Consider the following 113,299-nt stretch of genomic DNA (forward strand, 5'->3'; position numbering starts at 1 on the left):
GATCCAGCGTCACGACGCGCGCGTCGCCCATGAGGTGGCGTGGCAGAATTTCGAGGCCGACCTCGCCGATGCACGCAAGCTGCGCGTGGAAAAGACGATCTCGCTCAACGAGGTCGAGCGCCGCAAGCAACGCGATGAGCAGGAAGCCAAGCGCAAGGCGCGCGACAGCGAGAATGCGCGCGCCGACGCGGCCGATGCCGCCGGCTCGGCGGTGCCTGCCGCCGACCCGGCCGCGCAGTCGGTGCAGAAGATCCACGAATCGGCGGGGATTGCGCGCGCCGACACCACCGGCAAGGCAGGTGCCGACGCCGGCAAGCCCGTCGCCAAGCCGGCCAGCACGGCCAGCGGCGCCGCAACGAGCGCGGACGAAGATGAGGACACAAGCCTTGGCAGCGACGATGGACTCACGCCCGACGAGCGCGGCGTGAGCGGCGAACTCGCCCGCGAGAAGCAGGCCAAGGCACGCCGCGACGTGATCCTGGATGAAGCCGCGCACATCCTTGCCGACGAGATCGATCTGCTGCGTGCCGATCACAAGCTCGCCGCACAGGTGCTTCCGCACTCGGCGACCACACCCGCCGTGGTCGACTGACAGCAAAACCTCACGTGCCGCCCGTGCATGGGCGGCACGTTGATGCAGGCCCCGGGATTCGAAACCGGCGACGAAGATCGCATCGTCGGGGACGTGTTGCAATTCATGTGCGCCGATATCGGTGGCGACGCCGACATCGCGCGCATCGATGGTCAAGGACGTGGCCGGTCCATGCACGGTGAATTCGTTGATTTCGACCGGGATCACGATCCGGTCCTGGCTGAAGCTGGTCGCGCTGCGCAGGGTGCCGGCGCTGCCATCATCGGCGCAGCGGGCGACGGGCAGGGTGGTTCCGCCAGGGATCCCGACGTCATGACCAGCCGCCAGCACAGGCATGGCCGCAGCGCCGATTGCATCGGCAAGGGGCGCTGCCAGACAAGTCGCACATGGAGAAAGGCGAAGGTCGGAAAGGCTTGACGCAACAGGCTCGGGATTCATCATGGAGGCCCATGTGGAGAGGCCTCGATCCCAGCGAATATTTCCGGATTGCCTTGCGGATGACGCAAACCAGCGGACGCCTGAGACCGACCGCTGCTTGCGCCTGTGACCGCGTTGTCATCCTGACCGCCTTGACCATCCGCGGGCCGGTGCGAGCGAATGATCCGGGGAAGTTGCCGCGGGAATTTCAGCTGTGTTTGCGCTACAACTGCCTTGCACCGCGCAGCCCGGAGCCCGGCTCGACCCATGCACTACCGTTTCGACAACTTCGTGCTGCATCCTGGCGCGCGCTTGTTGCGCCGCGACCAAGTCGAGCTGGATGTGCCGCGCAAGGTGTTCGATTGCCTGGCATACCTGATTGAACACCGCGATCGGGCCATCGCGCGCGACGAGCTCATCGACGTGGTGTGGAAGCGCAGCAACGTGTCGGACAACCAGCTTGCCCACGCCATCGCCGACTTGCGGCGGCTGCTGCTCGATGACGGCGCCAGCCAACGCCTCATCCGCACCGTGCCGGGGTTTGGCTATCACTGGACCGGCAGCGTCGATGCCGTCGAGGACCCCGGCGAACAAGCCACGCGCTCCGACTCCGGCGCTGCGGAGTCGATTGCGCTGGCGCAGCCGGGTTCGGCAAGCGCGCCCGCAGCGGAATCTGCTGCTGTCGCTATACCTGTTGCCGCCTCCGCCGCTGCGCCCGACCCCACGGCAGCTCCCCGATCTGCCATGCACCGGCTTTGGGCGTGGTCCATCGTCGCGATCCTGGCTGCGCTGGCCGTGTTTGCCGCCTGGTGGCGGACACATCCCACCGTCGCAACGACGACGCCGGACAGCGTGGTCGAGACCGACTCCATGCAGTCCTGGGTGTTGCCGGCCGTGCTCCCGGATGATTCGGAAGGCTGGGCCCGGATTGGCCTGATGGCCTTGGTCGCCGAAGGCTTGCATCGGCAGGGCGCGCAGGTCGTGCCGATCCAGAAAGCGCTCACGCGCATCGCTGAGGTACCGGCCAATGCCGATCTTGCGAAGCTGGCGCAAGAACTTGATGCCGCGCTTGTGGTGGCGCCACGCGCGTACCGGGTTCAGCAGAGCTGGGTGGTCGCTTTGGCGGCCCAGGCGCGAGTCGGTGGCAGCATCCGTGTCGATGGCAGTGCGCAGGACCTGCTTGCCGCCGGACGCATGGCGGTCCGGCGTCTGAATGAGCGCCTGAAGCGATCGGGACCGAACCTCGATGGATCGATCGAAGAAACCTTCGAATTGATCCGCCAGGCGATCCGCGCGCGCGATTACGAAGGCGCCCTGCTGCAGCTGTCGCGCCTGTCCGATGCGGACCGCCAGCGGTCCGAAGCAGGTTTCCTCGAAATCGAACTGGAGCTTGAACGCGGTCGGAACAGTGTCGCCAAGAAGAAGGCGGACCTTTGGCTCGAGCGACTCGACTCGGCCACGCAACCGGCTGCCTATGCCCGCCTGCTGCTGTCCAAGGCGCGTGCAATGCGACAACTCAATGAACCCGACTGGCCCAATCTCGTGGATCAGGCGATCGCCCGGCTGCAGGGCGCCGATTCGCCGCATGACTTGGCCGTCGCGAAACAGCTGCGCGGAATTGCCGCGTTTCTGGACGGCAGGAAGACCGATGCGGTGCGTGATCTCATGGATGCGCGCGAAATGTTCAGCCAACTGGGTGATGAGCTCCGGGTCGCCAGGGTCACCAGCACCATGGGGCAACTGGCCGTGCTTGATGGCCGGCTCGGCGAGGCTTCGCTGCAATTGACGCAAAGCGCAGCCGTGCTCGAAGCCTACGGTGCGATCGGGGTGCTGCGCTCGAACATGATGTGGACCGCCTACCTGCAATCGTATCGGTTGCGCTGGCAAGATGTCCTGCGTACGACCGATCGGATGCGCGCCCTGCAACAGAAGGCAGGCAAGACCAGCAGTTACGAAGATGCAACGTACCTGCGCATTCGGACCCGCGCGCTGATGAAGCTGGGACGTCTCAATGAGGCGCAGGCCTTGCTCGATGAGCAGGAACGCGCCGTGAGACACGACATCCAGGACAATGACATGGGTCCGGGTGGCGTCGAGGATCTGCTCGACATTGCAAGCCAGCGAGCGCAGCTGCAGATCGCGCAAGGCCACTGGGACAGCGCCGTGAACACCGCAACTGCCGGCTTGGCGATGCTGCCAGAATCCGGATCGGTCAAGCATCATCGAATAGATGCCGAAGCCCTGCTGCGGCTGCTGATTGACGCCCATGCCGGCACCCGATCATGGTGTGCGGCAGGACCCATGCCGACACTCACGTCGGCGCAGCTGGAAATTCTGAAGGCGGCCACGACCATCGACGGCCACGTCGCGCAGGCCTGTTGGAACGCAGGCCGTGGTCTACCGGATGCTGCCGAGGCGGACTACCGGGCTGCCTTGGCCTTGGCCAGGGCGCGCCCGCAGGACGCAGCCGGCATGCTGGAAGCCACAACAGCCTACGTCGATTTCCAGCTGGCGCGACATCGCGTCCGCGACGCTGCACAGATGCTCGATGCGCTGCTCGCCAACTGGCCGGAATTGCCCGAACACAGTTATGCCGCGGCGTTGCTGGTGCTCAAGGTGCGCAGTGCGCAAGACGACCATGACGGCACGCAGGCAGCCGCGCGCCAGGTCCTGACCCTGGCCGGCGAGCGTCAGCCGCCCAGAGAGCTGGTGCCGGCGTTCGAGGAATCGCGCATGCCCGGTTCACCTGCACGACCCTGAGCGGGAGACGGGTCCGGGCATCCGGCTCGCATGCCGACCTTGGGCGGCGCGGCGCGATTGAGTGAAACCTCTGCCGCAGCCGCCTCGCGGCACACCGTTCAGCCGTAACGCCGGCGCAGGAACTCGAAGCAGGCGCGCAGGCCCTGTGCCTCTCCGCCACGCGGACGGCCCGGTTTGGCTGCATCGTTCCAGGCGTAGACATCCAGATGTGCCCACGGCTGCGCCTCGGGGACGAAGCGCTCGAGATACAGGGCCGCGGTGATCGCGCCCGCGTGGCGCGAAGCACCGGCATTGGCGAGGTCGGCCACATGCGATTCGAGCATCGGCAGGTACGGCCGCCAGAGCGGCAGCCGCCACAGCGGATCGTGAGCCGCATCCGCTGCTGCCTGCAGTTGTCCGGCAAGTTCGTCGCGATTGGCAAACAGCGCGGGCAGATCGGGGCCCAGCGCCACGCGTGCGGCGCCGGTGAGCGTGGCGAAATCCATGATGAGGTCGGGCTTCTGCTCGCCCGCATAGGCCAGCGCATCACACAGGATCAAGCGGCCTTCGGCGTCGGTATTGTCGATCTCCACGCTCAAGCCGGCGCGCGTCAGCACCACTTCGCCCGGCCGCAATGCATTACCCGCAATCGAATTCTCGACCGCGGGCACCAGCAGGGTCAGCCGCACCGGCAAGCGCAAGGTGAGCACGAGTTGTGCGAGCGCGATCGCATGCGCCGCGCCGCCCATGTCCTTCTTCATCCAACGCATGCCATCGGCGGTCTTGATATCCAGACCACCGCTGTCAAAGCACACGCCCTTGCCGACCAGCACCAGATGCGGCGCGCCTGCAGGGCCGTGCGTGAGCTGGGCCAAACGTGGTGCCCGATGGCTGGCGCGACCGACTGCATGGATGGTCGGGAAATTGGCGGCGAGCAGCTCATCGCCAACCCATTCGCAATACTGTGCCGAGTGCGCCGCGGCGAGTTCGCGCACGCAGGCTGCGAGTTGCTCGGGACCGAGATCCTCGGTCGGTGTGTTGACGAGATCGCGCACCAGGTACGCGGCCTGCGCCAGTGGTTCGATCGCCTGCGCGATCTGGTTGTCAACGAGCAATCGCGCCGCCGCGCGCGCGGGCTTGCGATAGCGCGTGAACTGGTAGGCACCCAGTGCCCAGCCAAGCGCGCAATCACCGGCATCCAGGGCGATTCCGCGCGAATCGAGTTGATAGTTGCCAAGCGGCAGGGTCAGCGGCAACCAGGCCAGCGCATAGGGGCCCGCATCGGCGCGGCTGCCGACGAGAATCGCGGCGTTGCCACCATCGCCATCGGGCAAGGCCAGCCAGCGGCCGCTGTCCCCGGCGAAGCCGTTGGATTCGCACCAGCGTCGTGCGGGCGCGCCGAGCGCATCGACGATTGCGGGGAAGCGCTCGCGGTCGACCACGATCAACCGCGTTGCGTTGCCCCTGTCGCCCCCTGTCAGCCATGCATCCATCTTCTGCTCCTGCCGGTCCGACCGGCGATGCCCTGCGCGTGTTGGAATTTCGACACCGATTGGTGAGCGCCCTGGCGCTGGCCGCCCCCTCGAGGCCGATCAGCCGCGCGCACACCGCCGCGCGTCACGTTCGCGCTCGATCCATGTCAGGGGCACCCCAAGTGAGTGACTGTACGGGGTTTTGGCAAGCAGATGAAGGCGTTGTTGCGCACGCGCAGACGCGCGAACCCGCTCAGGCACGCGCCGCCAGCCATTGCACGAGTCCGGCCAGATCCCGCAGCTCCAGATCGGGTCGCACTGCCTCAGGCACCGCCTCCGTGGGCCAGGCCAGTCCGCTGCGATTGAGCCACGCGGTGCGCATGCCGGCAGCATGGGCGCCGGCAACATCGAGCAGCGGATCATCGCCCACGTGCAGGATCGCCGCGGGTTCAAGTTCAAGCGCGGCGCAGGCGGCGTGGAAGATTGCCGCGTCCGGCTTGGCCACACCGCATTCGCGCGCGCTGATGCAGGCGCGGAAATGCTCTCGCAGGCCGATGCGGCCGAGGTCGGCATTGCCGTTGGAAATGCTCACCAGAGGCAGTCGCGCAGCGAGCGCGCCCAGGGCCGGCACGACATCGCGGTAGCAATTGACGCGATTGCGCGCAGCGAAATAGACCTCGAAGGCATCGGCCACATGCGCCTCACCGATGCCGCAGTGCGCGAACGCGCGCTCGAGCGTGAGCATGCGCTGCGCAGTGAAATCGTGCGAGAGCTGCGGGTGCTCCTGCGCAACGCGCTCGCGCAGCGCGCGCAGCGCCGGAATCGGCCAGCGCCGCGCCACGGCAGGATGGCAGGCATGCAGCCAATCATCGAGTGCGCGGTCGGCACTGTCGATCGCCGGCGCGATCGGCCACAACGTGTCGTCGAGGTCGAAACTGACCGCGCGGATGCGCATGGCATGGCGACTCAGTTGCCGCTGTTGCCTTTTGCTGGCGCGGTCTTGCCTGCCTTGGACTGGGCGGCCTCGGCTGCCGCCTGCCGCTTGGCCTCGGCGCGGGCGAGATTGGCACGCGCCGCTTCCGCACTTGCCGAGGTCGGCGCCACCGCGGTGGCCGCGGACAGTGTCGCATGCGGCGCGGACCTCGGCGGAGGCGTTGCCGCGGGCGGGCTGCTGGCGGCAGCCACCGCCGCGACAGCGCCGCGACCGACTTGCTCGTCGATCCGCCGGATGCGTTCGTCGTTGTTGGCGAGCAGAGCCGAGGCATCGGCGTAGGGAATGAGCTGATGGCGGCGAAAGATCTCGTGCGCGGCCGGCGAGGCGAGGAAAGCGCGATAGCGGTCGATCTCGGCCTGCTTGGGGGTATCGGCGCGGTTGACGGTGTAGAGCGTGATGTAGAGCGGATAGCTGCCATCGGCGACGCTGCGCACCGAGGCTTCGACACCATTGATTGCCAGCGCCTTGATGCCCTTGTTGGCGAAGCTGTTGGCGAGTGTGGACAGGCCCAGGCCGGCGGGGTCGAGCGTGATGGCTTCTTCGAGCTTGGCGGTGTTGATGTACAGGCGCGGTACCGCGACCGGCTGATCACCCTTGCCGTAGATCAGCTCACGCAGTGAATACTCCACGCCATCGAGCGGCGCGGCGATGCCGTAAAGGTTGATCTCCTTGTCCGGGCCACCCAGATCCTTCCAGTTGGTGATGCGGCCGAAATAGATGTCGTGGACCTGCTTGAGCGTGAGGCTGCGTACCGGATTCTTCGGATGCGTGATGAGCACCGCGGCATCGAGCGCGATCGGCGCGAACTCGAGGTTGGCTTCTTCGACTCTGCGCGCGTACTTGCCGCGAGCGCTGCCGGCGATGTCGGCACTGCCGTTGTTGACCGCATCGAGGCCGGAAACCGTACTGAATGGCTGCAAGGTGATCTTGCCGAGTTTCGCCTTGGCATACGCCTTGGCCAAGTCCTCCATGATCGCGCGGCCGGTGGTGTGGTCACCGCGCCAGATCAACGCATCGGTCGATGCAGGGCCGGGCTTGTCCGCCGGCTTGGCCAGCGCACTCGCGGTGAAAACGAAAAACAGGCAGGCAAGCAGGCGCACGGAAACGGACATGCAACAACCACACGGGCGAAGGAACGAGGCGGGACGATAGCACGCAGCGCAGCAAGGCTCGTGAATCGTCCTGCACCCGCTCACTGCAGGAGCAGATAGAACGCCTCGTCGCCACGCAGCAGGGTGAGCATGATCTGGCGCGGCCGCATCGACGACAGACGCTGGAAGTCACTGCTGCCGGCGAGATCGCGCCGATTGAAGGCGACGATCACGTCGCCCTTGCGCAAACCCGACTGCCAGGCACGACTGCCTTGGCTGATCGCGCTCACCACCACACCCCCAATGCCCTGCTGGCGCAAGCTGTCGGACACCTCGGTGAAGTCCACGCCGGCCATGCGCGCATCGAGCGACGCGCCCTTGATCACCGTGACCTCGGCCGCGCGCAGTGCCGCGTTGAGCGTGATCAGGCTGCCTTCACGCCGCACGCCCACGGCGACGCTGGCGCCGGGCGCGGTCAAACCCTCGGCATTGTGCAGGTCCTGGGCGCTGGCCACGGTCTTGCCGTCAAGCGAAACGATGACGTCGCCCGCGCGCAGGCCGGCACTGGCCGCGGGCGAATTGACGCGCACGCGCGTGACCACCGCACCCCGCGATTCCTTGAGGCCGAGCATGCGCGACAGTTCGGGGGTGAGATCCTGGGCCTCGACGCCGAGTACGCCGCGTTTGACGCTGCCGGTGGTCACGAGCTGGCGCATCACCTCGACGGCAAGGTTGGACGGGATCGCGAAGCCGATGCCGACATTGCCGCCCGAAGGCGAATAGATCATTGAATTGATGCCGACCAGTTCACCGCGCAGGTTCACCAGTGGACCACCCGAGTTGCCGGGATTGATTGGCGCATCGGTCTGGATGAAGTTCTGGTAGCCGCTGCCGCGCAGGCCGCTGCGGCCCAGTGCCGAGATCATGCCGTGGGTCACGGTTTGACCCAGGCCGAAGGGCTCGCCGACCGCGGCAACGAAATCACCCACGCGCAGCTTGGCCGAATCGGCGACCGGCAGCGCAACCAGATCCTCGGCGGGAATCTGCAGCACCGCCAAATCTGTATCGGGGTCGGTGCCCAGCACCTTGGCCTTGACCGAGCGACCGTCGGCGAGCGTCACGGTAATGTCATCGGCGCCGGCCACAACATGGTTGTTGGTGAGCACATAGCCCTTGCCCGCATCGACGATCACGCCCGAACCCAGCGATTGCTGCACGCGCTCGCGCGGGCCGTCGGGGATGCCGAAGAAGCGCCGGAACATCGGATCCTCGAAATACGGATTGCGCACCGCGACGTGGGTCTTGGAGGCGATGTTGACCACCGCCGGCGTCACATGCTCGAGCATCGGCGCCAGTGAAGGCAGCACCGCACCGTCTACGATCGGCGGAGGCGCCGCGGCCACCGCGCGCCCCCCGCCACCCGCCGACCAGGCGGCGCCGAACAGGGCGCCAAGGCCCAGGCACAGACTGATCAGGGCGGGACGGGAGAGCTGCGGGAAGTTGGGCATGACGAAGTCCTGTGGCTGGAGCGAAACCGCGCGCGGCAAGCAGCCAGCGAGCAGGCAGTGAGCGCTGCTGTGACCACGCCCGCCGGCATAGATTTCATGCCCAGGCGTGGTTCCCGGCCGCTGGCGCAGGGTTCGTTCAGATTGCGCCAGCAACTGCTGCAGCGCAACGTGTTTCGGGCTTTACTTCACTGGGGCGTTCGGCGTACTGTTCGGCGTCAGGTCACAACATCTTGTGTTTTTCCGTGCTTGGCGCAACAAGGTCTTGTGCTTCGGCCAAAAGGATGGACGCGTCCGCCTTGGAGAGGGTGGTGCGTCATAGAGTTGTTTGCGGACAGGCACGAACTGCCCGCGCCCCGGGGAGAAAACACGATTCATGAATACGGTCCGCCTTGAACAACTCGCGCGTGGCGCGGTTCAGATTCCCTTGCAACCGGCGTCCTGGGACATCTGGGACAAGAAATACCGCCTCAAGACCAAACAAGGTGAAGCCGTCGACCAGGACATCGACCAAAGCTACCAGCGCATCGCCCGTGCGCTGGCCGAGGTCGAGGTCACGCCTGAAAAGAAGACCTACTGGTACGAGCGCTTCCTGTGGGCGCTGCGCCGCGGCGCGATTCCGGCGGGTCGCATCACCTCCAACGCGGGCGCGCAGGAACACAAACCCAAGACCTCGACGATCAACTGCACCGTCTCGGGCACGATCGACGACTCGATGGACGACATTCTCGGCAAGGTCCACGAAGCCGGCCTCACGCTCAAGGCCGGCTGCGGCATCGGCTACGAGTTCTCGACGCTGCGCCCCCGTGGCGCCTATGTGTCGGGCGCCGGCGCCTACACCTCGGGACCGCTGTCGTTCATGGATATCTACGACAAGATGTGCTTCACCGTTTCGTCCGCAGGCGGCAGACGCGGCGCGCAGATGGGTACCTTCGATGTCTCGCATCCGGATGTGCGCGAGTTCATCAAGGCCAAGCGTGAAAACGGCCGCCTGCGGCAATTCAACCTCTCGCTGCTGATCACCGACGGGTTCATGGATGCGGTCGAGGAGGACGGCGATTGGCCGCTGGTGTTCCCGGTGCATGTCAAGGAACAGCACGAAGTCGACCTCGAAGACGCCAACGTGGTGGTCTGGCGTGATTGGCCCACGCATCGCAATTACGTGGACCGCGAGGACGGCCTGGTTGCCTGCAAGATCTACGGCCACGTGCGCGCACGTCACTTGTGGGACATGATCATGGTGTCGACGTATGACTACGCCGAGCCGGGTTTCATCCTCATCGACCGCGTCAACGAGATGAACAACAACTGGTGGTGCGAGAACATCCGCGCGACCAATCCCTGTGGCGAACAGCCGCTGCCGCCCTATGGCTCCTGCCTGCTCGGTTCGGTCAACCTCACCACCTTCGTGCGCGATCCGTTCGGCCCCAAGGCGCACTTCGACTGGGAGGAATACAAGGAAGTCGTGCGCGTGTTCACGCGCATGCTCGACAACGTTGTCGAGATCAACGGCCTGCCGCTCGAGCAGCAGCGCAACGAGATCCTGTCCAAGCGCCGCCACGGCATGGGCTTCCTCGGTCTGGGCAGCACCCTGACCATGCTCAAGAAGACCTATGGCAGCGCCGACGCCTGCCAGTTCACCGAGGATGTCGCCCGTGAAATGGCACTGGCCGGCTGGGAAGTCGCGGCGGCACTGGGCAAGGAAAAGGGCCCGGCCCCGGTGCTCGCGCAGGAATTTGCCGTCACCGGCGAGATGCTGCGCAAGCGGCCGGAAATGGTCGCCGATGGCTGGAAGGTCGGCGACATGATTCCCGGTCGCATCCTGCATGCGCGCTACAGCCGCTACATGCAGCGCGTGGCCCAGGTCGCCCCCGAGTTGGTGGCCGAGCTGGCCGAGGTCGGCGCACGCTTCACCCACCATTCCTCGATCGCGCCGACCGGCACGATTTCGCTGTCGCTGGCCAACAATGCCAGCAACGGCATCGAACCGAGCTTTGCCCACCACTACAGCCGCAACGTCATCCGCGAAGGCAAGAAATCCAAGGAAAAGGTCGAGGTCTACAGCTACGAACTGCTTGCCTACCGCGAGCTCATCAACGGCAAGGCGATGCCGTTTTCAAGCGAGCCCGGCGAGAAGCTGCCCGACTATTTCGTTGCCGCCGACGACATCACCCCCCGCCAGCATGTGGATATCCAGGCCGCGGCGCAGAAATGGGTCGATTCCTCGATCTCCAAGACCGCCAACGTGCCCACCGATTACCCCTACGAGGAGTTCAAGGACATCTACCGCTACGCCTGGCAGCAGGGGCTGAAGGGCTGCACCACCTTCCGCTTCAACCCGGCGGCCTTCCAAGGCGTACTGGTCAAGGAGCATGATCTGGCCAACACCACCTACCGCTTCGAACTCGAGGATGGCTCGGTGGTGGAAGCCAAGGGCAATGAAGAGATCGAGTACGATGGCGAAACGCACACCGCGGCCAATCTTTTCGATGCGCTCAAGGAAGGTTATTACGGCAAGTTCTGACCGGCCGTTTCCAGCACGCACGAATCCGGCATCGGCGCTGCGTTCCGCAAGTCTCGGGAATTCCGACCATCCACAGTCAAGTCACCGTACGAGGGGCATTGATCATGCACAGTGAAGGCGGTTCGTTCGACAACCTGAAGGAAGGCGCGTCGCAACTGGGCGACGCGATCAGTGAAGCGGCAGGCAACGTGGTTTCGACGGTCAGCAACGTCGCCACCGATGCGCGCCAGGCAGTGGAGAACACCGCGCGCAAGGTTGCCGACACGGCCGCCGTCGCGCGCAAGCAGGCGGCGCGGCGCGTGCAGGGCGTGGTCGCCAAGGCCAAGCAGCTGGTTGCCAAGGCCGGCAGCGCCGAGAAGAAAGCGGCAGATGGCGTGAAGAAGGACGCCAGGAAGGCGGTCGCCAAAGCCAAGGCCAAGGTCAAGGCGGTGAAGAAGGCCGCCAAGAAAGTCGCCAAAAAAGCGGCCAAGAAGGCCAGCGCCGCAAGGAAGGCGGTGAAGAAAGCAGTGAAGAAGGTCGCGCGCAAGCCGGCCGGAAAAGCTGCCAAGAAAGTGGTCAAGAAGGTCGCGCGCAAGCCGGCCAAAAAGGCTGCCAAGAAAGTGGTCAAGAAGGTCGCGCGCAAGCCGGCCGGAAAGGCCGTCAAGAAGGTGGCGAAGAAGGTCGCCCGCAAGCCGGCCAAGAAAGCCGCCAGGAAACCTGCTCGGCGCCGTTGATACGGGGCGCGCAGGCCCGACCAGCCCCTCGCGGCTGGTCGGGAATCGCTGTCCGGTCGCAGCGATCCGACACACGAGAATTTTCCATGCGGGCGTGAGCACGGCGCACGCCCGCCTTGTTTCCCAAGTTGGACATCATGAAGATCACCAAGAAGATCAAAGGATACTCAGTCGCCAAACCCGACGAGCCTGCCGCAGCGGCCGCCAGCGCGACTGTGTCGGACAGCCCGGCCGTCGCCGAAGTCATCCAGATGCACGAAAAGGTCGAGCGCCCGGAGACGCTGATCGGCGCGACCTACAAGATCAAGTCGCCGCTGTTCGAGCATTCACTGTACGTGACGATCAACGACATCGTGCTCAACCAGGGCACCGAGTTCGAATTGCGCCGGCCGTTCGAGATCTTCATCAACTCCAAGAACATGGAACACTTCCAGTGGATCGTTGCGCTCACCCGCATCATGTCCGCGGTGTTCCGCAAGGGCGGTGACGTCACCTTCCTGGTCGAGGAACTCAAGGCCGTGTTCGACCCGCGCGGTGGCTACTTCAAGGCCGGCGGCGTCTACATGCCCTCGATCGTTGCCGAATTGGGCGCGGTGATCGAGCAGCACATGAAGATGATCGGCCTGTTGCACGATCCCGAGCTTGACGAGCACCAGAAAAAGCTCATCGCCGAAAAGCGCGCCGCCTACGAGGCCCGCGCAAAAAAAAAGTCTGACGCCGGCGCATTGACGGCTGACGCGGCCGGCAACGACGGCATCGATGCATCCATCGCCGGCGCCGGCGCCGGCTCTGCCAACAAGGCCGCCGCAAGCGGCAGCGCCTTCCCCGCCGGCGCCACGCTCTGCCACAAGTGCAACACGTCCGCAGTCATCGTCATGGACGGCTGCGAGACCTGCCTCAACTGCGGCTATTCCAAGTGCGGCTGAGTCGGCACTCGCCCGCGGTCTGAGCCGGGGCTGTCCGGTTCCGGCAAGGCGACAGCGCCTTGCTTCCCGCCCGCGTTCGGCACGCATTCCGCCCTTGGGGGGCCCGAGCCATTGGGCCGCGGCGCTTGCCTGCAACTTCAGCGCGGTTGCAGCTGATCGAGCAACATGGCGCGGTGGATCTGCCGCACCTGATCCAGCGGATACTCCGCGTCCTGCCGCAATATCATCTTGCTCACCAGCCACAGGAACGCCGGCGCCACTGAAAGCGAGAACAGCCTCGTCAGCGGGCTGTCGCGCAGCAAGCCGCGACGGACGCACTCGTTGATCAGGTCCTGCTCCACGAATCGATAGCGCAGCACCACCTGGGCATGCCAGTGCCGAATCAGTTCCGGCACGCGCTGACTTTCGGTCACCAGCAGGCGAAACAGCTCGGTGAAAACCGGATCCTGCACCATCTGGTAGAGGCCATCGAGATAGGCATCCACCATGTCTGCCGCGGTCGCACTGCCATCCAGCCTCCAGATTGCGGCTCGCCCCGCATTCACCTGCTGCAGGGCATCGGTGAGCAGGGCCTCGAATATGGCGTCCTTGCCCGCGAAGTGCGCATACACCCCGGTCTTGGTGAGCCCGGCACGGGCGGCAATGTCTTCGATCCGGGTCGCGGTGAAGCCACGCGTACCAAATTCCGCACGGGCGGCGTCAAGAATCAGGCGTGATCTGACTTCGGGTTTCAGCCGGACGCGTTTGCGTCGGCTGGCCGGTGACGCCGAGGTGGGCATGTCTTTACTCCAACACTATTGGCCGTTTGGTCATTAGTAACACATAATGAACGTGAATTCATTAGTTGATCGAGGTCAAGACTTCCCTCCGCGGGGATGACTACCGTGGATCAACACGTTCCATCGTGGCGCCCGAGCCTGGCGCTCCTGTCTGCCGCGACGATCGAATTTTCGGACCCCTGCCGAACCTTCAGGATCAATCCAAGCTCCCGCGATGCCCATGACTACTTTTCCCGCTTTCCGTCAGCCCACACGGCGCTTCCTTGCAGTCGGCCTTCTGACGACGATGCTGGCCGGCTGCGCCTCGATGGCTCCGCGCCTGACGACTCCGGAAGCGCCCGTACCTGCGGCATGGGACAGCGCCGGCGAGGTCGATGGGCAAAACGCAGCGACCTTGGCCTGGCACGATTACTTCACCGATCCGCAGCTGCGCCAGCTGATCGACACCGCGCTGGCGAACAACCGCGACCTGCGGATCGCGATCTTGCGCACCAACGAAGCCCGAGCCGCGTTTCGCATTCAACGCGCCGAGCAGTTCCCGGCGCTGGGACTCGCGGGGCAAGGTGCGCGTGCCCGGGTTCCGGGTGATCTGAACAGCAGCGGCGTGTCCGCGGTCGGCGCCGAGTACCGCGCCGAGCTCGGCGCCAGCAACTGGGAACTCGATCTGTGGGGTCGGGTAGGCAGCCTGAAAGAATCAGCACTGCAGCAGTGGCTGGCCACCGAAGAGGGCCGGCGTGCGACGGAACTGGCCTTGATTGCACAAGTTGCAGACGGATACCTCGGTCTGCGTGAACTCGACGAGCGTGTCGCTCTCGCGCAGCGCACCGTGGAGACCCGTGAAGAATCTTTCCGCATCTTCACGCGCCGCTACGAATTGGGTGCGGCCTCCCGGCTGGAACAGACCCAGGTGCAAAGCCTGCTCACGCAGGCCCAGGCATTGCGCGCCCAGCTCGAACAAGCGCGCGCCGCCCAGCTGCACGCACTCGGGCTGCTGATCGGTGCCGATCCCGGCCCGCTGCCGGAGGCCGCGCCATTCGACCAGACCACGGTGCTGGCGGAACTGTCGCCCGGCCTGCCATCCGAAGTGTTGGTGCTGCGACCGGACATCATCGCCGCCGAACATCGTCTGCGTGCGGCCAATGCCGAAATCGGCGCCGCGCGTGCGGCCTTCTTCCCGCGCATCGACCTGACCGGAACTTTCGGCAGCGCCAGCGCCGAACTCGATGGCCTGTTCGAATCGGGCAGCCGCGCCTGGACCTTCGTGCCGGTGTTGTCGCTGCCGATCTTCAGCGCGGGCCGCCTGCGCGCCAACCTCGACTTGAGTGAAGTCCGCCGTGACATCGCCGTGGCCGAGTATGAAAAGAGCATCCAGACCGCGTTCCGCGAAGTCGCCGATGCGCTGGCGGCGCGACGCTGGCTGCGTGAACAGCGCGAGCTGCGCGAAGTTGCGCAAGCCGTTGCAAGCGAACGCGCGCGACTGGCAAAGCTGCGTTACGACGCCGGTTCGGCCACCTACCTCGAAGTGCTCGATGCGCAGCGCGAGCTGCTCGATGCCGGCCAACAACTGGTACAGGCGCGTCGGCAGTTGCTTTCCAGCCAAGTCGAGCTGTACCTGGCCCTGGGTGGCGGTACCGCGCTCACCGCCTCCCCTTCCGCACCCTGATCGATTCGGATTCCGTCATGGACATTTCCAAGTCAACCAAGAAAAAACTTCTGCTTGCGATCGGCGCAGCAGCCATCGCATTGCTGGGCGTTTGGGCCTGGGGCAATTTGTCCGACAACGGTCCCGGCGAAGGCTTTGTCGGCGGCAATGGGCGAATCGAAGCCACCGAGATTGACGTGTCCACCAAATTGCCAGGCCGGGTGCAGGAGATCCTGGTGCGCGAAGGCGATTTCGTGACAGCCGGCCAAGCGGTGGCGCGCATGCAACTGGATTCGCTCAACGCGCAGCGCGCCGAGGCCGAAGCGGGCAGGCAGCAGGCCCAATACAGCGCGGTGGCCGCACAAGCGCAGGTGACCCTGCGTCAAAGCGACGTGGCTGCGGCGAAGGCGCAGGTCGCCCAGCGCGCGTCCGAGCTGGATGCTGCCAAGCGCCGTCTGGCCCGCTCGCAGACGCTGTCCGCCGAAGGCGCTGCCTCCGTGCAGGAGCTGGACGACGACCGCGCCCGCGTGCGCGGCGCGGAAGCGGCCTTGGCCGCAACCCGTGCCCAGGTCACATCGGCCGAAGCAGCGGTCGCGGCGGCGCAGGCGCAAGTGGTGGGCGCACACTCCAGCGTCGATGCAGCCAGCGCCACGGTGGCGCGAATCGATGCCGACATTTCCGACAGCGTGCTCAAGGCGCCGCGTGATGGCCGCGTGCAGGTGCGCGTCGCCCAGCCCGGGGAAGTCCTCGCCGCGGGTGGCCGGGTACTCAACCTGCTCGACCTGTCCGATGTCTACATGACGTTCTTCGTCCCGGAAACGGTCGCCGGACGCATTGCGCTGGGCAGCGAAGTACGCATCGTTCTGGATGCGATGTCGGGACTGGTGATTCCGGCGCGCGTGTCGTTCGTGGCCAGCCAGGCCCAGTTCACGCCCAAGACGGTCGAGACCGAGAGCGAGCGGCAGAAACTGATGTTCCGCGTGCGTGCGCAGATTCCGCCGGAGCTGCTCAATCGCAACATCCAGCAGGTCAAGACCGGCGTGCCCGGCATGGCCTGGCTGAAGCTGGACGCGAAGGCGCAGTGGCCGAAATCGCTGGCGCTCGATCCGCGCGTGGCAGCAGCAGCAGTCAGGGATTGATCCGATGTCCGCGCAGGCCAATTCGAAACCGGTGGTTCGACTGCGCGGGGTTCGTCTGCGCTACGGCAAGGTCGAAGCGCTCGCCGGGATCGATCAGGATCTTCCAGCCGGTTGCATGGTCGGGCTGATCGGTCCGGACGGCGTCGGCAAGTCCAGTCTGCTGTCCTTGATCGCCGGCGCGCGAATGGTGCAGGAAGGTACCGTGGACGTGCTCGATGGCGACATGCGCGAGCGCAATCATCGCGGCAAGGTCTGTCCACGCATCGCCTACATGCCGCAAGGCCTGGGTCGCAACCTCTATCCGACGTTGTCGGTTGAGGAAAACCTGCAATTTTTTGCCCGCCTGTTCGGCCACGACGCGGGCGAACGTCGCCGGCGCATCGACGATCTCACCCGCTCCACCGGTCTGCACAAGTTCCTGGCACGCCCGGCCGGCAAACTCTCCGGCGGCATGAAGCAGAAGCTTGGCCTGTGCTGCGCGCTGATCCACGATCCGGACCTGTTGATCCTCGACGAGCCGACCACCGGCGTGGATCCGCTGGCGCGCGCGCAGTTCTGGGATCTGATTGCACGCATCCGTGGTGATCGCCCGCACATGAGCGTGCTGGTGGCCACCGCCTACATGGACGAGGCACAAGGCTTTGATTGGCTGATGGCGATGGACGAAGGCAAGGTGCTCGCCACCGGCACGCCACGGCAATTGCTCGCACGCACCGGCAGCCCATCACTGGAGGCGGCCTTCATCGCGCTGCTGCCGGAAGAGAAGAAGCGTGGTTACGCGCCGGTGGCGATTCCGCCGCTCGAGGCCGATGCCGACGACATCGCGATCGAGGCCAAGGGACTGACCATGCGCTTCGGCGATTTCGTCGCCGTCGATCATGTGTCCTTTCGCATCCGCCGCGGCGAGATCTTCGGCTTCCTCGGTTCCAACGGCTGCGGCAAATCCACCACCATGAAGATGCTGACCGGCCTGCTCGAAGCCAGCGAAGGCCGCGCCTGGTTGTTCGGCCAGGAGGTCGATCCCAGGGACATCGACAGCCGCCGCCGCGTCGGCTACATGTCGCAGGCGTTCTCGCTGTATGGCGAACTCACCGTCGCGCAGAATCTGGTGCTGCATGCGCGCCTGTTCAACGTCGACGACGCGCAAATCCCGGCACGGGTGCAGGAAATGGCCGGGCGTTTCGACCTGATCGACGAACTGGACAGCCTGCCCGACAGTCTGCCGCTGGGCATGCGCCAACGCCTGTCGCTGGCGGTGGCGATGGTGCACAAGCCCGAACTGCTGATCCTCGACGAGCCAACCTCGGGCGTGGATCCGGTGGCACGCGATGCATTCTGGCGCCTGCTGATCGAACTGTCGCGGCGCGACAAGGTGACGATCTTCATCTCCACCCATTTCATGAACGAGGCCGAGCGTTGCGACCGCATGTCGATGATGCATGCCGGCAAGGTGCTCGACAGCGACAGGCCCGCCAAATTGGTGGAAAAGCGCGGTGCGAACACGCTGGAAGAAGCCTTCATCGGCTATCTGCTCGAAGCCGAGGGCGCTGCGCAGCCATCCAGCGTCGAAGCCACTGCCAAGGCTCAAGCCACGGAACCCGCAGCGCAGCCAGCGCCGGCGGCGCGGCGTGGAATCTTCAGGCTGCAGCGCATGCTCAGCTATCTGTGGCGCGAAACGCTCGAGCTGCAGCGCGATCCGATCCGCGCAAGTCTGGCATTGGGTGGTTCGATCCTGCTGATGTTCGTGATCGGATTCGGCATCAGCATGGACGTGCAGGACCTGCGCTATGCGGTGCTCGACCGCGACAACACCACGCTCAGCCGCGACTATGCGCTGCAGCTGTCGGGATCGCGCTATTTCATCGAGCAGCCGCCGATCAGCGATTACGCCGGGATGGACAAGCGCATGCGCAGTGGCGAGCTGTCGCTGGCGATCGAGATTCCGCAGGGCTTCATGCGCGACGCACTGCGCGGCAACGGCGTGCAGATCGGCGCCTGGGTCGACGGCGCGATGCCGCAGCGCGCCGAGACCGTGCAGGGCTATGTGCAGGGCATGCACATGAGCTGGCTCGCCACGCAGGCCGCGGCGCAAGGCATCGGTACCGCCGCGGCAGCCGACGTCCAAACGCGTTTCCGCTACAACCCCGATGTGAAAAGCCTGCCGGCGATGGTGCCCGCGGTGATTCCGATGCTGCTGCTGATGCTGCCGGCCATGCTCACGGCGCTCGCGGTGGTACGCGAAAAGGAAACCGGCTCGATCACCAACCTCTACGTCACTCCGGTCACGCGCAGTGAATTCCTGCTCGGCAAGCAATTGCCTTACGTGGGCCTGGCGATGATCAACTTCGGTTTGATGTTCCTGCTGGCAGTAAGCGTGTTCGGCGTGCCGATCACCGGCAGCTTCCCGACCCTGCTGGTCGCTGCGCTGATCTTCAGTTTTGTCGCCACCGGCATGGGCCTGCTCGCTTCCTCGATCACCAACAGCCAGATCGCGGCGATGTTTCTCGCCATGATCGGCACCATCATCCCGGCCACCCAGTTTTCCGGACTCATCGATCCGGTGTCGTCAATGGAAGGGGGCGGCAAATTGATTGGCCAGATCTATCCGGCCACGCACATGATCACGATCAGTCGTGGCGTGTTCAACAAGGCGCTGGGTTTCGCCGATCTGGCCGGGTCGTTGTGGCCCATGCTGCTGTCGGTGCCGGTGATCCTCGGTATCGCCATCGCCATGCTCAAGAAGCAGGAGCGCTGAGATGGCCCGCATCCGCCAGAAGAGGCGCCACCTCGCCAACATCTTCCGGCTCGGCGTCAAGGAGCTGTGGAGCCTCGCGCGCGACCCGATGATGCTGGTGCTGATCCTCTACGTATTCACTGGTGCGGTCTACACCGCCGCCACGGCGATGCCCGAGACCTTGCACAACGCGCCGATAGCGATCGTCGACGAAGACGACTCGCCGCTGTCTCAGCGCATCGTGTCGGCGTTCTACCCGCCGCAGTTCACCATGCCGCAACTGTTGCGCATGGACGCGGTGGACGCCGGCATGGATGCCGGCCAGTACACCTTTGCCCTGCACATCCCGCAGGGCTTTCAGCGCGATGTGCTGGCCAGCCGCGTGCCGGAGCTGCAGCTCAATGTGGATGCCACCCGCATGAGCCAGGCCTTCACCGGCAGCGGCGCCGTGCAGCAGATCGTGATGGGAGAGGTCAACGAATTCGTCCAGCGCCAGCGCGGCACGGCCGCCGCGCCTGTCGATCTGGCCTTGCGCGCCCGCTTCAACCCGGCATTGGAAAAGGGCTGGTTTGGTGGTCTGAACCAGATCATCAACCAGATCACCATGCTGTCGATCATCCTGACCGGTGCGGCGCTGCTGCGCGAGCGCGAGCGCGGCACCATCGAGCATCTGCTGGTGATGCCGGTCACACCGTTCGAGATCATGTTGTCCAAGGTCTGGGCCATGGGCCTGGTGGTCCTGCTGGCCGCCGCGCTGTCGCTGAACCTGGTGGTCCGCGGGATGCTGCAGGTGCCGGTGGAAGGCTCGCTGCCCTTGTTCTTCACCGGCGCGGCGCTGTGCCTGTTCGCGACCACCTCGATGGGCATCTTCCTCGCCACCCTGGCACGCAACATGGCCCAGTTCGGCATGCTGATGGTGCTGACCATCATGCCCTTGCAGATGCTCTCGGGTGGATCCACGCCGCGCGAAAGCATGCCCGAGCTGGTGCAAGACATCATGCTGGCCGCACCGACCACGCACTTCGTCGAACTCGGCCAGGCGATCCTGTTCCGCGGCGCCGGCATCGAGGTGGTCTGGAAGCAATTCCTGTGGCTGGCCGTGATCGGCGTCGCACTGTTCGCGTTGTCACTGGCCCGCTTCCGCAAGACCATCGCCCAGATGGCCTGATGCGTTGCCGGCACCCTTCATTTGTTCAGGATTCCAAGAGAGGAGAACCGCGATGAACAAGACCATGAAAGCCGCCGTTGTCCGCGCATTCGACAAACCCCTGGCGATTGACGAAGTCCCGGTGCCGCGTCCGGGCGCCGGCGAAGTGCTGGTCAAGATCGAGGCCTGCGGCGTGTGCCACACCGACCTGCACGCCGCCGAGGGCGACTGGCCCGTCAAACCCAATCCGCCATTCATCCCCGGCCATGAAGGCGTGGGCTTCGTTGCCGCCGTGGGCGCCGGCGTCACGCACGTCAAGGAAGGCGACCGCGTCGGCATTCCCTGGTTGTATTCGGCCTGCGGTTGCTGCACGCATTGCCTGGGCGGCTGGGAAACCCTGTGCGAGTCACAGCAGAACACGGGCTACTCGGTCAACGGCAGCTTCGCCGAGTACGCGGTCGGCAATGCCGGATACGTCGGCCATTTGCCAGCCAACATCGGGTTCGTCGAAATCGCTCCGGTCTTGTGCGCCGGCGTCACCGTGTACAAGGGGCTCAAGGTCACCGATACCAAGCCCGGCGACTGGGTGGTCATTTCCGGAATCGGCGGACTCGGGCACATGGCGGTGCAGTACGCCAGGGCCATGGGCTTGAACGTGGCCGCGGTGGATGTGGACGATGCCAAGCTGCGCCTGGCCGAACGCCTCGGCGCCACGATCACGGTCAATGCGAAGACCACCGATCCGGCCGCATTCCTGAAGAAGGAGATCGGCGGCGCTCACGGCGTGCTGGTGACTGCGGTGTCTCCCAAGGCCTTCGCCCAGGCCACGGGCATGTTGCGCCGGGGCGGCACCATGTCGCTGGTCGGCTTGCCGCCGGGCGACTTCCCGCTGGACATCTTCGGCATGGTGCTCAACGGCATCACCGTGCGCGGGTCGATCGTCGGCACGCGCCTGGACCTGGCCGAAGCGCTGGCCTTTGCCGAACAAGCCAAGGTTGCCGCCACGGTCAGCAGCGACCGCCTGGACAACATCAACGACATCTTCGCGCGCATGCACGCGGGACAGATCGAAGGTCGTGTCGTGCTTGACATGGCTTCCTGAAGGCGCCTCGCGCAAAGGACCCGGGCATGAGCAAGAAGTCACCATCCCCCGCCGCGCCTTTGTCAGGCGCAACCTTCATCAATCCACTGCAACTGGCTGCGCAGGCGACCGAATACGTCATCGATGCCTGGCAGCGCACCCTGCTGTTCACCGACATCCGCCGTGAGCGCGGCAACCAGTACCGCGAGCATCTGCGCGAGACCGCACCCAACGTGCTCGATTTCGCCGCGCAACCGGTGATGTCCGGCATGGATCTGCCACGTCCGGTGAACTACTGGCTGGCGCGCATCGTTGCCGATGCGTCGACGCCGATCGATCCACGCAAGCGCCCGTTCATGGTGGTCGACCCGCGCGCCGGTCACGGTCCCGGCATCGGTGGCTTCAAACCCGACAGCGAGATCGGCGCCGCGCTCAAGGCGGGACATCCGTGCTACTTCGTCGGCTTCACGCCCGATCCGGTGCCAGGGCAAACCGTCGAAGACGTGATGCGCGCCGAGGCCGCCTTCGTGCGCAAAGTGGCGGAACTGCATCCGCAGGCGATCGGCAAGCCCTGCGTGATCGGCAACTGTCAGGCCGGCTGGCAGGTGATGATGACTGCGGCCGTTTGGCCGGAGCTGTTCGGACCGATCATCCTTGCCGGTGCGCCACTGTCGTACTGGGCCGGCAGGAATCCGATGCGCTATGCCGGCGGACTGCTCGGCGGCAGCTGGCTGACGGCGATGACCAGCGACCTGGGCATGGGCCGCTTCGACGGTGCCTGGCTGGTGCAGAATTTCGAGAATCTGGACCCGGCCAACACGCTATGGTCCAAGCAGTACAACCTGTATGCCCATGTCGACAGCGAAGGTCCACGTTATCTCGGCTTCGAGAAGTACTGGGGCGGTCATGTGTTTCTCGATGGCGGCGAGATCCAGTACATCGTCGACAACCTGTTCATCGGCAACAAACTGGCGACAGCCGAGTTGATGACCTCGGACGGCGTGCGCATCGACCTGCGCAACATCCGCTCGCCGATCGTGGTGTTCTGCTCCCATGGCGACAACATCACGCCGCCCGGCCAGGCATTGGGCTGGATCACCGACCTGTACCGCGACGACAAGGACGTGATCGGCCACGATCAAACCATCGTCTTTGCCACCCACGACAGCATCGGGCACCTGGGCATCTTCGTGTCCGGCAGCGTCGGCAGGAAAGAGCATCGCGAATTCACCGCCAACATCGACATCATCGACCTGCTGCCAGCAGGCGTCTATCGCGCCGGCGTCGAGGACCGACCCGCCGACATGGACGATGCGGATCTGGCCGATGACCGTTACCTGATGAAAATCCATCGCAGCGGCATCGAAGAGGTGCGCGCCATCGTGCAGCCCGATGCGGACAGCGAACGCCGCTTCGCCGCCTCGGCACGCGTGTCGGAGATCAACCTCGCCCTGTACCGCAATTTGCTGCAACCCTGGGTCAAGGCGATGGCCACGCCGTGGTCGGCGCAATGGATGCAGACCCTGCATCCGCTGCGGATCGGCTACGAATCGTGGTCCGACCGGCATCCACTGGCGCCGCTGCTCAAGCAGGCCGCGCAACAGGTGCGCGAACACCGCCAGACGACCGCAGCCGACAATGCCTTCCTGCAGGCGCAGACAACGTTGTCGAAAGCGGTCGAGCTGGGTCTGGATCAGTATCGGGACCAACGCGATGCGCTCTATGCGGTCGCGTTCGATGCCATCTATGGTTCGCCTGCGGTGCAGGCGCTGGCCGGACAGAGCCTGCGCGACGACGACCCGGTGCGGCCACACCCGGGCGATTCGCCGGAACATCGCGCGCTCATCGCCAGCGAATTCGCCCGGCTGGAATCGGACATGGAAAGCGGCGGCTTGCCCGAGGCGCTCGTGCGCAGCCTGTTCTACGTGTTCAAGGCGCGCGGCGAGGCAGACGAGCGCCACTTCCGCCACGCCTGGGAGCTTGCGCGGTCCGCTTCAGGCAAGCCCAAAGGCCACCAACCGGGCATGACCGAATTCCGTGCCCTCGTGCGTCGCCAGGCCTTGCTGGTCCAGCGCAATCCAGACAGGGCGCTGGCCACCATTCCCGAACTGTTGTCCGGCAACTCGGCCCAGGTCCTGCGCAAGGCGGCCGACTACATTGTCTCGGTGGTCACCCACGGCGATGGCTTGTCGGCGCAGGAACACAAGAGCCTGCAACGGGTGCTGGCCTTGTTCGGGCAAGCGTTGCCTGCGGACCCGTCCGCGCCAGGGAAACGTGCCGCGCGCAAGTCGCCAGGCAAGGCAGGTTCCGTGACCGCGGCGCGCAAGCCGTCCACTTCGGCGCGCAAACCAGCGCAAGCCAAGGGCCGGAATTCACCCAAACCGCGCCGCAAGGCGCCGAGGAAGACGCCATGACCTCCCCTGCCGTCACGATTGACGCTCACGCGTTCGAGTTGCAGCGCCTGCTCGAACATGTTGCGGGCATCCCGCCGATCCGCGTTGCGGTGGTGCATTCCTGCGATGCGCCGAGCCTGCAGGGTGCTCTGGATGCGCGCAAGGCTGGCCTGATCGAGCCGGTGCTGGTCGCGCCGCGCGCCAAGCTCGAAACCGTTGCGGCTGCATCCGGTCTGGATGTGTCCGGCATCGACATCGAGGACGTCGCCCACAGCCACGCCGCTGCGGCGCGCGCCGCCGAGCTCGCGCGCGACGGCAAGGTCGAGGCATTGATGAAGGGCAGCCTGCACACCGACGAGCTGATGGCCGCGGTCGTCGCGCGTGAATCGGGTTTGCGCACCAAGCGCCGCGTCAGTCACTGCTTCGTGCTGCATACGCCACGCTATCCGCGCCCGTTCATCGTCACCGATGCGGCAATCAACCTTCAACCCGATCTTCTGCAGAAGGCAGACATCGTGCGCAACGCGATCGACTTGGCACACGTGATCGGCGTCGAAAGGCCCAGGGTCGCAATCCTCGCCGCGGTGGAAACCGTGAACCCGAGCATGCCGGCCACACTCGATGCCGCGGCGCTGTGCAAGATGGCCGACCGGGGCCAGATCGTTGGGGGCGCGCTCGATGGCCCGCTCGCGTTCGACAACGCGGTCTCACCCGAGGCCGCGCGCACCAAGGGCATCGTCTCCGAAGTCGCCGGTCAGGCCGACATCCTCGTGGTGCCGGATCTGGAAAGCGGCAACATGCTGGCCAAGCAACTGGTCTATCTCGGCGACGCGACCAGCGCCGGCATCGTTCTGGGTGCCAAGGTGCCGGTGATCCTCACCAGTCGCGCCGATCCGGAGATTTCCCGCATTGCATCCTGCGCGCTGGCTTTGCTGCTGGCACGCCACTATCGCACTTCACCGCCATGAGCCACGTTGCCGGCGCAAGCGACACGCTCGTCGTCCTCAACTGCGGCTCGTCGAGCATCAAGTTTGCCGTGTTCGATGCAGCCACCGATCCGCTGCCGCGCAAGCCGCTGTGGAACGGCAAGGTGCAGGGCATCGGCGGGCCGAATCCCGATTTCGGTGAAACCGGCGTGGCGCCCTTCGCGATTGAACTGGATGGCACGCATCCCTATCGATCCGCGCTGACGTTGATCCGCGAACGCATCCTCGCGCGTCTGGATGGCCGCAAGATCGCCGTGATCGCCCATCGCGTCGTGCATGGCGGCAGCAAGTATTTCCAACCGATGCGCGTGGATGCGCAGGTGCTCGCCGATCTCGAGGGTTTCATACCACTGGCGCCGCTGCATCAGCCTTTCGCGCTGGAAGCAATCGAGATCCTGTTGCGCGAGCATCCCGACTTGCCCCAGGTGGCCTGTTTCGATACCGGCTTCCATGCCAGCCTGCCCAAGGTCGAACAGATGCTGCCGCTGCCATACGAGTTCTGGCAGCGCGGCCTGCGTCGCTATGGCTTCCACGGCCTGTCCTACGAATACATGGCAACCGCCCTGCCCGAACGCCACGGCGAGCGGGCGCGTGGGCGCTGCATCGTTGCCCACCTCGGCAGTGGCGCGAGCCTGTGCGCGATGCAGGGCTTGAAAAGCGTCGCCACCACGATGGGTTTTTCCGCGCTGGACGGATTGATGATGGGCACGCGCACCGGCGCGCTGGATCCGGGCGCGGTGCTGTACCTGATGGAAATCGAAAAGCTCACGCTCGCGCAGGTCGGGCAAGTGCTCTATCACCACTCCGGCCTGCTCGGCGTCGCTGGCATTTCAGCCGAACCCCGCGTGATCGTGCAGCACGAACAGGATGCGGGGGAAGCCGGCGAACGCGCGCGCATTGCGCTCGATCTGTATGTGCGCCGGATCGTGCGCGAGATCGGGGCCTTGGTCGCACTGCTGGGCGGACTCGACCTGTTGGTGTTCACCGCCGGCGTCGGCGAACACTGCGCCTTCGTGCGCGAACGCGTCTGCCGCGATCTGGCCTTTCTCGACCTGCGCATCGATGCCGCTGCCAATGCCGCCAATGCGCCCGTGATCTCGGTTTCGCCCAGCCGCGTCGTGGTCGGCGTCGAGCCGACCAACGAAGAATGGATTGCCGCGCGCGACGCGCAGAACCTGCTCGAAAATAGCCGCTAGGATGGCATCCGGAGAATCCGCCATGACGCCAGCGACGCGTGCCGCCCTGCCGGACCGGCATCCAACGATGCAATCCTCGCGCGCGCCCAGCGTAGCCGTGTTCTCCACGCAGGCTTACGACCGGCAGTTTCTCGACGCTGCCAACGCCGGGAACACTTGTCGGCTGCATTATTTCGACGTGGCGCTCGACGCCGACACCGCAAGTCTCGCCGGCGGGCACGAAGTGGCCTGCATTTTCGTCAACGACCGCGCCGATGGCGACGTGCTGAAGACATTGGCCGCAGGCGGTACGCGCCTGCTGGCGCTGCGCTGTACCGGGTTCAACAATGTCGATCTCGCCGCCGCGCGTGACTGCGGCATCCGCGTGGTGCGCGTAAGCACCTATTCGCCGCATTCGGTCGCCGAGCATGCGGTGGCCTTGCTGCTGGCTCTGGTACGACGCATTCCGCGTGCCTGGTACCGCACCCGCGATGGCAACTTCACTCTCGACGGACTGCTTGGCTTCGACCTGCACGGCCGCACCGTCGCGGTGGTCGGCACCGGCAGGATCGGACTGGCGTTCGCCCGCATCCTGCACGGCTTCGGCTGCGAGCTGCTCGGGCATGACAGTTTCGAAAATCCCGAGTTCAAGGCGCTCGGGGGCCGCTATGCGGACCTCGACGAGGTGCTGGCCAAGGCCGACGTGGTGTCCCTGCACTGTCCGCTCACGCCGCAGACCCACCATCTGATCGATGCGCGGCGGCTGGGTGCCTGCAAGCCGAACGTGATCCTGATCAATACCAGCCGCGGCGGCCTGGTCGACACCGCTGCGGTGATTGCGGCGCTGAAGTCGCGACGGCTAGGTGGCGTGGCCATCGACGTGTACGAACAGGAGGCCGATCTGTTCTACCGAGACTGGTCCGGTGCGATCGTGCCCGACGACCTGATCGAACGGCTGTTGTCGTTCCACAACGTCATCGTCACCGGGCATCAGGCATTTTTCACGCGCGAGGCGATGACCACGATCAGCCAAACCACGGTCGAGAGCATCGGCCAGTACGCACGCGGCGAGCTCCTCACCGAGGAACTGGTCATCGACTGAAACGGCGATTCGTCGCCCGGAGGAAAACATGCACGCAATCGGGGCATTTCTCGATGCACAACCGTTCATTGCGCTGTTTCTCGTTGTTGGTCTGGGCTATGCGCTGGGTCGAGTGCAAATCGGTGGCTTCTCGCTCGGCATCGGCGCGGTACTGTTCGTCGGCCTCGCACTCGGCGCGATCGCGCCCAAGGCCGCGCCGCCGGGCCTGCTGGGCAACATCGGCCTGATCCTGTTCCTGTACTGCACCGGCATCCAGTACGGTCGCACCTTCTTCAAGGGCCTGGTCAGTGGCTTCGGTTTGCGTGCCAACCTGCTCGCGGCCGTGGCGGTCGTCGCTGGCAGCGTGGCAGCGATGCTCTGCGCGAGCTGGCTGGCTTTCGATGTCCCGAGCGCCACCGGCATGTTCGCCGGATCACTCACCAGCACCGCGAGCTTGCAAACGGCGCTGGCCACTTCCGGCAGCAGCGCACCGGCGGTGGCTTACGCCATCGCGTATCCATTCGGCGTGTTCGGCCCGATCCTGCTGTTCTTCCTCACCCACAAGCTGCTGCGTCCGAAGGTCGAGCGTGTGGGGCAGCAGCACCTGGCAACCGGCGAAGTCGATGTCAGCGAGGCTGGCTTGGTCGGGCGCACTCTCGCCGAGCTTCGGCCCTCGGCACCGAAGGGCGCTGAAGTCACCCTGCTGCGTCGGGGCAACCGCAACGTCCTGATCGAAGACGACACCTTGCTGCAGGAAGGCGATCGCCTTCTTGTCGCCGGTCCGCCCACGCTCATCGAGGATCTCAAGCTGCAGCCCGACGGTGAGGTCCGCGGTGATCGCCGCCACTTCGACGTCGTCCTCGTCCATGTCTCGCGCGAGGCGCTGGTGGGTCGGCGGCTGGACCAGATGCCATTGCCGAAGGAGTATCCGGCCCGCATCGTGCTTGTTCGCCGCGGCGACGTCGATCTGGTGCCCACACCCGAGCTGCTGGTCGAATATGGTGACCTGATCGGTGTGCTGCTGCCGCCCGAACGGCGTGTCGAGATCGGTGCGGTGTTCGGCGATTCGGTCAATGCCGAGGCGCAATTCTCGTTCATGTCCTTCGGCCTCGGTCTGGTTGCCGGCGGTCTGCTCGGACTCGTGCCTATCCCGATTCCCGGCATCGGCACGGTTGGCTTGGGCGCAGCCGGTGGCGTCATCGTCATGGCGCTGGTGTTCGGCCACTTGCGCCGGGCGGGACCGTTCAATTGGAGCCTGCCCCACGCGGCCAATGCGGTACTGCGCAATTTCGGATTGACGCTGTTTCTGGCGAGCGTGGGCATGTCCTCGGGCGCGCCGTTCGTGACCAGCATTGCCAACGACGGCTTGACCTTGCTGCTGGCCGGCGTGATTCAGGTAGCGGTGGTCGTGCTGATCGTGATCCTGGGTGGCTACTTCGTGCTGCGCATGAACTACGACGATGTGCTCGGCATTGCCTCGGGCGCCACCGGCAATCCGGCCATCCTCGCCTACGGCAACCAGCTGTGCCCGACCAGCCGACCGGACATGGGCTACGCAATGATCTTTCCCGGCGTCGGCACGATCCTGAAGATCGTCCTCGTGCAGGTGATGCTCGGCTGGGGACAGACCTAGCACTGCGCGAACGGCTTGCGGCCACGCGGCACGACGGCGATCCGGGCGCTTTCCTGCGTGCGAACCACCGCAACATTCTGGCGCTGGCGAGGGTCCACAACTGGCCGCCGTCCTCGTCTTGATGCCCTGAAATTGACGGGAGCGGCATGGCTTTTGGTCACATTGCCGCGGACGCGCATCCGGAGGTCGTTCGCAGGCACACGCGACTTGGCGGATTTCGTCATCAAGGCAAGACTGCCCCCCGGAATCTTGCGCAGGAACCTTGTTTCCCGCGAGTCTTTGCAGGGCGATGGCAACGCCAGCCCGCCCACGGTTTCCCCGCGCGTGAGATCTTGCGCGAACCCGGATGAGGTTCACTGAAACAATGTCGGCGCGCACGTCCATCGACTGCACGCGCGCCCAAGCGTGTCTGCCCGGGTGGTCGATGAAGATCGCGCGCGGCGAGTGAGCCGGCCGGCGACCACGGCAATTGTGCGAGACTTCGCCCATGAACACCGACGCCGCACCCCACGCGGGTGCCGAGCCATCGGAGCATGCCGTTGCGCCGCTCGATGCCCTCATTGACGTGCTCTACGCCGATCTGCGCGGGATCGCGCGACGCGAGCGCTTTCGAGCCCGCGCGGGCGCAACGCTGTGCACCACGGCGCTGATCAACGAGGCATGGTTGAAGCTGCAGCGTTCGCATGGTTGGAAGGACCGGCAGCACTTTCTTGCCACCGCCGCGCTGGCGATGCGGCAAGTGCTGGTCAACGACGTGCTGGCGCGGCGATCGGCCAAGCGCAACCACGGCCTGGATCTGGTCGAGCTGCACGAGGACATCGATGCGATCGATGCACAGGACGAACAAATCCTGCAGGTGAGTGATGCGGTGGCGCGGCTTGCAGTACTGAGTCCGCGCCTTGCCCAAGTGGTCGACTGTCGCTTTTTTGCCGGCTTCAGCGAAAACGAAACCGCCGACGCGCTCGGCATCACCGATCGCACCGTGCGCCGCGACTGGTTGAAGGCACGCGCATGGCTGTTTCGTGAGTTGGGCGAATCGGCGCCCGTGTTCGAGGATGGCCATGCATCGATCTGACGCAGCCATGCCCGACGATGCCGACGCGCGCGGTTTCGCACGCATCGAAGCTTTGCTCGACGCTGCACTCGACCGACCAGCGGCATCGCGCGAGGCCTTCGTGCGCGAAGCCTGCAACGGCGAGGAGACCATATGCCGGAACGTGCTCGAGCTGCTCGCGGCGATGGCCGCATCGGAAGGCTATCTGGAACACGCGGCGGCGGCGCTGTCGCCGGCCGCCGAGGCCGGCATGCAGCTGGGGGCGTGGACCCTGCAGCGCCCGATCGGTCGCGGCGGAAGTGGCGAGGTCTGGCTGGGCGTGCGCAGCGACGGCCAGTTCGAGCAACGGGTGGCGGTGAAGCTGCTGCGCGACTGGCAGGCCGACGACATTCCGCGGTTCCTGCGCGAGCAGCGCCTGCTTGCGCGGCTGGATCACCCCGGCATTGCCCGCCTGCTTGACGCGGGCAGCACGCCGGATGGCCGACCGTACATGGTGATGGAGTTCATCACCGGCGCACCCTTGACCGAGCATGTGCGCAGCCATGCGATCGACATCGATGCGCGTCTGGCCTTGTTCGAGCAGGTCTGCGATGCGGTGGCATTCGCGCATCGCCATCTCATCGTGCACCGCGATCTCAAGCCGCAGAACATCCTGGTGCGCGAGGACGGTCGCGTCGCCTTGCTCGACTTCGGCATCGCCCGCCTGCTGGATGAGACGGGCAGCTGGCATGCAGTCACCCGCACGCAAGGCCTGACCCCGCAATACGCCGCTCCCGAACAGTTGGCAGGCGAGACTGAAACCACATCAACCGATATCTACGCGCTGGGCCTGCTGCTGCACGAGCTGCTGGCCGGTCGGGCGCCCTGGGGTCACCTCGTTCGTCAGGGCATGCTCGCGGTGCTGCAGCGCGCGGCCGCGGGTCCGCCACCGGCCCCTAGCAGCCAGGCCGCTGGCGCCGAAGCACGTCGGTTGCGCGGTGATCTCGACGCCATCGTGCACAAGGCGACGCGACCGGAGCCCGAGGCACGCTACGCCTCGGTCGAAGCCTTGCGACAGGACATCGAAAACCACCGCTCATTGCGCCCGGTGCAGGCGCGCGGGGACGCTCTGGGATATCGCCTGCGCCGCGCCTTGAGACGCTACTGGCTGGCAGCGGGCGTGTCGCTGCTGTTCGTCGTCGGCCTGGCGGTGGCGCTGACGGCGGTGAGTCTTGCCGAGCGGGAAGCCGCACGCGAGCGCGACATTGCACAGATGGAAGCATCGCGCAGCAAGGCGGTGCGCGACTACCTCGCGCACATGTTTCGTGATGCTGGCCAACAGGCCCGGGCCGACGCACCGCTCACCGCCAAGCAAGTACTGGAGCAGGCGGCGGCCCGCGTCGATGCCGGGTTTGCACAGGATCCCGCCGCCGCGGCGCAAGTACTCAAGGCACTGGGCGAACTGCACTTCTACATCGATGACTACGCCGGCGCCGCGCCGCTGCTGCAGCGCTGGCTGGCGCACGAATCCGCCATCGCCGATCCTGCCGCTGGCGCCGACGTGCGCTTCACCCTGGCGGAAACCCTGCATCGCATGGGTCGCTCGGACGAAGCCGCGCACTTGCTTGCGCAGGCGCAAGCGTACTGGTCGGCGGACGCCGCACGCCATGCCGACGTGCTGTTGGTGAGCCGCATGCTGCAGTCCCAGCTCGAACGCCAGCGCGGCGAGGTGACAGCCGGCATCGCAACCCTTGAGAACGCATTGCCGCAGCGCCTGCTGCGCTCCGGACCGGAGCATTTCGAAACCGCGGTGCTCTATACCAACCTCGGCGCTGCCTACATCCAGGCCGGCCGTTTCGAGGAAGGCATCGCGGCCTCGCAGGAGGCGATGCGAAGCTGGACGGTGCTGAACATGGAGCGCGGAAACGATGCGCTCAATACGCTCAACAACCTTGCTGCGGCCCACTTCCGGCAGGGCGACATGACCAAGGCCGAACAGGCATTCGCTTCTGCCCTGGCATTGCGGCGCGCGGCCTATGGACCATCGGCCGCGACGGCAGCGCTGATCGGCAACTATGCGCGCACGCTGCTCAAAAACCGCAAGGCGGACGTGGCTGTGCCACTGATCGAGGAAGCCGAGGCAATGGCGCGCAGCCATGCCGGCGACACCAGTCCGCTCACCCTGTCGCTGCAGGTCTCCCGTGCCGAAGGCCTGCTTGGCGTGCGCCGTCTCGCAGACGCAGCGTCGGTGCTTGCCGCACTCGAGCCCACGCCGCTTCCGGCAGTGATACAGCTGCGCGCCGACGTGCTGCGCGGCACGCTCGCACACGCGCGCGGCGACCTCAGCGCTGCTCGCGCCACCTTGGCGCGTGTGCGCGCCAAGGCGCAGACACTGGGTCCGGCAGCCGATTCGGTGCGCGACGACGTGGATGCCTTGCAGCGTCTCGTCGAGGCTGCCTCGAGCGACAGCGCCAGTTGACGGCAAGGCGCGATCGCGGCGCACCGCTCCATCTTCAAGGCAGGCGGCGCGCAGGATCGCGCCGCCCGCAGGGTGCATGGCTCAGTCCTGCTCGAAGCCGTCGCAGAACACGCCGTCGGTCCTGCCGTGGCAGCCGTTGTCGATGAACTCGTAGGCGCCCATGTCGATGCGTGCACCGGCGATGCGCACGTTGTAATCCCGATCGAGGGCCGTGAGGTTGTACGCATCCTGTCCCGCATCGATGGCCGGCGACTGCCTGTGCAGGTGGAGATTGGCGGTGGTGAAGCCCGGGTTCTGGCTGAGCAGGCCGCCGAGGTCGAGCAGGCGATCGAGTGGAAACGTGTCGTTGCCGTAGGCATACACGATGCCGGGCGCGGACAGGCCGTGCTGCAGCAGCGAATGCCCGATCTCCACGCGGCTGGTCGCTGCACTGGCGTCGCCGTAGATGTTGTCACCCGCGCCCTGTGCATACGCGCCGAAGTCGCCGGGCGGCTCGGTGGCTTCATTGCCCCACAGGATACTGTTGAGGAACTGCGTCACTGGCCCATCGACATCGGGCACGAACAGCACGCCGCCCAGGCGCGCCCGGTTGCCGGAGAAGCTGCTGTTGACCAGTTCCACGCGGGTTGCCGCGCCATTGGATACGTTCATCACCGCGCCGCCCAGGTTCTCGGCTTGGTTGGCGACGAAGATCGTGTTGCTCGCGCGCAGGCGCGCAAACGCATCCGGATAGAAAAAGCCGCCGTTGATGTACAGCGCGCCGCCATTGACGTTGAAGATGCCGTCCTCGGGCACGTTGCGCCGCGCGCGATTGTCGATGAAGCGCGCGCGGTCGATCGACACATCGAAAAAATCCATCAGCGCCATCGCGCCGCCGGTCACGGCCGCGTTGTCGCGAAATTCCACGTCGGTGAACGCAGGTCTGGGCACCGCCCAGAGACTGCCCACCTTCACCGCGCCGCCATCGCTGGTGGAACGATTGTTGCGGAACACCACCTTGCTCAAGGTCGGCGCGGCCGGCGCACCATCGCTGTAGACCGCGAGCGCGCCGCCCCCGCCCGTGCCGGTGCCATCGCCGGCCAGATTGCCGACGAATTCGAGCTGGCGCAGCATCGGACTGCAGCGATGCGAGAGATCGTACCCGGCAATGCACACCGCGCCGCCGCCTCCGGCTTCGTACAGGGTTTGGTTGGCAAAGCCAGCGGTGATGACGAAGCCGTCCAGTACGGTGTCGGGCCCGATGTCGGCGCCTTCGCCGGCATTCCACAGCTTCGCATCGAAACGCACCACGTGCCGCGCATTGTCGCCGTGGATGTCGTCAGGCGTGGGCGTGACACCGCGCGCGTCGAGGTTGCTGTCGTCGGCCTGCATGTCGCCACTGAGGACCGTGGGATATGCCTGCACCTGACGTTGCTCGCGGGAAGTTTCGGTGCCGGAGAACCCGCCATAGACCCGCGTGCCCGGCGGGATGAGGAAACTGGTCATGCGTCGGCGCTCGGACTCGGTGAGATTCAAATCGGGATTCAACCCGGGGACGTAGCGGCCCTGCGCCACCCAGATTTCCGCGCCCGGCTGGCTCGCCAGCGCCACGTCCAAGCGGTTGTAGGCGCTGACCCAGGAGCTGCCATTGCCTCCGTCGGGCGCGTTGGCACGGACGAAAACTTGTGACTGCCCGGCGATGGGCAGGCCGAGCAAGAGCGCAAGGGCAAGAGGTCGAAGACGGATCGCTCGCATGAGGTGTTCCTGTGTGTGGAGTGGCGGTGTGATCCAGCAGCACAGGAAAGCGGGGCCGATCCGGGCATCCGCCCGCGAATCGATCCTGCCCGCGCGACAGCACGGCGCTGCCGAGAGGCTCGATTCATTGATTGATTTGCAAGCTGTCCGCAGCGCTTGAAGGCCCCTCGTCGCGGCAAGACCGTCGGTCCGCAGCGGCATTTGCGCTCACCGCCGGCGGCGCCGATGGTTGGATCATGCGGCAGCGTGTGGCCAACTTGCCGGTGTTCGCGGGCAAACGCACCTGGAGTCTGGCTTTTCGTGCGCGACCCCCCGCAGCGTGCGATCAACCCGCCTTGCGAAAAGTGAGATTGATGCGCTGGCTGCCGAGCAGCGGATTTGGTTGATCCTTGAGCGGCAGCACGCCGTGATGGCGCAGGCGGTCTTCCCCGCCCCAGACGACCACATCGCCGTGGTGCAGCGCAATCCTGCTCGCCTTGTCGCTGCGCTCGTGCCCGCCGAACAGAAAGGTCGCTGGCATGCCCAGTGACACCGAGACAATCGGCGCGGCGCACGAACCTGGAACTTCGTGCCTTCGATCTCGATGCCAATCTTTGATGGCGGCGCATCCCGAGCGCGGGTGCGAGTTGCCAAGGCGCAGCGTGATAGTGCGCTGGCAGCTTGCGAGGGCAGCATCCAGGTGGCCTTTCGTGAAGTGGCCGATACGCTCGCCCAGCGCCGCGACCTCGGTCAGCGCCAGCGCCGCACGCAACCGCACGCCCGTCGGCAGCACCAGTCCCATCATCCGATCGTCGCTCGCCGCACGCGCCCCGTCGGCGACCACCGGTAGCAGCGATGGCCTTTGCGCTACCGCACCGCGCCTCGACCAGTACACGAACTGCGAATACGCCAAACCCCGCGCGCGGCAGAACGCCGCCGCCGACTCATTCCCCGATCGCCACGCCGCGATCCGCTTCGACCACGCCACCACCTTGCTCGACATCCTGCGCTCCCGTTGCCAAAGAGCGTGGATCGCAGCGGAGGTCAGCGTGGATGGAAGGTGAGGTGGGCGGACGCTTGCGTTGCAGCAGCGTCCCGGCACGTCGCAACTGCATCAGGATCGCCAGCGGATTGGCACTGGCGGCGAGATGGTGACCAAGCACGCCGTCAAGTGCCGCCGAGACTGCTTCGCGTTCGCTCGATGAAGCATCGCTGTCGAGCAGGGGGTCGAGCTGGCGCAGCAACAGGTCGATGCTGCCGCCAACCAGACGCGCCACTGCGCGGACCGATTTGTAGACCAGCCCGCTGATTCCCCGCATCGGCTGCTGCGTGGATGCGCCAAGGATCGCCGGAGTGCGCAGGATGTTGTGATGCCTGATCTCGACCAGCGAGGTCAGGCCGAGCACCGCATCGACCTAGGCGGCCGTACCTGCCCGCCGTCGAGGCGCTGTTCAAGCTGCTCGACGAACGTGGCAATTAGAGCGCGACGAGCGCGGCGCTCAATTCCCTGTGTCGGCGCTCGCCGAAGAAGCACGCGATAGGTGGAACAGGCACCGCTTCACCCAAGCGCAGTCTGCGCGGCTACGTGCCGATGAGTATGCGGTCGATGATGCGCGGCGGCGTCCGATCCGCTTCGCGATCAACGCGCCGTGAACATGCGCATGATGCGACGGAAGAAACCCTGTCTGGGCAGGGTGGGCGGCGACGCTTCCCCCGGCGGCGTGGTGGCGACCGTGCGCGGATGCTCGCGGCGCGGCTTGCGCTCCCCGGTGTTGCCCGTCGCGTGGCTGTCGGGCGTGTTCATAGCGGCGGCTTGAGCCTCGCCATCACGACGCTTGTTGCGTCCGCGGCCACCGCGACGGCGGCGTTTGTGCGCTGCCTGCCCATCGGTGCCGACGGGCGCTGCGCCATTGCCGGCCACGGCTTGTGGCGCGGCGTTGCCCTCTGCCGACCTTGCCACCTGCGCATCGCCTTCGCGGCGCGGCCCGCGTTCGCGGCGTGCACCATCGGCGCGACCGCGGTCACGACGCTCGCCGCCACGCGCGGCCTGCGATCCGCGCGAGCGTGTGGAGGGACCTGATTTCGGCGGCGGACCCGCGGTGTTGCGTGCATCGTCGGCGGCTTCGTCCTCGGCTGCGACCGCTGCCGGGATCGCCTTGCGCTCGCGCGCTGGCGGCGGCTGCAGCAAATCAGGCGTGATCGCCGCAGTCGGAATCTTCTGCTCGATGTAGGCCTCGATGTCAGGCAGGGTCATCGCGTAGAGATCACAGGCGAAACTCACCGCGTCGCCCTCGGCGCCCAGGCGCGCAGTACGACCAATGCGGTGCACGTAGTCCTCGGCATCCTGCGGCAAGTCATAGTTGAAGACGTGGCTGACATCGGGAATGTGCAGGCCGCGGGCCGCGACGTCGGTGGCGACCAGCAATTCGATTTCGCCGCGCTTGAATTTGGCGAGCAGACGCTCGCGCTTGGCTTGCGGCACATCGCCTGACAGGCTGGCCACGCCGAAACCGTGCCGCTCGAGCGCGTGCGAGACCTTCTCGGCGGCGATGCGGGTGTTGACGAAGACGATGCCGCGCTGCACCTGGGTGCGCGAGAGCAAGTTCACCAACAGGGGCAGTTTTTCTTCCTTGGCCGGGAAGTAGACCACCTGGCGCACGCGATCGGCGGTGACGTTGTCGGCTTCGACGGTGAGCTTTTCGGGCTCGTTCATGTGGTCGTAGGCCAGTTCCAGCACGCGCAGCGACAGCGTGGCCGAGAACAGCATTCCCTGACGCTCTTCGCGCGGCGGCATGCGCCGGAACAGGAAACGGATGTCCTTGATGAAACCGAGGTCGAACATGCGATCGGCCTCGTCGAGCACCACCGCCTCGATCGAGTTGAACGAGAACACGTGCTGCTTGAGGTAATCGATCAGGCGTCCCGGCGTGGCGATGATGAGGTCACAGCCGGCCTTGAGCAGCTCGCGCTGCTTGTCGTAATCGACGCCGCCGTAGATCAGCGCCGAACGCAAACCGGTATTGCGGCCGATGTTGTGAAAATCCTTGTCGATCTGGATTGCCAGCTCGCGGGTGGGCGCGATGATGATCGCGCGCGGGTCGCTGAGCTTGCGGTCGGTGCGTGCCGGGCGCGTGAGCAGGCGGTTGAGCACGGCGACGAGGAAGGCGCCGGTCTTGCCGGTACCGGTCTGGGCCTGACCGGCGACATCACGCCCGGTCAGTGCGACCGGCAGGGTCAGGGCCTGGATCGGTGTGCAGCGCGTGAAGCCGGAGGCGTGCAGGCCTGACAGCAAATCCGGATGCAGGTTGAAGCTTTCGAAGGGTAGATCGGTCAGTGGTTGCTGCGACATGGACGGGAATCTTGTGGTGGCGGGGCCGACCGCAAGGGTTGCGGCGAGCGGAAGGGCAGACGCGAAAAGCGCATGCGCGCTTGCGTTTTGCGATGGCATCCCCAACTTGCATGGATCGGCCGTTTGGGCTCAAATGCCGATTGCATTGTGCCCGTTTGCGCGACAGGTCGCGCCAGCGCAATCGCCCAAGTGTAGCGCAGCCGCGTCCGCGACGCGCGCCGACCCGCCCCTTTTTGCAGAGAGATTTCCCGTGAGCGAGCAAATTGCACAGATCAGCGACGACCAGTTCGAGGACCAGGTGCTCAAGTCCAGTGAACCGGTGCTGGTCGATTTCTGGGCCGAATGGTGCGGTCCCTGCAAAATGATCGCGCCGATCCTCGACGACCTCGCGGCCAGCTATCAGGGCCGGCTGAAGGTCGCCAAGATCAATGTCGACCACAACCAGAAAACCCCGCGCAACTACAACGTGCGCGGCATTCCGACCCTGATGATCTTCAAGGACGGCAAGGTTCAGGCCACGCAGATCGGCGCGGTCAGCAAGACCCAGCTGGCGCAGATCATCGACAAGGCCATCGCCTGAGCAAGGCACCTCGGCAGGACGCGCCCGCCAAGCCCTGCGGACGCTCCCTGGCCACAAGCACCTCGTTGCCGTCTGGCGCAGCACGGCTTTACGCCCGCGAAATGCGGTGTTAATTTGACACCCAGTTTCCGGCGCCGCTCGCTCGGCCCGCATCTTTCCCGGTTCATTCCCTCCCCTGTTCCCCAACGGCGCCCAGCAAGGTTTGCCCGTGTCCGAAAACGAAACCAATGACAGCGGCCAAGAGGCCGCTCCCGCCCGTCGTTCCGAGCCGCGTCAGCGTGGCCCGCGCAACGCCGCTCCTGCCGCAGCGACGCAAGCCGCATCGGCTGCTGCCGTGGAAGCTCCGCCGGTGGAAGCTCCCCCCGTGGAAAGCCGCGGTGGCGGCGAATCCGGCGAACCGCCCTCTGAAGTCGGTGGCGATGGCCAGGCTCAGGGCCAGCGTCAGGGCGGCCAGCAGCAAGGCCAGGGCCAAGGCGGTCAAGGCGGTCGCCGCAATCGACGCGACCGCCGCAACCGTCACGGCGGCGGCGGCAACAACCCGCAGGGCAACCGCAATCCGCATTTCGATGACGAGGAATACGACGAGAAGAACCTCGCCACCGGCCCGTTGATCGACCTCAACGAGCTCAAGCGCAAGAGCGCGGCGGACTTGCTCACCTTCGCCGAATCGCTGGGCATCCAGGAAGGCGTCGCGCGTGCGCGCAAGCAGGACATCATCTTCCTCGTGCTCAAGGCGCATGCGCGCGCTGGCGGCGGCATCTACGGCGAGGGCGTGCTCGAGATCCTTCAGGACGGCTTCGGCTTCCTGCGCGGCTTCGATGAGAGCTATCTGGCCGGCCCCGACGACATCTACATCTCGCCCTCGCAGATCCGCCGCTTCAACCTGCGCACCGGCGACTACATCAATGGCCGCGTGCGCCCGCCCAAGGAAGGCGAGCGTTATTTCGCGCTGCTCAAAGTCGACACCATCAACGGCGAGCCGCCCGAGGCATCCAAGAACAAGGTCCTGTTCGAGAACCTCACGCCGCTGTTCCCGCGGCGCTCGTTCCACCTCGAGCGCGGCAACGGTTCGTCCGAAGACATCACCGGTCGCATCCTCGATCTGGTCGCACCGATCGGCCGCGGCCAGCGCGGCCTCATCGTCAGCCAGCCCAAGGCCGGCAAGACGATGATGCTGCAGAACGTCGCCCAGGCGATCGTGCACAACCACCCCGATGCGCACCTGATCATGCTGTTGATCGACGAGCGCCCGGAAGAAGTTACCGAAATGCAGCGCAGCGTGCGCGCCGAAATCGTCGCTTCGACCTTCGACGAACCCGCGGTGCGCCACGTGCAAGTGGCCGAAATGGTGATCGAGCGCGCCAAGCGCCTGGTCGAACACAAGAAGGACGTGGTGATCCTGCTCGACTCGATCACCCGCCTCGCGCGCGCCTACAACACCGTGGTGCCCTCCTCGGGCAAGGTGCTGACCGGCGGCGTCGATGCCAATGCGCTGCAGCGGCCCAAGCGCTTCTTCGGCGCTGCGCGCAACGTCGAGGAAGGCGGCTCGCTCACCATCATCGCAACCGCGCTGATCGACACCGGTTCGAAGATGGACGAGGTGATCTACGAGGAGTTCAAGGGCACCGGCAACATGGAGGTCCACCTCAACCGCCGCATCGCCGAAAAGCGCGTCTATCCGGCCATCGACATCAACCGCTCGGGCACGCGTCGCGAAGATCTCTTGATCGATCCCGACCAGCTGCAGAAGATCTGGATCCTGCGCAAGCTGCTGCACCCGATGGACGAGCTGGCGGCGATGGAGTTCATGCTCGACAAGATGAAGAACACCAAAACCAACGACGAGTTCTTCGGCGCGATGAAGCGCTGAATCCGACCAGCAGGACAGCTGCCAAGGGCCGGCCATGCCGGCCCTTGCCGTTTGTAGTGGCGGCAACGGCACGCGATGCGCATCGCGGCCGCCGGCATTGGGCTACCATCGTCCTTCTTCGCAAGCAGCAAGCGGACATGGCCAAGCTCTATTTCTATTATTCGGCGATGAACGCCGGCAAGACCACCACCCTGCTGCAGAGCGCCTACAACTATCACGAGCGCGGCATGCGCACGCTGTTGCTCACGCCGCAGCTCGATACGCGCGCAGGCGAGGGCGTGGTCGCATCGCGCATCGGCTTGCGCGCCCAGGCACGCCGATTCACGCGCGCGGATGATCTGCTCGCACTCGCCCGCGAGGACATCGCCCGGCGCGGCAAGCTCGATTGCGTATTGGTCGACGAGGCGCAATTCCTGACCAAGGCGCAGGTGTGGCAACTCACCGACGTGGTCGACGCGCTCGGCATTCCCGTGCTGGCCTACGGCCTGCGCAGCGATTTTCGCGGCGAATTGTTCGAAGGCAGCCAGTATCTCTTGGCCTGGGCCGACAATCTCATCGAGATCAAGACGATCTGCCACAGCGGGCGCAAGGCAACGATGGTGGTGCGCGTGGACGAACAGGGCCGCGCGGTGACCGACGGACCACAGGTTGAAATCGGCGGCAACGATCGCTACGTCTCGGTGAGCCGGTCCGAATTCAAGAAGATCATGGCCGGCGAGGGCCGCGTCGAACTGCAACAGACGGTCTTGCCGCTGGATCTGCCTGGAGAGTCTTGATGGAAACCCCGCATTGGCCACGCGCCCGCTGGCAGGACAGCGGCGATGAGGCCTTCTGGCTCTGGTTTGTGTTCGGCGACTTCGATGCCAACCTGCGCATCGATGCACAGCGCTTCCGTACCCGCGGCTTGCCGGCCGGCGTCGAAGCCGTGCTTTACGACAATGCGGCACTCGCGCGTTGGGACGGCTATCCGCTGGATGGCACGCTCGGTGCGATCTTCGCCGACGAGCAGCCCGAATTGCTCGAGCAGGCTCGCCGCGCGGGCCAATGCTGGCTGCTGCGCGGCTCCCTGACCGATCCAGCCGATCTGGACGCACTGCGCGACATGGTTGGTTCGATCACCGCACTGTGCAACGGTGGTGGCGTCGCGGTGGTGGACCCGCAGATGCTCAGCTTGTTCTCCGCCCGGGATTGGCAATCGCGCTATTTCACCCGCGACACCTTCCATGCCCGCGACCATGTGCTGATCCTGTGCGACGGCGATGACGGCCACGAGGGTCGCGTGCGCGTGCATACGCGCGGCCTGCGCAAGTTCGCGCGGCCCGACATCGATCTGCGCAACGTGCCTGCGGAACAGGCCGGGCAGGCCGGCGAATTGACGCTGGGTTTCGTCGAGTTCCAGTGTGAAGGCGGCCTCGTCGCCGACGGTCATGCGATCGAGATCGAAGGCAATCCGCAGCGCATCGTCGCGCATCTTTCAGGCTCGACGAGCGATGCCGATTTCAACAACCGCCACCTGACCCTGCGCTGGCCCGACTGATTGATCGGCATTGCCAAAGGCGCGGGGCGCAGACGGATCCTTGCGCGGTTGTAGCCGTCTGGACGGCCAACTCAATACAAAGCATCGGGAATCGGGTAGGCTGCAGGGCCCCGTTCTGATCCGGAATCGCCATGCGCTGGCTGCTGCTGCCCGTTTTTGTCCTGTGGAGTGCCCTGGTGTCTGCGGAACGACTGAGCATCGATCGCATTTTCGACGGCGCCAGTCTGGCCGGCGAAAGCCCCAATGCACTGACGGTTACGCCCGACGGTCGCCACATTGCCTACCTGCGCGGTCGCGCCGACGATCAGTTTCAGATCGACCTGTGGCTGCACGACATCCACACCGGCAAGGCCACGCGACTGGTGGACTCGGCTGCGCTCAGCGAAGGCAAGGAATTGTCGGATGCGGAAAAGGCGCGCCGCGAACGTGCGCGCACCGCCGGCAGCAAGGGCATCAGCAGCTATCGCTGGTCGCCCGATGGCAAGCGCCTGCTGTTCACGCTCGAAGAGCGCCTGTGGCTGTGCGATCCGGCCGCACCGGCGAGCAAGCGCCTGCGTGCACTCACGCCCAAGGGCATGGACGTGCTGGATGCCAGGATTTCACCACGCGGCGGTTTCGTCGCTTTCGTCAGCAAGCAGAATCTCTACACGATCGAACTTGCCGACAATCAACTGCGTCAGCTTACCCACGATGGCGCGGGCACGATCCACAACGGCGAGGCTGAATTCGTCGCGCAAGAGGAAATGGGGCGTCGCAGCGGCTATTGGTGGGCGCGCGACGACAGCGCGATCGCGTTTGAACGCTATGACGAAAGCGGCGTCGACGAGGTCGAGCGCAGCGAGGTCTATCCCGATCGCACCGTGACCCTGCGCCAGCGCTATCCCGCGGCGGGTCGCCCCAACGCCACCGTCAAGGTCGGTGTGATCGCGCCCACGGGCGGCGAGCCGCGCTGGATCGACCTGGGTACGAACCCCGACATCTATCTTGCACGCGTGGACTGGCTGCCCGATTCCAAACGCCTGGCGATCCAGCGTGAGAGCCGCAACCAACGCCGCCTCGATCTCATCCTTGCTGCGGCCGACGGCAGCGCGCAGCAGATCGCGCTGAGCGAAACCCGCGACACCTGGATCAACCTCAACAACGATCTGCGCTTCCTGCGCAACGAAGATGGGTTTGTCTGGGCCTCGGAACGCTCGGGCTACAAGCACCTGTACGTGTTCGGTCTCGATGGTGCACTGCGCCGCACGCTCACGCGTGGCGACTGGGATGTCGATCATCTGCTCGCACTCGACGAGAAGAAGGGTCTTTTCTATTTCAGCGCCGGACGCGAGGACGTGCTGCAAAGCCAGGTCTACGTCGCCCGTCTCGACGGCAGCCAAGCCGACGCGCCGCGCCGGATCAGCGCGGGCGATGGTTGGCACGATGCAGTCTTCGGCGAGGACGCGAGCGTGTGGGTGGATACCTTCTCCAACCCGGGCACGCCGCCGCAGGTTTCCTTGCGCAAGAGCAATGGCGAGCGCATCGCCTGGATCGAGCGCAACGAACTCAAGGAAGGACATCCGTTCTGGCCCTATCGCGACAGCCTGGTCACGCCCGAATACGGAACGCTCGAGAGCGAGAGTGGCGAGGCCCTGCACTATCGCCTTTACAAGCCGCTGGGCATGCAGGCCGGGCGCAAGTACCCGGTGTTCATGAATTACTACGGCGGTCCGGGCAGCCAGTTCGTGCGCAAGGTCTGGGGCAACTATTTCGAGCAGTACATGGCCGCCAACGGCTATGTGGTGTTCTCGCTGGACAACCGCGGCTCACCGCGACGCGGCCGGCATTTCTCCGATGCGATCTTCAAGCAGCTCGGCAAGCCCGAGATCGCCGACCAGCTCAAGGGCGTGGCCTGGCTCAAGAGCCAGCCCTTCGTCGATGGGCAGCACATCGGCATCTTCGGCTGGAGCTATGGCGGCTACCAGACCCTGATGCTGCTGGCCAAGGCCGGCAAGGAATTCGCCGCCGGCGTCGCGGTCGCGCCGGTCACCGACTGGGCGCTCTATGACACCCACTACACCGAGCGCTTCCTCGACACGCCACAGAACAATGCCGAGGGTTACGAGAAATCGGGCGTGCTGCACTGGCTCGACGGCATCGAATCGCACAAGCTGCTGCTCGTGCACGGCATGGCCGATGACAACGTTCTGTTCTCCAACTCGACCAAGCTCATGGCCGCCTTGCAGAACAAGGGCGTACAGTTCGACCTCATGACGTACCCGGGCGCCAAGCACGGGCTGTCCACGCCGGCGCTGCGCAAGCATGTCTACACGATGATCACGCAGTACTTCGACGCCAGGCTCAAGCCCGCACCTGCAGCGCCTTAGGGCAACTTGATCCGCGTTGCCGCCGATGCGCGGGCGCTGCAACGCAGCGCCCGTCGTTGCGCGTATCGTGCGGGCATATCGCGGCCGATCATCGACCACGGCTACCCGAGGAGGGGCCCATGCACCTGCGCGAACACTGGATGATCTACGCCCTGGGCTCGGCGCTGTTCGCCGCGCTCACCGCGCTGTTCGGCAAGCTCGGCGTGGCCGGCATTCCATCGAACCTGGCGACCTTCATCCGCACCCTGGTGGTGCTGGGCGTGGCGGCCGCGATCATCGCCTGGCGCGGTGAATGGCGTGCACCGGCAACGATCGAGCTGAAGACCTGGGCCTACCTCGTGCTCTCGGGCATTGCCACCGGTCTGTCGTGGCTGTGTTATTACCGCGCGCTGCAGCTGGGCCCGGTGAGCAAGGTCGCACCGATCGACAAGCTCAGCGTGGCGCTGGCGATCGTGCTGGGCGTGGTGTTCCTTGGTGAAAGCCTGAGCTGGCCGGTGGCGATCGGCGGCGGGCTGATCGTGGCCGGCTCGATCGTGATGATCGTTTTTTGAGGCGATGCCGCGGCGCCACGCGCCGCACGCCGCTCACCTCGTGGCCAGGGCCGACCGCCACGTGCAAGCGTGCTCGGGCCGCTTGACGAGCCGGTGTTGAGGTCTTGCCCGCGAAAGTGCGTAACACCGTGAAATCACCCGCGGAGTATCCCGTGAACGTTCAATTGCGTTGCCCCCTCGCCGCCGCACTGGCGCTCGCCCTCGGTCATGCGGGCGCGGCGACCATCAACGTCGACATCGCCGGCGACGCGCACGTCTCCGGCCGCTGCACGCTGCGCGAGGCGATCGCCGCGGCGAACACGCATGCGACGCCGGCCGACACCAACTGCGCGGCGGGCAGCAGCAGTGGCGGCAACACGATTGCGATTCCGCCGTCGCTGTCGCCGATCGAACTGGTTGGTGCCGCGCTCGACATCGCCGACACCGGCGGCACGACCCTGGTCCACTCGGCCGTTAGCGGCACACAGGTTGCGGTGCGGCGCGTGGCAGGCAGCGATTCCGTGTTCAGTGCGAGCCAGCCGGCCACGTTCGAGGATCTGGCGATCTCGGGCGGCCACGGCGGCATGGCCGGCGGCGGCGTTGCGGGCGGCAGCACGACGGTCACGCTGCGACGCTGCCTCGTGCACGACAACGTTTCGCAGTATTTCTCCGGCGGCGTCACCATCGGCCAAGGCGGCACGCTCAACGTGATCGACTCGACCGTGTCGAACAACCAGTCGAGCGAGTTCGGCAACGGCGGCGGCATCGGTGTCAACCTTGCCACGCTCACGCTCACCGGCAGCACGGTGTCCGGCAATTCCTCCAGTGTCGGCGGCGGCATCTTCGCCTGGTCGAGCACGCTCGCGATCCACAGCAGCACCGTGTCCGGCAATGTCGCCACGAATCAGGGCGGCGGCATCCGCGTGTATGGCTCGGTGGCGTTCGAACTGGTCCATTCCACGATCGCCGCGAACGCCGCCCCGCACGGCGCGGGCGTGCTGGTGTATGACAACCCCACGACCGGCACCTTGGTGACCGCTCGCAACAGCCTGCTGTGGGGCAATACCGGCTCAGCCGACATCGAACACATGGGCGGGATGAGCGACATCATCGGCGGCGGCTACAACCTCATCGGGCAGATTGGCGATCTCATCAGCTATCCGGCCAACACGCTGCGCTGCGACCCGCAGTTGCGCCCGCTCGCGTGGAACGGCGGCCCGACCTGGACACACGCGCTCCCCGCGAACTCCTGCGCCGTCGACAGTGGTGGCGTCGTTCCGTCGGCCAACTACGACCAGCGCGGCGCGGGTCACCCGCGCTGGATGGGCACGCAGGTCGACATCGGCGCCTACGAATACAACCCGAACGATCCCGATTACGACCGCATCTTCGCCAACGGTTTCGAGCCGTGAGCGGTCCCGTTTTATTGAAATGGCGCGTGCCAGTTAGCGATCGCCGTTCTGCAACAGTGACGTTCCTGCGAAGCGAGCACTGAGTGATGTATGGATTCGATCCGGCGCTGTCAACTCGCGCCGACCGCACTGTTCAGCAAGCTTGGCGGCGCCACGATTCGATCCAGTCTCGCAACTTTAACCAGCAGCGCGGTCGTGTTCGATGCGCGCGCCGAGACGCTCACTCTCGTACCCATTCAACGTAGCAGGAAATCACCTTTCCCTTTTCGTCGAACGAGCAAACTTTCCAAAAATGTCCGTACGAAGCGTATCCAACTGGGCCATACCTCGAACGGTTGTCATCCGGAATGACCTGGAATCCACGACCACCGCTTCCGGTGCCCGGGATTGAATTTCCATTCCGGTCGACCGCCGTGCCGGTCACGAACTCTGCGGTATCGCTCGGCGTAATTGGCACCTTGAAGCACCCGATGTCGCCATTGTTGAAGATGTAGCATTGGGTGAAGGAGCCGTTGAATTCGGCCGCAGTCACAAACAATACCGTGATGGCGTTTTCACTCAAAGGCTCACTTGGTCGCACCCCATAGATGGGCTCACCTTGGTGATTCCATGCATAGTCACGAAACAAGGTTTCGTTCCGACCGCTGAATGAGCCGAATCCGTCCTGAGTTGGAAGCACGATTGGCTCCCCGCGATCCTCTACTGTGACAGTGCCTTGCTTTATAGAATTGATGATGTCCATGAACTGATCCTCGGCAGCGGCCGACTGTCGAGTGTTCAACAAGACTTCGTATACCGAACCACCTTGAGATTCGAGATTCGGCTCCTCGGTCGATCGCCCTGGCTCAATCGCGGAATCGGTGCTGATGTCGCCCACGCCCGCTGGTTGGGAGCCAGATTGATGCGCGCTGATCACCACATAGTGCAGGCGTCCGCTAGTGCGATTGCCAACGTAAACGTCGAATTCACCAAGACGACTTCCAACCTTGGCAATCGCAGCTGTGGCGAACTGACTTGGCTGCGTGCAGGTATCGCAGAACGTCCATTCCAACGCCAGCGCCGAAGCAACAGGCAACAATGCCATCGAGACAAAAAGCAAACTGGCTTGTTTCCATTTCATCGCTTTGCTTCCCTCGCGGTCACGTTGCTTGGAACACCAAGCCATACGGGGGGGGGGGGATATCGCGATGCCGTTCACACTTTCCGGAGACCAGGCGGGTCGGCACCATCAAGCCGTGCAGAGCAATCGACGTATCCTTCCACGCTGATCAGAAACGACCGGACTGATGGTCGCGAATCGCCTCGACGATCTGCTCGGGCGTGTTCATCACGAACGGGCCATAGCGCGCGACGGGCTCGTTGAGCGGCTTGCCGGCGACGAGGATGAAACGCGCGCCCTGCGCACCCGCCGCGAAGGCCAGCGTATCGCCATGCCGTTCGAACACCGCCAGTTCACCGCGATCGAGATTGCGCGAAGCATGCGCGGGTCCGAAGCTCGCCCCGCCCTCGAACACGTAGGCGAAAGCGGTGTGCCCGTCGGGCACGTCTGCGATGCCCTGCGCGCCGGGCTCAAGTTCGACATCCAGGTACAAGGGCGCGATCGCGATGCCCTCGATGGGTCCGGTGACGGCGCCGAAGCTGCCGGCAATCACGCGAACGCGCATGCCGTTGCCGGCGTCGACCAGCGGAATGCGTTCGGGCGCGATGTCCTGATAGCGTGGCGCGATCATCTTGTCTTTGGCGGGCAGATTCACCCACAGCTGGAAGCCGGCCATGCGGCCGTGTTCCTGCTCGGGCATTTCCGAGTGCACGATGCCGCGCCCGGCCGTCATCCACTGCACGCTGCCGGGCATGAGCAATCCGGAATTGCCCTGGTTGTCGCCGTGACGCATGCGCCCGGCGAGCATGTAGGTGACGGTCTCGAAACCGCGATGCGGATGGGCCGGAAATCCGGCGATGTAGTCGCCCGCATGGTCCGAACCGAATTCGTCGAGCAGCAGGAAGGGATCGAGCATGTCCAGATCGCGCTGGCCGATCACGCGCGTGAGCTTGACGCCCGCGCCGTCGGAACTTGGCTGTCCGCGCGCAACGCGTTCGACGCGACGGATGCCGGGATTGCTGGCGTTCATGAGGGTATTCCCCGCAAGGTTGAGGCCCACGATATGGGCTCGCGCAGCGCGTGAACCAAGTCGATTCCGGTGAACACTGATGCGCACCGGGGAAACAATCGTTCCGCACGGCGGTGGCGCGCAAGCGGCTCGCGCTGGCACGGCCTCGAGACAACGCTGAATGACGCCCTGCCCGTCATTCCAGCGAATGCTGGAAGCCACCGCCTGAGCGCTTTTCAGAGCAGCCCGGTCCCCGCCCTTGGCCGGGATGAGGATCTTCTGCGCGCAGCCTCAATGCACCCAACGCCCACCGCGCCGACGCGGCGGCATTGCCGCGCCCGCTTCACGATTGCGCGAAAAGTCGCCTTCCTCGAGCGGATGGGCGCGCCAGTACTCGGCGACCGCACCCACCGCCGTGGGGATCTGTGCAAGACACTCGTCGTAATCGTCCTCGCCCAGCGGGGCGAAATCACCGTCGCTTTCGAACACGCCATCATCGATTGCCAGGGCGATGATTGGCGAGAGCATTTCCATGAGCTGCGCATCATGCCCAAGGCGGCCTTCCCACGACGGCGCCCGCAGGTCGATCCCGCGCGAGAAGCCCTCGCACCAGCCGCGCGCGGTGAACTCGGGCGGCGCCTGTTCATCATCGTTGTCGAGCTCGCCGAGGATCGGTTCGTAGCTCCCGGTTTCAAGCTCGGGCGTGATCGCATCGTTGAGCCGCGCGAGCAGGGTCAGCACGCGCTCGCCTTCTTCGCTGTCGGCGAACGGCTCGTGCAGGATTTCGGGCAACCATTCCTCGGGCTTGGGCGGCGCCGGGCCGATCGCCAGCGCAGTGAGAAAGCCATGCACGCCGTCGAGCAGCATGTCCTCGTCGCCCGCATGCGCGCGCAGGAAGCGGTCGAGCTCTTCCAGTTCGGAATCATCGGGGGAAACATGCCAATCGTCAGCCATCATCGAGTTCCAGCAATACGGGCGTATGGTCGGATGCACGCTCCCAGGTTCGCGGTTCGCGGTCGATGGAAGCGGCACGGGCGGATGAACGTGCGGCCTGCGAGAGCAGAATCAAGTCGATGCGCAGACCCAGATTGCGCCGAAACGCCGCCTGACGGTAGTCCCACCAACTGAACTGTCCGCTCTCGCCGTTGAACAGGCGGAAGCTGTCGGCAAAGCCGAGGTCGAGAATCTTCTGCAGCGCCGCGCGCTCGGGCGCCGAGCACAGGATCTGATCGCGCCATGCGTCGGGATCGTGCACATCGCGGTCATCGGGTGCGATATTGAAATCGCCGAGCACCACCATGTGCGGATGTCGCGCCAGTTCCGTTGCGAGCCAGTCATGCACCGCGTCGAGCCAGCGCAGTTTGTATGCGAACTTTTCACTACCCACCGCCTGGCCATTGACGACATACAGATCGACGATGCGCAGATCACCGACCGTGGCCGCAAGAATCCGCCGCTGCGGATCATCCAAGCCGGGAATGTCGGTGACCGGATCGGCCGGCGCGGGCAAGCTGTCGCGCACGAGGATTGCCACGCCGTTGTAGGTCTTCTGCCCCGAACACAGCGCGCGATAGCCCGCGGCGGCCAATTCGGCATGCGGAAACTTCGCATCCTCGAGCTTGGTTTCCTGCAGTGCGACGATGTCGGGCTGCGCCTGGCCCAACCATTGCAACACATGGGGCAAGCGCACCTTGAGCGAATTGACGTTCCACGAGGCAATCTTCATGCGGCCATCTTACTTTGCCGTGCCCCGGCCCCTGCAAGACAGCGGCATTGAACCGCCCCGACCCGCGCGGAGGCGAACAAGGCGTTTGACCAGTTCATCGCCACCTACGCTGCCAAGTACCCGAAGGCCGTCCAGATCCTGGGCAAAGACCGCGAACGCCTGCTCACGTTTTACGACTTCCCGGCCGAACATTGGCGTCACCTGCGCACGACCAACCCGGTCGAATCGAGCTTCGCCACCGTGCGACATCGCACTGATCGCACCCGCGGGGCGATCTCGCGCGACAGCATCGTGCCCTTCGTGTTCAAGCTCGGCAAAGTCACCGAGCAGCATTGGCGCAAACTCAACGGATTCGAGTACCTCGCCAAAGTCATCACCGGCGTGCGCTTCCGCGATGGCATCGAAGTGCGTGATGATTCATCTGTGCATGAATGTAGGCTTTGTACTGGAAGAAGTTCAGATGCCGCCAACGGCGCACCAGACGGTCGTGTACCGGCTGATCCTCGGCCCCGCACCCAGGGCACCGCAACCGCATCGCCGTGCAGCTCACGACGAAGTCGATCTGGCCTTCCACCGGCTTGAATTCCACCGACGTCACTGACCACGGCGCCGTCAGACCCAATGCTTGCGTGAAGAGAGTTTCCATCCACCAAGCGTCGCTGATCGGCTACGCTGCGGCAAGATCGGTTCCACACGGATCGAGAGAGAGCCCCAATTTGCTGCTTTCCAAAGTGGGCGGTCCGTCCGTTGTCACCGAGTTTGCTCGATCGTGCGGTGATGCTGTAACCCGTCTCGATAGCTACGAGCCCAGGCTCAATGACAACGAAGCGGGGGATCTTCGCGATACAACCTCACCCCGAGCGATGGCTGCCTTGATGCGCAAGGTTCTGTGCGGAAATCGCCTTTCATGCACATCCCGCGGACTTCTGCTGCGATGGTTGCGTGACTGCGAAACGGGCCATGATCGTTTGCGAGCGAAGCTGCCCAAGGATTGGCTGGTTGGCGACAAAACGGGCACAGGCGAGCATGGCGCAGTCAACGATGTGGCAATCGCCATTCCTCCCGGTCGCTCTCCCATTCTTGTTGCGGCGTTTCTGAGTGAGGGGAGAGTAGGCCGCCCGGCATTGAGCGCCGCGCACGCCAGCATCGGCGCACTGGCAGCACATCATTTCGCGTGACCATTGCCCGCTCACGCCCAACCCGTCATTCCACCGGGCGCTGCGCGAACTGACAGAGGGAGCATGCCTCGGAAGCAAGGAGTCCGCGTGGGCCGCAGAGGTTTTTCCGCAAGTCGCGGCAAAGGCGGAGACTCAGGTCATCAATACTCTCGCGAACAAGCTGAAAGTTGCCCCCTTCAGTGTCCACAGGGGACACCCTGAAACCACATGGCTCGCCAATGCACATTCCAGCTGGCGATTTCCAAGGCTTCGGCAACCGATTGGATGCGTGTGGCTCCAGCCGGTTGGACGCCGCGGCGTTGCAACCGTGCCACTCGGGCTGCCCGGGGCCAGGGTTTCCTCAGGAGGTATCACTTCGCACGCGCTGCACGCGCTGTCGATAGGCGCTCACGTTGTCGCCGCGGATGCGGGTTTCGCGGGTGCCGATGACTTCGTCGCATTTGTTGTCGGTGCCGGTCACGGGTTTGGCATCGACCTTGGTTTCACGCTCGAAGGCATGCGATTTGTCGGTGTTGCGGTAGTAGCGGTACAGGTACCAGTACAGTCCCGTCGCGCTGGCCGGGCCGAGCGTGAGCAGCCATAGTCCACCATCATCGCTCATGGCGAATGCTCCTGATTGGCGGTCATGAGGAGTGTCCGATCAGCCACAACACGATGCCTTCGACGAAGGTTCCGACCGTGATGGCAGTGGTGAGCAGCTTCCACTGCTGCACCGGCACGCTGCCCATGGTCTCGCCGGTGCGACCGTTGACCGCAATGTAATGCAGCATGCCGCCGTTCTTGCCGGGTTGGTGATAGGAATACAGCCACACCGGCAAATACATCGACACCCAGCGTGAGCCGTGCACGTCGATGCGCTCCTGCTCCCAGCGCACGCCGCGATCGTACTGATTCACCGAATACTCGACCTGCGAGCGCGCGATGGACAGCAACTGGTCTTCGAGCTCGGGGCGCAGTGCCGTGACGTTGAGATCGCGCTTCTCCGAGGTGAACCCGGCGAGGTAGGACGCGTTCCACTTGATCGCATTCTTGGTGTCGAACGGCAGGATCGTGTTGATGATGTTGTTGGTGTTGCGGCGCGTGTCGAGATTGCCGCGCGCGGCCGAGGATTCCAGCGGCAGGTCGTCGACGGTGAAATCCACATGCCGCGACACGCTGTAGACATCGGCGTCGTAGTAGGTCTTCTTGCTGTCGCCGCTGCCCTTGGTGTATTCGCGCGTCTTGATTTCGCCGTAGCCGCCGACATCGGCGCTCGCATTGCCGTCGACGATCATGTAGGGCAGATAGACGCCGACAACATTCTCGGGCGTGAACTGTTCCTTGAAAGCCTTGAGCGCGAACAGCCGCCGCTTGTCGACGAACTGGCGGATGCGCGCGACCGCATCCTCCTTCTTGATGTGGAACGGCAGCACCGCGTCGGGCACCGCGCCATTGGCGATCTGCTCGTTCACGCCGAGCATGTGGCGACACCAATGGCAGCGCGCGGTCATCGCGTTTTCGGTGTTGACCGTCACTTCTGCACCGCAGCCGCTGCACTTGAAGGTCATGAGGTTCCTGGCATCGGCGGCGATGTCGCGCGCGCCCGATGCGATCACCGTGCCTTCGAGCTGGTCGATGCCCTCACCGAGCCCGAACTGTTCCTCCACACGCGCGCTCTGCCACTGATGGCGGCAGTACATGCAGATGAGCTGGTCGCTGCCGGGTTTCTGGCGAACGTCGGTGGAGCCGCATTTGGGACAGCGATTGACGCCGTCTTCGAGTTCCTTCGAAGCCGTGTCGATCGCGACCGGATCAGGCGCCTCGATTTCCTTGCGGATCGGATCGGGCAAGGTCGCCGGATCGATCGGCGACTGGCCGGGCGCGGGCGGCACCTCGCGGGGGGAACCGGGGCCGCTGTAGGGCGGCACCGGGGGCGTGGTGTTGGACATGGGCGTCCTGATGTCGGGTGCTTACAGTCCGAGCGTCTTGGTCTTGAGCGCGTCGTAGTCGGTCTGGGTGATGAGACCGGCGTCGAGCATCTCCTTGGCCTTCTTGAGCTTGGCCATCGGATCGTCAGCGGGTGGCGCGGCCGGAGCGACCGGCTGCTGCAAGCCAGCCATGCCGCCCATCATGCCGCTGGCCATGCCGATGCCCATCATGCCCGCGGCGCCACCGTTCTCGCCGGCCGCCTGCATGCCTGCAGCGACGCTCGCCTGCAGGTTGGAATTGCCGCGCGCGCCGGACAGCGCATCGGCACGCTGCACGTTCTTGAGCAGTTCGCGTGTGTTGGCGTCGTATTCGATCGAAACGATCGCGGTCTTGACGATTTCCAGGCCACGGTCCGACTTCCACTGGTAGGCACTCTCCACCGCAGCCGAAAGACTCTTGGCGAAACCAAGCGAGTCCTGCTGGATCTTGGTGATGCGATTGCCCTTGGACGGATCGTTGGTGTACGCGCTGAACGCGGGCGCGAGCGAGCCGACCACTTCGTTGAAGAGCTGGCTCGCAGCGGCGTTGTCGAGATCGGTGAAATCGAACACCTGGCCGGCCTGCAGATAGCTCGCCGGCACGAAGTTCTTGGTGAACAGGATTGGATCGACGATCTTGAGCGTGTAGGAGCCGCGCGTGACCGCGCCGACCTGAGTGTTGAGGAAGCCGTCGTCCCAGTAGATTTCCGACTGCGTGCCGAAACGATTGTCGGGCAGTTCCTTGAGGCAGACGAAGAAAGCCTGCTGCTGCGAGCCCGGCTGACCACCGAACTTGAAGCGCTCCCAGCTTTGCTTGATCAGCGATTCGACCAATCCGCCGCCGGTGAAGATCGACTTGGAATTGATGTCATCCGACTGCCACTCGTAGGCGCCGGCCTGCGCAGCCAGCGCGGTGATCTTGCCATCCTGGAACAGGAGCAGGCCGTAGCCTTCGGGCACGACGATCTTCGAGCCGTTGGTGATGATGTTGGACGAGGCCTTGGTGTTCGAGCCGCGACCGGCATTGGTGCCGCGCGGCACGGCGGCGAACAGCGCTGCGGTCGACGGCAAGCCATCCGGAATCGTGTAGAAGTCCTTCCACTGGTCGGCCAGCGTGCCACCGATTGCGCCCACCGCTGCTTGAATGAGACCCATCGTTCGTCCCCTGATTCGTGGTCGGGTACCGCACCCGCCTTGCGCCCGCAACTATACCGTTCCGTTTCCGCCATGAGCGTTTCGGCGGCGCCACCGCGAGCGGCGTTTGCTTTCCGTTCAACTGGCGCCGCAGGTGCGCAGACACGTGGCGCAAGATTGCGCGATACTGCGCCGATGCTGCGCACCGCCTTCATCCTGCTTGTCTTGTTGCTGCTGGCTTCGCCTTGCGTGGCGGCGCCGGCACCCGAACCCGCGCCGGCCAAGCCCGCGAAAATCATGCACACGCTGGTGCTGGTGCGTCACGGCAACTACGAGCAAGACCCCAAGGCCGACGCGCGGCTCGGCCCGCATCTGTCGCCGATCGGCGTGGCCCAGGCGCATTTGGCAGCGGCCGCGCTGGGCGCACTGCCGCGCTTCGACGGGCTCTACGCCAGCCCGATCCAGCGCGCCCACGACACCGCCGCCGTGATCCGTGCCGACGTCTATCCCGAGCGCACGTTCGAAACCGTCGACGATCTTGCCGAGTGCACGCCACCGACCACGCTCGGCAACGTGGCCAAGGAGGAAAAGCCCGCGGACATGGCCGCCTGCAAGGCCCGGCTCGATCGCGTGTTCGCGCGCTTCTTCACTGCACCCAAGGGCGCGGACCGCAGCGACCTCTTGGTCTGCCACGGCAACGTGATCCGCTACCTCGTCACGCGCGCACTCGGCGTCGATACCAACGCCTGGTTGGCCATGTCGATCGGCAATGCGAGCATCACCACGATCCGCATCGACGACAAGGGCCGCGCCCATGTGATCGCGGTCGGCGATGTCGGCCACCTGCCGCCCAAGCTGCGCAGCAGCGCCTGGGGCGATCCGGAACGCTCGCTGGCGATTCCCTGAGCCGCACGCAATGGGGTGGCGCTGGCGATTGTCTGCAAGATTGATGCGTGACCGCCGATCACGACCGCGGCAAGAATGAAGTTCGACACCGACTCGCGGCGCGTCAGCCCAGGGTCTGCCACCCTTGCCAGTGCATGCCGGGTTCGAGCGCGCAGGGCTGCAATACGTGCGCGGCTTCGACGCAGACGAACCGGCGGTATTCGTCGGGCGCAAGGTCAGTGATGGTCGCGGCGAGTGCCGCGCCGGGATTCCAAACCACGACATCGCTGAACCCGTTCTGCGCGATCGCGATCTGATGAACGCCATCTCTCAGGGTCAGCGGCGCCTGCACATCGCCGTAGATGTGATCGACTTCGCGATCAAAGCGAATCGGCGCTCGCGTTGCGGAGCATGGCGTCGCGTTGGCTGCGCTGTCGACGAAATCACAGTGCTCGAGTCCGTGCAGTGCCGCCGATTCGAGCGCAGACACGCGCAGGTAACTGTGCAGCGCAGCGGTGAACTCGAACGGCGTCGCGCCGGTATTGGTGACGCACAACCTCACGCCCAGCCGCTGTGCCTGCAGCTCCACCGCAAGTGACAGTGCGCAGGCATGCGGCCACTCGGCGCTCGCCTGCACCTCGAGCGTGAAGTGCGCGGCGTCGGCGACGACGCCGTCGAACTGCCACGGCGTGATGCGCGCAAAGCCATGCCGGCGCCACGGCCCGCGCGCGGCGAACTGCGGGAAGATCACCGGAATGCCGCCGCGGATCGCCTTGCCCGGGCCGAACTCGGCGCGCTCGCCCAGGAACAGGCGTTGGCGGCCATCCGCGGCGATCCATGACAACACCTGCGCGCCGTGCAGCGCGACGATGGCGCGACTGCCTTCGCGTTCGATTTCGATGCACGGCGTGCCGCGATACTCGATCGTTCGTGCGTCCATCGCGCAAGTGTGGCATGCACCGGCCGTCCCTGGCCGGCACCGCCATCAGTCATGCATCAATTGGGGACCCACCGCACATCATCGATGTGCACATTCACCGTGTAGGTGGTGTGGGCGCGTTCGATCCAGATCGCGTCGAGGGTCGCCTGTGCGGCAGTGATTGCGCCATTGCCGCCGACCCAGGCATTCCACTGCGCCGCGTCGGCGAGGCTCCACTCCACATAAGTCCAGGCATTGGCGGGCACCGCCTTCAGTGTCGAACGCTCGGTGCCATCGGAGTCATCGACGCCCAGACCCACGCTGAAACCGCTGCCGGCAACAAACACCCAGAAGCCGACGCGACCATTGCGGGCGAACTTCATGTTGCTCGCCGGCGCACCACTGCCCGAGAGGAAGCGCACCGACCAGTTGCTGGTGTTGGACGCATTGTCGATCAGACGCAAATGCTCGGAGCAATTGCCGACCCTGGCCATCGCGCAATCACGATCCGCCGTGGAAGACGCGGAAATGCCCGTCGTGCTGCCTGAATAGGCCGGCGCCGTATTGAAGTGGCCTTCGCCGGTTTCGAATTTGTCGAGCATGATGGTATTGCCACCGCCGCCACCGCCCGGATTGAGCAGGCCGTAATAGCGCGACCAGTTCCAGTTGATGCCGGGATCGGTGTGGTCCTGGCCCGGGAAATGCTGATGTCCCTTGATCTTGACCGAGGCCGGCAGGACATTGACCGTGCTGCTGGCCGCGCCCTTGTAGGCGCTCGTGCAGGCAATGGCGTAGCGCGCGCAGAAATGACGCGTCAGTGCCGCCGAAGCGTTGTACATCGCGGTGGTGTACCAGGCGGCGTTGTTGGTGTAACCCTCGTGCTCGATGCCCAGCGTGTAGGGGTTGGCGCTGCGGGCGTGGTAGGCCGCCGCCGACTCACGCACCATCTGCGTGATCTGGCCATCGGAACTTCGCACCAGATAGTGCGCACTGGTCGAATAGGGATTGCTCTTGAACCAACTGATCGTGCCGGCATAAGAGCCTTGCATGGTGTGAATCGTGACCGCGGAAATCGCCTGACTGCGCGTGCCGTGGTACGGCGAGGCGACCCACAGTGCGGGCGCGTAGTCGGTGCTGTGGATTTGCGCCGCGCCCGTCGCTGGCTGCATGACGCCGGTTCTTTCGTGCAACGTCTCGTCGAGCGGGTCGATCGCGTATGGCCCGGCCTCGACGCTGCCGCGGGAAAGATCCAGGCGCACGAACGGTGCATGCTGGCGCACCAGCGCAGCCGGCGCGAACTCGCGTTCCCACTCCACCGGGCGAGCAGCAATCCTGATGCCGTTGTCGTCACTGCCGCGATCGAGCGCCAGCAGCACGTCGTAGGCAAAACTTTCGCGCGCAAAATCATTGATCGCATCCCCATCGGTACCGCGGAAACCGGCGTAAGCCGCGAGGATCTGCGCGAGGCTTGCATCGCCACCCGCCTCCTTCTGCGCCTTGCTCAGCAAGGCCGCGGCAGCGAGGATGTTGATTGCGGCATCACGCTCCACGGCCTGTCGCGAACTGCCGAGCAAAGCGGCGGCCTCACCGACCTGATCGCGGAACGGTCCGCCGTGGTACAGACCCATGACGCCAACCGCTGGCGCGGATTCACCATCGAGGTCGCTGGCCGGCTCGATCATCACCCAGCGCGTCTGCACGTAGGCTATCGATTCGAGCACGCCAGACGGCAACTGCGGGTATGCCTTGTACGCCGCCGCGAAACCATTTGGAAAATCTGCCCGCGCCGCAGCCAGGCGCAACTGCTCGGCGCTGATAGCCTCTTCCTGCGACAGTGCCGTGGCTGCCGATTCGACAGTGCGCGCGGAAGCCGCTTGAGAGGATCGTGCGTCGGCAATCAGTGGAAAACAGGCCGCAAGGGCCAAGCCAAGAAACACTCTGGAACCATGCATCAGGTCATCTCCCCAGTGACGAGCAAACAATGGACGCCCATGCCGCAAAGGCTCGGGTATGGGCCAGGCATGGCAGCAAGGAACTCCGCGAATGACAGTCGGAATGTCTTGTCTGGCTTGATGCCGAAGGTGCTCCCCCACCCTCTGCATGCGGTTCACCTGCATGCCCCGAGCCAGCTGAAACTGTGCTGCCGGCGCCGACACTGGATGGAGTCTGTGCGGCTGTCAACCCGCCCCTGATGAAGGCGTGAACATGGACACCAATAATGTGCACCGCAACATGGCGGCCCTGCAGCGGTGCCGGCAACGCAGGCTCGCCAGGCATCTGCTTGACTCTGGATCAAGCTCCACGGTTTAGGCTATCGCCAGAACCAATTCCGGAGCCCGCCATGTCCCTGTTCTCGATCGGTGAACTCGCGCGGCGTGCAGACGTCGCCATCGATACCGTGCGTTACTACGAGCGCCGCCAGTTGCTGCCACAACCGAAACGGCGCGCATCTGGCTATCGCCAGTACGACGACGAGGATGTGCGGCGTCTGCGCTTCATCCGCCGCGCCAAGGGACTCGGCTTTGCGCTCGAGGACATCCGCAGCCTGCTCGACCTCTCGCTCGACCACGACCACGGCGTGCACGGACTGCGCGCGCGCGCCGAGGCCAAGCTCGCCGACATCGACGCACGCATTGCCCAATTGCAGAAGGTGCGACGTGGCCTGCGCCAGCTCGTCGCCGACTGCCCCGGCAGCGGCGCGCTCGACCATTGTCCGATACTGGCCGCGCTCGGCGCGAAGGAGTCCTCATGAACCACGATCACGTCCAATCCCGCGGCGGCAGTTGCTGCGCGCACACGGCGGCGACGCCCGCAACAGCGGCGAGCGCGCGTGACCCCGTCTGCGGCATGCAGGTCGACATCGCCAGCGCCAGATACACGACCGAACACGACGGCCATACCGTGTACTTCTGCAACCCGCGCTGCCGCGAGAAATTCGTCGCCGATCCGGCGCGCTATGCCGATGATGCGCCCGCACCGCCCGCGCCGGTGATGCCGTCCGGAACGCTCTACACCTGCCCGATGCATCCGGAAATCGAGCAGGTCGGACCGGGCACCTGTCCCAAGTGCGGGATGGCACTCGAACCCAGGGACGCGAGCGTCGCTGCCGATGATGGCGAGCTGATCGCGGTGCGGCGCAAGGCATCGATCGCGGCCGTGCTTGCCTTGCCCTTGTTGCTGGTGGCGATGGGGCCGCATCTGTCGGGCCTGCATTTCGCAGCCGAAACAGCGCAATGGCTGCGCTGGGCCGAAGCCCTGCTGTCGGCGCCACTGGTGCTGTGGGCGGGGCTCGATTACTACCGCCGCGGCTGGCTCGGCGTCGTGCATCGCTCGCCCAACATGTACACCCTGATCGGGCTGGGCGTGCTGGTCGCCTTTGCCTACAGCGTGGTCGCCCTGCTCGCGCCGTCGTGGTTTCCGCCGGCGATGCGCGATGCACACGGCCACATCGGTGTCTACTTCGAAGCCGCCGGCGTGATCATCGCGCTGGTCCTGCTCGGCGAATGGCTGGAGCTGCGCGCGCGCGGCAAGACCTCGGCGGCCCTGCGCCGTTTGCTCGATCTGGCGCCACCGATCGCGCATCGCCTCGATGCTGCCGACACGGAGCGCGATGTCGCGCTCGACCGGGTCGGCGTCGGTGATCGCCTGCGCGTGCGCCCGGGCGAGCGCATTCCGGTCGATGGCGAGGTCATCGACGGCAGCAGCAGCGTCGATGAATCCATGCTCAGCGGCGAGCCGATTCCGGTCGAGAAACGCGCGGGCGATCGCCTCGTCGGTGGCACGCTCAATGGCAGCGGCTCGCTCTTGCTGCGCGCCGACAAGGTCGGTCGCGACACCGTGCTCGCGCGCATCGTCGAGCTGGTCGCGCAGGCGCAGCGCAGCAAGGCGCCGCTGCAGCGTCTTGCCGACCGCGTCGCGGCGGTGTTCGTGCCGGCGGTGGTCACGATCGCACTGCTCGCGTTCGCCGCGTGGTGGTGGCTCGGGCCTGAACCGCGCCTTGCCTACGCGATCGTCAACGCGGTGGCGGTGCTCATCATCGCCTGCCCGTGCGCGCTGGGCCTGGCCACGCCGATCTCGATCATGGTGGCGAGCGGGCGCGGCGCCGAACACGGCGTGCTGTTCCGCGAAGCCGCGGCGATCGAACACCTCGCGCAGATCGACACACTCGTGCTCGACAAGACCGGCACGCTCACCCAGGGACGCCCGGCGGTGTCGGATGTGATCGCCGCGCCGGAGTTCACGCAGGATGCGGTGCTCGGCTGGGCAGCAAGTCTCGAAGCGGTGAGCGAACACCCACTCGCACGCGCGGTGCTCGAAGCCGCTGCTGCGCGCGGCCTCGCGCCGCGGGCAGTCACGAACTTCACGGCCGTGACCGGGCAGGGTGTGTGCGGTGACGTCGAAGGTCGACGCCTTGCGCTGGGCAATGCCGCGCTGATGCAGGCGCAGGGCATTGCCGCGCAAGCGCTCGATGCCTTGCTCGCCGCGCTGAGCGAAAGCGCGCGCTCGACGATGTTCCTTGCCGTAGATGGCCGACTCGCCGGCCTCGTCGCGGCGCACGATCCACTCAAGCCTGGTGCGCGCGAGGCGATCGCCGCGCTGCACGCGAGCGGCCTGCGTCTGGTCATGCTCAGCGGCGACAACGAGGCGACCGCGCGCGCGGTGGGTACGGCGCTGGGCATCGACGAAGCGCACGGCGCGCAGTCGCCGCAGTCCAAGGCCGCATGGGTGAACTCGGCACGCGCACGCGGCGCGCGCGTGGCGATGGCGGGTGATGGCATCAACGATGCGCCGGCACTCGCCGCCGCCGATGTCGGCATCGCCATGGGCAATGGCACCGACGTCGCCATCGAAAGCGCGCAGGTGACCCTGGTCAAGGGCGAACTCGCCGGCATCGTGCGTGCTCGCACGCTCGCGCGCGCGACCGTGCGCAACATCCACCAGAATCTCGCCTTCGCCTTCCTCTACAACGGCCTCGGCGTGCCGCTCGCCGCGGGTCTGCTGTATCCATGGACCGGCTGGCTGCTCAGCCCGATGATCGCCGCGCTGGCGATGAGCCTGAGTTCGGTGTCGGTGATCTCCAATGCGCTGCGCCTGCGCAGCGTAGCGCTGCACGGGCACCTCTGACGAGCCGCGCTCGGTTGCGCGTTCAGAAACTCGAGCCGGGTTGTTCGAGGAAATGCAGTTCCTCGGCGCTGGATGCGCGACCGAGGATTGCGTTGCGGTGCGGGTAACGGCCGAAGCGGTCGATGATGGCCTTGTGGCGCAACTCGAAATCGAGATTCTCGGCGAGGCCGAGCGCAGTGAACAGCTCCACCGCGACGCGGTGGATCAGCGCGGATTCGCTGTGCATCCAGGGCATGTACAGGAACAGGCGCCGCGGCGGCGGCAGCATCTGGTCGAGTCCTGCGGCGACGGCTTCCTGCGCGAGCGCGAGCGCCATCGAGTCGGCGGCGAAGGCGGCAGCATGGCCGCGATGGAGGTTGCGTGAGAACTGGTCGAGCACGATGATTTCGGCCAGGCGACCATCCACATCGCGCCGCCATTCGTACAGCTCGCCCTGCACGGCGGCGTAATGCAGATCACCGAAGCGCGCGCGGATGCGCTCGTCGAAATCCGGATCGGCACGCCAGCGCTGCGCAGGTTCGATCTCGTCGAACCAGAAGGTCAGCACGGCATCGCGGTCGGCGCTCATGATTGCCTCTGGTTCGAACGGGTTCGCACGAGCGGCTCCGCTCAGGCGTCCAGATCGGGAATCAGGCGACTCTCGACCCAGGTGATCATGTCCTTGAGCTTGAGCTTGCGCTTTTTCATGCGCGTGAGCTGCAACTCGTCGCAGGCCGGAGCCTCGCGCAACCGTGCGATCGCGTCGTCGAGGTCGCGGTGTTCGAGCTTGAGCTCGGCGAGCTTGCGCACGAGCGCGGCGGGATCGTCGGAGAACATGGGCTCGCAGTCTAGCAATGTGGGAGCGCCGGGAGGCGCGATGCTCTTTAATGCCGCGGCCGCAAGCGTCGCGGCTTCCGCCGCTCCTACAACATCGCGCAATGGCAGCGCTGCCGCGACGATCGTTTTGTAGGAGGGCCGGAAGGCCCGACCCATGCGTTGCATGTGCGCATGGCGCGCGATGGTGCGCGACGCCGGTCGCGGCTTCCTGCAGAAAGGCGTCGCGGCTTCCGCCGCTCCTACAGACAAGCGTCGCGGAACGATCGCCCGCGTAGGAGGGCCGGAAGGCCCGACCCGTGCGTTGCATGTGGGCATGGCGCGCGATGGCGCGCGGCCTGGGTCGCGGCTTCCTGCAGAAGCGCGTCGCGGCTGCCGCCGCTCCTACAGAAGGGCATCGTGGTTTCCCACAAAGATGCCTCGCGGCTTGCGCCGCTCCTGCAAGAAGGCGGGGCGCTAGCCCTTCGCGACGGCCGCGAGGTGGTCGGCGGTGAGGCCGAAGAACTCGAACAGCTTGCCCGCGGGCGCAGACTCGCCGAAGCGATCGAGCCCGAGCACCGCGCCATCGCTGCCGACATACTTCCACCACAGCGCGGTCGAACCGGCTTCGATCGCGATCTTGCGCACGCCATTGGGCAGCACCTGCGCGCGATAGTCGGCATCCTGACGATCGAACACGCTGGTCGACGGCATCGACACCACGCGCGTGGGCAGACCCTGCGCGGCGAGCTGCCTGGCGGCTTCGAGCGCGATGCCGATTTCCGAACCGGTGGCGATGAGGATGCGCGCGGGCGTGCCGCCTGCGGCCTCGACCAGCACATAACCGCCGCGTGCGATCGCCGCAATCTGCGCATCATTGCGCGGCACGAAGGGCAGGTTCTGGCGCGACAATGCGAGCGCGCTCGGGCCGTTGTCGCGTTCGAGCGCAAGTTGCCAGGCCACTGCCGTCTCGACGGTATCGCAGGGGCGCCAGACATCGAGATTGGGGATCAGGCGCAGGCTGGAAACATGCTCGACCGCCTGATGCGTCGGCCCGTCTTCGCCCAGACCGATCGAGTCGTGGGTGAAAACGTGGATCACGCGCTGGTTCATCAGCGCGGCCATGCGGATCGCGTTGCGGCTGTAATCACTGAAGGTGAGGAAGGTGCCGCCGAAGGGAATGTAACCGCCATGCAGGGCGATGCCGTTCATGATCGCAGCCATGCCGAACTCGCGCACGCCATAGCTGATATGGCGGCCGGTGCCACCACCGAGCAGGAGCGCGGCGCCCTTCCAGTTGGTGAGGTTGGAGCCGGTGAGGTCGGCCGAGCCGCCGAGCATTTCCGGCAATGCCGGGGCAAAGACCTCGAGCGCGAGCTGACTGGCCTTGCGCGAGGCAAGCGTCTCGGCCTTGGTGTTGGCACCCGCGATGAGCTCGCGCGCAAGCTGCGCGAAATTCGCCGGCAGGGCGCCTGACAGACGGCGTTCCAGTTCGGCGGCCTCTTGCGCATGCTTGCCGCGATAGCCGGCCAGTCGCGCATTCCATTCGCTCTCGGCCTTGGCGCCCGCGGCGCGCGCATTCCACATCGCGTAGATGTCGGCGGGAATCTCGAACGGTGCGTGATTCCAACCCAGCGCCTCGCGCGTGGCGGCGAGTTCACTCGCGCCGAGCGCCTCGCCATGTGCCTTGGCGGTGCCTGCGCGCGTGGGCGCGCCCTTGCCGATCGTGGTGCGGCAGATGATGAGGCTCGGCTGGGCGAGGTGATCCCTGGCCTGCGCGATCGCTGCATCGACCGCATCGACATCGTGACCATCGATCGGGCCGATCACCTGCCAGCCATAGGCGCGGAAACGCGCCGCGGTGTCGTCGGTGAACCAGCCCTGGACTTCGCCATCGATCGAGATGCCGTTGTCGTCGTAGAGCGCGATCAGCTTGCCGAGCTGCCAGGTGCCGGCGAGTGCGCAGGCTTCGTGCGAGATGCCTTCCATGAGGCAGCCATCGCCGAGGAAGACATAGGTGTGATGATCGACGATGCGCGCATCGTCGCGGTTGAATTCGGCGGCGAGCAGTTTTTCCGCCAGCGCCATGCCCACCGCATTGGCCAGGCCCTGACCCAGCGGACCGGTGGTGGTTTCCACGCCGGGTGTGATGCCGACCTCGGGATGACCCGGCGTTTTCGAATGCAACTGGCGGAAGTTCTCGATCTCGCCGATCGGCAGGTCGTAGCCGCTCAGGTGCAGCAGCGCATACAGCAGCATCGAACCGTGCCCGTTGGAGAGCACGAAGCGGTCACGTCCGGCCCAATGCGGATTGGCCGGGTTGTGGCGCAGGTGGCGCGTCCACAAGGCCACCGCAATCTCGGCCATGCCCATCGGCATGCCCGGATGGCCGGACTTGGCTTTCTCGATCGCATCGGCCGACAGGAAGCGGATCGCGTTGGCCATGCGGGCCGTGTCGAGGTGGGCTGGACTGCTCATGTGCGCTCCGGGATGTGCGGCGAACGACCCACGCCGGCTGCTGGCGTGTGGACAGGAAGATGGAGGTCTTGCTCCGGGCTTGTGCCCGCTGCGCCGGCGGGCGCGCAAGAAGCGCGGATTTTGCCGCAAGGCGGCGATCGGCGAAAGTGAAAACACGGCTGTGACGACGATTAGAATATGCGTCCGTTTGCACCCCGCACATTCCACCATGAACGCCGTCATCGATCGCAAGCAAGCCCACGAGGCCGCCAAGCTCGCCAAGCGCCTGCGCCACCAGGTGGGCCAGGCCATTGCCGACTTCAACATGATCGAGGATGGCGATCGCGTGATGGTCTGCCTGTCGGGCGGCAAGGATTCCTACACCCTGCTCGACATCCTGCGCAGACTGCAGGCCAAGGCGCCGGTGCGCTTCGAGCTGTTCGCGGTCCATCTTGATCAGAAACAACCCGGCTACGACCCGCACATCCTGCCGAACTACCTGCGCAGCATCGACATGCCCTTCGAGGTGCTCGAACAGGACACCTACAGCGTGGTCAAGCGCGTGATTCCCGAAGGCAAGACCCAGTGCAGCCTGTGTTCGCGCCTGCGCCGCGGCTCGCTCTACACCTACGCCGCCGAGGAAGGCTTCACCAAGATCGCGCTCGGCCACCATCGCAACGACATCGTCGAAACCCTGTTCCTCAATCTGTTCCACCAGGCCACGCTCAAGGCGATGCCGCCCAAGCTGCGCTCCGACGATGGCCGCAACGTGCTGATCCGTCCGCTGGCCTATTGCGCCGAAGACGACATCGCCGAGTATTCGCGTCAGCAGGGCTTTCCGATCATGCCCTGCAACCTGTGCGGCTCGCAGGAAAACATGCAGCGCAAGAACATCAAGGCGATGCTCGCCGAGTGGGACGCGAAATTCCCCGGCCGCATCGAAACCATCTTCCGCGCGATCGGCAATGTTGCGCCCTCGCAGCTCGCCGATCGCAGTCTGTTCGACTTCGCCGCGCTTGGCGCCGATCCGCAGGCGCGCCGCGCCGATGCGCACGCCTGGCTCGGCGGTGGCGAGCCATCCGCGGACTGAAGCGAGCCGAGCGCTCCTGCTATCCTGACCGGCGGCGCCTCGCCTCAGCCGATCGCGAGCCGCGGCCGCCGATCTCGGGATCTGCGACCTTCCCTTGCTTCAATCTCCCGCCTGACATCGGCCCTGCCCGGTCAGACGCCCCGCCGTTGATCGTCTGCGAGTCCCCTCACGCCCATGTTCTTTCGCAATCTCAGCCTGTTCCGTTTTCCGGAAAGTGTCGCCAAAAGCCTCAAACATCTCGCAAAAGACGTTGAAGAGCATCGATTGCGCGATTGCGGACCGCTCGAACTCGCGACCCGCGGCTTCGTCTCGCCCTATGGCCGCAACAACGAAGCCCTGATCCATGCCTGCGGGCCGTTCTCCCTGCTCGCGATCGGCAGTCAGGAACGCCTGCTGCCGGGCGTGGTGGTGGCCGAGGAAGTCGCCGAGCGGATCGACCAGATCGCCGCCAAGCAGGGCCGCCGACCTGGTGCGAAAGAACGCAAGCGCTTGAAGGAAGAGGTGATTTCCGAGTTTCTGCCACGCGCCTTCGTGCGCCCTTCGCGCCTGCTCACCTATCTCGATGCGCAAGGTGGCTGGTTCGTGGTCGACAGTGCCAGCCGCAAGGCCGCCGAGGATGCAGTCAGCCAGGTCCGTGAGGCGCTGGGCCGGTTTCCGGCCACGCCGATGGCCGGCGCCGAGTCGCCGCGCGCCCTGATGACCGACTGGCTGGCTCAGGGCCGCCTGCCGGCCGGGCTGGCGCTGGGCGACGAGGTCGAACTGCGCGACCCGGCCGAGGCCGGCGCGGTGGTGCGCTGCCGGCGCCAAGACCTTGAATCCGAAGAGGTTCGGGAGCATCTGAAGGCTGGCAAGCAGGCCTTCCAGCTCGGCCTCACCTTCAATGACCGGATGAGCTTCGTGCTGGGCGAGGATCTGACGGTGCGCAAGCTACGTTTTCTTGACATCGTGCTCGATACAATTGGCGAGCAGGACAAGGAGTCGGCCGAAGCCGAACTGGACGCATGTTTCGCGCTCATGTCCCTGGAGCTCAAGGCGCTGCTCGCACAGTTTGAACAATGGTTTGGCATTGCCCGTCCCGGCGAACACGATTGAGTCGCGGCGGCAGCGGAGACAACGACGTGAACATGGCGCAGGACTACCTCGAACTCGACACCGCCGACGGCGAGACGATCAAGGTGCTGCGCAAGAGTCATCCGCAGGCGCGTCGCCTGCGCCTGACCGTGACACCCGGCGGTGCGCGCGTCACCTATCCCGAAGGCACGCATCCGGCGCAGATCGTCGCCTTCCTGCGCAAACACGGTGAATGGCTCGAGCGCAAGCTCGACGAGCTCAGCCTCGGTTCGGCACCGCCGCCGCTCAAACCCGGCGCCGCCACCGTGATTCCGCTGCGCGGTGAAACCACGCGCCTGTCGTGGCGTGATGGCGTCTATCCGCGCATCGAACAGCTCGACGATCGCCTCGTGCTCACCCTGCCCGCGCCGCACGGCAAGGCCACCCTGCCTGCCGCACGCGCGCTGCTGCGCTCGTTCTTCGAAGCGCAGATCCGCCGCGATGTGAGTCGTCATCTCGCGCGCTACTGCGCCGAACTCGAACGTGCACCGACCGGCGTGCGTTTGCGTCCACTCAAGAGCCTGTGGGGCAGCCTCGACACGCGCGATCGCATCACCCTCGATCTCGCGCTCGCACTCGCGCCGCCCGCGGCATTGCGCTACGTGACGATCCATGAGCTTTGCCATCTGCGCATCCGCAGTCATTCACCGCGCTTCTGGGCGCTGGTCGAAAGCCTCATGCCCGACTGGCGCGAACAGCGAGAGTGGTTGCGTCTCAACGGCCAGGCACTCAAGGCCGAATTGACGCGCCTGATCCAGGCCTGAGCGCACGCGCGTCAACCCAACAGCGCCGCCGCCACTGCGGGCGCGTTTTCCAGATGCAGATGGTGGTTGCCGGGCAGGCGCGTGAGGCGCAGATCGGCAACGCGATCGGCGCGTGCCTGCATCATCGCCAGCGGCAGATAACTCGTCGCCGGATCGGCGAGCACAAGATGCGTCGGTGCCTGGATCCCGGCGAGCGTGGCGAGCACTTCGTCTTCGGTGTAGCGCTGCGGACTCACCACGGTCAGACGCGGATCGCTTGACCAGACCCAGCCACCCTCGACCTCGCGCACTCCGCGCAGCACGATCGCACGCGCTGCGGCGGGCGAAAGATCATTGGCAAGGCAACGTGCATGGATCGCCTCGTCGAGCGTCGTGTACACGCGCAGCGGTCGGCGCAGCGCAAACGCGGCGTGTTGATCGAGCGCCTGACGCAGACGTGGCAAGGCATCTTCAAGCGTGTAGGTAAGCGGACCCAGGCCCTCGATCAAAAGCAGCCGTTCGACGCGTTCGGGATAGATCGCCGCAAACTGGCTCGCCAGCGCGCCACCGAGCGAATGGCCAAGTAGACTCGCGCGCGACCAGCCCAGCACATCGAGGGCGGCGCGGATGTCGTCGAAATAATCGACGTAGTGGTACCAGGCGCCCGCGGCGAGGTGCGAAGAAAGGCCATGTCCGCGCAGATCGATCGCGACGACCTGCCAGCGCGTGGCAAGCAGCGGCGCAAGGGCATCGAAACTGCCGGCGTTGTCGAGCCAGCCGTGCAGCGCAAGCAGTGGTGGCAAGGAGGTTGCGCCCCAACGCCTGGCGGCAAGCACGCCATGATTGACGTCGAGCTCGAGCTCTTCAGCGACGCTCATCGCGCAACCGCTCGTGGCGGGCCTTGGCCGCGCGTGCCTGCGCATTCGCACTCGCGGCATCCCAGTCGAGCGCGAATTCGCGCCAACCGCCGGTATTGCGCAGAACCAGGTCGGCAAGCATCGCCACATGATCGGCGCCCTCATTGAGCGCGGGGATGTATTCGAGCTTCTCGCCGCCCGCGTGCAGGAAACGCGCATGGTTGGTGAGCGCGATTTCCTCGAGCGTCTCCAGGCAATCGACCGCAAAGCCCGGACACAGCACCTGCACGTGGCGCACACCCGTGGCCGGCAGTTCGGCGAGGATGACGTCGGTGTAGGGTTGCAGCCAACGCGCCGCGCCCACGCGTGACTGGAAACACACGCTGACCGCCTGTTCATCCAGACCCAATCGCTCACGCAAGCGGCGCGCGGTTTCCTGGCATTGGCAGAAATACGGATCCCCTGCATGCAGGTAACTTTCCGGGGTGCCGTGGAAGGACAGCAACAAGCGCGGTGCACGGCCGTGACGCTGCCAATGCGCTTCCACGCTGCGCGCAAGCGCCTCGATGTAATGCGGTGCGGCGTGGTAGTCGTTGATGAAGCGCAGTTCAGGCAGCCAGCGCCAGCGCGACAGCTCGGCGCTGATCGCATCGAACACCGAGGCCGTGGTGGTACCCGAATACTGCGGGAACAGCGGCAACACCAGCACCCGCCGCGTTCCCGCCGCGGCCAGTTCGCGCAACACCGTGCCGATCGCCGGGTCGCCGTAACGCATCGCGTGGCGAACCAGGATCGGCCCCGGCCGCTGCCCTCGCAGCGCCACCTGCAAACGTTCGGCGAGTGTCGCCATGCCGAGCGCGAGCGGTGAACCCCGGTCACTCCAGATCTTGCGATAGAGCTGGGCCGAACGTGCCGGCCGCAGGCGCAGGATCACGCCGTGCAGGATCAGCCGCCACAGCCAGCGCGGGGTTTCGATGATGCGGGGGTCGGCCAGGAACTGCGCCAGATAGCGGCGCACCGCCCGTGGCGTGGGTGCTGCGGGCGTACCGATATTGACCAGCAAGACGGCTGCTGCCGCTGGCTCACCATGCCGGAAGCCGGACTGTGCAAGAAAACGCGACATCTTCGGGAGAAAACGTATCCGTGACGATGGGCCTTGGCAGCCCATGCCGGCCCGCCACCCTGCGTAGAAACATCCGTGGAATTTTGCTGCTAGACTGACCCGGCCACCGCGGACCACCGCGGGGCAGACGATTACTTATAACAATAACACGCCAACATGCGCGCATTGACCTGCTACATCGCAGCAGGAGTGCTTGTCGCCGCCGCCTCGATGTCGGCGCGGGCGGAAACGCTCGCCTACGGTGAGGCCTTCGACACGCTCTACCGCATCGACCTTGCGCAGCCTGCGGCAAGCAAGCTTGGCGTGGCCGGACGCTATGCCGGACAGTCGATCGCCAATGTCAGCGGTCTGACCACGATGCCCGATGGCAGCCTGCTGGCCATCGCCGGCTCGATCAAGGCGCTGGTGCGCATCGACCCCGCCACCGGCCAGGCCACACCGATCGGCCCGTTGGGCATTGATGGCGGCAGCGGCCAGTTCGATGCGCTTGACCTCGGCATGACCGCAACCTGCACGGGCGGCCTGTATCTGAGCTCGGGGGTGCTGCAAAGCCTGTACTCGGTCAATCCGGGCACGGGGGCGGCAACCCGGATCGGCGCCACCGGCGTGGCAATCAGTGGCCTGGCCGAGCGTGGCGGCGTGCTGTTTGGTGCCGGCGCCAAGGGCGACCATCATCTTTACCGCATCAATCCGCGCACCGGAGCGACCAGCACGGTCGGCGCGTTTGGCCCGGCGGCGAGCAAGTGGATCAATTCGGCGGCGCTGAGTTTCGACGACGACGGCACGCTCTGGGCCGTGCTCAACTACGTACCACCGCAAAACGAGAACACGCCACCGCCTGACTGGAGCGATCTCGCGCGGATCAATCCGGCGACCGGTGAATTGGAAATGGTCGGCCCGATTACCGGTCCGGTCGACTCGCTGCGCCAGATCGGCATGAAGGGTTTCACCATCGGGCCGACGTCCTGTGCGCGTCCGTCTGCCGCGCCCAATCCGGCGCCGGTTGATTCGTGGTGGGCTCTGAGTCTGCTTGGGCTGGGTCTCGCCGGCCTGGTTGCCCGCACGCGACGCATCCGCGCGGCTTGAGATCGGCAGGCATCGCCGCGCGCTTCATCGCCGGCTCAGCGCCGGCTGTTATGGTGGCGCGAACCACCCTGGAGTCGATGATGCGCCCATTTCTGCTCGCCGCTGCCGCCGCCCTGCTGTCCATGACCTGGCTCGCGCCCGTCCATGCCGGCGAGAACGAGGACAAGCTCGCCGAGAATGCCAAGCGTGTGCTCAAGGAAGTCATGCAGGCGCCGGACAAGGCCATTCCCCAGGATCTGCTGCGCGAGGCGCATGCGATCGCGGTGGTTCCGGACGTGATCAAGGCCGGCCTCGTGGTTGGCGGCCGTCACGGCCGCGGTCTGATCGCGGTGAAAACGCGCGATGGCACCTGGTCCAATCCGGTGTTCGTGAGCATGACCGGTGGCAGCGTGGGCTTTCAGGCCGGCGTGTCCTCGACCGACGTGATCCTCGTGTTCCGCACCCAGCGCGGGGTCGACTCGATCGTGCACGGCAAGTTCACGCTCGGCGCCGACGCCTCGGCCGCAGCCGGCCCGGTCGGCCGCTCGGCGCAGGCTTCCACCGATGCCCAGCTCAAGGCCGAAATCTATTCCTACTCGCGCGCACGCGGCCTGTTTGCCGGCGCCGCGCTCGATGGCACCGTGATCCGCATCGACAACGATGCCGATCAGGCCGTTTACGGCGAAGGCGTCACCGCACGGCGTATCTTCGACGGCGGCGTCACGCAAGTGCCCAACGCCGTGGTCGATTTTCGAGACCTCCTGGAAGAGTACACTGCAAAATAACCGGGCAATTTCCGCCCCTCACGAATTCGGGTTTGGTCATGGGTGCATTTTCGTTTTGGCATTTGCTGGTCCTGCTGGTCGTGGTTGCCTTGGTGTTCGGCACCAAGCGCATCCGCAACGTCGGCGAGGATCTCGGCGCGGCGATCAAGAGCTTCAAGAAGGGCATGCAGGACGGTGACAAGTCCGAGCCCGCGCAGCTCAAGGCCGATCCACCCGCGAGCGAGGCAGGCGCGCAGACCACCGCCAGCACGAACAAGTCCGAGCGCGCCGAATAAGCGCGCCGACGGCGCCATGTTCGACATCGGCTTCAGTGAAATCGCGCTCGTGGCCCTGGTCGCGCTGATCGTGCTCGGCCCCGAACGGCTGCCGCGCGTGGCACGCACCGCGGGTGCGCTGCTGAGACGCGCCCGCACGAGCTGGCAGGGCGTGCGCGACGAGATCGAGCGCGAGCTCGCAGCCGAAGACCTGAAGAAATCGATGCAGGACCTCAAGCGTCAGGTCGACGTGCGCGGCGACCTTCGGGAGATGGCGCGCGGCGTGGAAAGCGCTGCCCACGAACCCGTGGCGACGACGCCGCCGGAAACCACACCGCCCGATCCGCCGCGGCCATGAGCGAGGTCGAACAGGACGGCGCCGACGCCGCGCAACAACCGCTGATTTCCCATCTCATCGAGCTGCGCGAACGCCTGCTCAAGGCCGTGGCTGCGGTGCTGCTCGTGCTGGTTTGCCTGCTGCCGTTTGCCAACAAGCTCTACGGCTGGCTGGCGCTGCCGCTGGTGCGCCATCTGCCGCAGGGCGGCACGATGATCGCCACCGAAGTCGCCTCCCCGTTCTTCACGCCGCTCAAGCTCGCCTTCTTCGTCGCGTTGTTCATCGCCATACCGGTCGTGCTCTACCAGCTCTGGGCCTTCGTTGCGCCGGGACTGTATCGGCACGAGAAGCGCCTCGCGGTGCCGATCCTCGTTTCATCAGTACTGTTGTTCTATCTCGGCTGTGCGTTCGCCTACTTCTTCGTGCTGCCCGCGGTGTTCACCTTCATGACGCACATCGCGCCCGCAGGCGTCGCGGTGATGCCCGACATCTCGCATTACCTCAGCTTCGTGCTCGGCCTGTTTTTCGCCTTCGGCCTGTGCTTCGAAGTACCGGTGGTGCTGGTGATTCTGGTCGTGCTCGGCATGGTCTCGATCGAGCAACTCGCCAGCAGCCGCCGCTACGCGATCGTCGGCGCGTTCGCGATCGCGGCGGTGCTCACGCCACCCGATGTGCTTTCGCAGGTCATGCTCGCCGTGCCGATGATCCTGCTCTATGAGGTCGGCATCATCGGCGCGCGGTTGTTGGCGCGCCCGCAACCGCAACCTGCAACAGGTGCAGACGAGGCTGACAAATCGCCTTGATCAGCGACGCCGGCCGGTACCGGCGCGCTCGATGACGAAGCCACCGAAGCTCACGCCCAGCGCCACACCCTCGCCGGTGCCCGCAAGTGCGAGTGACACCGTACCCTTGGTCACAACCTGTGCCGTCGCCGCGCGCCCTGCAGCGGCACTTGCGTCGCCTTGCGCGTAGGTGCCGAGCACGTCGTCGATCGAACGCACGCCGCTGAACTTGCCGGTGCCATTGTCGATGCGCGACTTGCCGAAGGTGAGACCGCCACCCTTGGCCTTGATTTTCACGTTCATGCTTTGGCCGTTGTCGCAGGTCACCGTCCCCTTGCCGTCGGCCCGCTTGTAGATCGCCGCCCAGCCGGTGAGCGAAAACCTGAGCTTGCATTCGACGTCGGCGCCCTGCGCCTGCGCGACCGGTGAAAAGGTACTGGCAGCCAGGGCCAAGGTGGTGGCAACTGCAAAACCGGTGATCGTCTTCATCGCGCACTCCCGAGTTTGAACCAATGCCGAGTGTCGACCGCACACGCGATCATGTCCAGCCACTTCGGCATCAGGCAGGCAGGATCCATTCACGCAGAACGCGCCAGCATTCGAGCTTGCGCGCGCGCGGAATCGAGGCGTTGGCCGGGCTGGTCGATGGCAGGGCCAGAATCTGCAGCGCAGCCATGCGCGTGGCACTGATTTGCGGCGCAATCCGCCGCCGGAAGACTTCGGCTGCCTTGCTGCCGTTGAGGGCGATCGCCCGCACCTCCGGATGCCGAACGAGCAGGCCGGGAACGTCGTTGGCGACTTCGCTGGCCGTGATGATGTCGCCATCGAGCGAACCACGCCGCTCGCAGCGTTCGAGCACGTCCCAGATGCCGATGCCCAGATCCTGAAGTCGCGCGATGCGCTCGGCATAGGGCAGGCCGGGTCCGGCGTCGAACAGCTCGCCCATGAACGGCCAGAACAGGTTCTGCGCATGGCCGTAGGATTGGCGCAGTTCGAGTGAACGCCGGCTCGGTACGCTGCCGAGGATCAGCACGCGGCAGCAAGCGCCCAGCTGGGGCGGGAAGCTCTCGACGCGTGGCGCCGCTGCTTCAGTGCGCGGCTTGCTTGAGCCCATCCAGATCGGCCAGCACCTGCTTGGAATTCTGCTCGGGATCGACATCGGTGTAGCGCTTGGCCACCTTGCCCTGCGGGTCGATGAGGAAGGTTTCGCGGCGTGCGTATTCCATCGGTCCGCGTTTGACGTACACGCCATAGGCCTTGGCGACCTTGCCGTCCGCATCGGAGAGCAGGCGAAACGGCACGTGGTATTTCTCGGCAAACTCCGCATGCGATTTCACGTCATCCAGACTCACGCCGAGCACGTCGGCGCCGGCCTTGCGCAGGGCGACGATGTCATCGCGATACGCGCACACCTCGGTGGTGCAACCGGGCGTGAAGTCCTTGGGATAGAAATACAGCACCAGCCACTTGCCCTGTTCGCCCTCGAGCGTGTGCCAGTCGCCTTTCTGGTCCTGCAGACGGAATTCCGGCGCTGTCTGACCCAGCGCAGGCCCGCTCGGCAAGGCATCGTTGGCGAATGAGCACGCCGCGCCAAAGGCGACCACCAGCGCAAGCAGCAAGGGCATGAGTCGTTTCATCGACAGGCTCCACAGGTGGCGGCGAAGGCGGCCATGGAGTCTTCAGTCTACGCCGATGATGCAAGCGCGCGGCGAGCGTCGCACAATGATCGCGTTCTTGCGGTGATGACGACGATGAAGGCGTTCTCCGGCCTCGTGCTCAAACACCTGTTCCATGCGCGCGGCAGCGATGGCCGCGACTACGAGGTGCATGTCTATGTCGAGCCCGCACACGCGGACAATGCGTGGATCGAACGCATTGCCAAGGTCTGTCTCGCCGACGGCGGCGAGCTGCGCGTGCTTTCGCACCGCCACTACGAGATCGTCGCCAGCGGCGTGCGGCTGGAAAGCGGTGACCGCGAAGCGATCTGATCAGCGTTGCCTCAATGCGGCTTTGCCGCCTGCTCCGGCTTGGCTGCCTGCGCTTTCGCGGGTTCGTGCTGCGTGCCGTACTGCGGCGGGCCGTCGAAGTCGATCAGCACGATCGTGTCGGCAGCCGGCGCATGGCGCTCATACGGCTTGAAGCGCAGGCCCTGCCACCACGCCAGCAGGCGTGCCCAAGTCGAAGGCGGTCGTTGCGCCGGCATCACGGCGCGCCCTGTGGCATCGCGGCCGGTGGTCGGTGATGCGGCATAGATGCGCGCCTCGACGGCCTTGCCGACCAGGTCGGCCGGCATCGGCAGGCGGAAGCGTGCATCGTCGAGGTGATAATCCTCGCGCGCAAGCTTGACGCCATCGCGATCGAGCCAGTCGATGGTGAGGTTGCCGGCAAAGCGCGGCGCGCGAAGGTCGACCAGCACGCCCGGACTCCAGCGCGCATCGTCGAATACCACGGTGGCTTCATCGCGCGGGCGCTCAAGCACGATCGCCGGGTCGCCCAGCAGGTTGTACATCTCGACCAGGGTGCGATTGTCGGTTTCGCGCTTGGCGCGCACCAGCGCTTCGCCGATCGTTGCGCCCGGCTGCAGCAGGTTGGATATCACCGCCTTGCTGTAAGCGGTGGTCGGTGTATTGCGCCATGAAGCCGCGAACACCGCGATGGCGCCCTTGCCTGGCTCGCGCAGAAACCGCTCGCCGATCGAGTCCTCGGTCGGATTGTCGAACGGCGCCGAATAGCAGGTCATCGACAGCACCATTGGCAGGTGCTGGCCGTTGTCGAGCTTGGATACATCATCGAGCGTGAACAGATCATTGTTCTTGCGCAGATCGGGCGGGCCGGTGCGCCAGATGTAGCGGCCACCGTGACCGATGAAGTGCACGAGCAGGCGGCCCTGGTCGATGCCATCGTGGATCGCGCGCTGATGCACCGCATTCTCGGTGACCTCGGGCTTGGCGTAGACCTTGTCGGCGACGAAACCTTCGGCGGCGAGGCCGGCGGCAATCGAGTCGGAGGCGCGATGAAATTGCGTGACTTCGTCGGCGATGAACATCACGTCGCGGCGCCAGGCGCCCAGTTGCGGCTTGCTGACGTAGTCGATGGTCTTGTCGACGATCGCCTTGACTTCCTCGGGCTTGGTCACCGGCAAGCGCCCGACCGCAACCACCGGGTGCCAGTCACCGGGTTCGACCGCGCCGAACCAGTTGTCGCTGGCCGACTGACCTTCTTCCGATGGAAACTGCCAGGTCGGAATGAGGTTGCGATCGGCCAGCTGCTTGGGCTGCTCGGCGTACTTGCCGCCCGGCACCGAGCCGAAATGACCGGGAAACAGCAGCTCGCGATTGGTCCATTTCGCATAGGCCAGATCGTTGTAGGTATCGTGGCGAATGTCGAAGCTGGCATCACCGACCAGCAGCAGGAAACGCGGCCGCTTGGGCCACTGGTGCCAGGCGGCATCGACGAGGTTGCGGATCGCCTGCGGATGGGTAATGCCGTCGTTGAACTGGTCGTAGACATCGTTGATGTCGAGGATCGCCACCGACAGGCCGCGCTGTTCGTGGAAACGCGCGAGCGGACGAATTGCCTCGATCAGGCTCGGGTGGCTGACGATCAGGTAGTCGTAGCCCTGCTTCGGAGCACGCCAGGCATCGCCTTGCACCGCGCGCAGCGCATGCACCGCCAACAAATTCGTCGGGTCTGCGGGGAACAGTTCGACTGCAGGCGCTGCGGGCGCAAACGCAAAACGATTGCCCCCGAGCACGCGACCCGGGCGGCGCGCGCCATCGCTGCCGACCAGCGCCGGTTCCGCGGCTGCGCGCCAATCGAGCACGAGGGCTTCATTGCTGGCGCTGCGCTGACTGAGCGGCAATGCAGCCACACCCAGATCACCCTTGATCGGATACTGCGCATCAAGCCAGTTGAACATCACCACATCGACCGCCTGGGCGCGATCACCCCAGGACAGGTTGCGCTTGGGCACCTGCAGCACCAGAACGTTATCCTTGGCCTTGAGCGCGCTCACCGGCAGGCTCAGGCTGCGCGTTTCCTCGTTGCGCCCATTCCACTGCAGGGGATCGAGCGCGCGACCGTTGATGCTGATCTCGACGCGGTGGTCGGGTGGACGCGTCTGGTCGTGCGGCACGTTCTTGATCTCGGACAGGCCGCGCAGGTTCAGTTGCAGGACGAGCTGCCCGCCACGCGAGTCCAGATCGGGCAGGTCGAAGCTCATCTCGAACGGTTTGGGATCGACGTGGGTGAGCTTGGCCCACATCCACACATCCGGCTCCTCGCCCGGCTGCTGCTGCTGCTGATCGAGCCGGATCATGAGGTTGTCCTGCTCCAGATGCAGACGCCGCTGCGCGTTGGCGCCAACGGCAGCCGGCGCAGCCACATCGCGCAGCCGCACATGCGGGCCCTTGGCCGCGCCGAGCAGATAGACGTTGTAGCGGCTGTAGGGATCGAACCACGATTCGGGTCCGTGCAATTGGCGCCCGAGCCACTCGATGCGATCACCGTCGACGAAGCGCTCGCCGCTTGCGACGACGCGCAGCGGCACTTCCCTGCCACGCTCGGTGAGCTGCAGTTCGTCGGCACGGCAATCGGCCAGCCCCGGCTGCGCGGCAATGATCGCCGCGTGGTCGAGCGCATAGACGCCGTCGCGCTCCACTTCGATGTGAAGGCGACCGGAGCAAGCCAAGACCGGCAGCGGCAAGGCAAGGCAGGCAAGCGCGAAGGCGCGGCAGAACAAACGAATCGACATGGGCAGGGCAGGCGCGCGGCGCAATGCGGGCGCGGCGTCAGGAAAGGAACCGGCAAGGCTACCTGCCGGGTTGGGCACTCGCAAGGCGGGCGCTGCGTTCAGGTCGATGCAGCCGCGTCGTAGTAGCGCCTGAGCAGTTTCGCCACCGCGGGCTCGGCACGCTCGAGCAAGGCCGGATCAGAGAAGTGCAACTCGCTCACCACCGCGAAGAATTCGTCGGCACTTTCGGCAGCATACGGATCGATGAGGCTGTCACGACCGCGTTCGACGACGACTGTCAGGCGATCGAAGGCCGCCTGCATGGTGGTGATCCATTCGCGTCGCGTGATTCGCGCTGGCAAGCGCGGCACGCCATCGGCCGCGCCTTCGAGCATGTCGAGCTTGTGGGCGATCTCGTGCACGACCACGTTGAAGCCATCGAAGGGATGCGCAAGATCGGTGGCGACGTCGGCCCACGACAGCACCAGCGGACCATGTTCCCAAGCCTCGCCGATGAGTTCGTCATCGCCTTCGGTGACCACGCCCGAAACTTCATCGTGATGCGTCCGGCGCACGCGGAACTCGCCGGGGTAGACAATCACCTCACGCCAGCCATCGAGCCAGCGCTCATCCAGATGCAGGATCGGCAGGCTTGCGAGTGCGGCGATTGCCAATCGCTGCGCATCATCGAGATCGTGGCCGGCGGCAGCGCTGAAGCGTTTGCGGGCGAGAAACCGCGCGCCAAGCTTGCGCAAGCGAGTCCGCGCCGCCGCGTCGAGACGATCGAACAGCGCGGAGGAAGCCAACAACGCCTGCCAGGCGCGGTCATCAATCGGGGCCAGCGCACCATGCGCCGTGGTCAAACGACGCCACCAAGCCCTCATGCGTGCATGTGCGGCGGCGCCACGGACACGCGGCGATTACTTGATCGCGCCGGGAACCAGCGATTGCCAGCGGTAGGTCGGACGCTTCGGGGAAAGCGTGGCCGGCGCCACCGGATCACCGCTTGCGGTGCCGGCATTCGCTGTCGTGGAAGCGTCCGCATCGACCGCCGCAGCGGCGGCCCGTGCGCCTGCCGCCAGGGGATTGCCCATCGTCTTGAGCGTCGCACCGCCACCACCGTCGCCGGGATCGACAAGGGTGCTGCGTGGACGTCCGTCATTGCAGTCGGTGACGGCATAGGTGGACGACGCAATTCCGCGCAGCCACATGCTTTGTGCGCTCGCATCGGCGGCAACGAGGCAGCCGGCGCCGGCCATCAGGGCAAGGATCAGCGTTTTCATGGGACGGGACTCCTGGCACATGCCGAGGAAGCAGCAATGCTCGCACGAGCGCGCCACCGACTCCATCGGACAGATGTAAAGGATTGCATGCACCATGCCAACCGTCCGAAACCGCGGAAGCGGCCTGTGGCGCGCTCTGCAGGCAATCGCTGGGTGTCCGGCGGACGTTGGCGGACAGCGCCGGACAGCGGGACCGCGGGACGCCGCGTACACTGCCGGCCCCATCGTCCGCGCCAACCGCTGCCATGACCGCTCCGCAATCCCGAGGCGATGCCTGCCCGCAGCGTGAATTGCTCGCGCTGTTGGCCGCGCAGCCGGCGGTTTCGGGCAGCGCCCTCGCCGCGCGTCTTGGGGTGAGCCGCGCCGCCGTGTGGAAGCAGATCGAACAATTGCGCGCCGCGGGGGTGGCGGTCAGCGCCAGCAATGCCGACGGTTATCGCCTGGATGCGCCATTCGAGTTGCTCGATGCCGACGCGATCGCCGCCGCCTTGCCCGCTGTGACGCGGCGCCGACTCGGCGGGCTCGACCTGCACTGGCGCATCGATTCGACCAACAGCGCGCTGTCGCGGCGGATCGCCGGCGGGCTGCCCGATCGCAGCGTGTGCCTGGCCGAATTGCAGAGCGCCGGCCGCGGTCGTCGCGGCCGCAGCTGGCAAATGCCGCCAGGCGGCGGACTTGCGCTTTCGTACTACCGCGTCTGCGAAGGCGCGATGGCGCGACTTGCCGGCCTGAGTCTGGTCGCGGGGCTCGCCGCACTCGAAGCGTTGCACGACTGCGGCGTCGACGGCCTGGGCCTGAAATGGCCCAACGATCTGTTCGCACGCGATGCCAAACTCGGCGGCATCCTCGTCGATCTTGGCGGCGAGGCGCTCGGTCCCTGTCACGCGGTGATCGGCATCGGCATCAACCTGCGCCTGGGCGAGGCTGCGGCGGCGATCGACCAGCCGGCGATCGATGTCGCCGCACTCGCAGCCCCGCCTTCGCGCAACCGACTTGCCGCACGACTCATCACCGCGCTCGACGACAAGCTCGACGGCTTCCTGCGTGAGGGCTTCGCAGGCTTTGCCGATGAATTCGCCCGGCATGACATGCTGCGCGGGCGCATGGTCGAGATCGAGCGCGGATCGCGCCGCGAGGACGCAAGGGCACTGGGTGTCGATGCGCGCGGCGCGCTGCGCGTACGTTTGGCCGATGGCGAGCAGAGCATCGACAGCGGCGAAGTGAGCGTGAGGTCGAGGGCATGAACCTGCTGATCGACTTCGGCAACACGCGCCTGAAATGGGCGCTCGATGATGCCGGCCTGTCCGCCATCCGTGGCACGTTCGCGCACGCGGGAGCGCTGCTCGCGGCGGTCCTCGACAGCCAATGGCAAGCCCTTCCGCGACCCGACGGCATTTTCGTCGCCAGCGTGGTCGACCCAGCCCGCGAACGCGAGTTGGCGGAGTTTGCCCGCCAGCGCTTCGGCCTTGCCATGCAGATCCTGCGCAGTCCTGCCGCGGCACTGGGCGTGCGCAACGCCTACGCCGAGCCGCAACGCCTGGGCATCGATCGATTCCTGGCGATGGTCGCCGCGCAGGCGCGTGCGCCGCGCGTGCAGGTACTCGCCAGCGTCGGCACCGCGCTCACCGTCGATGCCCTGCTCGCCGATGGCGAGCATCTGGGTGGCCTCATCGTGCCCGGCCCGACCCTGATGCGCCAAGCCGTGAGCGCCGGCACCGCGCGCGTCGATGCCGAGGATGGCCGCTATCGCGACTGGCCGAACTCGACCGCCGATGGCGTGGTCAGCGGCGCGCTGCAGGCAGCCGCGGGCGCGATCGAGCGCTTCCGTACCGCACTGGCGCGCCGGTCAGGCAGTCGGGTCGCACTGATCGTCAGCGGTGGTGGCAGCGAAGAATTGCTGCCGCTGCTGGAAGACGCCGAACACGGCCATGACCTGGTGCTGCACGGCCTGGCGCTGTGGGCGCGGCAGGCGTCGATCGCGTAAAGGCGTTCGCAACGCGAGTCACGAAGCGGCTTACAATCGCGGTTCGGCTCGCACCGGTCCCGTCCACGGCACATGTTCGTTCGCATCCTGTTTCTGCTCCTGCTCGCACTCAACATCGGCGCGGCGAGCTGGTGGTTTTTCGCCGCCAAGCGTGAGCCTGCGGCGCCACCGGCGACCGATCCGGGCGTGCCGGAGCTGCAGCTGCTTGCCGAACGCGACGCCGCCAACGAGCACACCGAACTCGACAGCGTGCCCGAGAGCGAAGCCGACCTTGCCAATGATGTCTGCCGCACGCTCGGCCCACTGTCGACCCAGGCCGACGCCCGCGCCGTGGCGAATGCGCTGCGACCCCTGGTCAAGCGCAGTCGCATGCGTGAAACCATTCAGACCCAGACCCGTGGTTACTGGGTGTATCTGGCCGCGGCGGCAAACCGCGAGGCGGCGCTCGCCAACGCCCGCGCGCTGGCCGACAAGAACGTGCGCGACTACTACGTGATCACCGCGGGCGACCAGCAGAACATGGTGTCGCTCGGCCTGTTCCGCGATCAGGGCAATGCCGAACGGCGGCGCGCGGAACTGGCCGCGCTCGGGTTTGCGCCGAAGATCGACTTGCGCAGCGAAAATCTGCCCTTGTACTGGATCGATTTCGCGCTGTCGGGCGAGAACCTGCCCGCCGACTTTGCCGCGCGCGTGCCGATTCCCTCTGGCGCCAACGTCGAAGCCACCGGTTGCTTCTGAGGGAATTCAACCAGGTTCAGCCTGCTACACTGCGCGCCGCGCCGCTTTAGCTCAGTTGGTAGAGCAACTGATTTGTAATCAGTAGGTCCACAGTTCGAGTCTGTGAAGCGGCACCAATTCCCGCCTCGGCATCAAGCCATGCCGCCGTTGATGCCGATCACCTGGCCGTTGATGTAGCCGGCCGCATCCGAGCACAGGAAGGCGACGAGCGCTGCGACCTCGCCCGGCGTGCCCGCGCGTGCAGCCGGCACCAGCGTCCTGATCTGCTCGGCATCGAAGGCCGCTGCACTCATCGCTCCGTCGATCACGCCGGGTGCCACCACGTTGGCGGTGATCGAACGCGAGGCCATCTCGCGGGCGAGCGAGCGCACCGCGCCATGCAAACCGGCCTTGGCCGCGGCGTAATTGGCCTGACCGCGATTGCCGAGTACCGCGGCGACCGAAGAGACCGCGACGATGCGCCCCCAACGCCGTCGCGCCATGGCCAGCAGCAAAGGTTGTGCGGCGTGGAAGAAGCCGTGCAGGGAGACGTCGATCACGCGCGTCCACTGTTCGGCGCGCATGCCGGCCAGCGGTGCGTCGTCATGGATCCCGGCATTGTGCACGAGCATGTCGATCGGGCCATGCTCGAGCTCGGCTTCGAGCAGCGCGCGCGTGGCTGCACCATCGGCGAGATCGAACACGATCGCCTCGGCCTGTCCGCCCGCAGCCTTGATCGCATCGACCACGGCCTGCGCGCGCGACACATTCGTGTTGGCGTGCACCAGCACGTGGCATCCCTGCGCCGCCAGCGCCTGCGCAATCGCGCCGCCGATGTCGCCACTGCCACCGGTGACGAGTGCGCGGCGCGTGTCCATCACCACACCTTCACGCGCTCGGCCGGCGCCAGATAGAGCTTCTGCCCGGGCTTGACCGCGAAGGCCGCATACCAGGGATCGAGATTGCGCACCGTGAGCGCACGGTACTGACCCGGCGCATGCACGTTGGTGAGCAGGAGGTTGCGCAGCGCCGGCTCGCGCATCTTGCTGCGCCAGGCCTGCGCCCAGCCCATGAACAGACGCTGGTCGGGCGTGTAGCCGTCGAGTGCCGCACCCGCCTCGGGATAGGCGAGGTGATAGGCGTCGTAGGCGGTGGCCAATCCGGCCACATCGGCGATGTTCTCGCCCAGCGTGAGCTTGCCGTTGACGGCGAGATCGGCGAAGGGCTTGTAGCCGTCGAACTGCGCGGCGAGCGCAGCGCCGGCTGCCTCGAAATGCGCAAGGTCATCCTCGCCCCACCAGTTGTCGAGCTTGCCGGTCTCGTCGAACAACGCGCCGGTATTGTCGAAGCTGTGGCTGATCTCGTGGCCGATCACTGCACCGATCGCGCCGTAGTTGACCGCGTCGTCGGCATTGGCATCGAAGAAGGGCGGCTGCAGGATCGCTGCCGGGAAGATCAGGCGGTTCTCGAGCGGCACGTTGAGCGCGTTGACTTCCTGCGGCAGCATGAACCATGCGTCGCGGTCGACCGGTTGGCCGAGCTTGCCGAGATTGCGCTGGTAGTCGAAAAGACTGGCGCGCTGCGCATTGCCCAACGCATCGTCGGCGCGCACGTCGAGCGCGGAATAATCGCGCCAGTGTTCGGGATAGCCGATGCCGACCTTGAGTCCGGCAAGCTTGGCCCTGGCGCGCGCCTTGGTCGGCGCGCTCATCCAGCTCAGCGCATCGATGCGCTTGCCGAATGCACTGATGATCCTGCCCACCATCGCTTCGGCACGCGCCTTGGTGCGCGGCGAGAAGTGCTGGGCAACATAGAGCTTGCCGACCGCGTCGCCCAGCGCGTGATTGACCTCGTCCACGCCGCGCTTCCAGCGTTCGCGCTGCGCGGGCGTACCCGACAGCGCCGTGCCGTGGAAGGCAAAGTGCGCATCGGCGAAGGCCTTGGGCAGATAGGGTGCGGCGTTGTCGAGGGTGTGGAAGGCGAGCCAGTCCTTCCAGGTCTGCAGCTCTTCCTTGCCGACGAGGTCGGCGATGCCGCTGACCGCTGCCGGCTGCCAGACGATGAATTGCGTCTGCACGTTGAGGCTGGCCGCATCGAAGAAGCGAGTCCAGTCGAGCCCGGGTGCGCGCTTGGCGAACTCGGACTGCGCCCATTCATTGGCACCCTTGCGGACATCATTGGTGTCGAGCTGGCTCGCATGAACGCGCGCGATCGCGGTTTCGAGTGAAAGGATGCGTATGGCCCTGGCTTCACCATCGGCGATGCCCGCGAGTTCGAACAACTGGGCGATGTAGGCGAGGTATTGCGAGCGCAACGTCTCCATGCGCCCGCCTTCGAGGTAGAAATCGCGGTCGGGCATGCCCAGGCCGCCCTGCACCAGATACGGAATGGTCTGGTCGGGTTTGAGCAGGTTCACCGAAATCCAAAGGCCGAACAGGTTCGAGGTGGTGTAGTTGGTGGCATTGAGCAGATCGACATCGGTGCGCAGCGAGCGACCCAGCGCCTGCGCGAGCATGCCCTTGTCCTTGATTGCCTCGATCGCCGCGAGCGGCGCCTTGAGTGGTTCGATGCCCCTGGCTTCGATGCCGGCCTCGTCCATGAAGGCGCGGTAGTAATCACCAATGCGCGCCGCATCGCCGCCCGCATCGGCCTTCGCCGCCGCGTCTTCGATGATCGCGCGGGTGTCCGCGAGTGCCTGCTCGCCAAGCACGCTGAAGCTGTTGTAGCTGGAACGGTCGGCGGGGATCTGCGTGTTCTTGACCCAGCTGCCGTTGACGTAGTCGAAGAATTCATCGCCCGGCGTGACTTTGTCGTCCATGCCCGCCAGATCGATGCCGAACTCGCCGAGCACGGCCTTGGGCACGGCCTTGGCGGCCTTGGCGGCCTGGTTCGGTGGTTCCGGGGACGAACAGGCAGCCAGGACGGCGCCGAGGAAGAGGCTCATGGCAGGAACGAGCAGGCGCATGGTCGGGACTCTCGACAGGAAAAGCCGCAAGCCTACGGACTCCGGCCCGGACGCGCAAAGCCGGTTCGCGCAAGGCGCCCTCTGGCGCGGACTCAAGGCCGCGATGGTGGCGCGCTCGAGCGCAGCGCCGCAGGTGCCGCGGTCTGAGCACGCTGGGCCGACAATGGAATGATGCCGACGCGGCGCGCGCGCGCGATGTCGATCAGCGCATAGTCGGGACCGTGGCGGCCATCGAGCCTTGCACTCGCACGACGCCAGCTGCGCTTGCCCGCTGCTCGCGCCGCGGCGAAGTTGTCCTTGGCGAGACGGCCGTGCAGGCCAAGCACGGTGGTTTCCAGATATTCCGCGCTGCCATCGGCGTTGCGATAGCCGACGAAGGCGTGACCGGGCACGAGCACGATGCGCGCAGCGAGCCCGAGCCGCTCGAGCACGGAAGCAATCAACACGCTGCCGTCGATGCAATTGGCGCGACGCTCGCGCCAGGCCTCGTCGGCCAGGCGCACGCGCTGGCTCCATACCACCGGCCCGCGCGACAGCGCTGGATCGCCGGCGTCATAGCGCAAGCCATGCCTCTCCAGCGCCCGCCATACCGCAGCGACGCTGCGCAAGGCCTGCGCCGAATCGCGGCCGGCGTCGCGCCAGTTCCAGGCCGGATCGATCTCGCCGGCCAGCGCGAGCACTGCATCGACGACCGGATCGTGCGGATCGACATAGCCGGCGAAGGCCCAGCCGAGGTCGACCTGCTCACTGCCCTCGCGGACGAAGTAGGGCACGTCATCCAGTGCGTGCATGCGCACCGGAATCTCGCGGATCTGGCTGCCTGCCGGTGTCGTCAGGGTGAACTTGAGCATCTGCGTGCGCACGTTGTCGACACCGCGCAGTTGCGCCGTGTCCCAGTCGAGATGGGGGTGCAGGTCAAGCTCGCTGCGGACCTCGCCCGGCGTCGCGCGCCATTCCACGCTGGCGGGGGCGACAAGGCCCGCCGTGTCCACGCGCAAGCGCAGTTCCGCAGGCAGGCGTCCGTGCAGCCGCACCGCGACCAGACCGCTGCCACCGCCGGGAGTCGCGCTGTTGCTGCGCGGCAATTGGGTAAGGTCGAGCACTGGGAACAGCTCGCCAGCGGGCGTGACTTCGACGGTCCAATCGAACGCAGACGCCAGCGCCGGGAGCGGCAGCCATCCTCCGCACAGGACCGCGACGAACAGGCGCCAGCTCCAGCGAGTTGCCAGCATGGTCATGGGGCGACTATCGTTGCGCCTTGCCTTGCTTGTCCAGCCTTCCGCCAGCGGAGTCAGCCGTGCGCACGCCCTCACTGATCATTCTCGCCGCCGCGCTGTGCGCGTGCGCCCCGTCCACGCCCGAAGCGCCCCCGGCCAAGGCACCCGAGGCCAAGCCGGTACCGGCGGCTGCCGCGGACAAGCCCGCCGAGCCCGTGGCCGCAGCACCGGCCAAGGAAGTTCCCGAAGGCGATTGCGGTGACCAGTCGGCTGTGGCTGCCGATCAACGCGTGGCCAATACCGCGCGCTGGACCACGGCCAGCGAGCAGAACAATTTCGGTTTCGACGTGTTCCGTGGCGATGCCCAGACGGGTCCGTTCACCAAACTCACCAAGGAGCCGATCCTCGGCGCCGGCACCTCGGACGAGACCCACAAGTACGAATACCGCGACGACAGCATCGATCCGTGCAAGGACTACTGGTATTACGTCGAGGGCATCACCACCAGCGGTTCGCACGAGCGATTCACGCCGACCTTTCATGCCCCGGCCAAGCGCCGCGCGCGCGGATCGGCTGCGACGCCCGCCCCGGCCAATCCGCCGGCACCGGCCGCGGTCGACGCCAGGCAGTGAGGCAAGGCCGGCCGGCACGGCCCGCAGTCGGCATCGGCTGCGCGGTGATGCCGCGCCGGTTTCAGGCTGACGTGGCGACTGCGCCGCGATGGCTGCGCACGCTGAATCCTTCCGGCGCAGCGTGAATCTGCGCGTTCGCCATCGCGCCGCGGCGTGGGCCTTCCTTGCCCTGTTCGCGCTGTCGCAGGCACTGCTGTGGTATGCGTGTTACGGCAATGGCGCCAAGACCCTGATCGGCGACGAGCAGGGCTATCAGAACACCGCGCTGGCGATTCTCGCCGGCGGGCCGTGGATGCCGAGTTCGATCTGGCCACCCTTGCAGCCGCTGCTGCTGGCGGCGCTGTATGCGCTGTTCGGTCCGCATGCCTGGGTCGCGCAGATCGCGCAGTCGCTGCTGTTGATCGGTTGCGCCGCCCTGATGCGCGGACTGTGGCGCGACCTGGGCGGCAGTGTCGCGGCGGCCAACTGGGGCGCGGCGCTGTTCCTGCTCAGCCCGCAGATCGCGGGCTTTGCCTTCTGGCTGTGGCCCGAGATTCCGCATCTGTTCCTGCTGCTGGCCGCCTTGCGCCTGCTCGCGGCAGCGCGGCGCAGTCCGGCGCGTGGCTGGATCGCAGCCGCTGCGGCAGGCGCCTGCGTGGGACTTGCCCTGCTCGCCAAGAGCCTGCTCGCCGCGTTTTGGCCGGCCTTCCTGCTGATCTTCGTGCGCCGCACCCGTCCGCGACTGGCCTGGCGCAACGCACTCGGCTTCGTGCTGGCTCTGGGCGTGGTCACGGCGCCGGCGCTGCTGCACGGCTGGCGCAGCTATGGCACGCCGATGATCGCCGACAGCTCGATCTACAACCTCTGGGTCGGCCTCACCGATCGGGCGCGCAGCGATTACGTCGCCGACATGGGGGGTGTGGAACTGCCGGCCTTCCTCGCCAGTGGCGCCACGCCGCAGGAACGCAACGCCGTGTATCTGCGCAAAGTGAAGGACTACGTGGCCGAGCACGGTGTCGTCACGGTCGCACTGGCCCAGATCGAACGGCAGTATTTCCGCCTGTTCAGCGCCAAGACCCTGCTCGTTTCGCAATTGCCCGGCCCGGCCTGCGCCGGACACTTGTCGGTCTATCACAGCCCGCCGTGGCTCACCCGCGTCCTGGCCCTGCTCAACGACGCCAGCCATGCGCTGATCCTGATCGGCGCCGCAATTGGCCTCGCCTGCTGGCGGCGCAAGTTCCACATGTTGCACCTCGTGGTCGCACTGCTGCTCGGCTACCAGCTCGCCTTGTTCGGACTCATCCACGTGAAAGCCCGCTTCCTGTTGCCGATGCTGCCGTTCCTGTGCGCGCTGTGCGGCGAGGTGCTCGCGCGCGTGCTCGCGCCGCGGCGTGACGATGGCGCACTCGCCCTGAGCATGCCGCGACTGGGCCTGGGCATGCTGTTGGCGGCGCTGTTGCTGCTGCTGGCCTTTGCCGGCCCTGCGCTCGATGGCTTGTGCACCGGCTAGGGCAACGCAGTGCGTGGCCGGCGGAATCGGCTATCCTCAGCGACCCCTGCTGCCCGCCCTGTCGATGCGTCGCCACCTGATCGAACTCATCCTGTTCAGCACCTATGCCGAGCTGCGCGCCGAAACCGCGCGCAATTATCTTGGCCTGATCTGGTGGATCCTTGAACCGGCGATGATGATGGGTGCGTTCTGGCTGGTGTTCGACGTGATCCTGAAGTCGGGCGGACCGGACTACATTCCGTTCCTGCTGATCGGCCTGTCGGTCTGGCAATGGATGAAGTCGTGCATGACCCACGGCGGCTACGCGATCTGGTCGAACCTGCCGATGGTGCGTCAGGTACCGTTGCCGCCACTGGTGTTTCCACTGATCGCGATGCTCTCGGATACGGTCAAGTTCGCTTTCATCTTCGCCTTGTTGGTGCTGCTGCTGTGGGCGCTGGGTTATCCACCCAATGGCAGCTATTGGGCCCTGCCGATCCTGTTTGGCGCGGTCTTTCTCGCCGCCGCCGGCGTCGGTTTCCTGATTTCGGCGCTGGTGCCGCTGGTGCCCGACCTGCGCTTCGTGATCGAACAGGTGTTGACGGTGGTGATGTTCCTTTCGGGCGTGGTGTTTCCGCTCAGCCAGGTGCCACCGAACCTGCAATGGCTGATGGCGCTCAATCCGGTGGCGGTGGTGATGGACGATGCGCGCCTGATCCTCATGCACAACCAGTTGCCCAACTGGGTCGGTCTGTCCAAGGTCTACCTGATCTCGATCGTGCTGTGCACCGTGGGTGTTTTGGCGGTGCGCAAGCTCGCGCCGCGCTTCCCGAAACTGGCAGGTTGAGATGAGCGAGATTCTGGTCGAACTCGAACATGTCGGTGTCGCCTTCCACGCCCAGCGCAGCCTCGGCGGTGGTCGCTTCTGGGCACTCGAAGACGTCAACCTGCAGTTGCGTCGCGGCGATCGCCTCGGCGTGATCGGACGCAATGGTGCCGGCAAGAGCACCCTGCTGCGCGTGATCGCGGGGATCCTCGAACCCGATCGCGGCAAGGTTCGCCGTGGCCCGGTGTCGTGCCAGTTGCTGGCCCTCTCACTCGGTTTCGTGCCCTACCTGTCGGGACGCGACAACGCGGTGCTCTCGGGTCTGCTGCTCGGCCTGCGCCGGCGCGAGATCATCGCGCGCCTGCCTGCAATTCTCGAATTCTCCGAACTCGGCGATTTCTTCGACCAGCCGATCGCCACCTACTCCGCCGGCATGAGCATGCGCCTGGCGTTCTCGGTGGCCATGCAGGCCGAGCCGGATGTGCTCTTGATCGATGAAGTGCTCGCCGTCGGCGATTCCGAGTTCCAGGAAAAATCGGGGGCGGCGCTGCGCGAGCGCATGCGCGAGGGCCAGACCGTGGTGCTGGTCAGTCACAGTGAAGAACAGATCAAGAGGCGCTGCGATCGCGTGGTGTGGATCGAACACGGCCGCAGCGTGCGCGAAGGCGCGCGCGACGAGGTGTTCGCCGCCTACAACGACGCCCTCCACCACGTCGCGGAGGCGGTGTGAGCGGGGCAGCGCCACTGCCCGACGTGCCGCGCATCGACGCGCTCGCGCGGCAACTGGCGCTGACGCCGCATGAATTGCTGGCGCTGACCGGCCTTCTTGCCAATCATCCCGACGAACCGCTTGACGCCGCGCGTCTGGCACAGGCATTGGCTTGCCTGCGGCAGGCGCCGCAGCCGGCCGCAGCGGCGGCCGACTTGTTGAAGTTGGGGTGGAGCGCCTACGTGCACGACGATGTCGATCGCGCGCTGCCGTCGCTGTGGTCGTCCGCCTGCGTGGATCGCGACTGAGATGCGCGGCGCGGCGCTCATCGTGCTCGCCTGGAACCAGTGGCCCACCACGCGCCGCTGCCTGGATTCGCTGCTCGCGACGCGACCGTTCGCCGCACGGGTGATCGTGGTCGACAATGGCAGCATCGACGAGACACCGCGCGAGCTCGCCGCCTACGCCGAACGCGTACGCATCGTGAGCCTGCCCGTGAATCTGGGTTTCGTGCGCGGCATGAACGCCGGCATCGCCGCCGCCGATGCCGATGACGATGTGGTGCTGCTCAACAACGACCTCGTGTTCAACCAACCCGACTGGCTCGAGCGACTGCGCGATGCTGCCTACGCCGCGCCCGACATCGGCATCGTCGGCTGCCGCCAGCGCGGCCCGCAGGAAAAACTCGTGCTCTATCACGCCGGCGGCTTCATCGAAGGCGAGGAGCTTTGGGGCCAGCAGACCGAATCGGGCAGCATGGAACGCGATGTCGCGCAGTACGTGACGGCGCGGCGCGTGCAGCAAGTGGCTTTCGCGCTGGCCTATCTGCGCCGCGATTGCCTGCAACGCATCGGCTTGCTCGACGAGGCGTTCCACAGCTATTTCGAGGATACCGACTACTGCCTGCGCGCGGCAGCGGCCGGCATCGCCACCGTCAGCGCCGGTGCGGTCACGGTGCGGCACGATCAGCATGGTTCGACCCGGGATGATGGCGGCTTCCGCCAAAGACTCTGGGCGGCCAGTCGCGCGACCTTTGCGGCGCGCTGGCAGGAACCGCTGCGCGCAATCCACCGCGGCGAAGTGCTGTGGCAGGGCTCGACCCGCGCGCCGTTCGCGCATGCGCATCTGGCGCGCCTGCTGGTGCGCCGGCTTGATGCGCGCGGTCTGCGAATGAGTTTCGCCGCGGTTGACGCCGAAGTCGCCGACCAGCAGGACCATCGTCTTGCGATCGCCACGCGCCGGCACTGGCCGACACCCGCCGACGCTGCCCTGGTGTGCGCCGATGGTGACTGCTTCCCGCAGGCGCGGGCGCGTCGGCGCCTGGCGCTGAGTTGGAGCGAATGGTCGCAGTTGCCTGCATCCTGGGTGCCCAATGCCAACGCACTCGACCATCTGTTCGTGCCCGACGCCTTTCAGCGCGAAGTCTTCCTTCGTGCCGGGGTGCGTACGCCGATCGAGATCCTGCCACTGGGCGTCGATGCCGATTACTGCCATCCCGCGGTGCCCGGCTTGCGCGATCCGCACGGGCGCTGCGTGTTCCTGTGCGTGATCGAAGACGAAGAGCGCGATGCGCCCGAACGAGTGCTCGGCGCTTTCTGCGCCGCCTTTGCCCGTGATGCGCTAGTGCTGCTGCTGTTGCTGGTGCGCCCGATGCCCGGCGCGCAGGCACTCGCGCAGCGGCTCGAACGCCAGTGTGCGGGCGATCCACGCATCCGCGTGCGCGGCAACTGGATCTGGCCCTGGCATCAGCGTGCGCAACTGCTGCGCAGCGTCGACGTGTATCTGAGTGCGCGGCGGGGCGCTGGTTACGATCCACTGGCCGCCGATGCCCTTGCCTGCGCGGTGCAACTGATTGCCGGTGATTTCGGCAGCAATGGCGAACTCGCACGCCGACAGGGTTCGGCCCTGCCAACCAGGCCTTGCCGCGATGCGCGCAGCGGCTGCGATTGGGCCGAGGTCGATTTCGAGGCCTTGGTCGAGGCCATGCGCGCGGCGCAGCGACGCACGCGCGAGACGGCCGAAATCGAAGCCGCGGCGAAGGCCTTTGCGCGCGCGCATTCCATCGAGGCGAGCGCCGACCAACTGGTCCGGCGCATCGAGGAACTGGCGGCCTTGCCACCGGCGCCGCCTGCGCCCACGCCGCATCGCCCGCTCGATCTGCAACGCCCACCCAGCGGCCAGCTTGTCGTGCTCGGCATGCACCGCTCGGGCACGTCCTGTGTCGCCGGCCTGATCGCACGCATGGGCGCACATGTCGGCCCGCAGCGCGATCTGCTCATCGGCCCGGACAATCCGAAAGGCCATTACGAATCGGGCCGACTGCATGGCGCCTGCCTGCGCCGGCTGGGCGATGCGGGCGGCGACTGGCGCAATCCCCCTGCCGAGGCGCCAACCGCCGCGGTCGATCGCTTCCGCCATACAGTCGGCGCGCTGATCGACGAATTCGATGCGCAGCGGCCGTGGCTGTTCAAGGAGCCGCGCCTGTGCCTGCTTGCACGCGAACTGTTGCCCTTGCTCACGCGACCGCTGTTCGTGCATGTGACGCGCGATCCGCACAAGGTTGCCGCATCGCTGAGCGCGCGCGACCGCATGCACCCCGCGCAGGCGCTCGCGCTGTGGGAGCGCTACACGCGCGAAGCGTTTGCCGCCAGCGCCGGCTGGCCGCGCGTGCTGGTCGATTACGACACGCTGTGTGCGCAGCCAATTGCCATCGCGCGCGAATTGTTCGAGCAATTGTGTGCGCAAGGTATCGAGGGCTTGAGCTGGCCCGGCGATGCGCAGGTGCTCGACTGGGTCGATGCACCGGCGCGAACATCGAACACGCCACTCGTCGCGATGACGTCTGCACAGCTCGCCTTGCAGGCCGCCATCGACGACCGCAGCATCCTCACGCACTACGACGCGCAAGCGCTGCGCGGAGCGGCCTGATGTTCGGTTTCCTGCGCCGGCGGCCACGGCCGCAGTGGATCGCACCGCTGCAGGACGCGCGTTGGGATGGTAGTTGCCTGAACCTGCAGGCCGAGCCGGGCACGCCTCACCTTGCGATCGAACTCGATGGCAGTCACTTCGATACCGTGAGCTGCGCCGCCGATGGCTCGGCGCGCGTCGAGTTCGCGTTCGCGCCCAATGGCAAGGAAGGTCTGAGCGTCTTGCCTCGCAGCGGGCGCGATGGCGCCGCGCTGTCGAACATGCCTGCATACCTGCTGCCCGGACAGGCCGGGTTCGCCACCGCGCCGCCACGCACACGCGCCTTGCGCCGCGTCGCCGGGGGTGCGCGCCCGGTGTCCTTTGGCACCGATGTCGCCGCACCCACCGTGAGCATCGTGGTACCGGTTTTCAATGCGCCCGACCTCGTCGCGCGTTGCCTCGCCAGCGTGATCGCGCACACCACCGGCAAGGCGCGCCTGATCCTCATCGACGATGCCAGCAGTGACGCGCAGATCGCGCCGCTGCTCGCTCGTTTCGGCCGCATTCCCGGCGTGCGCGTGCTGCGCAACGATCACAACCGCGGCTTCACCGCGACCGCCAATCGCGGCATCGCCGCAGCCGGCACCGACGATGTCGTGCTGCTCAACGCAGATACCGAAGTCGGGCCGAACTGGCTGCAAGGTCTGCGCCGCGCCGCGCTGGTCGAGTCGCGCGTGGCCACCGCGACTGCGGTGTCGGATAACGCCGGTGCTTTCTCGGTGCCCGAGCTCGAACAGGAAAATCCCGGGCCCGCAGCTTGGTCGCTCGAAGCCCGTGCACGCGCGCTGTGGCAACAGGCGGGCCTTGCCTATCCGCAATTGCCGACCGGCAACGGTTTTTGCATGTACATCCGTCGCGGCGTGATCGACGCGGTCGGCGCACTCGACGAAGTCGCCTTCCCGCAAGGCTACGGCGAGGAAAACGATCTCTGCCAACGTGCGGCGCAGGCGGGACTGGTCCATCTGATTGCAGGCAACGTCTACGTCGGCCACGCGCGCAGCGCCAGCTTCGGTGCGCAGCGTCGTGCCACGCTCGGCGCCGCCGGCATGGCGGTGCTGCGCGAGCGCTGGCCCGATTACGAGGCCGAGGTCGGCCGCAGCCTGCGCTCGTTCGCGCGCCGCGTGCTCGATTGGCGCGTGCGACGCGCATTTGCGGCGGCGACGGATTCCGGCTCACCGCGACCCCGTCTGCTTTGGGTCGGTGCCGGCGCGCCGCGCTGGAGCGATGCACAGGTCTGGAATCTGGTCGCCAACGACACCGAGAACGAATTGCTGGTCGACGGCGAAGTCATCGCGGCCAATACCTGGCAGGCGCACGATCCCGAGCCGTCCTACCGCGCGCTGTGGGACTGGCTGCAGGTGTTCGCGTTCGAGGCCTTGCTGGTTGCCCGCGCCGGTGACAGCGTTGCCGAGATTCTCGCCCGTCTGCTCGACATTCCCGTGCTTGTGGTTGCGCAGCCCTTTGCCGCAAGCGCGCGGGAAGCCCTCGCCGCCGGCATTGCATCGACGCGCAGTTTCCAGGAGAGCTTATGAGCTGGTCCCTGCGTCACGCCCTCGTCACCGGCATCAGCGGACAGGATGGCGCCCTGCTCGCCGCGCACCTGCTTGCGCGCGGCGTCGCCGTGACCGGCACTCAGCGCCCCGGCCGCACGCTCGATGACTGGCGCCTGCGCGAACTGTGCATCGCCGATGATTCGCGCTTGCGCATCGTTGCGCTCGATCCCACCGATGGCGGCGCCTGTGCGGAGCTGATCGGCGCGGGCGCATTCGATGCGGTGTTCCATCTTGCCGGCCAGTCGCGCGTGGCAGAGTCCTTCCGCGATCCGCTCGGCAGCCTCGCGGCCAATGGCCGCAGCACGGTCCACCTGCTCGAAGCGCTGCGCCTGCACGCGCCGCAGACGCGTCTGGTGCTCGCCGCGAGCGCCGAGATCTTCGGCGCGCCGGCGCAGGCACCGCAGGATGAAGGCACGCCGCTGGCCGCGCGCTCGCCCTATGGCGTCTCCAAACTGCTCGCCCACGCCAGTGTCGCCGCCTGGCGCGCGAGTTACGGCCTGCACGCGTCCAGCGCGATCCTGTTCAACCACGAATCGAGCTTGCGTGACGAAGCCTTCGTGACGCGCAAGATCACGCTCGGCGTCGCCCGCATCGCGCGCGGACTCGAGTCCGGGATCGTGCTCGGCAACCTCGATGCGAAACGCGATTTCGGTTATGCATCCGATTTCGTCGCCGCGATGGCGGCGATGGCGCAGCGTGAGTCGGCCGACGACTACGTGCTCGCCACCGGCCATGCCGCGAGCATCCGCGAGTTCGCCGGCGCGGCATTCGCCGCGGTCGGCTGCGCGCTCGACTGGCGGGGCCGCGGCGTCGAGGAAGTCGGCGTCGATCGCGCCAGCGGCGTGATTCGCGTGCGCATCGACGGCAGCCTGTTGCGCCCCTTCGATGCACCGCTGCTGGTCGGCAACGCGGCCAAGGCACGCGCCGCGCTTGGTTTCACGCCCTCACTCGATCTCGCCGCGCTCGCACGCACGATGGTCGAAGCCGATCTCGCCCGGCTCGATGCCGGCAGTGCATGAAAGTCGTCTTCAACGTCGATGCGATCACCGCGCCACTGACCGGGATCGGGCGCTACGCGCTCGAACTCGCACGCGGTCTCGCGCGGCACCAGGCGATCGAGGACCTGCGCCTGTACTCGGCCTATCAGTGGGTCGATGATCCCGCGCATGCATTGAGCGCCAATCGCACGATCGCGGCGGTGCGGCGCCATGTGCCGTTCAAGGCCGCTGCGCTGGAACTGTATTCGCTGCTGCGCTCGGGGCTGTTCCGCCTGCACACGCGCACACTCCACGGCTATCTGCTGCACACGCCCAATTATGTGCTGATGCCCTTCGACGGGCCTGCGTTCACCACGATCCACGACCTGTCGTGGCTGAACTTTCCGCAGGCACATCCGCGCGAGCGCGTGCGCTTTCTCGAACGCCACCTGCCGCGCACGCTCGAGCAAGCGGCCTGCGTGCTCACCGATTCGCAATTCATTGCCGACGAGATCGTGGGCAAGCTCGCGCTGCCGCGGCAGAAACTGCGCGTGGTGCCGCTGGGCGTGGATGGGCGCTTCCGGGCACAGCCGCGCGCGGCGTTGTTGCCGGTGCTGTCACGCTACGGCCTCGCCGACGAGGCCTATCTGCTCACCGTGGCCACACAGGAGCCACGCAAGAATCTGGTGCGCCTGCTGCGCGCCCATGCCGCGTTGCCGGCCGCGCTGCGTGCGCGGCATCGCCTCGTGATCGCGGGGGGACGCGGCTGGCTCAATGCCGATCTGGAACGCGAGATCGCGCCGCTGGAAGCCTGCGGGCAGGTGCGGCGGCTTGGCTATGTCGATGAGACCGACCTGCCGGCGCTGTACGCGGGCGCATATGCGTTCGCCTTCCCCTCGCTCTACGAAGGTTTCGGCCTGCCCGTGCTCGAAGCCTTCGCCAGCGGCGTGCCGAGTCTGACCTCGAGCGGCTCATCGCTCGCCGAGATCGCACGCGACACGGCCGGGGAGATCGCGCTGTGCATCGAGGCCACCGACGAGGGGGCCTTGCGCGATGGTTTGCGACGCCTGCTCGAGGATGACGGGTGGCGCGCGCAGGCGATCCCGCGCGGGATCGCCCATGCCAGCGGCTTCACCTGGTCGGCCTGCGTCGATGCAACGGTCGAGGCCTACCGCAGTTTCACTTGAAAGTGGTCAAGTGCGGCCGCGGCTGCCGAGAAACTGCGAACCGAGCTTGAACACGTCGGACAGGCCGAAACTGCCGTCGCCATCCTGGTCGAGCACCGAACCGAGCAGGCCGCCATGCTGACCCTGGCCCAAGCCCTGCAATTCGCGACCGAGCATGCCGCCGAGGCCGCCGGCATCCAGGCCCTGCTGCTGCTGCGCACGGCCCAGCGCGCCCATCACCAGCGGCGCAAGCATCGCCATCAAGGCGCCGGCATTGGCGCCGCCGATGCCGCTGGCTTGGCCGACCTGTTGCGCCGCCTGCTCCTGACGCTTGCCGAAAATATGGCCAAGGATCGCATCACCCTGACCGCCGCCGCCGAGCACGTTGCCGAGTATCGCGCCCAAATCATTGCCGGTGTGCGCGCCAAGCGCATTGCTGAGCGCATTGGCGCCGGCATCACTCGACGCATTGCGGGCAAGGCCGCCGACCACCACCGGCAAGGCCTGTGCAATCGCCGATTGCGCCTGTCCGGGGTCGATGCCGAGCTGGCTGGCAATCTTCTGCACGCTGGACGGGTCGAGCTGGCTGAGGATTTGATTGGTGAAGTCGCTCATTTCGGGTTTCCTCGTTCGAATCGGGTGGGCAACCACGCCCCAAGGGCATGCGCGACAGGCGCTCGACGGCCTTGCGTGCCGCAGCGAGGCAGTTGTCGGAGGTTTGCGGCCGATCATACGCGCAGCCTGCGCACGCGCCGCATGCAGTTGCCCTGCGGACACGAAAATTCATGGTCTTGCGCAGTCTCGTCAAACTTTGTCACGCCGCGGAAACAGCGGCGTTCTTGCGCATTTTCGGGGCTATATTGGCGCCATGCTGATGGTGTGGAATCGAACCTTGACCGGCAACGACCCGCAGATCGAAGCCCTGTGTCGTCGCTACATCGCCTCACTCGGCGACAAGCGCGCAGCGCTGGAATCGGCGTGGCGAGGCTGTCGCCCAGACGGTGACCGGGACGCAGGCTTGCGTGAGCTGGCCGCACTCGCCCATCGCCTGGCCGGATCGGCCGGCTCCTACGGCTTCGATGAATTGGGCCTGCAGGCACGCAATGTCGACCGTATCGCGAGCAACCTGCTTGCCAACGCGGCCCATCCCGACGGCCGCCATCTTGCGCACGAAGTGGCCACCTTGTTTGCTGCGATCGATTCGGCGCGAAGCCAGCGCTGATTTGTCCGCCGGCCGCAGGAAACGAGCCTGCGTTGCCATCCCGGCCAAGCCGATCAGGTGACGGAATTGGCCGATTCACCGAGAATGCGTGTCTCCCGCGCGGCACTGCGCGGCTCACGGATCACTCAGCATGCACAGCAAACCCGCGATTTCCCTGATCGGCGCACCCACCGACATTGGCGCCGCCGATCGCGGTGCCTCTATGGGTCCGGAGGCGCTGCGCGTCGCCGGCCTCGGCAGCGCGCTGGCCGCACGCGGCCATGATGTGATCGACCGCGGCAATGTCACCGGTCCGATCAACCCCTGGCAGCCGCCCAGCGACGGCTATCGCCATCTCGCGCAAGTGGTGGCATGGAATCAGGCAGTGATGGAAGCGGTCAGCAAGGAACTTGCAGCCAAGCGCCTGCCGATCATGCTCGGTGGCGACCATTGCCTGGCGATCGGTTCGATCAGCGCCGTGGCCCGGCATTGCCGCAGTCAGGGCAAGCGCCTGACCGTGCTCTGGCTCGATGCGCACGCCGATTTCAACACCGCCTCGATCACGCCTTCGGGCAACATCCACGGCATGCCGGTGGCCTGCCTGTGCGGATTCGGACCGAATGCGCTCACCGAGCTGGGCGGCGACGCACCCCAGCTCGAGCCCGGCCAGATCCGCCAGATCGGCATCCGCTCGGTGGACCTCGACGAGAAGCGGCTCGTGCATGATGTCGGCCTGGACATTTACGACATGCGCTACATCGACGAGGTCGGCATGCGCCGGGTGATGGAAGAAGCATTGCGCGGCCTCGGCGACAACAGTCACCTGCACGTGAGTTTCGATGTCGACTTCCTCGACCCCTCGATCGCGCCGGGCGTGGGTACGACCGTGCCCGGCGGCCCGACCTATCGCGAAGCGCAACTGTGCATGGAAATGATTGCCGACTGCGGACGCCTCGGTTCACTCGACATCGTCGAACTCAATCCCGCGCTGGACACTCGCAACCGGACGGCCATTCTCGCGGTCGATCTGGTTGAAAGCCTGTTTGGCAAGTCGACCCTGATGCGCGATTGAACGGGACACCTGAAGTGCCCCGCGACCATCGCCCGCACGCCACTGCCTGAAGGTCACACCATGAAGTCATCCGCCCATGCCTGCGCCCCGCTCCCGTTGCACGCGACAGGGTCGCGGCTGGCGCGCGCGGGATGGTGCGCCGTGCCGACACGACTGGCGCTGGGCGCATGCGTGGCGATCCTGCCCTGCGCGGCGGGCGCCGCGACCAGCCACGTGCGCGCGGGTACGCTGGTGGACACCGAGCATGGCCGCGTGCTCAAGGACCAGTTGATCACGATCGTCGATGGACGCGTCAGTGCGGTGGCGCCGTTCACCCACGCACCGACGGATGGGCCACTGCTGGACTGGTCGGACAAGCAGGTGTTGCCGGGCCTGATCGACATGCACACCCACCTGGCCGACTACGGCACGACCTCGAACGTGGCCGAACCCTTGCTGCATTCCCAGGCGGCACTCGCACTCAAGGGCGCCGCCAACGCGCGCCTCACCCTGCTGGCGGGATTCACGACGGTGCGCGACGCGGGCACCTATCGCGCGTTCACCGACGTCGCGCTGCGTGATGCGATCGCCGCCGGGCAGGTCGAGGGACCACGCATGTTTGTCGCCGGCGCCTATATCACCACGCCCGGTGGCGGCGGCACGGTATCCGGCTTCGCGCCGGACGTGCAGGTGCCCGCGTCGATGGAAGCAGGCGTCGTGCGCAGCGCCGAGGAGGCGCGCGAGAAGACGCGCTACCTGTTCCAGAACGGCGCCGACTTCATCAAGATGATCGCCACCGGCGCGGTGCTCACCGTCGGCACCGAGCCGGGCCAGCCCGAGCTCTCGTTCGAGGAGATGAAGGCCGCCTGCGACGAGGCCGCGCTGCACGGCAGCTACTGCATCGCCCATGCGCATGGCGCGGCAGGCATCAAGAGCGCGATACGCGCCGGCGCGCGTTCGATCGAGCATGCCTCGCTGATCGACGATGAAGGCATCGCCCTGGCCAAGGCCAAGGGCGTGTGGCTGGACATGGACATCTACGATGGTGACTACATCGAGGAATCGGGTACGCGCCAGGGTTGGGATGCCGGCTACCTGCGCAAGAACCGCGAAGTCACCCAGCTCCAGCGCGATGGTTTCAGCAAGGCGCTCAAGGCCGGCGTCAAGCTCAGCTACGGCACCGACGCCGGCGTGTACCCCTATGGCTGGAATGCGCGCCAGTTCGCCTACATGGTCAAGTACGGCATGACGCCGATGCAGGCGATCCAGTCGGCGACAATCAACGCCGCGCAGCTCCTGCGCGCTTCCGCGGACGTCGGCGCGCTCAGCCCCGGCCACTACGCCGACATGATCGCGATCGATGGCGACGCGACCAGGGATGTGCGCCTGCTGGAAAACGTCCAGCATGTGATGAAGGCCGGCGTGCTGGTGAAGTGAGGCGGGTTCGCCGGCGCCGGCCGGATCCGGGCGCGGCTGACGAAGCGCGCGCCTGCGCACGGTTGCCGTGGTCGGTGCAGGCGCGGGCGTTTGCACAGCTAGCCGGCCAGGCTGCGCGCGCGGCGGCCAAACCCGGCCGCGATCTCAGCGCGGCCCCTGTCCGAACAGGATCTTCTTCTCCGCATCGCTCAGCGGCTGGCCGGCCTGCGGATTGACCGTCGCCGCCCGCGCATAGGCGCGCTGCGTGGCCGGCCGCGCGGCGATCGAGGCGTGCCAGCGGCGCAGGTTGGCGAAGGGCTCGAGATCGAGCGGCGCCCTGGTGTAGGGGTTGATCCACGGATAGCAGGCCATGTCGGCGATGGTGTAGTCATCGCCCGTGATGAAGGCGCGACCGTTCAACTGCTTGTCGAGCACGCCGAGCAAACGCTGCACCTCGCGCGTGTAGCGTTCGATCGCATAGGGGATTGTTTCGGGCGCATAGACATTGAAATGTCCGTATTGCCCGGTCATCGGACCGAGCCCGCCAACCTGCCAGAACAACCATTCGTTGACGCGCGCGTGTGCGCGCACGTCGGCTGGCAGGAACTGCCGCGTCTTGTGGGCCAGATACAGCAGGATCGCGCCGGATTCGAACACGCTGATCGGCTCGCCCCCATCGGCCGGCGCGTGATCGATGATTGCCGGAATCTTGTTGTTGGGCGAGATTGCGAGGAACTCCGGCGTGAACTGTGCACCCTTGCCGATGTCGATCGGATGCAGCTCGTAGTCGAGCGCGGCCTCTTCGAGAAACAGGGTGATCTTGTGGCCATTGGGCGTGGGCCAATAATAAAGATCGATCACGGTGCGGAACTCCTGTGCAGGGCTTGACGTCGGATCAGGCTCGCGCGCATCACACCACCTTGCTGGAGCGCGCTCGCACGAAGGCAGCCGGCGGCGCGAAGCTGTCGGCACGTGCCTGCGCCCAGAAGCGCTGGAACACCGCATGCTCGGGCAAGCGCTCGCCGAGCAACTCGCCCGGTTCGAGGAAGCGATACAGCGTGGCGATCGAACGTATTTCGTGCGGGGAAACGCGGCGCATCACGTGTTCGGGACCCAGCTCACTCGGGTGCGACAGGCCGGCCGCCTGCAACAAGTCCCGCAAGGCATGCACGGTGTTGCGCTGGAAGTTCGCCACGCGCGTGGCCTTGTCGGGCACGTCGAGCTTTTTCCAGCGACCTTCGTCCTGGGTGGTGATGCCGGTCGGGCAGCGGTTGGTGTGGCAGGCCTTGGCCTGGATGCAGCCGAGCGCAAACATGAAGCCGCGCGCGGCATTGCACCAGTCGGCACCGATTGCGAGCGTGCGCGCGAGGTCGTTGGCGGTAATGATCTTGCCCGCCGCACCGACGCGGATCTGCTCGCGCAGATTCAAGCCGACCAGGGTGTTGTGGACGAGCATGAGACCTTCGCGCAAGGGGCCGCCGACATGATCGACAAACTCCATCGGCGCCGCACCCGTGCCACCCTCGCCGCCATCGACGACGATGAAATCGGGCAGGATTCCGGTGCTGCTCATCGCCTTGGCGATGCCGAACCACTCCCAGGGATGGCCGACCGCGAGCTTGAAGCCGGTCGGCTTGCCGCCCGAAAGTTCGCGCAGGCGGTCGACGAAGCGCAACAGGCCCTCGGGCGTGTCGAAGGCGGAATGACTCGACGGCGAGATGCAATCCTCGCCCATCGGCACGCCGCGCGCGGCGGCGATTTCAGCATTGACCTTGGCCGCCGGCAGCACGCCACCGTGGCCGGGCTTGGCGCCTTGCGAGAGTTTGATCTCGATCATCTTGACCTGCTCGAGCACGGCGCGCTCGATGAACTTCGCCTCGCTGAACACGCCGGCGCGTTCGCAGGCGCCGAAATAGCCCGACCCGAGCTCCCAGACGATGTCACCGCCGTTCTCGCGGTGGTAGCTCGACAACGAGCCTTCCCCGGTGTCGTGATAGAAGCCGCCTCGGCGCGCACCCTCGTTGAGCGCGCGGATCGCGTTCGGCGACAAGGCGCCGAAGCTCATCGCCGATATGTTGAACACGCTCGCCGAATACGGCTTGCGGCATTGCGCGCCGCCGATTGCAATGCGGAAATCGGGATTGTCGATCGTGCTCGGCGCAATCGAATGGTTGAGCCATTCGTAGCGCTCGGCGTACATGTCCAGTTCGCTGCCGAACGGTCGCACGTCCGACACGGCCTTGGCGCGCTGGTAGACCACCGCACGCTGGGCCTGCGAAAACGGCACCTCCTCGTTGTCGGCCTCGACGATGTACTGGCGCAACATCGGGCGGAAATACTCGAACAGGAAGCGGATGTGGCAGCTGAGCGGAAAATTGCGACGCAGGGTCGAACGCTTCTGGGCGAGATCAACCACCCCCACCAGCACCAGGGCTGCGGACACCAGCCCGAGCACCTGCATGGCCAGTCCCTGACGCCAGCAGGCAAGCGCGAGCACGCACACCGCAATGCAGGCGGCAAACGGGATATAGCGTGAGGGCAGAACGCTCATCGGCAACTCCGGATTCGGACAGGCTCGAACCACGAGCATAGTCGATCGCCCGCCCGCTACACTTCAACCATGCACGACGAAGGCACGCCCGCACCGCCGCCCCGGCGCCGCAGCAGCAAACCCGCTGGCGAAGGCGACACGCCGCGCGCGCGCACCGCGCCGCGCAAATCGGCAGCGGCGGCCGGTGCTGCCGAGGGCGAGGCATCGCCGACCCCGCGCGCACCACGCAAGCGCGCCGCGGCCAGTGCGAGCGATGGCGCAGCCAAACCGCGCGCGACCAGACGGCGCAAGGATGATGCGCCCGAGTTGCCGGGCATCGGGCCGGCGCCCGCGATCGCCTCCGCGTCGCGCAGCGTCGAAGCAGCACCCGCACCCGCTTCGACTTCCACCGCCAGCACGCCAGCGGACGCGGCGCTTGCGCCCGCTGCAAAAGCTTCCCCGCCCTCGATTCCGGCCGCGGTGAGGCCGAGTCATGCGCAGACTCCGCCCCGCGCAAATCCCGTGGCGCGCGCGTCGGCACCGCCACCGCCCCCCACTGCGACGCCGGCGAGTCCCGCGCCAACACTTGCAGCACAACCGTCACCGACTGCGACTGCGGCTCCGAATCCGAATCAGAAACCGGCTGCGCCGCGTCCTGCACAAGCTCCGCTCCATGCAAGCCCCGCGGCGCGCGCGCCGACGCCGGCAAGCTCCGCGCCTGCATCTGCTGCAAGGTCTTCACCGCCTGCCGCTGCCGTGACGACAAGCGCCACGTCACCGCTGCAGCCACGCACGCCGACACCTGCTGCGCCACCTGCGCCCACCGCGCCGTCGGTCGCGACCACGCCAGGCTCGGCCGCTCGCGAGAAACCGGCCGAACCCGACTTCGTGCCCTCGTTCGCGCGCAACAGCACACCAGCACCCGCCACGCCGCAACGCGCACGCAATCAGGCGCATCCGGCCGATGCCACGCCGCGCTCGACGCGGATCATCGAATGGCTGTGCTCGTACCTGCCGCCGTCGCAGCGCGATCGTGTGCGCAATTACCTCGTGCTGATGCGGCTGGATCGCCCGATCGGTGCGCTGCTGCTGCTGTGGCCGACCTGGTGGGCGCTGTGGTTTGCGGCGAAGGATTTTCCGCCGCCGGGCCTGCTGCTGATCTTCACGCTCGGCGTATTCGTGATGCGCAGCGCCGGCTGCGTGATCAACGACTATGCCGACCACGACTGGCTCGACGCGCATGTCGCGCGTACCGCGGCGCGACCGATGGCCGCAGGTCGCGTCGGCAAGAAGGAAGCGCTCGCGCTGTTCGCGGGCCTGCTCGTCTTTGCCTTCGTGCTGGTGCTGTTCACCAATGCGCTCACGATCAAGCTCGCCTTCGTCGGCGCCGCACTTGCCGCAATCTATCCATTCACCAAGCGGGTCACACACCTCGCGCAGGTCGTGCTCGGCGCCGCCTTCGGCTGGTCGATTCCGATGGCCTTTGCCGCAGTCGGCAACAGTCTGCCTGCGCTGTGCTGGCTGCTGTTTCTCGCCAACATCCTCTACTCGGTGATCTACGACACCCAGTACGCGATGGTCGATCGCGACGAGGATCTGCGCGTGGGCGCGAAGTCGACCGCGATCCTGTTCGGCGAAGCCGACCGCGCGATCCTCGGTGTGCTCATGGCAACTTTCGTGCTGGCGATGACGCTCGCCGGCACGCGCGCGGGGTTGCACTGGCCCTGGTTCATCGGCGTGGCCGGCGCGGCTGGCTTGTTTGCCTATCAGCAATGGTTGCTGCGCGAACGCGGGCGCGAGCAGTGTTTTGCCGCATTCCGCAACAACAACTGGGTCGGCTTCGCGCTCTGGCTCGGCTTGTTGTTTGCGGTTGCGCTGCGCTGAGTCACGCGCGAACCGCCGCCAACGCAGGATCAGGACAGCAAACCGCTGCGACAACTGAAGGCACCTGCACAGAACACGACGAGCAGCAGGCTGGCGAGTGCGAACAATGCGATCGACGCCAGGCCCAGCCAATCGACGCGCTTGACCAGGAGGCCGATCAGGCTCGCCGGACCGATCGCGACCGCGGTGCCGACGAAGAACCAATGCGCCCAATGCTCGCCGGAACCGGGCGCCGCAAAACTCATCGCCGAGGCCAGCAGCAGCGGCAGAAACGCCACCAATCCGAGAATGTTGCACACGGTCTTCATCGGCGTTCCGTCCGCTTCGTGATCTTCCGCACGCGATGCTCGGATCTGTGCGAGAGTGAGTCAAGCCTGCCGGTACAAGCGTTCGACATCGCTGGTGTTCCGGTTCCTGTCGCCAGCGCCTTGCCTCCCGTTCAAATCCATCAACCGTGAAAAGTCGGCAAACCCATGACGAAGCTCGCTCTGCTGGTCTCGGCGCTGATACTCCTTGGTTACCTGGCCTTGATGCGCCTTGATCCCTTGACTTGGGGTTGGTTGCGGCCGCGCGGTGGCTTGGCAATGCAAGCCATCTCGCTGGCCATTGCCAACTTCGGCATCCATCTGGGCGCGCAGGCACAGCGTTCTTTGAATATGCGTTTTCAGTTGGCCGCGAGCGGCTGGATCTGGCTGCTCGTGCAAGCCGGCGGCGTGTTCTATCTCTACACACACTGGCAAGCGCGTTGAACCCATCGGCGTTGTCGGCGGCAAAGCGCGCGTGGCACCGCCGGCTGCTTCAAGCTCGACGATGCGCATGAAGTGATAAAGCAACGGGTTCCCGAATCACTCATCACGCCCTCGGATACACTCCGACACCCGCGCTGCATCGACGTGCGGCACGCCTCGCCCGATGTTCGATCAACATCAACAAGGAGAGTCTGATGGTCAGCAACTTCTCGCTCTTGTTCTTCTGGGGCTTGTGGTTCCTCGCGCTCCTGGCCGCCGGTGTTTTCGTGCTGGTGTTGTTCTGGCGTCTTGTGCGCGCCCAGGAGCGCAGTGCGGCAGCACAGGAAGCCATCGCCCGCAATTCCGCCAAGGGCGGCGAACGCTGAATTCGCCAAGCGTTGCGATGCGCCCGCTGGCACGCGGTCGCCGCGGAAACTTCAGCGACGCTGCGGCGCGCGCGCCAGCGCCCAAACATCGATGCGCGCGACACCGGAGCGGCGCAGCACCCGCGCCGCTTCGCGCAGGGTTGCTCCCGTGGTCATTACGTCATCGAACACGGCGATGTGCTGCGGCAGCTCGGCGTGCGGACGCAACGCAAATGCGCCGCGGAGATTGCGCTTGCGCGCGGCGGCATCGAGCCCGGTTTGCGCTGGTGTGGCGCGCGTGCGTTCGAGCAGGTCGATGCGCAGCGGGATGCCGAGCCGCGCGGCGAGCGGTCGCGCGAGTTCGAGCGCTTGGTTGTAGCCACGCTCGCGCAGGCGCGTGGCATGCAGCGGGATCGGAATCAGGCAGTCGGGCCGCGGTGGTGTTTGCTGGTCGGCCGCCGCACACAGCAAGTCGGCGAGCACGCGGCCGGCAGCCAGATCGCCGTGGAACTTGAAGCGCGCCTCGATCAGGTCGAGCGGATGCGCGTAGCGCAGCGGTGCCCATGCAGCCGCGAATGGTGGCTCGTGCTTCAGGCAGGCACCACACATCAATGCGGCGACGGCGAGCGGCTCGGCGCAGCGTGCGCAACAAGGCTGATTGCGTGCCATGTCACCTGCACAGCCCGCACACAGATCGCGATCGCCTTCACCCGGCGCGCCACACAGCAGGCAGCGCGGCGGCAGCAGACCGCGCAAGGCCCGCGTCGCGATCTCGTCAACCTTGCCTCGTATGTTCAAGTTGACAGGCTCCTGCCGCACCCCGAGACTCTGCGCGCTCGCCGCCTTGGCGCGCGGCCCCGCGCCCTGCACGGTGCCGTCCACGTCGGGCGCTCCTGGTCACTCTACCGGAACCTGCATGGCTGCCATCCGTCACGACTGGACGCGCGAGGAAGTCCTCGCCCTGCTCGACCTGCCCTTCGCCGACCTGCTCGCACGCGCGCAGGCGGTGCATCGTTCACATCACGATCCCAACGCAGTGCAGGTATCGACCCTGCTCTCGATCAAGACCGGCGGCTGCCCCGAGGATTGCGCCTATTGCCCGCAGGCGGCGCGCTATCACACCGGGGTCGATGCGACCAAGCTGATGGAACTCGACGAGGTGCTGGACAAGGCGCAGCAGGCCAAGGCCGATGGCGCGACGCGCTTCTGCATGGGCGCGGCCTGGCGCTCGCCCAAGGACCGCGACATCCCCAAGGTCGCGGCAATGATCGCTGCGGTCAAGGCACTGGGCATGGAGACCTGCGCCACGCTCGGCATGCTCACGCCGACGCAAACGCTGGCACTCAAGGACGCCGGGCTCGACTACTACAACCACAACCTCGACAGCGCGCCCGAGTTCTACGGGCAGATCATCCACACGCGCGAGTATCAGGATCGTCTCGACACCCTCGCGCATGTGCGCGACGCGGGTCTCAAGACCTGTTGCGGCGGCATCGTCGGCATGGGTGAAACGCGCGCGCAGCGCGCCGGCCTGTTGCAGACACTGGCCTGCCTGCCCGCGCACCCGGACTCGGTGCCGATCAACCGACTGGTGCGCGTCGAAGGCACGCCACTGGCCGGAGAAGTGGAGCTCGATCCATTCGAATTCGTGCGCACCATCGCCGCCGCGCGCATCCTCATGCCGGCCTCGATGGTGCGCCTGTCAGCGGGGCGCGCGCAGATGAGCGACGAACTGCAGGCGCTGTGCTTCCTGGCCGGGGCCAATTCGATCTTTCATGGCGAAAAACTGCTGACCACCGACAATCCGAATTGCGACCGCGACGCAGCCCTGTTCGCGCGTCTGGGCGTCCACGCGCTGCAGGTCGAGGTGGAAGCGGCGACGGCGCATGTGGAGGTCGTGGAGAACCCAGAGCACGCGGATGCGTGAGCGCTACCCTTCATCGTACGCGTGGACGCCAATACCCATCCACGCGGATTAAGTCGTATTTGTCGCCAAAATATGCGGCTGCTTCTCGCGGTGGTAGATCGCCGAGTCTGGCGAGGCGTTCGTCATCCACACCCAAATCGTCGCGATCTACTCCAAATAGCCGCTTCATTTCGGCGTCAAACTCCCGCAGCCATTCGGGATCAACCGTGCTCACGCCCACTTTTCCAGCTCGTCTCGGATGATGCATTCGAGGTGCGCCGTAGGGCATTGCGTTGACCCTGCGATGAGGCCTTCGGCCCACTCACGTCCGAACCGTTCGGTGACGTCGTAAAGCCAGACGCCGTCGAATCCATCGTCTCCCATCCGCTTCCAATACGCGGCGAGCAGCGGTGCGTGTCGAATCACTTCACCGATGAAGCCCATGTAGCCGCCGTATGCATCCAACTTCACGCTTGGCTGATCCCTGAGGACATTGGCGGCACCGAGGGCAAGGAATGCGACTTCCTCGGCAAGACTCTTGTCGAAGTTGGCGACACCAGCGGCTTCGCGCGCTTGGAGCCGCGCCAATGCTTCGGCAGGCGTCGGCCCGAAGGCGTACTCCTCGCCATCGCCTCGCTGCGCGTAATAGCGCGCGGCTGCCGCAGGTGCCCAGTCGCTCCCAGCACGGCCGATCGTGATGTTCTTCATGCGGCACCGCGCAGCATTGCTTCGCGATGGCTACGCACGAACGCGGGCTCTGGTCGGAACCGTTCCGGCAGCTCGATGACGCGATCGTCAATCGACCAGAACACCTCGCGCAAGAACGTGTCCTCACTCGCCTTGAGTTGCGTCGATAGCAGGATGCGGTGGTCGTCGGTCAGCGAGAACAGATGCTTGTCGAACGCCTTGTCGTGGATGGAGGACAGACACAGTCCGTTGCTCGGATTCAGGCGATTGGCTTTGTCCTCCCGCCACGGCACGATATGGCTAGCGACGAGGAAACGCGCATCGCTCACACCTGAAATGCAGCAGCGCCCGCGGTAGCTGGCCAACACTGCGCGCCGGAAAAACGCTTGCTTGATGCGCTGCTGAACGATGGCTTGGCGTGTTTCGCCGGAGAAATCGTCGAGTACGAATTCGTCGTCGCTCGGCTGCGATGCTTCCGGCGCCTGACGGCGTTCGCCCCGCAAATATTCTCGAAGTTGCTCGCATTCGGTGGCGAGTCGCTCCCAATCCGCATGAAACGCGTTCCACACTTCGCGGTCCCGGGCGGACGCGCCGCTCAGCCCTTTGCGACCGGTTCCCGTGATCGACGGATCGAGGCTCGCAAAGTTGACCAACTTCATCGCCAGCGCATCGGGCGTTCGCCCGATCAACCCGGCCAATTCGATGATCTGCGGATTCCTGCTGTGCAGTTTTCCAAACGGAGTCAAGCAGTAGAAGTAGAACGCGAGCTTGAGCTGCTCGCTCGTCCAATTTCCCTTAGTCGGAAACGCGTTGCGAGACACCGCGATCGCATCTGACATGATGGATTTCCTTGCGCTGAGCTTCGGCACCATCAACTTTGCGACAGCCTCGATCATCGGCACAACCGCAGCGTCCGCGAACAACCGATTGTTGCTGCAAGCCCCGCCAACTCGCGTTTGCTCAACTGACAGGACCAAGCGATCAGAACGCGCCAACCCACTTTTTCCAACTGCCCCTTCACCTTTGCATCGCGCCCTATATTGTTGGCGAACTTTTCCTTCCAGAATGCTGCATTGTTCGCTGGCACCGTGGCGTAGCGGCATCCTTCATGACGATGCCAGAAGCAGCCATGCACGAAAACAACCGTCCGGTACTTGGGCAAGACAAGGTCGGGTTTCCCTGGTACCTTGGCATGCAGCCGGAAGCGCAGCCCCGCTCGATGCAGGAAGCTGCGCACGATCAGTTCGGGCTCTGTGTTCTTGCCACGGATGCCGGACATCATTCGGCTCCGCGTGGCGCGATCCACTACGTCGCTCATCACGCGTCGAGTGCTCGCGGGATGCCCGCCTTGCGCATGAACACGGGATAGCAGGCCGCGATCACCTTGTCGCCATGTTCGGCGAACATCTCTGCCAACACCTTGTCCGCTGCTCTGCTTTCCAGCTCCGTGAACAACGGTGTCCCGTCTTCGGTGCGGAAGATGTCCTTTGCTGATTCTTCCGGGTGGAACAACAAGTCGCGTCGTGCCATTTCGGAGAACCAGAGCAACATGCCGTTCGGGTTGAAGCGATCGTAAACGGGGATCCTTGAAACGCTCATCTGTCTTCTCCTTCAAGCGACCAACAGGGATTTCTGTCTTGCAAGTCCAGGGTCGATCAATTCCAGGATACGCGGTTTCATCACGCGCGCAACTTCGCGCATGACCGGCATGACCACGCTGTTGCCGAATTGCTTGTACGCCTGCGTATCACTCACCGGTATCACGAAATCATCCGGGAAGCCCATCAACCGCGCGCACTCGCGCGGCGTGAGCCGGCGCGGACGCTTGCGCGGGCCTTGCGCGATGAGGATTTCCGAGCCGTCCTTGTAGTAGCGGGCAGACAAGGTGCGCGCGACGCTGTCGCCATCGACCAGCCCGAAGCCGAAACCGTTGCCGGCGGCGCGGTGCTTTGCGGCGTAGGCCTGCAGGTACGCCCACAGCTTCGGCGTGAGCGTGTAGCGCGCGTCGACCGTGGCCTTGGGGCCTTTGGTGTAGTGCGATTCGGCTGTTTCGGCGCCATCTTGCGGATGCAGGATGCTGGACAGCTTCGGCTTGTCGGTCGGCAGGATCACATCGTCGAAGCTGAAGTCCGTGCGCTCGCGAAAACCGACGATGAGAATGCGCTCGCGGTGCTGCGGCACGAAATGCGCACCATCGATCACCTTGCAGGCGATGTGGTAGCCGAGTTCTTCTTCCAGCACTTTCCTGATGACGCGGAAGGTGTTGCCCTTGTCGTGACTGACTAGGTTCTTGACGTTTTCCAGCAGAAACGCGGCGGGACGCTTTGCCGCAATGATGCGCGCCACGTCGAAGAACAGCGTGCCCTGCGTTTGGTCGGCGAAGCCGTGCGCGCGGCCCAGCGCGTTTTTCTTGGACACCCCGGCGATGCTGAAGGGCTGGCAGGGAAAACCCGCAAGCAGCACGTCGTGATCGGGAATGTCGCGTTCGTCGATTTTCGTGATGTCGCCTGCGAGCGCGTGCGCGGATTCGGGAAAGTTGGCGAGATAGGTCTTCTGCGCCCACGGGTTCCATTCGCTGGTGAACACGCATTGCCCGCCGTGCGCCGCGAACGCCATGCGGATGCCGCCGATGCCGGCGAACAGGTCGATGAAGCGGAAGTCGCCTGACTTCGACGCCGCGGAATCGGTCAACGGCAGCAGGCGTTGGCGAATGGCATCGGCCAGATACGGCGGCGGATCGGTTTCCCTGACCTGCCAACGCCGCAGGGTACGTGGCGTGACGTCAAGCGCTGCGGCGAGTTCACGCTGGTTGTAGCGGCCACGCAGGCTGGCGAGCAGGGTGCGGACGTCTTCCATGCCGGGACCTCCATAGGGACGAAATGCGGACAGGGTGTCCGCAGACTGTCTCACTAGCCGAGACGCGTCAAGCGCTGTGCTCGCTGCGCCCGCGTCGGCGCAATTGCGCCGTCCCGAAAGGCGCCGCCGCAACAGCCGTGCCAGCGCCGGCACGAGGGTGGCGCACAGGCCGAGGCGCGCGCGATGGGGGTGCATGCGCTGGCGCAGCTACATCCCGTGCGCCTTTGTGCAACCGACAACCCACGGGCCGCCACACGAACGACCCGTGGGTTGTGGGTGGGCCGAATCGAAGCTCGGCGACGGCGCGTTGCCAGTGGCTACAATGCGCGCCATGAGCGACGCCGCCAGCGACCACGACATCACCCGCCTGCTGGTTGCGTGGCGCGGGGGCGATGTGCAGGCGCGCGAGGCGCTCATGCAGCGCGTCTACGCCAACGTGCGCGCGATCGCGATGCAATCGCTGCGCAACATGCCCGGCGCCACGCTCAGCGCGACCGATCTCGCCCACGAGGCGCTGCTGAAATTGCTCGGCAGCAATCTGGATTGGGCCGATCGCCGTCATTTCTACCATGTCGCCGCGCAGGCAACCCGCCAGGTGCTGGTCGATGCCGCGCGCAAGCGCCTGGCCGACAAGCGTGGCGCTGGCGCCGAGCATGTCGAGATCGATGCGGCGATCGACCTCGCCGCCAACGCCGGCGACGACCAGCTCGTGCGCATCGACGAAGCCCTGAGCGAACTCGCGCTCAACGACCAGCGCCGCGCGCAAACGATCGAACTGGTGTATTTCGGCGGCCTCAGCCGACCCGAGGTCGCCGCCGCGCTGGCCGTTTCCGAAGGCACGGTCGACCGTGACTTGCGCCTCGCGCGCGCCTGGCTCAAGACCGCGTTGTGCGCATGAGCGCGCCTTCACTCGACCGCCTTGCCGAGGATTTCGAACGCCTGTCCGCCCTGCCCATCGCCCAGCGCGAGACCGCGCTCGCGGCGCTGACGATCAGCGAGGATGAACGCGACATGCTGCGGCGCCTGCTTGCAGCCGACAGCGATCCGGATGATCCGCTCGCGCGTGCGCTCGAACAGGGCGTGGCGCAGCTTTCGGCACCACGCAGCGAACGCCTCGGGCCGTATCGACTCCTGCGCGAGCTCGGTGCCGGCGGCATGGGCACGGTGTTTCTCGCCGAACGTGTCGATGGCGGCTTCGAGCAGCGCGTCGCGATCAAGATCCTGCGCGGCTTTCCGACCGCCGACGGCCTGCGCCGCCTGCGCCTGGAGCGGCAGATCCTTGCCGGCCTGGATCATCCCAACATCGCGCGCCTGCTCGATGGCGGCGAAACCGCGCAGGGCCAGCCCTGGCTCGCGCTCGAGCATGTCGATGGCCTGACCCTGCTCGACTACGCCGCGCGCCATGCGCCTCGGCTGGCGCAACGACTGGCCCTGTTCGATGCGATCCTCGATGCCATCGGCCATGCCCACCAGCATCTGGTCGTGCATCGCGACATCAAGCCCGCGAACGTGCTGGTCAATGCGGCCGGCGAGGTCAAGCTGCTCGACTTCGGTATCGCCCGCCTGGTCGATCTGGATACCGGCGCGGCCGCGCGCGACACCTCCACGCGCGTGTTCACCGAGGCCTACGCAAGCCCCGAACAGCGCGAAGGTCGCGCGATCACCACCGCCAGCGACATCTACAGTCTGGGTGTGCTGTTGCGCGAATTGGTGCAAGGCTCGCCGCGGATGCTGGCCACGCCGTTGCCTGCGCTGCCGCTGGATGCCGAACTTGCCGGCATCCTCGCCAAGGCCTGCGCGCAAGAGCCGACGCAACGCTATGCCAGCGCCGGCGAATTCCGCGACGATCTCGACCGCTACCGCGACGGTCGCCCGGTGCGCGCGGCGCGTATCACGCGCGCCTATCGGCTGCGCAAGTTCGTGTTGCGGCATCGCCTCGCAGTGCTGGCCGCCATCGTGGTCACTGCCATGCTGGCCGCATTCGTCTGGCGGTTGGATCGTGAACGCGCGCGCGCACTCGCCGCCGAGGCGCTGGCGCAGCGGGCGCAGGCGGCCTCCGAACGTGACGCCGCCAGTGCGCGCGCCGCGCTGAACTTTCTCACCGATGCCTTCAGCGCCGCCGCGCCCGACAACGCGCTGAGCAAGACGGTCAGCGTGCGTGAGTTGCTCGACAGCGCCAAGACCAAGCTCGCGCAGGACACGCACGATCCCGCCGTCACGCGCTCGATGCAGCGTCTGCTTGGTCGTCTCTACGACTCGCTCGGCGATTCGGCAGCGGCGGTCGAACAATTCGAGCAAGGCCTCGCCAAGGCCGAGCCGGGCAGTCGCGAGCAGGCGCTCGAACTGGCGCAGGACTACGACCAGTACGCCAATTTGCTCGGCATCCTCGATCGCAAGGCACCGGCGCGTGCCGCACTCGATCAAGCGGCTGCGCTGCGTGATCGCTTTGCCGCCGGTGATGCGCTCGCGCATGCCCGCAATCAGTTGTCGCTGGCGATCTGGCACATCAATGCCGGCGAGGGCGCTCAGGCGATTGCGCTGCTGCGAAAAGTGCTGGCAACGCCGACCCACGCGACATCCTTGCCGCTGGATCTCGAGGTGCGCGCGGCGGGATTTCTGTCGAGTCAACTGACGAGCAATGGTGGCTGCAGCGAAGCGATCACGGTCGCCGAGCACACGCTTGCGCATCTGTCCGGCACGGATCCCCGTGCGGCAGATCGGCAATGGTTGATGCGCAATCGCGCCTCGGCACTGCGTGCCTGCGGCAAGCCGGCCGAAGCCGAAGCCGCGCTGCGCGAACTGATCGCCTTGCAGGAGCAGACGATCGGCAACAGCGGCATGCGCATGCTGCAACTCAACAACGAACTGGCGCTGGCATTGCAGGAACAAGGTCGCTTCCGCGAGGCGACCCGGATACTCGCCACGCTCAAGATCCCCGAAGGTGAAGGTCCGTTCAATCGCGCCGCGCTTACCGCCAACCTCGCGGTCAGCTACGAGAACATCGGCGACTATTCGCGCGCGCGGCAATTGCTTGCGCAAGCCTTGGCCCTGCTCGATGCCGGCGGCATCGAGCGCGACAATGACGGCCACCGCGCAATCGAGCGACTCGCCGCGCGCGCGCGGGCGCTGGATGGACAAGGCGCTGCGGCGGCCACCGCGCTGGCCGACTTGCGCGAACGCGCGCGCCGCATCGATGGCGAGGATTCGGCCGAATACGCCAACACGACGTTCCAGCTGGCTTTCGCGCAGCAACGCGCGGGGCGGGCCGCGGTCGCCTTGCCGCTGGTCGAGGAAGCCATGCGCTTGTGGGCAAGCAAGCTGCCGCCCACGCACAAGAATCTTGGCTTGCTGCATCGCCTGCACGCGACCATTGCGCTCGACCAGGGCCAGCTCGCCATCGCCGACCAAGAACTCAGTGCGGCGATCGCAATC

101 protein-coding genes, 1 tRNA gene and 4 pseudogenes (2 of these 106 cut by a window edge) are annotated in these 113,299 nt (G+C 65.9%); 61 read left to right on the plus strand and 45 right to left on the minus strand.

From position 1 onward, the window contains the following. The 3 genes from KF759_RS00435 to KF759_RS00445 form a co-directional block, all read left to right on the plus strand. Positions 1-592, plus strand: partial view of a carboxy terminal-processing peptidase gene (locus KF759_RS00435; RefSeq protein ID WP_291222178.1) — the final stretch only. Its footprint begins 1,748 nt before the window's first position; the window shows 592 of its 2,340 coding nt (coding positions 1,749-2,340); its start codon lies beyond the left edge, outside the window; its stop codon occupies positions 590-592. A gap of 27 nt (positions 593-619) precedes the next feature. Then, a complete protein-coding gene (locus KF759_RS00440; RefSeq protein WP_291222180.1) occupies positions 620-1,009 on the plus strand; it encodes a hypothetical protein in 390 nt (129 codons plus the stop codon). A gap of 267 nt (positions 1,010-1,276) precedes the next feature. Then, complete coding sequence (locus KF759_RS00445; protein WP_291222181.1) at positions 1,277-3,769, plus strand: winged helix-turn-helix domain-containing protein; 2,493 nt, start codon at positions 1,277-1,279, stop codon at positions 3,767-3,769. A 98-nt stretch (positions 3,770-3,867) separates the two neighbouring features. Here the strand turns inward: KF759_RS00445 and KF759_RS00450 are convergent, their stop codons facing one another. The 4 genes from KF759_RS00450 to KF759_RS00465 form a co-directional block, all read right to left on the minus strand. Further along, the gene (locus KF759_RS00450; RefSeq protein WP_291222182.1) at positions 3,868-5,241 is read right to left on the minus strand and encodes a leucyl aminopeptidase family protein; all 1,374 of its coding nucleotides are present in this window, start codon (positions 5,239-5,241) and stop codon (positions 3,868-3,870) included. A gap of 232 nt (positions 5,242-5,473) precedes the next feature. Next, positions 5,474-6,175: an HAD-IA family hydrolase gene (locus KF759_RS00455; protein ID WP_291222183.1), complete on the minus strand. Its 702-nt coding sequence runs from the start codon at positions 6,173-6,175 to the stop codon at positions 5,474-5,476. An 11-nt stretch (positions 6,176-6,186) separates the two neighbouring features. Then, positions 6,187-7,326: a substrate-binding domain-containing protein gene (locus KF759_RS00460; RefSeq protein WP_291222185.1), complete on the minus strand. Its 1,140-nt coding sequence runs from the start codon at positions 7,324-7,326 to the stop codon at positions 6,187-6,189. Positions 7,327-7,406: 80 nt separating this feature from the next. Next, on the minus strand, positions 7,407-8,813 hold the full coding sequence (locus KF759_RS00465) for a DegQ family serine endoprotease (RefSeq protein ID WP_291222187.1): 1,407 nt from the start codon (positions 8,811-8,813) through the stop codon (positions 7,407-7,409). A gap of 373 nt (positions 8,814-9,186) precedes the next feature. On the opposite strand from KF759_RS00465, the gene KF759_RS00470 reads away from it, so the two are divergent. From KF759_RS00470 to KF759_RS00480, 3 genes are all read left to right on the plus strand, one after another. Continuing rightward, a complete protein-coding gene (locus KF759_RS00470) occupies positions 9,187-11,334 on the plus strand; it encodes an adenosylcobalamin-dependent ribonucleoside-diphosphate reductase (protein ID WP_291222188.1) in 2,148 nt (715 codons plus the stop codon). A 104-nt stretch (positions 11,335-11,438) separates the two neighbouring features. After that, the gene (locus tag KF759_RS00475) at positions 11,439-12,047 is read left to right on the plus strand and encodes a hypothetical protein (protein WP_291222189.1); all 609 of its coding nucleotides are present in this window, start codon (positions 11,439-11,441) and stop codon (positions 12,045-12,047) included. Positions 12,048-12,184: 137 nt separating this feature from the next. Then, complete coding sequence (locus tag KF759_RS00480; RefSeq protein WP_291222475.1) at positions 12,185-12,973, plus strand: NrdJb; 789 nt, start codon at positions 12,185-12,187, stop codon at positions 12,971-12,973. A gap of 137 nt (positions 12,974-13,110) precedes the next feature. Here the strand turns inward: KF759_RS00480 and KF759_RS00485 are convergent, their stop codons facing one another. Beyond that, a complete protein-coding gene (locus KF759_RS00485; protein WP_291222191.1) occupies positions 13,111-13,752 on the minus strand; it encodes a TetR/AcrR family transcriptional regulator in 642 nt (213 codons plus the stop codon). 220 nt (positions 13,753-13,972) lie between these two features. Here KF759_RS00485 and KF759_RS00490 point away from each other — a divergent pair, with 220 nt between their 5' ends. The 12 genes and pseudogenes from KF759_RS00490 (at position 13,973) to KF759_RS00545 (ending at position 32,275) form a co-directional block, all read left to right on the plus strand. Then, positions 13,973-15,415, plus strand: a complete 1,443-nt coding sequence (locus tag KF759_RS00490) for an efflux transporter outer membrane subunit (RefSeq protein ID WP_291222192.1) — start codon at positions 13,973-13,975, stop codon at positions 15,413-15,415. Between the two features lie 17 nt (positions 15,416-15,432). Next, positions 15,433-16,533, plus strand: a complete 1,101-nt coding sequence (locus KF759_RS00495) for an efflux RND transporter periplasmic adaptor subunit (RefSeq protein ID WP_291222193.1) — start codon at positions 15,433-15,435, stop codon at positions 16,531-16,533. 4 nt (positions 16,534-16,537) lie between these two features. Next, positions 16,538-19,288, plus strand: a complete 2,751-nt coding sequence (gene rbbA / locus KF759_RS00500; protein WP_291222194.1) for a ribosome-associated ATPase/putative transporter RbbA — start codon at positions 16,538-16,540, stop codon at positions 19,286-19,288. A 1-nt stretch (position 19,289) separates the two neighbouring features. After that, positions 19,290-20,435 carry an ABC transporter permease gene (locus tag KF759_RS00505; RefSeq protein WP_291222195.1) on the plus strand — a complete coding sequence of 382 codons (1,146 nt, stop codon included), beginning with the start codon at positions 19,290-19,292 and terminating at the stop codon, positions 20,433-20,435. A 52-nt stretch (positions 20,436-20,487) separates the two neighbouring features. Continuing rightward, positions 20,488-21,516, plus strand: a complete 1,029-nt coding sequence (gene adhP / locus KF759_RS00510) for an alcohol dehydrogenase AdhP (protein ID WP_291222197.1) — start codon at positions 20,488-20,490, stop codon at positions 21,514-21,516. A gap of 26 nt (positions 21,517-21,542) precedes the next feature. Further along, a pseudogene (locus tag KF759_RS00515) lies at positions 21,543-23,360 on the plus strand (DUF3141 domain-containing protein); the annotation flags it as partial. Positions 23,361-23,680: 320 nt separating this feature from the next. Next, a pseudogene (locus KF759_RS00520) lies at positions 23,681-24,856 on the plus strand (bifunctional enoyl-CoA hydratase/phosphate acetyltransferase); the annotation flags it as partial. Then, on the plus strand, positions 24,853-26,070 hold the full coding sequence (locus KF759_RS00525) for an acetate/propionate family kinase (RefSeq protein WP_291222202.1): 1,218 nt from the start codon (positions 24,853-24,855) through the stop codon (positions 26,068-26,070). The pseudogene KF759_RS00520 and the gene KF759_RS00525, both read left to right, overlap by 4 nt. A 22-nt stretch (positions 26,071-26,092) precedes the next feature. After that, positions 26,093-27,151: a 2-hydroxyacid dehydrogenase gene (locus KF759_RS00530; RefSeq protein ID WP_345777411.1), complete on the plus strand. Its 1,059-nt coding sequence runs from the start codon at positions 26,093-26,095 to the stop codon at positions 27,149-27,151. A gap of 28 nt (positions 27,152-27,179) precedes the next feature. Continuing rightward, positions 27,180-28,763 carry a TrkA C-terminal domain-containing protein gene (locus tag KF759_RS00535; protein WP_291222204.1) on the plus strand — a complete coding sequence of 528 codons (1,584 nt, stop codon included), beginning with the start codon at positions 27,180-27,182 and terminating at the stop codon, positions 28,761-28,763. 487 nt (positions 28,764-29,250) lie between these two features. After that, positions 29,251-29,838, plus strand: coding sequence for an ECF-type sigma factor (locus KF759_RS00540; protein WP_291222206.1), 588 nt, complete (start codon positions 29,251-29,253; stop codon positions 29,836-29,838). After that, positions 29,825-32,275 (plus strand): serine/threonine-protein kinase, encoded by a 2,451-nt coding sequence (locus tag KF759_RS00545; protein ID WP_291222208.1) that lies wholly within the window; start codon positions 29,825-29,827, stop codon positions 32,273-32,275. The genes KF759_RS00540 and KF759_RS00545 overlap by 14 nt, the downstream gene beginning before the upstream one ends. Positions 32,276-32,356: 81 nt before the next feature. Here the strand turns inward: KF759_RS00545 and KF759_RS00550 are convergent, their stop codons facing one another. From KF759_RS00550 to KF759_RS00565, 4 genes are all read right to left on the minus strand, one after another. After that, the gene (locus KF759_RS00550) at positions 32,357-34,009 is read right to left on the minus strand and encodes a choice-of-anchor Q domain-containing protein (RefSeq protein WP_291222210.1); all 1,653 of its coding nucleotides are present in this window, start codon (positions 34,007-34,009) and stop codon (positions 32,357-32,359) included. A 325-nt stretch (positions 34,010-34,334) separates the two neighbouring features. Then, entirely contained in the window at positions 34,335-34,991 is a 657-nt protein-coding gene (locus KF759_RS00555; protein WP_291222212.1) for an alpha-ketoglutarate-dependent dioxygenase AlkB, read from the minus strand. Next, complete coding sequence (locus KF759_RS00560) at positions 34,933-35,394, minus strand: hypothetical protein (RefSeq protein WP_291222214.1); 462 nt, start codon at positions 35,392-35,394, stop codon at positions 34,933-34,935. Before KF759_RS00560 ends, KF759_RS00555 begins: the two co-directional genes overlap by 59 nt. Before the next feature lie 233 nt (positions 35,395-35,627). Next, positions 35,628-37,337, minus strand: coding sequence for a DEAD/DEAH box helicase (locus KF759_RS00565; RefSeq protein WP_291222216.1), 1,710 nt, complete (start codon positions 37,335-37,337; stop codon positions 35,628-35,630). 250 nt (positions 37,338-37,587) lie between these two features. Here KF759_RS00565 and trxA point away from each other — a divergent pair, with 250 nt between their 5' ends. The 7 genes from trxA to KF759_RS00600 all read left to right on the plus strand — a co-directional run bounded on the left by trxA (position 37,588) and on the right by KF759_RS00600 (position 45,632). Next, positions 37,588-37,917: a thioredoxin TrxA gene (trxA, locus tag KF759_RS00570; protein ID WP_291222218.1), complete on the plus strand. Its 330-nt coding sequence runs from the start codon at positions 37,588-37,590 to the stop codon at positions 37,915-37,917. Positions 37,918-38,125: 208 nt separating this feature from the next. Next, positions 38,126-39,787: a transcription termination factor Rho gene (gene rho / locus KF759_RS00575; RefSeq protein ID WP_291222220.1), complete on the plus strand. Its 1,662-nt coding sequence runs from the start codon at positions 38,126-38,128 to the stop codon at positions 39,785-39,787. Positions 39,788-39,924: 137 nt separating this feature from the next. Beyond that, positions 39,925-40,563 (plus strand): thymidine kinase, encoded by a 639-nt coding sequence (locus KF759_RS00580; protein ID WP_291222222.1) that lies wholly within the window; start codon positions 39,925-39,927, stop codon positions 40,561-40,563. Further along, on the plus strand, positions 40,563-41,324 hold the full coding sequence (locus tag KF759_RS00585; protein ID WP_291222224.1) for a hypothetical protein: 762 nt from the start codon (positions 40,563-40,565) through the stop codon (positions 41,322-41,324). The genes KF759_RS00580 and KF759_RS00585 overlap by 1 nt, the downstream gene beginning before the upstream one ends. A 131-nt stretch (positions 41,325-41,455) precedes the next feature. Further along, on the plus strand, positions 41,456-43,690 hold the full coding sequence (locus KF759_RS00590; protein ID WP_291222226.1) for a S9 family peptidase: 2,235 nt from the start codon (positions 41,456-41,458) through the stop codon (positions 43,688-43,690). Between the two features lie 119 nt (positions 43,691-43,809). Beyond that, the gene (locus tag KF759_RS00595; RefSeq protein WP_291222228.1) at positions 43,810-44,241 is read left to right on the plus strand and encodes an EamA family transporter; all 432 of its coding nucleotides are present in this window, start codon (positions 43,810-43,812) and stop codon (positions 44,239-44,241) included. Positions 44,242-44,393: 152 nt separating this feature from the next. After that, positions 44,394-45,632 (plus strand): choice-of-anchor Q domain-containing protein, encoded by a 1,239-nt coding sequence (locus tag KF759_RS00600; RefSeq protein ID WP_291222230.1) that lies wholly within the window; start codon positions 44,394-44,396, stop codon positions 45,630-45,632. Positions 45,633-45,852: 220 nt separating this feature from the next. Here KF759_RS00600 and KF759_RS00605 read toward each other — a convergent pair whose 3' ends face one another. The 4 genes from KF759_RS00605 to xth all read right to left on the minus strand — a co-directional run bounded on the left by KF759_RS00605 (position 45,853) and on the right by xth (position 49,466). Continuing rightward, positions 45,853-46,752 carry a hypothetical protein gene (locus KF759_RS00605; RefSeq protein ID WP_291222232.1) on the minus strand — a complete coding sequence of 300 codons (900 nt, stop codon included), beginning with the start codon at positions 46,750-46,752 and terminating at the stop codon, positions 45,853-45,855. A 148-nt stretch (positions 46,753-46,900) separates the two neighbouring features. After that, positions 46,901-47,761 (minus strand): pirin family protein, encoded by an 861-nt coding sequence (locus KF759_RS00610; protein ID WP_291222233.1) that lies wholly within the window; start codon positions 47,759-47,761, stop codon positions 46,901-46,903. Between the two features lie 270 nt (positions 47,762-48,031). Further along, positions 48,032-48,694, minus strand: coding sequence for a YecA family protein (locus KF759_RS00615; protein WP_291222235.1), 663 nt, complete (start codon positions 48,692-48,694; stop codon positions 48,032-48,034). Next, positions 48,687-49,466, minus strand: coding sequence for an exodeoxyribonuclease III (xth, locus tag KF759_RS00620; protein ID WP_291222237.1), 780 nt, complete (start codon positions 49,464-49,466; stop codon positions 48,687-48,689). The genes KF759_RS00615 and xth overlap by 8 nt, the downstream gene beginning before the upstream one ends. A gap of 54 nt (positions 49,467-49,520) precedes the next feature. Between xth and KF759_RS00625 the strand changes: the two are divergent. Continuing rightward, a pseudogene (locus KF759_RS00625) lies at positions 49,521-49,871 on the plus strand (transposase); the annotation flags it as partial. Here the strand turns inward: KF759_RS00625 and KF759_RS14235 are convergent. Continuing rightward, entirely contained in the window at positions 49,840-50,112 is a 273-nt protein-coding gene (locus KF759_RS14235; protein ID WP_345777412.1) for a transposase family protein, read from the minus strand. The pseudogene KF759_RS00625 and the gene KF759_RS14235 overlap by 32 nt on opposite strands. Between KF759_RS14235 and KF759_RS00635 the strand changes: the two genes are divergently transcribed. Next, a complete protein-coding gene (locus KF759_RS00635; RefSeq protein WP_291222239.1) occupies positions 50,096-50,644 on the plus strand; it encodes a serine hydrolase in 549 nt (182 codons plus the stop codon). The two genes, KF759_RS14235 and KF759_RS00635, sit on opposite strands and share 17 nt — an antisense overlap. Before the next feature lie 340 nt (positions 50,645-50,984). Here the strand turns inward: KF759_RS00635 and KF759_RS00640 are convergent, their stop codons facing one another. The 3 genes from KF759_RS00640 to KF759_RS00650 are packed head-to-tail and all read right to left on the minus strand — an operon-like array spanning position 50,985 to position 53,745. Beyond that, on the minus strand, positions 50,985-51,245 hold the full coding sequence (locus KF759_RS00640; RefSeq protein WP_291222241.1) for a hypothetical protein: 261 nt from the start codon (positions 51,243-51,245) through the stop codon (positions 50,985-50,987). A 22-nt stretch (positions 51,246-51,267) separates the two neighbouring features. Further along, positions 51,268-52,572, minus strand: coding sequence for a TFIIB-type zinc ribbon-containing protein (locus KF759_RS00645; RefSeq protein WP_291222243.1), 1,305 nt, complete (start codon positions 52,570-52,572; stop codon positions 51,268-51,270). A 21-nt stretch (positions 52,573-52,593) separates the two neighbouring features. Continuing rightward, complete coding sequence (locus KF759_RS00650) at positions 52,594-53,745, minus strand: SPFH domain-containing protein (RefSeq protein WP_291222245.1); 1,152 nt, start codon at positions 53,743-53,745, stop codon at positions 52,594-52,596. Between the two features lie 174 nt (positions 53,746-53,919). Between KF759_RS00650 and KF759_RS00655 the strand changes: the two genes are divergently transcribed. Then, a complete protein-coding gene (locus KF759_RS00655) occupies positions 53,920-54,630 on the plus strand; it encodes a histidine phosphatase family protein (protein ID WP_291222247.1) in 711 nt (236 codons plus the stop codon). Positions 54,631-54,733: 103 nt separating this feature from the next. On the opposite strand, the gene KF759_RS00660 is transcribed toward KF759_RS00655, so the two are convergent. Next, on the minus strand, positions 54,734-55,549 hold the full coding sequence (locus tag KF759_RS00660) for a D-hexose-6-phosphate mutarotase (RefSeq protein WP_291222248.1): 816 nt from the start codon (positions 55,547-55,549) through the stop codon (positions 54,734-54,736). A 56-nt stretch (positions 55,550-55,605) separates the two neighbouring features. After that, positions 55,606-57,480 (minus strand): peptidoglycan recognition family protein, encoded by a 1,875-nt coding sequence (locus KF759_RS00665; RefSeq protein ID WP_291222250.1) that lies wholly within the window; start codon positions 57,478-57,480, stop codon positions 55,606-55,608. 389 nt (positions 57,481-57,869) lie between these two features. On the opposite strand from KF759_RS00665, the gene KF759_RS00670 reads away from it, so the two are divergent. Further along, positions 57,870-58,280, plus strand: a complete 411-nt coding sequence (locus tag KF759_RS00670) for a MerR family transcriptional regulator (RefSeq protein WP_291222252.1) — start codon at positions 57,870-57,872, stop codon at positions 58,278-58,280. Then, positions 58,277-60,652: a heavy metal translocating P-type ATPase gene (locus tag KF759_RS00675; RefSeq protein ID WP_291222254.1), complete on the plus strand. Its 2,376-nt coding sequence runs from the start codon at positions 58,277-58,279 to the stop codon at positions 60,650-60,652. Before KF759_RS00670 ends, KF759_RS00675 begins: the two co-directional genes overlap by 4 nt. Before the next feature lie 22 nt (positions 60,653-60,674). Here the strand turns inward: KF759_RS00675 and KF759_RS00680 are convergent, their stop codons facing one another. The 3 genes from KF759_RS00680 to tkt all read right to left on the minus strand — a co-directional run bounded on the left by KF759_RS00680 (position 60,675) and on the right by tkt (position 63,922). Continuing rightward, the gene (locus tag KF759_RS00680; protein WP_291222256.1) at positions 60,675-61,220 is read right to left on the minus strand and encodes a DUF924 family protein; all 546 of its coding nucleotides are present in this window, start codon (positions 61,218-61,220) and stop codon (positions 60,675-60,677) included. Positions 61,221-61,261: 41 nt separating this feature from the next. Beyond that, on the minus strand, positions 61,262-61,468 hold the full coding sequence (locus tag KF759_RS00685) for a DUF465 domain-containing protein (RefSeq protein ID WP_291222480.1): 207 nt from the start codon (positions 61,466-61,468) through the stop codon (positions 61,262-61,264). Between the two features lie 453 nt (positions 61,469-61,921). Then, the gene (gene tkt, locus KF759_RS00690; protein WP_291222258.1) at positions 61,922-63,922 is read right to left on the minus strand and encodes a transketolase; all 2,001 of its coding nucleotides are present in this window, start codon (positions 63,920-63,922) and stop codon (positions 61,922-61,924) included. 208 nt (positions 63,923-64,130) lie between these two features. Here tkt and ttcA point away from each other — a divergent pair, with 208 nt between their 5' ends. The 3 genes from ttcA to KF759_RS00705 all read left to right on the plus strand — a co-directional run bounded on the left by ttcA (position 64,131) and on the right by KF759_RS00705 (position 66,865). Beyond that, positions 64,131-64,991, plus strand: coding sequence for a tRNA 2-thiocytidine(32) synthetase TtcA (gene ttcA, locus KF759_RS00695; protein ID WP_291222259.1), 861 nt, complete (start codon positions 64,131-64,133; stop codon positions 64,989-64,991). Between the two features lie 174 nt (positions 64,992-65,165). Further along, entirely contained in the window at positions 65,166-66,083 is a 918-nt protein-coding gene (locus tag KF759_RS00700) for a recombination-associated protein RdgC (RefSeq protein ID WP_291222261.1), read from the plus strand. Positions 66,084-66,115: 32 nt separating this feature from the next. Then, positions 66,116-66,865 carry a SprT family zinc-dependent metalloprotease gene (locus KF759_RS00705; RefSeq protein WP_291222482.1) on the plus strand — a complete coding sequence of 250 codons (750 nt, stop codon included), beginning with the start codon at positions 66,116-66,118 and terminating at the stop codon, positions 66,863-66,865. Positions 66,866-66,876: 11 nt separating this feature from the next. Here the strand turns inward: KF759_RS00705 and KF759_RS00710 are convergent, their stop codons facing one another. Further along, the gene (locus KF759_RS00710; protein WP_291222262.1) at positions 66,877-67,722 is read right to left on the minus strand and encodes an alpha/beta hydrolase; all 846 of its coding nucleotides are present in this window, start codon (positions 67,720-67,722) and stop codon (positions 66,877-66,879) included. Further along, positions 67,709-68,824 (minus strand): ferrochelatase, encoded by a 1,116-nt coding sequence (gene hemH / locus KF759_RS00715; protein ID WP_291222263.1) that lies wholly within the window; start codon positions 68,822-68,824, stop codon positions 67,709-67,711. The genes KF759_RS00710 and hemH overlap by 14 nt, the downstream gene beginning before the upstream one ends. A 156-nt stretch (positions 68,825-68,980) precedes the next feature. On the opposite strand from hemH, the gene KF759_RS00720 reads away from it, so the two are divergent. The 5 genes and pseudogenes from KF759_RS00720 (at position 68,981) to tatC (ending at position 72,068) form a co-directional block, all read left to right on the plus strand. After that, complete coding sequence (locus KF759_RS00720) at positions 68,981-69,910, plus strand: hypothetical protein (RefSeq protein ID WP_291222264.1); 930 nt, start codon at positions 68,981-68,983, stop codon at positions 69,908-69,910. 122 nt (positions 69,911-70,032) lie between these two features. Continuing rightward, complete coding sequence (locus tag KF759_RS00725) at positions 70,033-70,674, plus strand: lipid-binding SYLF domain-containing protein (protein ID WP_291222484.1); 642 nt, start codon at positions 70,033-70,035, stop codon at positions 70,672-70,674. 38 nt (positions 70,675-70,712) lie between these two features. Then, positions 70,713-70,949, plus strand: coding sequence for a Sec-independent protein translocase subunit TatA (tatA, locus tag KF759_RS00730; RefSeq protein WP_291222265.1), 237 nt, complete (start codon positions 70,713-70,715; stop codon positions 70,947-70,949). A gap of 16 nt (positions 70,950-70,965) precedes the next feature. After that, positions 70,966-71,166, plus strand: a pseudogene (gene tatB / locus KF759_RS00735) (Sec-independent protein translocase protein TatB); the annotation flags it as partial. Positions 71,167-71,282: 116 nt separating this feature from the next. Beyond that, positions 71,283-72,068: a twin-arginine translocase subunit TatC gene (gene tatC / locus KF759_RS00740; protein ID WP_291222267.1), complete on the plus strand. Its 786-nt coding sequence runs from the start codon at positions 71,283-71,285 to the stop codon at positions 72,066-72,068. Here tatC and KF759_RS00745 read toward each other — a convergent pair whose 3' ends face one another. The 3 genes from KF759_RS00745 to KF759_RS00755 form a co-directional block, all read right to left on the minus strand. Then, positions 72,069-72,536: a hypothetical protein gene (locus KF759_RS00745; RefSeq protein WP_291222269.1), complete on the minus strand. Its 468-nt coding sequence runs from the start codon at positions 72,534-72,536 to the stop codon at positions 72,069-72,071. It lies immediately after the preceding gene. Positions 72,537-72,606: 70 nt separating this feature from the next. Continuing rightward, the gene (locus KF759_RS00750) at positions 72,607-73,161 is read right to left on the minus strand and encodes a DNA-deoxyinosine glycosylase (RefSeq protein ID WP_291222271.1); all 555 of its coding nucleotides are present in this window, start codon (positions 73,159-73,161) and stop codon (positions 72,607-72,609) included. After that, positions 73,136-73,684 carry a peroxiredoxin gene (locus KF759_RS00755; RefSeq protein WP_291222273.1) on the minus strand — a complete coding sequence of 183 codons (549 nt, stop codon included), beginning with the start codon at positions 73,682-73,684 and terminating at the stop codon, positions 73,136-73,138. Before KF759_RS00755 ends, KF759_RS00750 begins: the two co-directional genes overlap by 26 nt. Before the next feature lie 33 nt (positions 73,685-73,717). Here KF759_RS00755 and KF759_RS00760 point away from each other — a divergent pair, with 33 nt between their 5' ends. Continuing rightward, a complete protein-coding gene (locus KF759_RS00760; RefSeq protein WP_291222275.1) occupies positions 73,718-74,035 on the plus strand; it encodes a hypothetical protein in 318 nt (105 codons plus the stop codon). Between the two features lie 11 nt (positions 74,036-74,046). Here the strand turns inward: KF759_RS00760 and KF759_RS00765 are convergent, their stop codons facing one another. From KF759_RS00765 to KF759_RS00775, 3 genes are all read right to left on the minus strand, one after another. Beyond that, on the minus strand, positions 74,047-76,800 hold the full coding sequence (locus tag KF759_RS00765) for a C25 family cysteine peptidase (RefSeq protein ID WP_291222277.1): 2,754 nt from the start codon (positions 76,798-76,800) through the stop codon (positions 74,047-74,049). Between the two features lie 98 nt (positions 76,801-76,898). Beyond that, positions 76,899-77,663, minus strand: a complete 765-nt coding sequence (locus KF759_RS00770) for a M90 family metallopeptidase (RefSeq protein WP_291222279.1) — start codon at positions 77,661-77,663, stop codon at positions 76,899-76,901. Positions 77,664-77,699: 36 nt separating this feature from the next. Further along, on the minus strand, positions 77,700-78,062 hold the full coding sequence (locus KF759_RS00775) for a hypothetical protein (RefSeq protein WP_291222281.1): 363 nt from the start codon (positions 78,060-78,062) through the stop codon (positions 77,700-77,702). Between the two features lie 245 nt (positions 78,063-78,307). On the opposite strand from KF759_RS00775, the gene KF759_RS00780 reads away from it, so the two are divergent. From KF759_RS00780 to KF759_RS00795, 4 genes are all read left to right on the plus strand, one after another. After that, positions 78,308-79,306: a biotin--[acetyl-CoA-carboxylase] ligase gene (locus tag KF759_RS00780; protein ID WP_291222283.1), complete on the plus strand. Its 999-nt coding sequence runs from the start codon at positions 78,308-78,310 to the stop codon at positions 79,304-79,306. Beyond that, on the plus strand, positions 79,303-80,046 hold the full coding sequence (locus KF759_RS00785) for a type III pantothenate kinase (RefSeq protein ID WP_291222285.1): 744 nt from the start codon (positions 79,303-79,305) through the stop codon (positions 80,044-80,046). Before KF759_RS00780 ends, KF759_RS00785 begins: the two co-directional genes overlap by 4 nt. A 72-nt stretch (positions 80,047-80,118) precedes the next feature. Beyond that, positions 80,119-80,784: an SPOR domain-containing protein gene (locus tag KF759_RS00790; RefSeq protein WP_291222287.1), complete on the plus strand. Its 666-nt coding sequence runs from the start codon at positions 80,119-80,121 to the stop codon at positions 80,782-80,784. A gap of 40 nt (positions 80,785-80,824) precedes the next feature. Next, positions 80,825-80,900: transfer RNA gene (locus KF759_RS00795), tRNA-Thr, on the plus strand. Positions 80,901-80,915: 15 nt separating this feature from the next. Here KF759_RS00795 and fabG read toward each other — a convergent pair. From fabG to KF759_RS00810, 3 genes are all read right to left on the minus strand, one after another. Continuing rightward, entirely contained in the window at positions 80,916-81,641 is a 726-nt protein-coding gene (gene fabG, locus KF759_RS00800) for a 3-oxoacyl-ACP reductase FabG (protein ID WP_291222289.1), read from the minus strand. Beyond that, positions 81,641-83,707 carry a M13 family metallopeptidase gene (locus tag KF759_RS00805; RefSeq protein ID WP_291222486.1) on the minus strand — a complete coding sequence of 689 codons (2,067 nt, stop codon included), beginning with the start codon at positions 83,705-83,707 and terminating at the stop codon, positions 81,641-81,643. The genes fabG and KF759_RS00805 overlap by 1 nt, the downstream gene beginning before the upstream one ends. Positions 83,708-83,820: 113 nt before the next feature. After that, positions 83,821-84,966, minus strand: coding sequence for a hypothetical protein (locus KF759_RS00810; protein WP_291222291.1), 1,146 nt, complete (start codon positions 84,964-84,966; stop codon positions 83,821-83,823). 59 nt (positions 84,967-85,025) lie between these two features. Between KF759_RS00810 and KF759_RS00815 the strand changes: the two genes are divergently transcribed. The 9 genes from KF759_RS00815 (at position 85,026) to KF759_RS00855 (ending at position 95,264) form a co-directional block, all read left to right on the plus strand. After that, complete coding sequence (locus tag KF759_RS00815) at positions 85,026-85,577, plus strand: hypothetical protein (RefSeq protein ID WP_291222293.1); 552 nt, start codon at positions 85,026-85,028, stop codon at positions 85,575-85,577. Positions 85,578-85,698: 121 nt separating this feature from the next. Continuing rightward, positions 85,699-87,066, plus strand: coding sequence for a glycosyltransferase family 39 protein (locus KF759_RS00820; RefSeq protein ID WP_291222294.1), 1,368 nt, complete (start codon positions 85,699-85,701; stop codon positions 87,064-87,066). 64 nt (positions 87,067-87,130) lie between these two features. After that, a complete protein-coding gene (locus KF759_RS00825) occupies positions 87,131-87,892 on the plus strand; it encodes an ABC transporter permease (RefSeq protein ID WP_291222296.1) in 762 nt (253 codons plus the stop codon). Between the two features lies 1 nt (position 87,893). Further along, complete coding sequence (locus KF759_RS00830) at positions 87,894-88,601, plus strand: ATP-binding cassette domain-containing protein (protein WP_291222298.1); 708 nt, start codon at positions 87,894-87,896, stop codon at positions 88,599-88,601. Beyond that, on the plus strand, positions 88,598-88,888 hold the full coding sequence (locus KF759_RS00835) for a hypothetical protein (RefSeq protein ID WP_291222300.1): 291 nt from the start codon (positions 88,598-88,600) through the stop codon (positions 88,886-88,888). The genes KF759_RS00830 and KF759_RS00835 overlap by 4 nt, the downstream gene beginning before the upstream one ends. Position 88,889: 1 nt before the next feature. Beyond that, positions 88,890-91,508, plus strand: coding sequence for a glycosyltransferase (locus KF759_RS00840; protein ID WP_291222301.1), 2,619 nt, complete (start codon positions 88,890-88,892; stop codon positions 91,506-91,508). Then, positions 91,508-93,079 carry a glycosyltransferase gene (locus KF759_RS00845; protein ID WP_291222302.1) on the plus strand — a complete coding sequence of 524 codons (1,572 nt, stop codon included), beginning with the start codon at positions 91,508-91,510 and terminating at the stop codon, positions 93,077-93,079. Before KF759_RS00840 ends, KF759_RS00845 begins: the two co-directional genes overlap by 1 nt. Then, positions 93,076-94,119, plus strand: a complete 1,044-nt coding sequence (locus KF759_RS00850) for a GDP-mannose 4,6-dehydratase (protein ID WP_291222304.1) — start codon at positions 93,076-93,078, stop codon at positions 94,117-94,119. The genes KF759_RS00845 and KF759_RS00850 overlap by 4 nt, the downstream gene beginning before the upstream one ends. Then, a complete protein-coding gene (locus KF759_RS00855) occupies positions 94,116-95,264 on the plus strand; it encodes a glycosyltransferase family 1 protein (RefSeq protein ID WP_291222306.1) in 1,149 nt (382 codons plus the stop codon). The genes KF759_RS00850 and KF759_RS00855 overlap by 4 nt, the downstream gene beginning before the upstream one ends. A 6-nt stretch (positions 95,265-95,270) precedes the next feature. On the opposite strand, the gene KF759_RS00860 is transcribed toward KF759_RS00855, so the two are convergent. After that, on the minus strand, positions 95,271-95,858 hold the full coding sequence (locus KF759_RS00860) for a DUF937 domain-containing protein (protein ID WP_291222308.1): 588 nt from the start codon (positions 95,856-95,858) through the stop codon (positions 95,271-95,273). A gap of 253 nt (positions 95,859-96,111) precedes the next feature. On the opposite strand from KF759_RS00860, the gene KF759_RS00865 reads away from it, so the two are divergent. From KF759_RS00865 to KF759_RS00875, 3 genes are all read left to right on the plus strand, one after another. Further along, entirely contained in the window at positions 96,112-96,465 is a 354-nt protein-coding gene (locus KF759_RS00865; RefSeq protein WP_291222310.1) for an Hpt domain-containing protein, read from the plus strand. Between the two features lie 130 nt (positions 96,466-96,595). Next, on the plus strand, positions 96,596-97,516 hold the full coding sequence (gene rocF, locus KF759_RS00870; RefSeq protein ID WP_291222312.1) for an arginase: 921 nt from the start codon (positions 96,596-96,598) through the stop codon (positions 97,514-97,516). A gap of 141 nt (positions 97,517-97,657) precedes the next feature. Next, positions 97,658-98,932 (plus strand): amidohydrolase family protein, encoded by a 1,275-nt coding sequence (locus KF759_RS00875; RefSeq protein ID WP_291222314.1) that lies wholly within the window; start codon positions 97,658-97,660, stop codon positions 98,930-98,932. A 144-nt stretch (positions 98,933-99,076) separates the two neighbouring features. Here the strand turns inward: KF759_RS00875 and KF759_RS00880 are convergent, their stop codons facing one another. From KF759_RS00880 to KF759_RS00890, 3 genes are all read right to left on the minus strand, one after another. Further along, positions 99,077-99,772: a glutathione binding-like protein gene (locus tag KF759_RS00880; RefSeq protein WP_291222316.1), complete on the minus strand. Its 696-nt coding sequence runs from the start codon at positions 99,770-99,772 to the stop codon at positions 99,077-99,079. Between the two features lie 49 nt (positions 99,773-99,821). Continuing rightward, complete coding sequence (locus tag KF759_RS00885; RefSeq protein WP_291222487.1) at positions 99,822-101,372, minus strand: FMN-binding glutamate synthase family protein; 1,551 nt, start codon at positions 101,370-101,372, stop codon at positions 99,822-99,824. A 146-nt stretch (positions 101,373-101,518) separates the two neighbouring features. Continuing rightward, the gene (locus KF759_RS00890; protein ID WP_291222318.1) at positions 101,519-101,851 is read right to left on the minus strand and encodes a hypothetical protein; all 333 of its coding nucleotides are present in this window, start codon (positions 101,849-101,851) and stop codon (positions 101,519-101,521) included. A 346-nt stretch (positions 101,852-102,197) separates the two neighbouring features. Between KF759_RS00890 and ubiA the strand changes: the two genes are divergently transcribed. Then, complete coding sequence (ubiA, locus tag KF759_RS00895) at positions 102,198-103,325, plus strand: 4-hydroxybenzoate octaprenyltransferase (RefSeq protein ID WP_345777413.1); 1,128 nt, start codon at positions 102,198-102,200, stop codon at positions 103,323-103,325. Positions 103,326-103,354: 29 nt separating this feature from the next. Here ubiA and KF759_RS00900 read toward each other — a convergent pair whose 3' ends face one another. After that, a complete protein-coding gene (locus KF759_RS00900) occupies positions 103,355-103,633 on the minus strand; it encodes a hypothetical protein (RefSeq protein ID WP_291222319.1) in 279 nt (92 codons plus the stop codon). Positions 103,634-103,798: 165 nt separating this feature from the next. On the opposite strand from KF759_RS00900, the gene KF759_RS00905 reads away from it, so the two are divergent. Together KF759_RS00905 and KF759_RS00910 are read left to right on the plus strand one after the other, a co-directional pair. Beyond that, complete coding sequence (locus tag KF759_RS00905; RefSeq protein WP_291222320.1) at positions 103,799-104,074, plus strand: hypothetical protein; 276 nt, start codon at positions 103,799-103,801, stop codon at positions 104,072-104,074. Positions 104,075-104,268: 194 nt separating this feature from the next. Further along, on the plus strand, positions 104,269-104,439 hold the full coding sequence (locus KF759_RS00910) for a hypothetical protein (RefSeq protein ID WP_291222321.1): 171 nt from the start codon (positions 104,269-104,271) through the stop codon (positions 104,437-104,439). Between the two features lie 51 nt (positions 104,440-104,490). Here the strand turns inward: KF759_RS00910 and KF759_RS00915 are convergent, their stop codons facing one another. Then, positions 104,491-105,216: a ComF family protein gene (locus KF759_RS00915; protein ID WP_291222322.1), complete on the minus strand. Its 726-nt coding sequence runs from the start codon at positions 105,214-105,216 to the stop codon at positions 104,491-104,493. Between the two features lie 118 nt (positions 105,217-105,334). Between KF759_RS00915 and bioB the strand changes: the two genes are divergently transcribed. Next, positions 105,335-106,345, plus strand: coding sequence for a biotin synthase BioB (bioB, locus tag KF759_RS00920; protein ID WP_291222323.1), 1,011 nt, complete (start codon positions 105,335-105,337; stop codon positions 106,343-106,345). Between the two features lie 10 nt (positions 106,346-106,355). Here the strand turns inward: bioB and KF759_RS00925 are convergent, their stop codons facing one another. From KF759_RS00925 to dcm, 6 genes are read right to left on the minus strand one after another with little or no spacing between them, the layout of a single operon-like run. Next, positions 106,356-106,559 carry a hypothetical protein gene (locus tag KF759_RS00925; protein WP_291222325.1) on the minus strand — a complete coding sequence of 68 codons (204 nt, stop codon included), beginning with the start codon at positions 106,557-106,559 and terminating at the stop codon, positions 106,356-106,358. Next, on the minus strand, positions 106,556-107,032 hold the full coding sequence (locus KF759_RS00930) for a hypothetical protein (RefSeq protein WP_291222327.1): 477 nt from the start codon (positions 107,030-107,032) through the stop codon (positions 106,556-106,558). The genes KF759_RS00925 and KF759_RS00930 overlap by 4 nt, the downstream gene beginning before the upstream one ends. Then, positions 107,029-107,907, minus strand: coding sequence for an HNH endonuclease (locus KF759_RS00935; RefSeq protein ID WP_291222328.1), 879 nt, complete (start codon positions 107,905-107,907; stop codon positions 107,029-107,031). The genes KF759_RS00930 and KF759_RS00935 overlap by 4 nt, the downstream gene beginning before the upstream one ends. Further along, on the minus strand, positions 107,904-108,329 hold the full coding sequence (gene vsr, locus KF759_RS00940; protein WP_291222329.1) for a DNA mismatch endonuclease Vsr: 426 nt from the start codon (positions 108,327-108,329) through the stop codon (positions 107,904-107,906). The genes KF759_RS00935 and vsr overlap by 4 nt, the downstream gene beginning before the upstream one ends. Beyond that, positions 108,329-108,562: a hypothetical protein gene (locus tag KF759_RS00945; protein ID WP_291222331.1), complete on the minus strand. Its 234-nt coding sequence runs from the start codon at positions 108,560-108,562 to the stop codon at positions 108,329-108,331. Before KF759_RS00945 ends, vsr begins: the two co-directional genes overlap by 1 nt. Positions 108,563-108,622: 60 nt before the next feature. Beyond that, positions 108,623-109,867, minus strand: a complete 1,245-nt coding sequence (gene dcm, locus KF759_RS00950) for a DNA (cytosine-5-)-methyltransferase (RefSeq protein WP_291222333.1) — start codon at positions 109,865-109,867, stop codon at positions 108,623-108,625. A gap of 331 nt (positions 109,868-110,198) precedes the next feature. Here dcm and KF759_RS00955 point away from each other — a divergent pair, with 331 nt between their 5' ends. Together KF759_RS00955 and KF759_RS00960 are read left to right on the plus strand one after the other, a co-directional pair. After that, entirely contained in the window at positions 110,199-110,765 is a 567-nt protein-coding gene (locus KF759_RS00955; protein ID WP_291222335.1) for an ECF-type sigma factor, read from the plus strand. Next, positions 110,762-113,299 carry the 5' portion of a serine/threonine-protein kinase gene (locus tag KF759_RS00960; protein WP_291222337.1) on the plus strand. Its footprint extends 201 nt past the window's final position, so the window shows 2,538 of its 2,739 coding nt (coding positions 1-2,538); its start codon is at positions 110,762-110,764; its stop codon lies off the right edge, out of view. Before KF759_RS00955 ends, KF759_RS00960 begins: the two co-directional genes overlap by 4 nt.

Origin of the sequence: Dokdonella sp. (genome assembly GCF_019634815.1) — a bacterium.
Classification (GTDB): domain Bacteria; phylum Pseudomonadota; class Gammaproteobacteria; order Xanthomonadales; family Rhodanobacteraceae; genus Dokdonella_A.

What these genes read in the sequence shown, in the direction of transcription:
- KF759_RS00440 (WP_291222180.1), top strand. Translation starts at nt 620, where the DNA reads ATGGGCGGCACGTTGATGCAGGCCCCGGGATTCGAAACCGGCGACGAA.
- KF759_RS00445 (WP_291222181.1), top strand. Translation starts at nt 1,277, where the DNA reads ATGCACTACCGTTTCGACAACTTCGTGCTGCATCCTGGCGCGCGCTTG.
- KF759_RS00450 (WP_291222182.1), bottom strand. Translation starts at nt 5,241, where the DNA reads ATGGATGCATGGCTGACAGGGGGCGACAGGGGCAACGCAACGCGGTTG.
- KF759_RS00455 (WP_291222183.1), bottom strand. Translation starts at nt 6,175, where the DNA reads ATGCGCATCCGCGCGGTCAGTTTCGACCTCGACGACACGTTGTGGCCG.
- KF759_RS00460 (WP_291222185.1), bottom strand. Translation starts at nt 7,326, where the DNA reads ATGTCCGTTTCCGTGCGCCTGCTTGCCTGCCTGTTTTTCGTTTTCACC.
- KF759_RS00465 (WP_291222187.1), bottom strand. Translation starts at nt 8,813, where the DNA reads ATGCCCAACTTCCCGCAGCTCTCCCGTCCCGCCCTGATCAGTCTGTGC.
- KF759_RS00470 (WP_291222188.1), top strand. Translation starts at nt 9,187, where the DNA reads ATGAATACGGTCCGCCTTGAACAACTCGCGCGTGGCGCGGTTCAGATT.
- KF759_RS00475 (WP_291222189.1), top strand. Translation starts at nt 11,439, where the DNA reads ATGCACAGTGAAGGCGGTTCGTTCGACAACCTGAAGGAAGGCGCGTCG.
- KF759_RS00480 (WP_291222475.1), top strand. Translation starts at nt 12,185, where the DNA reads ATGAAGATCACCAAGAAGATCAAAGGATACTCAGTCGCCAAACCCGAC.
- KF759_RS00485 (WP_291222191.1), bottom strand. Translation starts at nt 13,752, where the DNA reads ATGCCCACCTCGGCGTCACCGGCCAGCCGACGCAAACGCGTCCGGCTG.
- KF759_RS00490 (WP_291222192.1), top strand. Translation starts at nt 13,973, where the DNA reads ATGACTACTTTTCCCGCTTTCCGTCAGCCCACACGGCGCTTCCTTGCA.
- KF759_RS00495 (WP_291222193.1), top strand. Translation starts at nt 15,433, where the DNA reads ATGGACATTTCCAAGTCAACCAAGAAAAAACTTCTGCTTGCGATCGGC.
- rbbA (WP_291222194.1), top strand. Translation starts at nt 16,538, where the DNA reads ATGTCCGCGCAGGCCAATTCGAAACCGGTGGTTCGACTGCGCGGGGTT.
- KF759_RS00505 (WP_291222195.1), top strand. Translation starts at nt 19,290, where the DNA reads ATGGCCCGCATCCGCCAGAAGAGGCGCCACCTCGCCAACATCTTCCGG.
- adhP (WP_291222197.1), top strand. Translation starts at nt 20,488, where the DNA reads ATGAACAAGACCATGAAAGCCGCCGTTGTCCGCGCATTCGACAAACCC.
- KF759_RS00525 (WP_291222202.1), top strand. Translation starts at nt 24,853, where the DNA reads ATGAGCCACGTTGCCGGCGCAAGCGACACGCTCGTCGTCCTCAACTGC.
- KF759_RS00530 (WP_345777411.1), top strand. Translation starts at nt 26,093, where the DNA reads ATGACGCCAGCGACGCGTGCCGCCCTGCCGGACCGGCATCCAACGATG.
- KF759_RS00535 (WP_291222204.1), top strand. Translation starts at nt 27,180, where the DNA reads ATGCACGCAATCGGGGCATTTCTCGATGCACAACCGTTCATTGCGCTG.
- KF759_RS00540 (WP_291222206.1), top strand. Translation starts at nt 29,251, where the DNA reads ATGAACACCGACGCCGCACCCCACGCGGGTGCCGAGCCATCGGAGCAT.
- KF759_RS00545 (WP_291222208.1), top strand. Translation starts at nt 29,825, where the DNA reads ATGCATCGATCTGACGCAGCCATGCCCGACGATGCCGACGCGCGCGGT.
- KF759_RS00550 (WP_291222210.1), bottom strand. Translation starts at nt 34,009, where the DNA reads ATGCGAGCGATCCGTCTTCGACCTCTTGCCCTTGCGCTCTTGCTCGGC.
- KF759_RS00555 (WP_291222212.1), bottom strand. Translation starts at nt 34,991, where the DNA reads ATGTCGAGCAAGGTGGTGGCGTGGTCGAAGCGGATCGCGGCGTGGCGA.
- KF759_RS00565 (WP_291222216.1), bottom strand. Translation starts at nt 37,337, where the DNA reads ATGTCGCAGCAACCACTGACCGATCTACCCTTCGAAAGCTTCAACCTG.
- KF759_RS00580 (WP_291222222.1), top strand. Translation starts at nt 39,925, where the DNA reads ATGGCCAAGCTCTATTTCTATTATTCGGCGATGAACGCCGGCAAGACC.
- KF759_RS00585 (WP_291222224.1), top strand. Translation starts at nt 40,563, where the DNA reads ATGGAAACCCCGCATTGGCCACGCGCCCGCTGGCAGGACAGCGGCGAT.
- KF759_RS00590 (WP_291222226.1), top strand. Translation starts at nt 41,456, where the DNA reads ATGCGCTGGCTGCTGCTGCCCGTTTTTGTCCTGTGGAGTGCCCTGGTG.
- KF759_RS00595 (WP_291222228.1), top strand. Translation starts at nt 43,810, where the DNA reads ATGCACCTGCGCGAACACTGGATGATCTACGCCCTGGGCTCGGCGCTG.
- KF759_RS00605 (WP_291222232.1), bottom strand. Translation starts at nt 46,752, where the DNA reads ATGAAATGGAAACAAGCCAGTTTGCTTTTTGTCTCGATGGCATTGTTG.
- KF759_RS00610 (WP_291222233.1), bottom strand. Translation starts at nt 47,761, where the DNA reads ATGAACGCCAGCAATCCCGGCATCCGTCGCGTCGAACGCGTTGCGCGC.
- KF759_RS00615 (WP_291222235.1), bottom strand. Translation starts at nt 48,694, where the DNA reads ATGGCTGACGATTGGCATGTTTCCCCCGATGATTCCGAACTGGAAGAG.
- xth (WP_291222237.1), bottom strand. Translation starts at nt 49,466, where the DNA reads ATGAAGATTGCCTCGTGGAACGTCAATTCGCTCAAGGTGCGCTTGCCC.
- KF759_RS14235 (WP_345777412.1), bottom strand. Translation starts at nt 50,112, where the DNA reads ATGGAAACTCTCTTCACGCAAGCATTGGGTCTGACGGCGCCGTGGTCA.
- KF759_RS00640 (WP_291222241.1), bottom strand. Translation starts at nt 51,245, where the DNA reads ATGAGCGATGATGGTGGACTATGGCTGCTCACGCTCGGCCCGGCCAGC.
- KF759_RS00645 (WP_291222243.1), bottom strand. Translation starts at nt 52,572, where the DNA reads ATGTCCAACACCACGCCCCCGGTGCCGCCCTACAGCGGCCCCGGTTCC.
- KF759_RS00650 (WP_291222245.1), bottom strand. Translation starts at nt 53,745, where the DNA reads ATGGGTCTCATTCAAGCAGCGGTGGGCGCAATCGGTGGCACGCTGGCC.
- KF759_RS00655 (WP_291222247.1), top strand. Translation starts at nt 53,920, where the DNA reads ATGCTGCGCACCGCCTTCATCCTGCTTGTCTTGTTGCTGCTGGCTTCG.
- KF759_RS00660 (WP_291222248.1), bottom strand. Translation starts at nt 55,549, where the DNA reads ATGGACGCACGAACGATCGAGTATCGCGGCACGCCGTGCATCGAAATC.
- KF759_RS00665 (WP_291222250.1), bottom strand. Translation starts at nt 57,480, where the DNA reads ATGCATGGTTCCAGAGTGTTTCTTGGCTTGGCCCTTGCGGCCTGTTTT.
- KF759_RS00670 (WP_291222252.1), top strand. Translation starts at nt 57,870, where the DNA reads ATGTCCCTGTTCTCGATCGGTGAACTCGCGCGGCGTGCAGACGTCGCC.
- KF759_RS00675 (WP_291222254.1), top strand. Translation starts at nt 58,277, where the DNA reads ATGAACCACGATCACGTCCAATCCCGCGGCGGCAGTTGCTGCGCGCAC.
- KF759_RS00680 (WP_291222256.1), bottom strand. Translation starts at nt 61,220, where the DNA reads ATGAGCGCCGACCGCGATGCCGTGCTGACCTTCTGGTTCGACGAGATC.
- KF759_RS00685 (WP_291222480.1), bottom strand. Translation starts at nt 61,468, where the DNA reads ATGTTCTCCGACGATCCCGCCGCGCTCGTGCGCAAGCTCGCCGAGCTC.
- tkt (WP_291222258.1), bottom strand. Translation starts at nt 63,922, where the DNA reads ATGAGCAGTCCAGCCCACCTCGACACGGCCCGCATGGCCAACGCGATC.
- ttcA (WP_291222259.1), top strand. Translation starts at nt 64,131, where the DNA reads ATGAACGCCGTCATCGATCGCAAGCAAGCCCACGAGGCCGCCAAGCTC.
- KF759_RS00700 (WP_291222261.1), top strand. Translation starts at nt 65,166, where the DNA reads ATGTTCTTTCGCAATCTCAGCCTGTTCCGTTTTCCGGAAAGTGTCGCC.
- KF759_RS00705 (WP_291222482.1), top strand. Translation starts at nt 66,116, where the DNA reads ATGGCGCAGGACTACCTCGAACTCGACACCGCCGACGGCGAGACGATC.
- KF759_RS00710 (WP_291222262.1), bottom strand. Translation starts at nt 67,722, where the DNA reads ATGAGCGTCGCTGAAGAGCTCGAGCTCGACGTCAATCATGGCGTGCTT.
- hemH (WP_291222263.1), bottom strand. Translation starts at nt 68,824, where the DNA reads ATGTCGCGTTTTCTTGCACAGTCCGGCTTCCGGCATGGTGAGCCAGCG.
- KF759_RS00720 (WP_291222264.1), top strand. Translation starts at nt 68,981, where the DNA reads ATGCGCGCATTGACCTGCTACATCGCAGCAGGAGTGCTTGTCGCCGCC.
- KF759_RS00725 (WP_291222484.1), top strand. Translation starts at nt 70,033, where the DNA reads ATGACCTGGCTCGCGCCCGTCCATGCCGGCGAGAACGAGGACAAGCTC.
- tatA (WP_291222265.1), top strand. Translation starts at nt 70,713, where the DNA reads ATGGGTGCATTTTCGTTTTGGCATTTGCTGGTCCTGCTGGTCGTGGTT.
- tatC (WP_291222267.1), top strand. Translation starts at nt 71,283, where the DNA reads ATGAGCGAGGTCGAACAGGACGGCGCCGACGCCGCGCAACAACCGCTG.
- KF759_RS00745 (WP_291222269.1), bottom strand. Translation starts at nt 72,536, where the DNA reads ATGAAGACGATCACCGGTTTTGCAGTTGCCACCACCTTGGCCCTGGCT.
- KF759_RS00750 (WP_291222271.1), bottom strand. Translation starts at nt 73,161, where the DNA reads ATGGGCTCAAGCAAGCCGCGCACTGAAGCAGCGGCGCCACGCGTCGAG.
- KF759_RS00755 (WP_291222273.1), bottom strand. Translation starts at nt 73,684, where the DNA reads ATGAAACGACTCATGCCCTTGCTGCTTGCGCTGGTGGTCGCCTTTGGC.
- KF759_RS00760 (WP_291222275.1), top strand. Translation starts at nt 73,718, where the DNA reads ATGGAGTCTTCAGTCTACGCCGATGATGCAAGCGCGCGGCGAGCGTCG.
- KF759_RS00765 (WP_291222277.1), bottom strand. Translation starts at nt 76,800, where the DNA reads ATGTCGATTCGTTTGTTCTGCCGCGCCTTCGCGCTTGCCTGCCTTGCC.
- KF759_RS00770 (WP_291222279.1), bottom strand. Translation starts at nt 77,663, where the DNA reads ATGAGGGCTTGGTGGCGTCGTTTGACCACGGCGCATGGTGCGCTGGCC.
- KF759_RS00775 (WP_291222281.1), bottom strand. Translation starts at nt 78,062, where the DNA reads ATGAAAACGCTGATCCTTGCCCTGATGGCCGGCGCCGGCTGCCTCGTT.
- KF759_RS00780 (WP_291222283.1), top strand. Translation starts at nt 78,308, where the DNA reads ATGACCGCTCCGCAATCCCGAGGCGATGCCTGCCCGCAGCGTGAATTG.
- KF759_RS00785 (WP_291222285.1), top strand. Translation starts at nt 79,303, where the DNA reads ATGAACCTGCTGATCGACTTCGGCAACACGCGCCTGAAATGGGCGCTC.
- KF759_RS00790 (WP_291222287.1), top strand. Translation starts at nt 80,119, where the DNA reads ATGTTCGTTCGCATCCTGTTTCTGCTCCTGCTCGCACTCAACATCGGC.
- fabG (WP_291222289.1), bottom strand. Translation starts at nt 81,641, where the DNA reads ATGGACACGCGCCGCGCACTCGTCACCGGTGGCAGTGGCGACATCGGC.
- KF759_RS00805 (WP_291222486.1), bottom strand. Translation starts at nt 83,707, where the DNA reads ATGAGCCTCTTCCTCGGCGCCGTCCTGGCTGCCTGTTCGTCCCCGGAA.
- KF759_RS00810 (WP_291222291.1), bottom strand. Translation starts at nt 84,966, where the DNA reads ATGACCATGCTGGCAACTCGCTGGAGCTGGCGCCTGTTCGTCGCGGTC.
- KF759_RS00825 (WP_291222296.1), top strand. Translation starts at nt 87,131, where the DNA reads ATGCGTCGCCACCTGATCGAACTCATCCTGTTCAGCACCTATGCCGAG.
- KF759_RS00830 (WP_291222298.1), top strand. Translation starts at nt 87,894, where the DNA reads ATGAGCGAGATTCTGGTCGAACTCGAACATGTCGGTGTCGCCTTCCAC.
- KF759_RS00840 (WP_291222301.1), top strand. Translation starts at nt 88,890, where the DNA reads ATGCGCGGCGCGGCGCTCATCGTGCTCGCCTGGAACCAGTGGCCCACC.
- KF759_RS00845 (WP_291222302.1), top strand. Translation starts at nt 91,508, where the DNA reads ATGTTCGGTTTCCTGCGCCGGCGGCCACGGCCGCAGTGGATCGCACCG.
- KF759_RS00850 (WP_291222304.1), top strand. Translation starts at nt 93,076, where the DNA reads ATGAGCTGGTCCCTGCGTCACGCCCTCGTCACCGGCATCAGCGGACAG.
- KF759_RS00855 (WP_291222306.1), top strand. Translation starts at nt 94,116, where the DNA reads ATGAAAGTCGTCTTCAACGTCGATGCGATCACCGCGCCACTGACCGGG.
- KF759_RS00860 (WP_291222308.1), bottom strand. Translation starts at nt 95,858, where the DNA reads ATGAGCGACTTCACCAATCAAATCCTCAGCCAGCTCGACCCGTCCAGC.
- KF759_RS00865 (WP_291222310.1), top strand. Translation starts at nt 96,112, where the DNA reads ATGCTGATGGTGTGGAATCGAACCTTGACCGGCAACGACCCGCAGATC.
- rocF (WP_291222312.1), top strand. Translation starts at nt 96,596, where the DNA reads ATGCACAGCAAACCCGCGATTTCCCTGATCGGCGCACCCACCGACATT.
- KF759_RS00885 (WP_291222487.1), bottom strand. Translation starts at nt 101,372, where the DNA reads ATGCAGGTGCTCGGGCTGGTGTCCGCAGCCCTGGTGCTGGTGGGGGTG.
- KF759_RS00900 (WP_291222319.1), bottom strand. Translation starts at nt 103,633, where the DNA reads ATGAAGACCGTGTGCAACATTCTCGGATTGGTGGCGTTTCTGCCGCTG.
- KF759_RS00905 (WP_291222320.1), top strand. Translation starts at nt 103,799, where the DNA reads ATGACGAAGCTCGCTCTGCTGGTCTCGGCGCTGATACTCCTTGGTTAC.
- KF759_RS00910 (WP_291222321.1), top strand. Translation starts at nt 104,269, where the DNA reads ATGGTCAGCAACTTCTCGCTCTTGTTCTTCTGGGGCTTGTGGTTCCTC.
- bioB (WP_291222323.1), top strand. Translation starts at nt 105,335, where the DNA reads ATGGCTGCCATCCGTCACGACTGGACGCGCGAGGAAGTCCTCGCCCTG.
- KF759_RS00930 (WP_291222327.1), bottom strand. Translation starts at nt 107,032, where the DNA reads ATGAAGAACATCACGATCGGCCGTGCTGGGAGCGACTGGGCACCTGCG.
- KF759_RS00935 (WP_291222328.1), bottom strand. Translation starts at nt 107,907, where the DNA reads ATGATCGAGGCTGTCGCAAAGTTGATGGTGCCGAAGCTCAGCGCAAGG.
- vsr (WP_291222329.1), bottom strand. Translation starts at nt 108,329, where the DNA reads ATGAGCGACGTAGTGGATCGCGCCACGCGGAGCCGAATGATGTCCGGC.
- KF759_RS00945 (WP_291222331.1), bottom strand. Translation starts at nt 108,562, where the DNA reads ATGTTGCTCTGGTTCTCCGAAATGGCACGACGCGACTTGTTGTTCCAC.
- dcm (WP_291222333.1), bottom strand. Translation starts at nt 109,867, where the DNA reads ATGGAAGACGTCCGCACCCTGCTCGCCAGCCTGCGTGGCCGCTACAAC.
- KF759_RS00955 (WP_291222335.1), top strand. Translation starts at nt 110,199, where the DNA reads ATGAGCGACGCCGCCAGCGACCACGACATCACCCGCCTGCTGGTTGCG.